General features: G+C 68.9%; 91 protein-coding genes, 1 tRNA gene, 3 pseudogenes and 1 riboswitch (1 of these 96 cut by a window edge). Of the genes and pseudogenes, 43 read left to right on the forward strand and 52 right to left on the reverse strand.

Annotated elements, in window-relative coordinates:
- Both BN1186_RS09510 and BN1186_RS09515 read left to right on the forward strand, forming a co-directional pair.
- Positions 1–784: the 3' portion of a 3' terminal RNA ribose 2'-O-methyltransferase Hen1 gene (locus BN1186_RS09510; protein ID WP_074436989.1), read on the forward strand. 758 nt of this gene lie to the left of the window's left edge; only the last 784 of its 1542 coding nucleotides appear in the window; the start codon falls outside the window, past its left edge; it ends in the stop codon at positions 782–784.
- On the forward strand, positions 781–3279 hold the full coding sequence (locus BN1186_RS09515) for a polynucleotide kinase-phosphatase (protein ID WP_040283762.1): 2499 nt from the start codon (positions 781–783) through the stop codon (positions 3277–3279). Before BN1186_RS09510 ends, BN1186_RS09515 begins: the two co-directional genes overlap by 4 nt.
- A gap of 100 nt (positions 3280–3379) precedes the next feature.
- On the opposite strand, the gene BN1186_RS09520 is transcribed toward BN1186_RS09515, so the two are convergent.
- The 4 genes from BN1186_RS09520 to BN1186_RS09530 form a co-directional block, all read right to left on the reverse strand.
- Complete coding sequence (locus BN1186_RS09520) at positions 3380–4051, reverse strand: response regulator transcription factor (protein WP_040283763.1); 672 nt, start codon at positions 4049–4051, stop codon at positions 3380–3382.
- A complete protein-coding gene (locus tag BN1186_RS09525; protein WP_074436990.1) occupies positions 4048–5541 on the reverse strand; it encodes a sensor histidine kinase in 1494 nt (497 codons plus the stop codon). The genes BN1186_RS09520 and BN1186_RS09525 overlap by 4 nt, the downstream gene beginning before the upstream one ends.
- 138 nt (positions 5542–5679) lie before the next feature.
- Positions 5680–5835: a hypothetical protein gene (locus tag BN1186_RS15530; RefSeq protein WP_180349055.1), complete on the reverse strand. Its 156-nt coding sequence runs from the start codon at positions 5833–5835 to the stop codon at positions 5680–5682.
- A complete protein-coding gene (locus tag BN1186_RS09530; RefSeq protein ID WP_218975446.1) occupies positions 5835–6248 on the reverse strand; it encodes a hypothetical protein in 414 nt (137 codons plus the stop codon). The genes BN1186_RS15530 and BN1186_RS09530 overlap by 1 nt, the downstream gene beginning before the upstream one ends.
- A gap of 1141 nt (positions 6249–7389) precedes the next feature.
- Between BN1186_RS09530 and BN1186_RS15535 the strand changes: the two genes are divergently transcribed.
- The 4 genes from BN1186_RS15535 (at position 7390) to BN1186_RS09555 (ending at position 14779) form a co-directional block, all read left to right on the forward strand.
- Entirely contained in the window at positions 7390–7677 is a 288-nt protein-coding gene (locus BN1186_RS15535; protein ID WP_040283765.1) for a hypothetical protein, read from the forward strand.
- 163 nt (positions 7678–7840) lie between these two features.
- Positions 7841–8575 (forward strand): hypothetical protein, encoded by a 735-nt coding sequence (locus BN1186_RS09545; RefSeq protein WP_040283766.1) that lies wholly within the window; start codon positions 7841–7843, stop codon positions 8573–8575.
- Positions 8576–8793: 218 nt separating this feature from the next.
- Complete coding sequence (locus BN1186_RS09550; protein WP_040283767.1) at positions 8794–14463, forward strand: ATP-binding protein; 5670 nt, start codon at positions 8794–8796, stop codon at positions 14461–14463.
- 34 nt (positions 14464–14497) lie between these two features.
- The gene (locus BN1186_RS09555) at positions 14498–14779 is read left to right on the forward strand and encodes a PIN domain-containing protein (protein WP_052459998.1); all 282 of its coding nucleotides are present in this window, start codon (positions 14498–14500) and stop codon (positions 14777–14779) included.
- Between the two features lie 3 nt (positions 14780–14782).
- Here BN1186_RS09555 and BN1186_RS09560 read toward each other — a convergent pair whose 3' ends face one another.
- A complete protein-coding gene (locus BN1186_RS09560; protein ID WP_040283768.1) occupies positions 14783–15403 on the reverse strand; it encodes an NAD(P)-dependent oxidoreductase in 621 nt (206 codons plus the stop codon).
- 54 nt (positions 15404–15457) lie between these two features.
- On the opposite strand from BN1186_RS09560, the gene BN1186_RS09565 reads away from it, so the two are divergent.
- The 5 genes from BN1186_RS09565 to BN1186_RS09585 are packed head-to-tail and all read left to right on the forward strand — an operon-like array spanning position 15458 to position 19042.
- The gene (locus BN1186_RS09565) at positions 15458–16540 is read left to right on the forward strand and encodes an FAD-dependent oxidoreductase (protein ID WP_040284012.1); all 1083 of its coding nucleotides are present in this window, start codon (positions 15458–15460) and stop codon (positions 16538–16540) included.
- A 31-nt stretch (positions 16541–16571) separates the two neighbouring features.
- Positions 16572–16880, forward strand: coding sequence for an SAV_915 family protein (locus BN1186_RS09570; RefSeq protein ID WP_218975447.1), 309 nt, complete (start codon positions 16572–16574; stop codon positions 16878–16880).
- Positions 16873–17163, forward strand: a complete 291-nt coding sequence (locus BN1186_RS09575) for a hypothetical protein (RefSeq protein WP_139650999.1) — start codon at positions 16873–16875, stop codon at positions 17161–17163. Before BN1186_RS09570 ends, BN1186_RS09575 begins: the two co-directional genes overlap by 8 nt.
- Positions 17160–18347, forward strand: a complete 1188-nt coding sequence (locus BN1186_RS09580) for a hypothetical protein (RefSeq protein WP_052459999.1) — start codon at positions 17160–17162, stop codon at positions 18345–18347. Before BN1186_RS09575 ends, BN1186_RS09580 begins: the two co-directional genes overlap by 4 nt.
- On the forward strand, positions 18344–19042 hold the full coding sequence (locus BN1186_RS09585; RefSeq protein ID WP_139651002.1) for a hypothetical protein: 699 nt from the start codon (positions 18344–18346) through the stop codon (positions 19040–19042). The genes BN1186_RS09580 and BN1186_RS09585 overlap by 4 nt, the downstream gene beginning before the upstream one ends.
- Before the next feature lie 4 nt (positions 19043–19046).
- Here BN1186_RS09585 and BN1186_RS09590 read toward each other — a convergent pair whose 3' ends face one another.
- Together BN1186_RS09590 and BN1186_RS09595 are read right to left on the reverse strand one after the other, a co-directional pair.
- Entirely contained in the window at positions 19047–20465 is a 1419-nt protein-coding gene (locus tag BN1186_RS09590; protein ID WP_040283771.1) for a D-arabinono-1,4-lactone oxidase, read from the reverse strand.
- Positions 20462–21592: an alanine racemase gene (locus BN1186_RS09595; RefSeq protein WP_246043282.1), complete on the reverse strand. Its 1131-nt coding sequence runs from the start codon at positions 21590–21592 to the stop codon at positions 20462–20464. The genes BN1186_RS09590 and BN1186_RS09595 overlap by 4 nt, the downstream gene beginning before the upstream one ends.
- 217 nt (positions 21593–21809) lie before the next feature.
- Here BN1186_RS09595 and BN1186_RS09600 point away from each other — a divergent pair, with 217 nt between their 5' ends.
- The gene (locus tag BN1186_RS09600) at positions 21810–22595 is read left to right on the forward strand and encodes an SDR family NAD(P)-dependent oxidoreductase (RefSeq protein ID WP_040283773.1); all 786 of its coding nucleotides are present in this window, start codon (positions 21810–21812) and stop codon (positions 22593–22595) included.
- A 29-nt stretch (positions 22596–22624) separates the two neighbouring features.
- Here BN1186_RS09600 and BN1186_RS09605 read toward each other — a convergent pair whose 3' ends face one another.
- From BN1186_RS09605 to BN1186_RS09625, 5 genes are all read right to left on the reverse strand, one after another.
- Positions 22625–23434, reverse strand: a complete 810-nt coding sequence (locus BN1186_RS09605; RefSeq protein WP_040283774.1) for an endo alpha-1,4 polygalactosaminidase — start codon at positions 23432–23434, stop codon at positions 22625–22627.
- An 18-nt stretch (positions 23435–23452) separates the two neighbouring features.
- Entirely contained in the window at positions 23453–25492 is a 2040-nt protein-coding gene (locus BN1186_RS09610; protein ID WP_052460001.1) for an MDR family MFS transporter, read from the reverse strand.
- 144 nt (positions 25493–25636) lie between these two features.
- Positions 25637–26257, reverse strand: coding sequence for a hypothetical protein (locus tag BN1186_RS09615; RefSeq protein ID WP_040283775.1), 621 nt, complete (start codon positions 26255–26257; stop codon positions 25637–25639).
- Positions 26258–26781: 524 nt separating this feature from the next.
- The gene (locus BN1186_RS09620; protein ID WP_052460002.1) at positions 26782–28797 is read right to left on the reverse strand and encodes a heavy metal translocating P-type ATPase; all 2016 of its coding nucleotides are present in this window, start codon (positions 28795–28797) and stop codon (positions 26782–26784) included.
- A gap of 12 nt (positions 28798–28809) precedes the next feature.
- Positions 28810–29028, reverse strand: coding sequence for a heavy-metal-associated domain-containing protein (locus BN1186_RS09625; protein ID WP_040283777.1), 219 nt, complete (start codon positions 29026–29028; stop codon positions 28810–28812).
- Positions 29029–29229: 201 nt separating this feature from the next.
- Between BN1186_RS09625 and BN1186_RS09630 the strand changes: the two genes are divergently transcribed.
- The gene (locus BN1186_RS09630; protein WP_040283778.1) at positions 29230–29913 is read left to right on the forward strand and encodes a Crp/Fnr family transcriptional regulator; all 684 of its coding nucleotides are present in this window, start codon (positions 29230–29232) and stop codon (positions 29911–29913) included.
- A gap of 17 nt (positions 29914–29930) precedes the next feature.
- On the opposite strand, the gene BN1186_RS09635 is transcribed toward BN1186_RS09630, so the two are convergent.
- Positions 29931–31727 carry an ABC transporter ATP-binding protein gene (locus BN1186_RS09635; RefSeq protein ID WP_180349056.1) on the reverse strand — a complete coding sequence of 599 codons (1797 nt, stop codon included), beginning with the start codon at positions 31725–31727 and terminating at the stop codon, positions 29931–29933.
- A 288-nt stretch (positions 31728–32015) separates the two neighbouring features.
- Between BN1186_RS09635 and BN1186_RS09640 the strand changes: the two genes are divergently transcribed.
- From BN1186_RS09640 to murJ, 4 genes are all read left to right on the forward strand, one after another.
- Positions 32016–32927, forward strand: coding sequence for a hypothetical protein (locus BN1186_RS09640; protein WP_074436991.1), 912 nt, complete (start codon positions 32016–32018; stop codon positions 32925–32927).
- Between the two features lie 224 nt (positions 32928–33151).
- A complete protein-coding gene (locus BN1186_RS09645; RefSeq protein WP_040283780.1) occupies positions 33152–34141 on the forward strand; it encodes a 1-phosphofructokinase family hexose kinase in 990 nt (329 codons plus the stop codon).
- Between the two features lie 7 nt (positions 34142–34148).
- A complete protein-coding gene (locus BN1186_RS09650) occupies positions 34149–36059 on the forward strand; it encodes a DUF6049 family protein (protein WP_040283781.1) in 1911 nt (636 codons plus the stop codon).
- Positions 36056–39775: a murein biosynthesis integral membrane protein MurJ gene (murJ, locus tag BN1186_RS09655; RefSeq protein WP_074436992.1), complete on the forward strand. Its 3720-nt coding sequence runs from the start codon at positions 36056–36058 to the stop codon at positions 39773–39775. Before BN1186_RS09650 ends, murJ begins: the two co-directional genes overlap by 4 nt.
- An 88-nt stretch (positions 39776–39863) precedes the next feature.
- Here murJ and BN1186_RS16355 read toward each other — a convergent pair whose 3' ends face one another.
- The 7 genes from BN1186_RS16355 to BN1186_RS09690 all read right to left on the reverse strand — a co-directional run bounded on the left by BN1186_RS16355 (position 39864) and on the right by BN1186_RS09690 (position 51646).
- Positions 39864–42008 carry an ATP-dependent DNA ligase gene (locus tag BN1186_RS16355; protein WP_040283782.1) on the reverse strand — a complete coding sequence of 715 codons (2145 nt, stop codon included), beginning with the start codon at positions 42006–42008 and terminating at the stop codon, positions 39864–39866.
- A gap of 57 nt (positions 42009–42065) precedes the next feature.
- Entirely contained in the window at positions 42066–42824 is a 759-nt protein-coding gene (locus tag BN1186_RS09665) for a hypothetical protein (protein ID WP_139651006.1), read from the reverse strand.
- A 2-nt stretch (positions 42825–42826) separates the two neighbouring features.
- On the reverse strand, positions 42827–43375 hold the full coding sequence (locus BN1186_RS09670; protein WP_040283784.1) for a hypothetical protein: 549 nt from the start codon (positions 43373–43375) through the stop codon (positions 42827–42829).
- Positions 43375–44349, reverse strand: a complete 975-nt coding sequence (locus BN1186_RS09675) for a hypothetical protein (RefSeq protein WP_040283785.1) — start codon at positions 44347–44349, stop codon at positions 43375–43377. Before BN1186_RS09675 ends, BN1186_RS09670 begins: the two co-directional genes overlap by 1 nt.
- Complete coding sequence (locus BN1186_RS09680; protein WP_040283786.1) at positions 44346–44609, reverse strand: hypothetical protein; 264 nt, start codon at positions 44607–44609, stop codon at positions 44346–44348. Before BN1186_RS09680 ends, BN1186_RS09675 begins: the two co-directional genes overlap by 4 nt.
- Positions 44610–45878: 1269 nt before the next feature.
- Entirely contained in the window at positions 45879–48992 is a 3114-nt protein-coding gene (locus tag BN1186_RS09685; protein WP_040283787.1) for an ABC transporter permease, read from the reverse strand.
- Positions 48989–51646 carry an MMPL family transporter gene (locus tag BN1186_RS09690; protein ID WP_246043283.1) on the reverse strand — a complete coding sequence of 886 codons (2658 nt, stop codon included), beginning with the start codon at positions 51644–51646 and terminating at the stop codon, positions 48989–48991. Before BN1186_RS09690 ends, BN1186_RS09685 begins: the two co-directional genes overlap by 4 nt.
- Positions 51647–51740: 94 nt before the next feature.
- On the opposite strand from BN1186_RS09690, the gene BN1186_RS16360 reads away from it, so the two are divergent.
- A complete protein-coding gene (locus BN1186_RS16360) occupies positions 51741–52337 on the forward strand; it encodes a TetR family transcriptional regulator (RefSeq protein WP_052460006.1) in 597 nt (198 codons plus the stop codon).
- A complete protein-coding gene (locus tag BN1186_RS09700) occupies positions 52334–52942 on the forward strand; it encodes an MBL fold metallo-hydrolase (RefSeq protein ID WP_040283788.1) in 609 nt (202 codons plus the stop codon). Before BN1186_RS16360 ends, BN1186_RS09700 begins: the two co-directional genes overlap by 4 nt.
- A 57-nt stretch (positions 52943–52999) precedes the next feature.
- Here the strand turns inward: BN1186_RS09700 and BN1186_RS09705 are convergent, their stop codons facing one another.
- From BN1186_RS09705 to BN1186_RS09720, 4 genes are all read right to left on the reverse strand, one after another.
- Positions 53000–53647 (reverse strand): response regulator, encoded by a 648-nt coding sequence (locus BN1186_RS09705; protein WP_040283789.1) that lies wholly within the window; start codon positions 53645–53647, stop codon positions 53000–53002.
- On the reverse strand, positions 53647–54852 hold the full coding sequence (locus tag BN1186_RS09710) for a sensor histidine kinase (RefSeq protein ID WP_052460007.1): 1206 nt from the start codon (positions 54850–54852) through the stop codon (positions 53647–53649). The genes BN1186_RS09705 and BN1186_RS09710 overlap by 1 nt, the downstream gene beginning before the upstream one ends.
- Before the next feature lie 214 nt (positions 54853–55066).
- The gene (locus BN1186_RS09715; RefSeq protein ID WP_040283790.1) at positions 55067–56431 is read right to left on the reverse strand and encodes an MFS transporter; all 1365 of its coding nucleotides are present in this window, start codon (positions 56429–56431) and stop codon (positions 55067–55069) included.
- A gap of 3 nt (positions 56432–56434) precedes the next feature.
- Positions 56435–57625: a TerC family protein gene (locus BN1186_RS09720; protein WP_040283791.1), complete on the reverse strand. Its 1191-nt coding sequence runs from the start codon at positions 57623–57625 to the stop codon at positions 56435–56437.
- Between the two features lie 199 nt (positions 57626–57824).
- On the opposite strand from BN1186_RS09720, the gene BN1186_RS09725 reads away from it, so the two are divergent.
- Positions 57825–59738, forward strand: coding sequence for a penicillin-binding transpeptidase domain-containing protein (locus BN1186_RS09725; RefSeq protein ID WP_040283792.1), 1914 nt, complete (start codon positions 57825–57827; stop codon positions 59736–59738).
- Between the two features lie 759 nt (positions 59739–60497).
- Here the strand turns inward: BN1186_RS09725 and BN1186_RS09730 are convergent.
- From BN1186_RS09730 to BN1186_RS09740, 3 genes are all read right to left on the reverse strand, one after another.
- A complete protein-coding gene (locus BN1186_RS09730) occupies positions 60498–61841 on the reverse strand; it encodes an ABC transporter substrate-binding protein (protein WP_040283793.1) in 1344 nt (447 codons plus the stop codon).
- A gap of 257 nt (positions 61842–62098) precedes the next feature.
- Entirely contained in the window at positions 62099–62470 is a 372-nt protein-coding gene (locus BN1186_RS09735; protein ID WP_040283794.1) for a DMT family transporter, read from the reverse strand.
- Positions 62470–62784 carry a DMT family transporter gene (locus BN1186_RS09740; protein ID WP_040283795.1) on the reverse strand — a complete coding sequence of 105 codons (315 nt, stop codon included), beginning with the start codon at positions 62782–62784 and terminating at the stop codon, positions 62470–62472. The genes BN1186_RS09735 and BN1186_RS09740 overlap by 1 nt, the downstream gene beginning before the upstream one ends.
- Positions 62785–62817: 33 nt before the next feature.
- Positions 62818–62876, reverse strand: a riboswitch (guanidine-III (ykkC-III) riboswitch).
- A gap of 162 nt (positions 62877–63038) precedes the next feature.
- Here BN1186_RS09740 and BN1186_RS09745 point away from each other — a divergent pair.
- From BN1186_RS09745 to BN1186_RS09755, 3 genes are all read left to right on the forward strand, one after another.
- Positions 63039–64091, forward strand: a complete 1053-nt coding sequence (locus BN1186_RS09745; RefSeq protein ID WP_040283796.1) for an LLM class flavin-dependent oxidoreductase — start codon at positions 63039–63041, stop codon at positions 64089–64091.
- Positions 64092–64215: 124 nt separating this feature from the next.
- The gene (locus BN1186_RS09750) at positions 64216–65886 is read left to right on the forward strand and encodes a DUF885 domain-containing protein (RefSeq protein ID WP_040283797.1); all 1671 of its coding nucleotides are present in this window, start codon (positions 64216–64218) and stop codon (positions 65884–65886) included.
- A gap of 165 nt (positions 65887–66051) precedes the next feature.
- A complete protein-coding gene (locus BN1186_RS09755; protein WP_052460008.1) occupies positions 66052–66804 on the forward strand; it encodes an extensin family protein in 753 nt (250 codons plus the stop codon).
- A 10-nt stretch (positions 66805–66814) separates the two neighbouring features.
- Here BN1186_RS09755 and BN1186_RS09760 read toward each other — a convergent pair whose 3' ends face one another.
- A complete protein-coding gene (locus BN1186_RS09760; RefSeq protein ID WP_040283798.1) occupies positions 66815–67294 on the reverse strand; it encodes a flavodoxin domain-containing protein in 480 nt (159 codons plus the stop codon).
- 87 nt (positions 67295–67381) lie between these two features.
- On the opposite strand from BN1186_RS09760, the gene BN1186_RS09765 reads away from it, so the two are divergent.
- Positions 67382–68338, forward strand: coding sequence for a TIGR03885 family FMN-dependent LLM class oxidoreductase (locus BN1186_RS09765; RefSeq protein ID WP_040283799.1), 957 nt, complete (start codon positions 67382–67384; stop codon positions 68336–68338).
- A 17-nt stretch (positions 68339–68355) separates the two neighbouring features.
- A complete protein-coding gene (locus tag BN1186_RS09770; RefSeq protein ID WP_040283800.1) occupies positions 68356–70011 on the forward strand; it encodes an alpha-amylase family protein in 1656 nt (551 codons plus the stop codon).
- Positions 70012–70150: 139 nt separating this feature from the next.
- Here BN1186_RS09770 and BN1186_RS09775 read toward each other — a convergent pair whose 3' ends face one another.
- The 3 genes from BN1186_RS09775 to BN1186_RS09785 all read right to left on the reverse strand — a co-directional run bounded on the left by BN1186_RS09775 (position 70151) and on the right by BN1186_RS09785 (position 73019).
- A complete protein-coding gene (locus tag BN1186_RS09775) occupies positions 70151–70753 on the reverse strand; it encodes a DsbA family protein (protein WP_180349057.1) in 603 nt (200 codons plus the stop codon).
- Positions 70754–70936: 183 nt separating this feature from the next.
- Positions 70937–72193, reverse strand: a complete 1257-nt coding sequence (locus tag BN1186_RS09780) for a dicarboxylate/amino acid:cation symporter (protein WP_040283801.1) — start codon at positions 72191–72193, stop codon at positions 70937–70939.
- Positions 72194–72239: 46 nt separating this feature from the next.
- Complete coding sequence (locus BN1186_RS09785; protein ID WP_040283802.1) at positions 72240–73019, reverse strand: fructosamine kinase family protein; 780 nt, start codon at positions 73017–73019, stop codon at positions 72240–72242.
- 164 nt (positions 73020–73183) lie between these two features.
- Between BN1186_RS09785 and BN1186_RS15540 the strand changes: the two genes are divergently transcribed.
- The 6 genes from BN1186_RS15540 to BN1186_RS09815 all read left to right on the forward strand — a co-directional run bounded on the left by BN1186_RS15540 (position 73184) and on the right by BN1186_RS09815 (position 78382).
- Positions 73184–73978, forward strand: a complete 795-nt coding sequence (locus BN1186_RS15540; protein WP_052460009.1) for an ATP synthase subunit B family protein — start codon at positions 73184–73186, stop codon at positions 73976–73978.
- Complete coding sequence (locus tag BN1186_RS09795) at positions 73975–74496, forward strand: phage holin family protein (protein ID WP_218975448.1); 522 nt, start codon at positions 73975–73977, stop codon at positions 74494–74496. Before BN1186_RS15540 ends, BN1186_RS09795 begins: the two co-directional genes overlap by 4 nt.
- Positions 74493–75110, forward strand: a complete 618-nt coding sequence (locus BN1186_RS09800) for a DUF3618 domain-containing protein (RefSeq protein ID WP_040283803.1) — start codon at positions 74493–74495, stop codon at positions 75108–75110. The genes BN1186_RS09795 and BN1186_RS09800 overlap by 4 nt, the downstream gene beginning before the upstream one ends.
- A 108-nt stretch (positions 75111–75218) precedes the next feature.
- Positions 75219–76160, forward strand: a complete 942-nt coding sequence (locus BN1186_RS09805) for a Sir2 family NAD-dependent protein deacetylase (RefSeq protein ID WP_040283804.1) — start codon at positions 75219–75221, stop codon at positions 76158–76160.
- 87 nt (positions 76161–76247) lie between these two features.
- The gene (locus BN1186_RS09810) at positions 76248–77246 is read left to right on the forward strand and encodes a DUF808 domain-containing protein (RefSeq protein ID WP_052460010.1); all 999 of its coding nucleotides are present in this window, start codon (positions 76248–76250) and stop codon (positions 77244–77246) included.
- 209 nt (positions 77247–77455) lie between these two features.
- Complete coding sequence (locus BN1186_RS09815) at positions 77456–78382, forward strand: C40 family peptidase (RefSeq protein WP_052460011.1); 927 nt, start codon at positions 77456–77458, stop codon at positions 78380–78382.
- A 185-nt stretch (positions 78383–78567) separates the two neighbouring features.
- Here BN1186_RS09815 and BN1186_RS09820 read toward each other — a convergent pair whose 3' ends face one another.
- Positions 78568–80679 carry an alpha-galactosidase gene (locus BN1186_RS09820; protein ID WP_040283805.1) on the reverse strand — a complete coding sequence of 704 codons (2112 nt, stop codon included), beginning with the start codon at positions 80677–80679 and terminating at the stop codon, positions 78568–78570.
- Positions 80680–81017: 338 nt separating this feature from the next.
- Here BN1186_RS09820 and BN1186_RS15545 point away from each other — a divergent pair, with 338 nt between their 5' ends.
- From BN1186_RS15545 to BN1186_RS09840, 4 genes and pseudogenes are all read left to right on the forward strand, one after another.
- The gene (locus BN1186_RS15545) at positions 81018–81482 is read left to right on the forward strand and encodes a hypothetical protein (RefSeq protein WP_052460012.1); all 465 of its coding nucleotides are present in this window, start codon (positions 81018–81020) and stop codon (positions 81480–81482) included.
- Positions 81448–82800: an IS256 family transposase gene (locus BN1186_RS09830; protein ID WP_040283806.1), complete on the forward strand. Its 1353-nt coding sequence runs from the start codon at positions 81448–81450 to the stop codon at positions 82798–82800. Before BN1186_RS15545 ends, BN1186_RS09830 begins: the two co-directional genes overlap by 35 nt.
- Before the next feature lie 36 nt (positions 82801–82836).
- Positions 82837–83952: pseudogene (locus tag BN1186_RS09835) on the forward strand (IS256 family transposase); the annotation flags it as partial.
- Positions 83953–84008: 56 nt separating this feature from the next.
- The gene (locus tag BN1186_RS09840) at positions 84009–84965 is read left to right on the forward strand and encodes an IS1380 family transposase (RefSeq protein WP_139651008.1); all 957 of its coding nucleotides are present in this window, start codon (positions 84009–84011) and stop codon (positions 84963–84965) included.
- Positions 84966–85184: 219 nt separating this feature from the next.
- Here BN1186_RS09840 and BN1186_RS09845 read toward each other — a convergent pair whose 3' ends face one another.
- The 5 genes and pseudogenes from BN1186_RS09845 to gyrB all read right to left on the reverse strand — a co-directional run bounded on the left by BN1186_RS09845 (position 85185) and on the right by gyrB (position 92210).
- The gene (locus tag BN1186_RS09845) at positions 85185–86174 is read right to left on the reverse strand and encodes a DUF4349 domain-containing protein (protein WP_040283807.1); all 990 of its coding nucleotides are present in this window, start codon (positions 86172–86174) and stop codon (positions 85185–85187) included.
- A 152-nt stretch (positions 86175–86326) separates the two neighbouring features.
- Positions 86327–86403 (reverse strand) — tRNA-Ile (locus tag BN1186_RS09850).
- Between the two features lie 159 nt (positions 86404–86562).
- Positions 86563–86940 (reverse strand): annotated as a pseudogene (locus BN1186_RS16510) (DUF3566 domain-containing protein); the annotation flags it as partial.
- Positions 86941–87481: 541 nt separating this feature from the next.
- The gene (gene gyrA / locus BN1186_RS09860; protein ID WP_040283808.1) at positions 87482–90082 is read right to left on the reverse strand and encodes a DNA gyrase subunit A; all 2601 of its coding nucleotides are present in this window, start codon (positions 90080–90082) and stop codon (positions 87482–87484) included.
- 130 nt (positions 90083–90212) lie between these two features.
- On the reverse strand, positions 90213–92210 hold the full coding sequence (gyrB, locus tag BN1186_RS09865) for a DNA topoisomerase (ATP-hydrolyzing) subunit B (protein ID WP_139651046.1): 1998 nt from the start codon (positions 92208–92210) through the stop codon (positions 90213–90215).
- 293 nt (positions 92211–92503) lie between these two features.
- Between gyrB and BN1186_RS09870 the strand changes: the two genes are divergently transcribed.
- Entirely contained in the window at positions 92504–92863 is a 360-nt protein-coding gene (locus BN1186_RS09870) for a hypothetical protein (protein WP_040283809.1), read from the forward strand.
- Between the two features lie 39 nt (positions 92864–92902).
- Positions 92903–93520 carry a DUF2461 domain-containing protein gene (locus tag BN1186_RS09875; protein WP_040283810.1) on the forward strand — a complete coding sequence of 206 codons (618 nt, stop codon included), beginning with the start codon at positions 92903–92905 and terminating at the stop codon, positions 93518–93520.
- A 9-nt stretch (positions 93521–93529) separates the two neighbouring features.
- On the opposite strand, the gene BN1186_RS09880 is transcribed toward BN1186_RS09875, so the two are convergent.
- From BN1186_RS09880 to BN1186_RS09935, 12 genes are all read right to left on the reverse strand, one after another.
- The gene (locus BN1186_RS09880) at positions 93530–93871 is read right to left on the reverse strand and encodes a hypothetical protein (protein WP_040283811.1); all 342 of its coding nucleotides are present in this window, start codon (positions 93869–93871) and stop codon (positions 93530–93532) included.
- On the reverse strand, positions 93850–94986 hold the full coding sequence (locus BN1186_RS09885; RefSeq protein WP_052460014.1) for a M23 family metallopeptidase: 1137 nt from the start codon (positions 94984–94986) through the stop codon (positions 93850–93852). The genes BN1186_RS09880 and BN1186_RS09885 overlap by 22 nt, the downstream gene beginning before the upstream one ends.
- Before the next feature lie 394 nt (positions 94987–95380).
- Positions 95381–96592, reverse strand: a complete 1212-nt coding sequence (locus BN1186_RS09890; protein WP_052460015.1) for an RtcB family protein — start codon at positions 96590–96592, stop codon at positions 95381–95383.
- Between the two features lie 404 nt (positions 96593–96996).
- Entirely contained in the window at positions 96997–97521 is a 525-nt protein-coding gene (locus BN1186_RS09895) for a DciA family protein (protein WP_040283812.1), read from the reverse strand.
- A gap of 81 nt (positions 97522–97602) precedes the next feature.
- Entirely contained in the window at positions 97603–99033 is a 1431-nt protein-coding gene (locus tag BN1186_RS09900) for a serine hydrolase (protein WP_040283813.1), read from the reverse strand.
- A gap of 70 nt (positions 99034–99103) precedes the next feature.
- A complete protein-coding gene (gene recF / locus BN1186_RS09905) occupies positions 99104–100252 on the reverse strand; it encodes a DNA replication/repair protein RecF (RefSeq protein ID WP_040283814.1) in 1149 nt (382 codons plus the stop codon).
- A gap of 1 nt (position 100253) precedes the next feature.
- Positions 100254–101414, reverse strand: a complete 1161-nt coding sequence (gene dnaN / locus BN1186_RS09910; RefSeq protein ID WP_040283815.1) for a DNA polymerase III subunit beta — start codon at positions 101412–101414, stop codon at positions 100254–100256.
- A gap of 177 nt (positions 101415–101591) precedes the next feature.
- A complete protein-coding gene (locus BN1186_RS09915; RefSeq protein ID WP_040283816.1) occupies positions 101592–104159 on the reverse strand; it encodes an ABC transporter permease in 2568 nt (855 codons plus the stop codon).
- A gap of 1 nt (position 104160) precedes the next feature.
- Positions 104161–105060: an ABC transporter ATP-binding protein gene (locus tag BN1186_RS09920; RefSeq protein ID WP_246043284.1), complete on the reverse strand. Its 900-nt coding sequence runs from the start codon at positions 105058–105060 to the stop codon at positions 104161–104163.
- Positions 105061–105177: 117 nt separating this feature from the next.
- A complete protein-coding gene (locus BN1186_RS09925) occupies positions 105178–106242 on the reverse strand; it encodes a hypothetical protein (RefSeq protein WP_040283817.1) in 1065 nt (354 codons plus the stop codon).
- Positions 106239–107402, reverse strand: coding sequence for a glycosyltransferase family 4 protein (locus BN1186_RS09930; protein ID WP_040283818.1), 1164 nt, complete (start codon positions 107400–107402; stop codon positions 106239–106241). The genes BN1186_RS09925 and BN1186_RS09930 overlap by 4 nt, the downstream gene beginning before the upstream one ends.
- On the reverse strand, positions 107399–107764 hold the full coding sequence (locus tag BN1186_RS09935; protein WP_040283819.1) for a hypothetical protein: 366 nt from the start codon (positions 107762–107764) through the stop codon (positions 107399–107401). Before BN1186_RS09935 ends, BN1186_RS09930 begins: the two co-directional genes overlap by 4 nt.
- 361 nt (positions 107765–108125) lie before the next feature.
- On the opposite strand from BN1186_RS09935, the gene BN1186_RS09940 reads away from it, so the two are divergent.
- Positions 108126–109199, forward strand: a complete 1074-nt coding sequence (locus BN1186_RS09940; protein WP_052460016.1) for an FAD-dependent oxidoreductase — start codon at positions 108126–108128, stop codon at positions 109197–109199.
- Between the two features lie 115 nt (positions 109200–109314).
- Here BN1186_RS09940 and BN1186_RS09945 read toward each other — a convergent pair whose 3' ends face one another.
- The 3 genes from BN1186_RS09945 to dnaA form a co-directional block, all read right to left on the reverse strand.
- Positions 109315–109500, reverse strand: a complete 186-nt coding sequence (locus BN1186_RS09945; protein WP_040283820.1) for a hypothetical protein — start codon at positions 109498–109500, stop codon at positions 109315–109317.
- Positions 109501–109778: 278 nt separating this feature from the next.
- Positions 109779–110036 carry a metal-sensitive transcriptional regulator gene (locus tag BN1186_RS09950; RefSeq protein ID WP_040283821.1) on the reverse strand — a complete coding sequence of 86 codons (258 nt, stop codon included), beginning with the start codon at positions 110034–110036 and terminating at the stop codon, positions 109779–109781.
- A gap of 202 nt (positions 110037–110238) precedes the next feature.
- The gene (gene dnaA, locus BN1186_RS09955) at positions 110239–111594 is read right to left on the reverse strand and encodes a chromosomal replication initiator protein DnaA (RefSeq protein ID WP_246043285.1); all 1356 of its coding nucleotides are present in this window, start codon (positions 111592–111594) and stop codon (positions 110239–110241) included.
- A gap of 357 nt (positions 111595–111951) precedes the next feature.
- On the opposite strand from dnaA, the gene rpmH reads away from it, so the two are divergent.
- From rpmH to BN1186_RS09980, 5 genes and pseudogenes are all read left to right on the forward strand, one after another.
- Positions 111952–112089 carry a 50S ribosomal protein L34 gene (gene rpmH, locus BN1186_RS09960; RefSeq protein ID WP_040283822.1) on the forward strand — a complete coding sequence of 46 codons (138 nt, stop codon included), beginning with the start codon at positions 111952–111954 and terminating at the stop codon, positions 112087–112089.
- 4 nt (positions 112090–112093) lie between these two features.
- Positions 112094–112438 (forward strand): ribonuclease P protein component, encoded by a 345-nt coding sequence (gene rnpA / locus BN1186_RS09965; protein WP_040283823.1) that lies wholly within the window; start codon positions 112094–112096, stop codon positions 112436–112438.
- 5 nt (positions 112439–112443) lie between these two features.
- A pseudogene (gene yidD / locus BN1186_RS09970) lies at positions 112444–112665 on the forward strand (membrane protein insertion efficiency factor YidD); the annotation flags it as partial.
- A 62-nt stretch (positions 112666–112727) separates the two neighbouring features.
- Entirely contained in the window at positions 112728–113840 is a 1113-nt protein-coding gene (gene yidC, locus BN1186_RS09975) for a membrane protein insertase YidC (RefSeq protein ID WP_040283824.1), read from the forward strand.
- 76 nt (positions 113841–113916) lie between these two features.
- Positions 113917–114384, forward strand: coding sequence for a Jag family protein (locus BN1186_RS09980; protein WP_040283825.1), 468 nt, complete (start codon positions 113917–113919; stop codon positions 114382–114384).
- Positions 114385–115343 lie beyond the last annotated feature (959 nt).

Genomic DNA, 115343 nt, shown 5'->3' on the forward strand with positions numbered 1-115343 from the left:
GCCGGAGGACGCCCCCGTCGAGGCCGACGGCGATCCCGAGGCCGCACAACCCGCCAGCCCGCTGCGGATCCAGCGCCTCGAGGCGGTGCTGCAGGCCCTGCGTGATGTGGGCGCCCATTCCGTGGCCGACGTCGGCTGCGGCGAGGGTTTCTACCTCCGGGCCCTGCTCGCGGATCCCTCGTTCACACGCATCCTCGGCGTCGACGTCTCGGCCCGCGAGTTGGAGAAGGCCGAGCGACGCCTCCACCTGGACCGGAAATCGGACCAACAGCGGGCGCGGCTCACGCTGCGCCAGTCGTCGGTCACCTACCGCGACGACGCCCTCAGCGGGTTCGACGCCCTGCTGCTGGTGGAGGTCATCGAGCACCTCGAACCGGACAGGCTGCCGTCGTTGGAGGCCACTGTGTTCGGCGCCGCCAAGCCGCGCCACGTGATCGTGAGCACGCCGAACGCCGAACACAACGCCCGCTACGAGCTCGCACCAGGCGAGTTCCGCCATCCTGATCACCGCTTCGAGTGGACGCGTTCGGAGTTCGAGCAGTGGGCCCGGCGCGTCGCCGATGCCCACGGCTACGCCGTCGGGTTCCGCTCCGTGGGCGAGCCGGATCCCGAGCTCGGCCCGCCCACTCAGCTCGCACTCTTCTCGTCCCTCGATACATCTCCCGCGGAAGCATCGTCGGTAGTTGCGCGCCGCAACGCGGGAGACACTCGGGACACGGAACCGGCCGTGGCGCACCTGAACACGGGAGACACCCGGAACTCGGAAAAGGAGGACGCCCGATGACCGAACTGCGTATCCCCGAGCTGTGCCTGGTGGCGATGGTGGGCGTCTCCGGCTCCGGAAAGTCCACCTTCGCGGCAAGCAAATTCGCGCCGTTCGAGGCCATCTCGTCGGATTTCTGCCGCGCGCTGGTCAGCGGCGACGAGAACAACCAGGCCGCGTCGTCGGACGCCTTCGACGTGCTCCACTACATCGCGGGCAAGCGCCTCGGCCGCGGCCTGCTCACCGTCGTCGACGCCACCAACGTGGGCAGGGACGCCCGTGCGGCGCTGGTGAAGGTCGCCAGGGAACACGATGTGCTGCCCGTGGCGATCGTGCTCGACCTCGGCCCGCAGACAGCGATCGAGCGCAACCAGCACCGTCCGGAGCGGGCTTTTGGCGACGGCCCGATCCGCCGTCAGGAGTCGCAGCTGCGCCGCTCGATCAAGCACCTCCAGAAGGAGGGCTTCCGGGTCGTACACGTGCTGAAGTCGCAGGAGGAGTTGGACGCTGCCACCATCGTGCGTGAGCCGCTGCTCAACAACTTCAAGCACCTCCACGGCCCGTTCGACATCATCGGCGACGTCCACGGCTGCTTCGACGAGCTCATCGAGCTGCTGGGCGAGTTGGGCTACCAGATCGTCACCGACGACGAGGGCCGCGCCGTCGATGCGGTGCACCCCGAGGGTCGCACGGTGGTCTTCGTCGGCGACCTCGCGGACCGCGGCCCCGCCTCCGTCCCCGTCTTGCGCCTGGCGATGGGCATGACGGCCGCCGGCCACGCGATGGCCGTGCCCGGCAACCACGAGGCCAAGCTGATCCGCGCGCTCGACGGCGCCAAGGTGCAGGTCACCCACGGCCTCGAGACCACGCTGCGGGAGTTGGAGCAGGAGACCCCGGAGTTCCGGCAGGCGGTGCGCGACTGGTGCTACTCGCTCGTCTCGCACCTGGTGTTCGACGAGGGCAGGCTCGTGATCGCGCACGCCGGCCTGAAGGAGGCCTACCACGGCCGCGCGTCCGGCCGGGTGCGCTCCTTCGCACTCTATGGCGACACCACCGGCGAAACGGATGAGTTCGGCCTGCCCGTGCGCTACCCGTGGGCCGAGGACTACCGCGGGAAGGCCGTGGTGGTCTACGGCCACACGCCCACGCCGAAGCTGGAGTGGATCAACAACACGCTGTGCCTGGACACGGGCTGCGTGTTCGGCGGCCACCTCTCCGCGCTGCGGTACCCGGAGCGCGAGACGGTGCAGGTGCAGGCGCACGCCGTCCACTATGAGCCGGCCAAGCCGTTCAGCACCGACGTGGACAGGCGCCCCGACGAGCTGCGGCTGGCCGACGTGCTGGGCGCGCGGCACGTCGAGACCGCGCACCGCGGGCGCATCGCGATCACGGCCGAAAGTGCCGCAGGTGCGCTCGAGGTGATGAGCCGGTTCGCGCTCCATCCCGAGTTGCTGCCGTACCTCCCGCCCACCATGTCGCCGGTGGCCACCTCGAAGCGCGACGGCTACCTCGAGCACCCCGACGAGGCCTTCAGCCAGTTCGCGGAATGGGGCGTTGCCAAGGTGATCTGCGAGGAGAAGCACATGGGGTCGCGGGCGGTTGTGTGGCTGCACCCCGAGCACCCCGTCGTGTACACGCGCACAGGTCGCAGCTTCCTGAAGCCCGCGCTGGCCGAGCCGTTCCTGGCGCGGGTGCGGGCCGCGGCGGAATCCGCCGGGCTGTTCGCGGAGCTGGGCACGGACTGGTTGCTGCTGGACGCGGAGCTGCTGCCGTGGTCGTTGAAGGCCGAGCCGTTGCTGCGCGAGCAGTACGCGGCGGTGGCGTCCGCCGCCGTCATGTCGCAGGCCGCGGAGGCGGAGACGCTGGAGGCGGCCGCCGGGCGCGGGCTCGACGTCGGGCCCCTGCTGGAGCGCGCCCGCCAACGGCTGGCCAACGCGCACGCCTACGACGACGCCTGGCGTCGCTACGCCTGGCCCACCGATGGGCTGGAGGGGGTCCAGCTGGCACCGTTCCAGGTACTGGCGGCCGAGGGCGCGTCTTTCGCGGACCGCGACCACCTCTGGCATCTCGACATGGCCGATCGGCTCGTCGCGGCGGATCCCGGGCTGTTCCGGGCAACGCAGCGGGTGGTCGTCGACACGGGAGACCCGGAATCGTGCGCGGCAGGCGTCGCGTGGTGGGAGTCGCTGACCGCCGACGGCGGCGAGGGCATGGTGGTCAAGCCCCTGACCAACCTGTCGTTCACCGCGAAGGGCTCGTTGATCCAACCCGGCCTGAAGGTGCGCGGCCGCGAGTATCTGCGCATCATCTACGGGCCCGATTACACGCTGGACGATCACCTCACCAGGCTGCGGGACCGCAACCTGGGGCGGAAGCGCTCCCTCGCGTTGCGGGAGTACGCATTGGGTCTCGAGTCAGTCGACCGCCTGGTGCGCGGCGAGCCCCTGTGGCGCATCCACGAGGCGGTCTTCGCCGTGCTGGCCCTCGAATCCGAGCCCGTCGACCCCCGGCTGTAGCTCCCCCTCCGTGAGCAAGTGGATAGGGTCACGGTCGCGACACGCCGAGTAACCGCGTTACGAAATCCGTGACCCCATCCAATTGCTCACGGTGCGGGGGTCAGACGAGGCGGTAGCCCATGCCGCGGACGGTCTCGAAGCGCTCCTTGCCCAGCTTGCCGCGCAGGTAGCGCACGTACACATCGACGACGTTGGAGCCCGGGTCGAAGTCGAAGCCCCACACGTTGCTCAGCAACTGCTCGCGGCTCAGCACCTGCCCGGGATTGCGCAGGAACGTTTCGGCCAGCGTGAATTCGCGGGCCGACAGGTCGATCCACTCGCCGTCGACCTGGGCCTTCCGGGTGCGGAAGTCCAGCACCAGGCCGTTGTGCGAGAGTTGCGTGACGCTCTGCGCCCCGCCCCCCTGAGGCGACTCCGCCCGCAGCCGCAATCGGATCCGCGCCAGGAGCTCCTCGAACGAGAAGGGCTTGGGCATGTAGTCGTCCGCGCCGCCCTCGAGGCCGGCCACGCGGTCCGCCACTGACGAGCGGGCGGTCAGCATGATCACCGGCACCGCCACGCCCTGGCCCCTGATGCGCTCCAGCACCTCGAAGCCGTCGATGTCCGGCAGGCCGACGTCGAGGATCACCAGGTCGAAGTTGCCGTGCACCGCCAGCGTGGCGCCCTCGATGCCGGAGGCAGTCGTGTGCGACGTGAATCCCGCGGACTTCAACCCCTTCGCCACGAACCCCGCGATGCGGGCCTCGTCCTCGATGATCAGGATGGTGCTCATGCTTCCTCCACTTCGATGACCTTGGTGGGTTCCGTGTCGTCATCATCGCCGACGGTGCGGTCAGGCACGGGGCCCAGTGGCAGCACGAGCGTGAAAGTGGAGCCTCCACCCAGCGTCGATTCGATGTCCAGCCTGCCGCCGTGGGCGGCCATGATGGATTCGACGATGCTGAGCCCCAGGCCGGCGCCCTGTGCCCGGGCCTCGCCTTCCCGGGTGCGGCCGAAGCGCTGCCGCACCACTTCGAGCTGGTCCGGCTCGATGCCGATGCCGCGGTCGCGCACCCACATCCGTACCTCTCCGCGTTCCAGGGCGGAGCCGAGCGTGATGGGCGAGCCCTCGTCGGAGTACTTCACGGCGTTGGCCGCCAACTGCAGCCAGGCCTGCGTCATGCGACCGGGATCCAGGTAGGCCTCCGCGGCGGTGATGCGGTCCAACCGCCAGGCGCGGTTGCCCAGCGCGCGGGCCTTCTCCAGCACCTGGTCCGTGAGGGAGGCCACATCGAACCAGCGGGGCTGCACGAAGTCCGATTCGGTGGATTTGGCGAGCATCAGCATGTCGTTGACGAGCACGCCCATCCGGTCCACCTCGTCCATGACGAGCAGGCGGGTCTCACGCACATCCGCCGGGTCGTCGGCGTCGATGAGTTCCATGTGGCCGCGCACCACGGTGATGGGGGTGCGCAGCTCGTGACCCACGTCGTCGAGCAGCTGCCGCTGCCCCTCGACGGAGCGTTGCACGCGGTCGAGCATGCGGTTGATGGTGCTGGACAGGGCGGCCAGATCGTCCTTGCCGCGGACGGGCACCCGGGTGGTGAGGTCGCGCTCCTGGATCGATTCAGCTGCCTCGCGCAGCTCCTCGATGGGGCGCAGCAGCCGGCCGATCGCGATCCACGCCACCAGCACCAGCAGCAGCACAGTGCCGAGGGCGACGGCGCCGTACAGGGTCATGGTGCGGCGCAGCTGGGCCTCGCTGACGTCGATGTCGAACACATGCACCAGCGCACCGCTCGCCTCGGGGTACTGTACGGGCGCCACCAGCACCCGGTAGTCGTAGAGATCCGTGCGGATGGTCTCGATGACGATCTGGTCACCGGCCGCGAGCGGCATGACGCGCTCCAGCAGCTGGGGATCGTTCTCCGGGCGGACCTCCACCTCGTCCGTGGTCAGCCACGCCACCTCACCATTGACGATGGCCAGCTCCCCCTCGGCCTCGCCGATGACGGTGCGGGCGAGGAAGGTGTGCAGCAGTTCCGAGGGGCCATGGAAGCTCTCCCCCGTCACGGGGTCCACTCCCTTCTCGGCCAGCACCCGCAGCTCGTCGCGGGTGCGCAGGAGCTGGTCGTCTACCGACGACTGGATGGCACGGTGCTGCAGCACCCACACGATCGCCCCGGAGGCGAGCAGCGCCAGGACGGCGAGCAGGACCATGGCCAGCACCAGCCGCGCACGGAGCGTCACCTTGGTGACGAGATCGGGCTGCTGCGGGGTCATGCCCCTATCCTGCCCGTAACAAGATTCTTCCGGGCAATACGGCGCCGCGCTGAGATGTCCATCCCCCTAACCAACGCCACGGTGCTGAACGTTGTGTGAGGGCTATCTGAGAGCTCTCTCACACTCTCCGAGCGTCAGTCACCACTGGAACCAGCCGAAGAACATGCAGCCGATGGTGAAGACCACCATCACCACGAACAGCCCGATGGTCAGCAGCGCGCTGGCGCCGCCCTCAACCTCCTGCTCCTGAGCCTCGGCCTGCCGCTGTCCGAGCTGCTCGTTGGATTCGGTCATCAGAAAGCTCCCAACCGGTTGAAGTCCGCGATCAGTGCGACCGCGAGGATCACGAAGACCACCGCCATGAAGACGGTGTACATCCAGCGCCTCGGATGGTCCGAGCCCCAGAAACGTTTGAGGCTGACAATGCCGTTGACCACCGCGATGATGCACAGCGCGATGCCGATCGGCGCTGCCACCCACCCGCCCAGCGCGAGCAGCGGCACCACCACCGGGATCACCAGGTAGGTGATGAGGCAACGGATCCCCGAGATCACCACAGAGGTCCGGAAGTAACGGTGTGCGCCCTCGCCCGAGGCGCGGTCCACAGCCTTGACCCCCAGCAGCCTGCGCATGAAGCGGTCCGCAGGCGCCTCGGAACGAAAGCCGGGCGCGGCGGCTGCGACAGGGGCTTGCACGGTGGTGTCCACGTCATCCTTCGGCGGCATTGGCCGGCTGGTGGGCAACAGTGTAACCCGGGGCGCTCAGCCGATACTTTCGCCACTAGGTGGCGTTGTCCCCCACCAGGGCTCCACTCACTCAGGCCGGACACTCCGGCAACCACGCCGACAACGGTGTCGGCGCCGAGCCCGAAGAAGCAGAGGCGTTGAAGCCGAGGGTGGGGGATGAAGGACGCGAGTTTCGAGGCCACGCCGGGACGCGGCAGCCCGAGGCCGCCTTCCACGTGCACGGGCAACACTCGCGTCCTTCTTCCCCCAGTCTCGGCGGCGCGCACCCGTGGTGGATCAGGTGCTGGACGGCTGCGGGGGCCCTTTACTTCGACCTGTCCGGCGCTTCGCGCTGGGACAGGCTCAGCACAAGCGTCGTCCGCGGGCTCGCATCCTTCGACCAGACGCGCTGCTCGTTCCTCGCAGGCGCCTGGCTCAGGACACGAGCTCGCAGGCGAACGCTCAGGGACCAGGTGCTGGGCACGCTTCACAGGTTTCGACACCGCTCGTAGAACTCGCGGGCTCAACCAGCGCGGGGCGCGACGCTCGGGGACCGGCGAAAGGTGAAGGGGTGGCCGGGGGCGGGGGGACGCAAGTGCTTCTCCGGCACCAGACCCTCGCCCAGGTCCCTAGTTGCCCGACAACGCCGCGTGACAGCAACGCACCCCGACACCGGACACTCCGGCAACCACGACGACAACGGTGTCGGCAGCAAGCCCGAACAAGCAGAAGTGTTGAAGCCGGGGGTGGGGAATGAAGGGCGCGAGTTTCGAGGCCACGCCGGGAAGCGACAACCGAACGTCGCCGTCCATGCTCATGGATAACACTCGCGTCCTTCTTCCCCCAGCCTCGGCGCCACACACCCGCAGTGGAACAGGTGACAGATCGGCTGCGGGGGCCCTTCGTCGCCGCGCGGGGCGCGACGCTCAGGGACCAGGCGCTGGGCACGCTTCAGAGGTTTCGACACCGCTCGTAGAACTCGCGGGCTCAACCAGCGCGGGGGCGACCGGCTCAACGACCGTCAGGGGCCAGGGTCTCATGAGAAAGCTCTCACCCCTCCGCCACGGTTCGCTCATACGCGGAGCGTTTGATGGTCGCATCACCACCCGAAGGAGTATCTCCGATGGCCCTCAAGACCTCCACCACCTGGCTCGTGGCCGCGGCGTTCGGCGTCGCCGCCGTCGGCGGCGGCCTGCTGGCGTCCGGAGCGCAGCCGTTCGGCGCCGAAGCCCGCGGCCACCCAGGCTCCGGCGAAGGCTCCCGCCGCTGCGCCCGCACCGGCGAAGAAGGCCGAACCCGCACCGGCCCCCGCGCCGAAGAAGGCCGCACCGGCCCCAGCTCCGAAGAAGGCCGCACCAGCTCCCTTCAAGAAGCAGGCCCCGCCCCCGGTCCGCTACGACGACGACGATGACGACGACTGGGACGACGATGACGATGACGATGATGATGACTGGGACGACGACGACGATGATGACGACTGAGCGTTGACCAGCCCCTGATCGCCGGCCGGAGTGTGACCCGCCGCACGCTCCGGCCGGCTCTTTGCTGTCCGGCACCCCAGCTAGGCTGGCGGAATGGAACAGAGCCGCACCGTCGTCACAGTGGACGCACCGCAGGAGGCCCTGTTTCCGGGCTCAGCCCTGATCGGCACCATCCTGTTTCCCATCTTCGCCATCGCGGCGCTGGTGCTGGGCCTCGCCTACGAGATGGCCTGGCTGGTGACCTCCTCGCTGGCCATCGGCCTGGCGCTGTTGGCGATCCTGGCCTCGGATTACCTCAACAAGCAGGGCCGCTCCGGGAAGCTCCGTCTCGCCGTCGGCGGCGGGGACACACGGATCGGCTCCAACCCGTCGTCGCGGTGGGTCATGCTGATCGCCACCGCGTTGGCCGCCGTGGTGGTCCTGGTCGACATCGTGCTGCGCTTGATGGGATACCTCGACGACCCCGGTGGCATGAGCTTCTCTGTCATGGTGGCGCTGGTGGTGGTGTGGGGCATCGCTGAGGGCTGGTTTCGGCTGACGAAGCCGCCGGGCCTGGTGCTGAGCCCGTCGCACGTCACGACGATCGGCAGCATGGGCAAGGAGACCCGCGTGCCGTGGAACCAGGTCAACGGCGCCGCGTGCATCAAGGGCGCCCGCCTGCTGATCCCCGCGCTGAAGGATGAGCTGCAGGTGGCCACAGCTCAGATCGACTCGGATCCCCGCGTGGTCGCCGCGCTGATCGAGGCCTACCGAAACCGTCCGGCACGCCAGGCGGAGCTCGGCGACGGGCGTGTCGTGCAGCGGGCACAGTCGCTCAGCGTTGGTTGAGCCGCGGGGTTTCGACACGCTGCGCCGCGGGTTTCGACACGCTGCGCCGCTCGTTCCTCGCGGGCAGCGGCTCAACCAGCGAGGAGGGGTTGTGGGGTGCTCACAAAGTTCTCCAGCCGACCTTGGCTGTCTGGCTGGCGCGCCCTGGCACCGGTATAGGGAAGTCTGACAACACCCGGTTTTCCGCCGGTCGCTCAGTTCTGCCAGGAGGACCCCAGTTGTTCCAGCGCATCGCCATCGTCAACCGGGGTGAAGCCGCCATGCGGCTCATCCACGCCGTGCGCGACCTCAACGCAGAGCACCCACACCGCGACCCCATCGTCACCATCGCGCTCTACACCGACGCGGAGCGCTCGGCGATGTTCGCCCGCGAGGCCGACGAGGCCTACCCGCTGGGCCCCGCCGTCGAACGCCCGTATCTCAACCACGAACTGCTGGCCCGCGTGCTGCAGGAGGCCCGGGCCGACGCGGTGTGGGTGGGCTGGGGCTTCGTCGCGGAGGACCCGGCGTTCGCCGACCTCGTCGAGTCCCTCGGCATCACCTTCATCGGCCCGTCGGGCGACGCGATGCGCAAGCTCGGCGACAAGATCGGCTCCAAGCTCATCGCCGAGGAGGTGGGCGTGCCCGTGGCACCCTGGTCGCGCGGCGGCGTCGACACCCTCGACGGGGCCCTCGCCGCCGCCGAGACCATCGGCTACCCGCTCATGCTGAAGGCGACCGCGGGCGGTGGCGGCCGCGGCATCCGCCGCGTCGATTCCGCCGACGACCTCGCCGAGGCGTACCAGCGCACCCGTGACGAGGCCGAGCGCGCGTTCGGCTCCGGCGTGGTGTTCCTCGAGAAGCTGGTCACCGGCGCCCGCCACGTGGAGGTGCAGCTCATCGCCGACGCCCACGGCAACGCCTGGGCCATCGGCGTGCGCGACTGCACCGTGCAGCGTCGCAACCAGAAGGTCATCGAGGAATCCTCCTCCCCGCTGCTGAGCCCCGAGCAGAACGCTGAGATCAAGGCCTCCGCCGAGAGACTGGCGCTCGCGGTCGGCTACCAGGGCGCCGGCACCGTCGAGTTCCTCTACCACCCCGACGAGCAGCAGTTCGCATTCCTCGAGGTCAACACCCGCCTCCAGGTGGAGCACCCCATCACCGAGGTCACCAACGACTTCGACCTGGTCAAAGCCCAGATCCGTGTCGCCGCCGGCGAAAAGCTCGACGACAGGCCCACCGAGTTCGGCCACGCCGTCGAGGCCCGCCTCAATGCCGAGGACCCGGACCGTGACTTCGCCCCATCCCCCGGCCTCATCACCCGCCTGGACCTGCCCGCAGGGCCCGGCATCCGCGTCGACACGGGCGTGGCGGAGGGCGACTCCATCCCGGCAGATTTCGATTCCATGATCGCCAAGATCATCGCCTTCGGCCGCACCCGCACGGAGGCGCTGGGCCGGCTGCGCCGCGCGATGGCCGAGACCACCGTCGTCATCGAGGGCGGCGCCACCAATAAGAGCTTCATCCTGGAACTCCTCGCGCAGCCCGAGGTCACCGGCTCCCGCGCGGGCCAGGGTCGACGGGCGGCCCGCGTGGAATGGGCCGACACCGGCTGGATCGACCGGGTCCGCGCCGACGGCGGGCTCATCGCCGACGAACACGCCGGCATCGCGCTGGTCGCCGCGGCCATCGAGGGCTATCTGGAGAACACCCGCATCGAGACCGAGCGGCTGCTGAGCACCGCGCACGGCGGCCGCCCGCAGACGCAGCACAGGTCCGGCCTCACCGTGGACCTCAAGCTCCGCGGGATCGTCCACAAGGTCACCGCCTACGCCACCGCCCCCGGGCGGTTCCGGGTGCTGGTGGACGGGCAGGTCGCCGACGCGGAGATCGAGCGCCTCGACGACGTGCACGGCCGCATCGTCGTCAACGGGGAGAGGCACCGCATCGTCAGCGCGACGCACGGCCCGGAGCACCTCATCGAGGTGGACGGCGTCACGCACCGCGTCTCCCGCGACGAGGGCGGCGTGCTGCGCTCCCCCGCGCCCGCGCTGGTGGTGGCGACCCCCGTGAAGGTGGGCGACGAGGTGGAGGCCGGCGCCCCCGTCGTGGTGCTGGAGTCCATGAAGATGGAGACCGCCATCCCCGCCCCGTTCGCGGCACGGGTCAAGGAACTGCACGTGATGACCGGCTCCCAGGTGGAGTCCATGGCCCCGCTGGTGCGCCTCGAGCCCCTCGGCGACGGCAACGGCGTTGTCGCGGTGGACGACACGACGCAGGTGTATCTGCCGCCCTCGGCACCTGGGTCAGCCGCTGGCGGCCGGCCGAAGGGCGAGGAAGTCCAGGCGCTGCTGGGTGAGCTCTCGGCCATCCTGATGGGCTACGACCTCGACCCCGGCGCCAACACGCTCGCCGCCTACCTCGCAGCGCGGGACGAGGCGCGCGCGCAGGGCGTCGACACGCTGCCCGGCGAGATCGGGCTGATCGCGCTGTTCGCCGACCTCGCGGAGCTGTCCCGCAACCGCCCGTTCGGGGAGCAGGACAACACGGAGCTGCGCATCCATTCGGACCGCGAGCACTTCCACCGCTACCTCACCACGCTCGACGCGGACCGCGCCGGCCTGCCCGCCCAGTTCGTCGAGCGGCTCGGGCGGGTGCTGCGCCACTACGGCGTCGAGTCGCTGGACCGCACTCCGGAGCTGGAGGAGGCGGTGCTGCGCATCTTCCTCGCCCAGAAGCGCCAGGCCACTGACGTGCCGATCGTGCTGGGGATCCTGGACCGATGGATCTCTGAGCCCGCGCCCGACGCGGACCGCGCCGCCTCCGCCCGCGCGGATCTCGAGCGCCTGCTGCGGGCGACGCAGCTGCGGTTCCCCGCCGTCGGCGACCTCGCCCGCTCCGTGCGGTTCCGCTGGTTCGACCAGCCGCAGGTGGATGCCGAGCGTGCCGAGATCCTCGCCGGCTTCGGCGCCGAGTTGGAGGCCCTCGTCGCCAACCCGCAGGCCGCCGACTACGAGGCCCGCATCCTGAAGCTCGCCGATGTGCATGAATGGACGGCCAACTATCTCGCCAGCCGCCTGGCCGACGGGGTGCCCGCGCATGAGCCCATGCTCGAGGTGCTGCTGCACAAGTACTACGCCGATTACGACCTGAGTGACGTGCACCGCCTCGAGGTGGACGGGCGCGCGGTGGTGATCGCCGATTACCTCCTGGAGGGTCGCCCGCGCCGGTTCGTGACAACCGTGGGCACCAGGGAGGAGCTGGCCAACGGCGCGCTGGAGCGCGTCGTCTCCCAGATGTTCGCCGCCCGCCCAGAGGGGCACGACGCCGTGGCCGAGATGTACGTCGCCTGGCCCGGATCCTTCGATGAGGACGCCGTGAGCGAGGAACTCGCGGGGCTGCTCAACGGGTGGGCCTGGGACCCGGCCACCAAGCGGGTCGCTGTGGGCGTGTGCCTGGCCGACGGCACCGTCGAGTACCGCTCCTTCCGCTTCGACGACGGCGGCTCGCTGTACGAGGACCAGCGGGTGCGCTCGCTGCACCCCATGACCGGGCGCCGCCTGGACCTGTGGCGGCTGCGCGAGTTCGACACCACCCGCCTGCCGGCCCCAGACGACGTGCTGCTGTACGAATGCGTGGCCAAGACCAACCCTGGCGACCGCCGCCTGGTCGCGATGGCCCAGGTGCGGCAACTGGGCGTGGTGCGGGACCGCGAGGGCAACCTCCTCGGCCTGCCCCACGCCGAGCGCGCAGTGCAGAACTGCCTGGAGGCGATCCGTCGCACCCGCTCATCGCGCGGTTCGGCCGGGTCGAAGATGGACATGAACCACGTGTGGGTCTACGTCTGGCCGCCGGTGAATCTGGGCCTCGACGACATCAAGCCGCTGCAGGACCGCATCACCCCGCTCTCCGACGGCGCCGGCATCGAGGAAGTGCTGTGCCACGGCCGCTTCGTCACGTCCCCTGAGCCCTCGCCGGTTGAGCCTGCGAGCGCAGCGAGCAGTGTCGAAACCCATGAAGCGGTCACAGCTTCCGCATCACCGGCGTCTGCCACCTCCCCCGGTTTCGACACGACCGCGCCCCTCGCAAGATCGGGGGCGGTCGGCTCAACCAGCGTGTTGACCCCGCTCGCGGTGCGGTTCCACGCGAAGCCGGGCTCCGGCGTGACCACCACCGTCACTCCCCCGCCCACCGAGCCGCTCAAGCCGCTCGACGAGTACGCGGGCAAGGTGCTCCGCGCCCGCCGTCGCGGCCTGGTCTACCCGTACGAGCTCACCGGCAGCCTGGCCGGCGAGGGCGGCTCGCTCGTCGAACTGGACCTCGACGAGGCCGGCCGACTGGTGGAGGTGGACCGCGAACCGGGCCGCAACAAGGCCGGCATCATCTGCGCCCGCGTCACCACCCCCACCGCGCTGCACCCCGCGGGCGTCACGCGCATCGTGCTGTCCGGCGACCCGACGAAGGGCCTGGGCGCCGTCGCGGAGCCGGAGTGCTCACGCATCATCGCGGCGATCAACCTGGCCGAGGAGATGGGCGTGCCGCTCGAGTGGTTCACGCTGTCCTCCGGCGCGCGGATCTCGATGGAATCCGGCACGGAGAACATGGACTGGGTGGCGGCGGCGCTGCGTCGGATCGTCGAATTCACCCAGGCCGGCGGCGAGATCAACGTGGTGGTGGCGGGCATCAACGTGGGCGCGCAGCCGTACTGGAACGCCGAGGCCACCATGCTCATGCACACCAAGGGCATCCTCGTGATGACCCCGGATTCGGCAATGGTGCTCACCGGCAAGCAGTCCCTGGATTTCTCCGGCGGCGTCTCCGCCGAGGACAACTTCGGCATCGGCGGCTACGACCGCGTGATGGGGCCCAACGGCCAGGCGCAGTACTGGGCGCCCAACCTGGGCGCGGCCATGGGCATCCTGTTGGCGCACTACGACCGCACCTACGTCGCGGCCGGTGAGGACTCCCCCCGCACCGCGCCGACGACGGACCCGGCCGATCGCGACATCTCGGACTTCCCGCACCACAGCGATGGCTCGGACTTCGCGACGGTGGGCCAGATCTTCTCCGCCGAGCACAACCCGGACCGCAAGAAGGCCTTCGACATCCGCACGGTGATCGCCTCGGTCTGCGACCAGGACCACCCCCGCGTGGAGCGCTGGGCCGGCATGGCGGAGGCCGAGACCGCCGTCGTGATCGACGCGCGCATCGGCGGGCATTCGGTCAGCGTGCTGGGCATCGAGTCCAAGCCGGTGCCGCGGGCGGGATTCCCGCCCACCGACGGCCCGGACACGTTCACCGCGGGCACACTGTTCCCGCGCTCGTCGAAGAAGGCGGCGCGGGCCATCAACGCCGCCTCGGGCAACCGGCCGCTGGTGGTGTTGGCCAACCTGTCGGGCTTCGACGGCTCGCCGGAGTCGATGCGCAACCTGCAGTTGGAGTACGGCGCGGAGATCGGTCGCGCGATCGTCAACTTCGACGGCCCCATCGTCTTCGTCGTGATTTCGCGCTACCACGGCGGCGCGTTCGTGGTGTTCTCCAAGCAGCTCAACGAGAACATGACGGTGCTGGCCATCGAGGGCTCCTACGCCTCGGTGTTGGGCGGCGCGCCTGCGGCGGCCGTCGTGTTCGCCGGGGACGTGGCCAAGCGCACGGCTGCGGATGCGCGGGTGCGTGAGATCGAGCAGCGGCTCCAGACGGCCGAGCCGCAGGACCGGGCGGCGCTCCAGTTGGAGCTCGTCGAGGCCCGTGGGGCGGTGCGGGCGGAGAAGATCTCCGAGGTGGCCGCCGAGTTCGACGGCGTGCACAGCATCCACCGCGCCGTCGAGGTGGGTTCGGTGGACAGGGTGATCGCCCCGTCGGAGCTGCGCCCGTCGATCATCGAGACCATCGAGGCCTACCGGCGCTGATCACCAGGGAGTACGGCAATATGGGTCGTCAGATATGGAGGCCCACATCTACCGGCCACCTTCCACCGCCACCCAGGCGCTCGCTGCGGTGCGGGCGCTCGAGTCGCTGCCCAATGCCCGGCTATTGGGTGAGACCGCCAGCCACTTCGGCGTCCTGGAAGGCTCCGTCGGCCCGGGCGTGACCGGCCCGAAGTGGCACGATGCGCGGATCGCGGCCATCTGTCTGGCGCATGGCGTCAGCGAGCTGTGGACGGCAGACAGGGACTTCAGCTACTTCCCGAAGCTGCGCACCCGCAACCCCCTCGTACCGGCCTGAGCGTCAGCCGGTCCCGAGGCCCAGCGCCTTGCCGTGGGTGGTGGCGTCGTCGAGGATGCTGACGATGTACTCGGCAACGTCTGCGCGCGAGATCATCGCCTTCATCGCGCGCCCCTCGGCGGTCTCCTGCGCCACGACGGCGCCGGTGGCCGGCTTGTCGTTGAGCCCTCCGGGGCGCACCACCGTCCAGTCGAGGCCGCTGGCGAACACTGCGGCCTCCTGGTCGTTGTGATCCGCGAGCGGCGCCGCCAGCACGGTCTTGGCGATGAGCCGGCCGGGGAGGGCCATGAGCGCGCCGGAGTCGCCCGCGCCGAGTGAGGACTGCACGATGAGCCGCCGCACGCCGGCGTCGCGCATCGCCCGGATGACGCTGCGGGTGACCTTCGCACGGTGGCGCGAGGACCCCTTGGCGCCGCCGACGGTCACCACGACGGCGTCCGCGCCGTCGATCGCCTGCTTGACCGCTGCGTGGTCGAGGGCGTCGCCGCGCACGTCGAGCGCACCCACTGGCAGATCCTTGGCTCCGCTGCGCGAGAAGCAGGTCACGTCGTGGCCCCGCTCCGCCGCAAGACGCACCCTCTCTGCGCCCGTGCCGCTGTTGCCTCCGATGACGGTGATTCGCATGGGCCCAGTATGACAGTCAGGAATATTGAAGGTTCAACTATGGTTGTGTCCGGCATGGACATTGACGCGCTGGTGATCGGGGGCGGGCAGGCAGGCCTGTCCGCCGCCTACCACCTCCAGCGCCTAGGGATCAGCTTCGTGGTGCTCGACGCCAACGACGCGCCCGGTGGGGCATGGCAGCACCGGTGGGATTCGTTGACGATGCACGACGTGCACGGGGTTGCGGACCTGCCCGGGGTCGAGGCGCCCGCGTGGGACCGCGGCGCCCGGGCCAACGTCGAGGTGCCGCGGTACTTCGCCGGGTACGAACGTCGGTTCCACCTGCCCATCGAGCGCCCGGTGCGCGTGCTGCGGGTGGAATCCGCCGGGAGCCGTGCGGGGCACATGCTCGTGCACACCGACCGCGGCACCTGGCGCACCCGCTCCCTCATCAACGCGACCGGCACCTGGGACACCCCGTTCATCCCCTACTACCCCGGGCGCGAGACGTTCCGCGGGCGGCAGCTCCACACCGCGCACTACCCCGGCCCGGCTGCCCTGGCCGGGCAGCGGGTGGTGGTGATCGGCGGCGGGGCCTCGGCGGTGCAGTTCCTGGGCGAGCTCGCCGGCCTCGCCGAGGTCACCTGGGTCACGCGACGCCCGCCCGTGTGGCGCACCACGGAGTTCGACCCCGACGCGGGGCGCGAGGCGGTCGCCCTCGTCGAGGAGCGCGTCAAGCGCGGCCTGCCGCCGGAATCGGTGGTCAGCGTGACGGGCCTGATGCTGCGGGAACAGGAGCAGCGCGCCCAGGCGATGGGCGTCTACGACGCGCGGCGCGAGATGTTCACCCGGATCGAGCCCGACGGCGTGCGCTTCGCCGACGGCAGCTTCCAGCCGGCCGACGTGTTGCTGTGGGCCACCGGGTTCCGCCCGACGATCGGCCACCTGGCGCCGCTGCGGTTGCGCTCGCCCGAGGGCGGGATCGAACTACTGGCCCCGCGGGACCCCCACACGTTCACCACCTCGGCCGTCGGCGGGCGGATCCACTTCGTGGGCTACGGGCCGTCGGCCTCGACGATAGGCGCCACGCGCGCGGGTCGCGTCGCAGCGCTGTCGGTGCGCGACCAACTGGCCGCAACCGGCGACCCGGCTGCGTAATATTCTGGAGCGTCGAAGAGAAGGAGTCCCTGTGTACGACGTGCCAGATGCCGAACGCGAGGTCGCGTTGGAGTACCTACCCCCGGTGATCTATCTGCCCGTGGCACAGGTGTCGACCCCAGACGGCCCCACCGTCGAGATGCGGCAGCTCGATGACGGGCGCTTGGCGTTGCTCGCCTACACCGCCCTCGACAGGCTCGCCCGCTGCCAGGGCCCCGCCCAGCCCTGGATTCTCCTTCCCATGGAGAATCTCAATGACATCAACGAGCGCCAGCCTTACGACGTCATCTACTTCGACGTCCCGCTCGATGAGCAGCTGAGGCGAGGTGCCCGTGACTGACTACCAGGTGGAACACTCCGCGGCCCGCGACATCGCGAAACTGCACGTGGAGTCGCACGACAAGCTGGAGGGTCTGTCCAAGACCATTCCCACGGACATCGACGGTGGCGTCGGCGCCGATCTGATGCTGAACATCCTGAGCGCGATCGCCACCGATGCCGGCTCCATCGCTGCAATCCAAGCGGATGCGGCCAACCGGATGGACACCACCGTTGATCTGTACGACGGCATCGAGGAAGACGCCGAGGAGGCGTTCGGGCAACTGGCGAAGGAGATCCCGTGAGCATCGAGACGCTGATGGAGGGCGACCCGGATTCTGTGACGGCCGCTGCGGATTGGCTCGACGACCTGGCTGGGGCCCTTGATGAGGGCCGGGCGAACACCCGTCGTGGCCGGGAGCGATCCCGGCAGATCTGGGGCGGCATCGCCTCCAACGGATACCGCGATTTCGCATCAGATCTGCTCGACGCCTGTCGCGAGACTGAAACCCGCGCAGAGAAGGCCACAGACCGCTTCCGCTCCTACTCGCAGCAACTCCGCTGGCGTCAGGAGGACATGGAAGGCCACCGCACGGATGCCGCCAACGGCGGTCTGACTGTGGTTGGCACCGTCATCCACCAGCCACCGACGGCGGTGCGGCCCACGATGCCCTCCGGCGACGTGACCGAACAGCAGGTCAACGACTACAACGCCAAGGTGGAGCGGTACAACGCGGCCCTGGCCAAGATCGATGTCTACTCGCGAACCCAGGAAAAGGTGCAGAAGACGTTCGAGCGCCTGGATGACTGGGTCGTCGAGCATCTCGTACCCCAGGAGGCCAGCGTTCAGGAACCCTCGGCCGCGGGCGTCATGGCGGCGGGTCTCAAGCAGCTGCCGCCCGTTGCCCGAGACCTGGTGGTCTCCACTGCCGAGGAGACCTTCAAGCAGCGCAGCGACGACATCCTCGCTGCGGCGCGGGCCAAAGCCACCGCCGATGCGGCGGCACGCTCCGGCAACCCCGCCGTGCGCTCCGGCCGGAAACCACCCCGCGAGGAGGCGGTGCAGAAGCGACTCGACCGGCGCACCGGTTATGCGAACAAGATGGCCAAGGCGGCCAAGTGGTCCAAGGGGCTCGGCATCGTCGGCCTCGCCATCACGGTGGCGACCGGCGGGGCTGAGATCGCTGCCGGCGCCTCCCCCAGCAGCGTGGGCATCGAGACCATCGCGGGCATCGGCGGCGGGATCCTGGGTGGCGCCGCAGTGGTCGCCGGCGCTGCGGCGCTCGGCGTGGCGGCTCCTGCCGTCGCGGTGGCCGCAGGCGCCGTCGTCGTGGGTGGACTCGTCGCCTGGGGTGCGGGCGCAGCCTATGAGCATCTTGTCCCTCAACATGTGCGCGAGAAGATCGATGAGGGCATCCGCGATACGGCCTCCGCGGTGTGGGACGGGGCGAAGTCCGCCGGCAGATGGGTGAAAGGGCTCTTCACTTGACCACCGTCAGGGTGCCCGGCCGGGTAGAGAGCCCGACGCGCGGGGAGCGGACCCCCTTCCTCCTGATCACGACCGGGCTTCTTCTCGGCGCCGCTCTCGTGGGGGTGCTCGCCTGGAATATGGGTGCAGCCTGGCTGTACGGCATGGCCGGGGTGATCGCGCTGGCCGCGGCCTGGGTGGTGGCCACCATGTCCAACCTCCCCGACAGGCGCGGCGTCGTCCGCCTCACCCGCACGGAGCAGGGCTGGGCCCTCCTCGGCTCCGTCACGAGCCGGCGGATGGAACTGGCCCTGCCGGTCGTAGGGCTGGCCATCTGCGCGGCGACCCTCGTGGCGGACCCCGCCTCCATGGTGATGTGGCTGCTGGTCGTCATCCTCGTGGTCTCGCTGCTGCAGGCGCTCGTGGGGAGGCGCACGCCTCCGGGACTGCGGCTTGAGCCGTCGATCCTGGCGGTCGTGGGCTACGGCGGCAAGACGTCAGCGGCCACCTGGGACGAGATCACCGGCATCCAACCCGGCAAGATCATCCGGATCACCACCGCCAGCGGTCTGCTGAACGTGGGCACGGGACAATGCCATTCCGACCCGGAGATCGTGGGCGCGCTGCTGAAGTTCTACCGTGCCCGCCCGAACCTGCGCGCCGAGTTGGGCGACGAGCGGGTTCTGCGTCGCATCAGGTCGGGTCAGCTGGACTGACCCCTCAACCCTCGATGCCCAGCAGGGCGCGGGTGTGCGGATTGAGCAGCACGCCGTCGGGATCGACGGCGGCGCGGGCTGCCCGGAAGTCGTCGAAGCGCGGATACAACCCGGCCAGCCTGTCCGCGGTCAGCGAATGCTCCTTGCCCCAGTGCGGCCGACCCTCGTGGGCGCGGAAGACGGGTTCGACGGCGGTGAGCAGCGGCTCGAACCGCTCGCGGTGGTAGCGGTGCACGGCCACGTAGACGGACTCGCGGCCGGAGGCGGTGCCCAGCCAGGTGTCGTCGGCGGCCGCGGTGCGCACCTCCATCGGGAAGGTGATCTGCTCCCCCGAGGCGACGATGGCGCGCTCCACCTCGCGGACCACCTCGCCGAAGGCCTCCACCGGCATGGCGTACTCCGTCTCGCGGAACCGCACGCGGCGCGGGGCCACGTAGACGCGGTGCGAGGCGTCGGAGAACGTGGCACCCGCCATGAACCTGGAGGCCACCTGCCGCACCGGGCGGGCCAGGGCGGGGACCTTGGCCGCGGCGGCGTCCATGGCCCCGAACGCGACGTTGCCGAGGAGTTCCCGCTTCACCAACCTGTCGAGGCGCGACATCGGCCGCGTCGGTGACAGGGGTGGGAGACGGCGCAACTCCTTGACCGTGGCGCGCCGCGTGCCGGGGAACCAGAAGAACTCCAGGTGGTCGGCCCGCCGAGAGCGCTCGAGGTAGCTCTCGAGGAGGGCGTCGACGGGCTCGGTGGTCTCCGTGCACTCCAGCGCGAAGGCCGGCACGCACCGCAGCGTGACCCGCGTGATGATCCCCATCACGCCCAGCCCGACGCGGGCAGCCTCGAACACGCTGGTTGAGCCGGCCGCTCCCGAGCTTGCGAGGGGCGCGGCCGCGTCGAAACCCCGTGACCCTCCCTGCTTGCCGTCTGAGCGCCTGGGGGTTTCGACACTGCTCGTGGAACTCGCGGGCTCAACCAACGAGTGGGCCTCCACCAGCGAGCCGTCGGGGAGGGCCAGCTTCAGGCCGGTGACGATGCCGGAGTAGCCCGTGTACCCCAAGCCCGTGCCGTGCGTGCCGGTGGAGACGGCGCCGGCGATGGACTGGGCGTCGATGTCGCCCATGTTCGGCAGCGCGAGACCCCAGGGGGCGAGCAACTGGGCGATGTCGCGGATCCGCGTGCCACCCCAGAGCGTGACGTCACCGGTGAAGGGATTGGCCGCGACCACGCCGGAGAGGCCATCGAGCGAGACCAGCACGTCGTCGGTCGCCACCAGGGGCGTGAAGGAATGGCCGGCACCCACCGGCCGCACCGTGCGGCCCTCGGCCGCGGCCCTAACCAGGATCTCCGCCACCTCCGCCTCGGTACCCGGCTTGGCGATCTCCGCAGGGTTGCACCGCACCGCCCCACTCCAGTTGCGCCACGTCACAGCGTCACCATCCCTTCGCCTCGATAGGTGGGCCATTCGTCGATGACCTTCACCGCGCCGTCGACCCTCCGGACGACGGCGTAGCTGGCCACGCGTTCGGCCAACTCGCCAGCCTTGGCGTGCCGGAGCCAGACGGTGTCGCCCACCGCGAGCTTGGCGGCGGCGGGTCCGAGCACGGGGGTCTGCACTTCGCCTGCCGCCTCGTCGGGCGCGTACTTGAGGCCTGCGGGCCAGGCGATGAGCGGGAGGCGGTCGCGGCCGGGCGGCCCGGAGGCGATCCAGCCGCCGCCCAGCAGGGTCGCGACGGCGGGCGCCGGGCGCCGCACCACGTCGAGCCCGAAGTGCAGCGCCGCGCGGGGTCGGAAGATGCGGTAGCCGTCGAAGAGTCCGGGGCCGACGATGCCGGAGCCGACGGCCGCCTCGGTCACGGCGTCCTCGGCGCAGGTGGTCTCCAACGAGCCGGTGCCGCCGCCGTTGACGAACTCCAGGTCCGCGACCTCGCGGACCGCGGCCACCGCGGCGGCTCTGCGGACGGCCAGTTCGCGCGCGGAGCGAGCCTTCATCTGCCGCACGGCCTGCCGGTAGGCGCTGCGTCCGACATCGGCGACCCCGGCGATCTGTCCCTCGTAGGCCATCAGGCCCACCAGCCGGAAGCCGTCGCGATCGACGACGGCGCGGGCCAGCGCGCTCAGCGCCGCGGCGGTGCGGATAGGCGAGCGCAGCGCGCCGAAGCGCACGCCGCGCACGGGCGCGTAGGCGGCGTCGAGTTCCAGCGCGACTCGGATCTCCGGGTGCCCGGGGGCGGCGGCATCGATGAGGTCGAGGTGCTCGATGGAGTCGACCATCAGCGTGATCGCGGCCCGGGCCTCATCGTCGGCGGCCAGGCGGGCGAGTGCGGCGCGGGCCGCCGTCGGGTAGGCGACCACGAGGTCGCGCAGACCGTGAGCCGCGAGCCAGAGGGCTTCGGGCAGCGTGAACGCGAGCGTGCCCCGGTAACCGTCGGCGGTGAGCGCGTGCTCGAGGAGGCGACACACGCGCAGCGACTTCGACGCCACCCGGAGGGGCGTGCCAGCCGCGCGGCGCCGGAGGTCTGCGAGGTTCGCGTCGACCGCGTCGAGATCGAGCACGGCGACCGGGCGCGAGGTGATCCCCGCGTCGTCCAGCGCGCTGCGTAGCGCGCCGGCCTACTCGTCGTCCATACCCCGATCCTAGAAGCTGGGGCCCGCCTCACATCTAGATTCTGCTTAGTCCACGACACCACCTCTAGATGTGGGGCCTTCGCCCGGCCGTGGTCCTCGCAGGCCCGGAGGCGGCCGGCTCAGGGTGCGACCTAGACTCCTGTCCATGACTCAACTGGCGGTGGTGACGGGGGCATCGAGCGGGATCGGGGAGGCGATCGCCCGTCGATTGGCGCGCGACGGTATGAAAGTGGTGCTCCTCGCCCGGCGCGCGGAGCGACTCCAAGCCCTGGCCGCAGAGATCGACGGCGTCGCGTACGCCGTCGACCTGTCCGACGGCGACGCGACCGCCACGGTCTGCCGCCGCATCCTGGCGGAACAGGGCGTCCCAGACGTCGTGGTCAACAACGCCGGCGCGGGGCGGTTCACGTCCATCGAGGAGACCAGCAACGCCGAGGCGCACGAGCAGATGGCGCTGCCATACTTTGCGGCGTTCCACATCACGCGGGGCTTCATCGAGCCCATGTTGGCGCGCGACTCCGGCATCATCTTCCAGATCAACTCACCGGTCTCCGTGGTGCCGTGGCCAGGCGCCGTGGGCTACGCCGCCGCCAGATTCGCGTTGCGCGGCTTCACCGAGGCGCTGCGTCAGGACCTGTGGCGCACGGGGATCGACGTCGGCTCACTGACCCCCACCCGCGTGCACAGCGACTACTTCGACGCCAACCCGGATTCGGTCACTCGGGTGCCGAAGGTGGAGGCCCTTGTCGGCACGATGACACCGAAACAGGTCGCCGACGCGGTGGCCATGTGTCTGCGTCACAAACCCAACCGCGACTCGCACGCCCCGTGGCGCTGGGCGCTGTTCGCCCCGTTCGCCCGAGCCTTCCCCGGCGCCCTGGCCTGGCTGTTCCGCGCCACCGGACACCGACGCTCCCGAAGCGGCCGTTAGGAGTCTGCAGGTCTAGAGAGCCCGCGGGCTCAGCCGCAAGCCGCGTAGTGGTGGCCGGGTTCGCCGGGCGCGACGAGGCCGCGGTCCCGGCGGATGATCGGGTGGTGCCCCTTCCAACGGGCACACGAGTCGACGAACGGCCCGGATGGCTGGTCCGTGTACTCCACCTGCAACACCTGATCGCCGTAGACGTCGATGTAGGAGTCGCACTCGTCCCACACCGCGCACTCCTCGGCGATGGCGAAGTCGAAGCCCACCTCGTCTCGGCCCCTTGCGCCCAACTCCGGGCCCTGGTTCTTCTGGGCCACCGCGAGCCCCAGCCCGTGCGCGTACCCGGTGAGCGTGGCGAGGTGGGTGAGGGCGTCGTCGAGGTCGAGGGCCCCGGCAGAGCGGATCCAGGAGTCCTGGTTGTCGAACTCCACCGCGTCGAAGCCAGCCTCAGCGCAGGCGTCGATCCATCCCCGCTGCACCTCGAGGAGCGCGTCCCGTTTGGCCCAAGAGGAGACATCGAACAGCGCCTCGTCCCACTGCTCGTCGATCACCGGGGCGCCGTCGTCGCCGCGGAGCAGCAGGCCGGGATGCTCGGCCTCCCACCAGGCCAGTTCCTCCGGCTGCGCCTGGAGCCCGTTGAGGTAGCAGACGTTGTAGGCCATGGGGTGAGGGGTGGCGGAGCGGTCCCGAACCAGGATCCCGGCGCCCGCCGGCGGCGGGTAGGCGCCGCTGAGCTGATAGTCGAAGCCCGTGTCCGCGGGCAGTTCAGGCGTCTCCGCCGCGCAGCCGGGCAGCCCGACGGCGAGCGCCGCCGCCACGGCCAGCCACTGGCCACGAACTCGGTTCATGTCTCATCATCGCAGGCTTCAGTCCTCGCGCTCCCATCGGCGGGTGGCGATGTCGGCCACCAACGCGCTGTCGAGCATCATCAACGCCCGACGCAGGCCGGCGCCGTCGATCCCGTCCGGTGTGTCGATGCGCGGCTTGGTGGGCGGGCCGGAGCGGTGCTGCGCCACCAGTTCGGCCACGGCGTCGAGTCTGTTGGTGACGTCCTCGCTGAGCATCCGCTTCTGCTGCCCACGCTTGGAGAACTCGACGGCGAACGCCTCGTGCTGGTCCATCACCATCGGGTCTTCGGTCAGGAGGAGCGTGCCGGTGGAGCGGAGGATCTGGATGCCGCGCTCGAGGTCGCCGCTGCCGAAATCCGCCACGGCCTCGCGCAGGATGGGGTTGCCCTCCTGCATCACCTGCTCGGCCAGCAGGATCAGGTGTGCGCCCATGATGCGTTCGCGACGGCGGGCGTGCTCGTCCTCAGGAGAGAGCATCCGCTCCTGATCCGGGCTCGACATCGCGGTGGAATCGAGGATCTCGCGGCCGCGGTCCTCCGGCTGGGCGAGGGTGTCGCGCAGCTTGAGCGGCTTGATGAAGATGGTGGCGGCCAGCGACAACGCGGTGAGCACCGGCAGCAGCAGGAACACCGCGTGCATCGCATCGGACAGCGAGGCGCGCATCAGGTCCGCCAGCTCCGTGGGCAGGTAGGCGAGCTTGCCGGGGTTGAGCACCGCATTGGGGTCGAGGCCGCCGGTGGGGATCCGCTCCCGCAATTCGGGCGTGAGCCGGGACTCGATGCCGGACATGAGCTGTGTGGTCATGATGGTGCCGGCGATGGCGGTGCCCAGCGTGTTGCCGATGTTGCGGAAGAACTGCAGGGAACTGGTGGCCACGCCCAGGTCGCGGCGCTGCACCGCATTCTGCACGGCCAGCATGTAGATCTGGAACGCGAGCCCGTAGCCGAAGCCCAACACACCCGTCGCCAGCACGACGTCGATGCGGCTGCTGCCCTGGCCCAGGCCCAGGATGAGCAGGGCGCCGACGAACTGGATGGCGCCGCCTGCCACGGCGAACTCCTTGTAGTGGCCGGTCCTGGTGATGAGGTTGCCCACCACCACGCCGATGAAGAAGAGGATCACGTTCATCGGCATCAGGATGAGGCCGGATTGCGTGGCGCTGAGCTTCAGCACGCCCTGCGCGTAGACGGGGATGTAGATGAGCACGGCCATCATGCCCATGTTCATGAAGAACGCGGCCACGGTGGAGACGGTGAACACGGAGTTGCGGAACAGGCCCAGGGGAACGATGGGCTCTTCGGCCTTGCGCTCGACGAGCACGAACGCGACGGTGAATGCCATGCCCACTGCGAGGAGGAGCAACACCTGCGGGGTCAGCCAGCCCATGGAGCCGCCGAGGCTGATGCCCAGCAGCGTCGCCGAGACGCCCACCGTCATGGTGGAGATGCCGGCGTAGTCGATCTTCGGATCGATACTCAGCTCCGGCACGTGAAGGTGCCGCAGGATCATCAGCAGCGCGACGAGGCCCACCGGCATGGAGATGTAGAACAGCCACCGCCAGCTGGACACATCCGTGATCCAGCCGCCCAGCAGCGGGCCCGCTACCTGCGAGGCGCCCATGACGGCGCCCATGTAGCTCTGGTACTTGCCGCGCTGGCGCGGCGGGATGAGCGCGGCGAGGATGGTCTGGCTGAGCGGCATCAGGATGCCCATGCCCATTCCCTGGATGGTGCGCGCGAAGATCAGAAAGGAGAAGTTGAACGCCAGCCCGGACAGCACCGAGCCCAGCATGAACAGCAGCAGGCCGATGATGTAGAACCGGCGGCGGCCGAAGATGTCGGCCAGCTTGCCGCTGATGGGGGTGATGACGGCGGAGACCAGCATCACGATGGTGGACAGCCACGAGTACCAGGCGAGGCCGCCGAGATCCGCGACGATGCGCGGGATGGCCGGGCTGACGATGGTCTGGGAGATCGACGCGGTGAACATGCCGATCATGAGCCCGAAGTACGCCCACTTGATCTTGGCGAAGTCGAAGGAGGCTGGCTGACTGGTCACATCGGCTGAGATTACGCCTGCCGTCAGCGGTTCAGAAATCTTCCCAGGATATGGCGGGAGGAATCACGCTCAAGCGGCTATATACGGCTCATGCGGACGTATTCTCTATATACGGCTCATGCGGACGTATTCTCCCGCCACATCTCAGACGGCGCGCACCCACCGGTCGCCGTCGGGCCGGAAGCCCACCTTGGTGAGGTAGTCCCGGGCGTGCTTGGCCGGATTCTCCACCACCACGCGCTCCAGGCCGAGGCCCTCGAACACTCCGGAGCGACGGTGGACGAACTCGCCGGGGGTGAAGTCCCGGAAGCGGGGGCTCACCCAGTCGAACTCGACGACGCCCTCGCCGTTGCCGTCATCGCGCACCACGGTGACGCCCACCGTCTCGTCGCCGCGCACCACCAGCCAGGCGTGCCGGTCACCCTGGGACAGCCTGGCCGGATCGAAATCGGGATACGTGCCGCGGATGTCGGCGGCGTGCACGCTCAGCACGCGCTGGAGGTAGCCGTCACCGGCCCGCACGGGCACCACCTCGTAGACCGCCTCGTCGTGACGTTCGCGGTACAGCTTGGTGAGCCAGTAGATGTTGATCAGCACGATGATGGCGTTCATCGCCATGAACGGCCACACCTCGATGATGCCGTTGTAGATGGCGGCGATGAGGGAGCCGGTGAGGTTCATCCAGCGGAACCGCAGCACGCGGCCCAGCGTCAGCGACCACACCACGAGGATGGATCCGATCCATCCGACGATCTCCAACCACATGGGTTCCCCTTCGACGACGGTGTCGCCCGATGCTACCTGCCGCGCTTCCCGCAGTCGCGCTGCACCCGCCCGGCGTTACTCTGCCCCCGGCAGATCGTGAGAGGAGCCCCGCCCATGGCTTGCATGGCATTCCCCACGAGGCACGAGATGCGATGGGTGAAGGGATCGCCTCGGACCCCGCGGTGCTGGCCCGGAGCGGCTGCGCGCCGGCCGCGTCTGAGCCTGCCGGTAGGTTGGCGGGCGTGATCGACGTGATTGAGGCGGAGGCCAGGCGGGTCGCCGAGGTGCTGGCGGGCGTGCCCGCCAGAGCGCCGGTGCCTAACCGGCCGGAATGGGATGCCGACGACCTGCTCTGGAGCCTCACCGAAACGCACTACTTCTGGGCCGGGATACTGGCCAACGGGGTGACCACCGACGAGGGGTCCGCCGCCGTCGACGCCGCAGTCCCCCGTCGGCCCGCGACCCGCGCCGACACCCTCAAACTGCGCACACTGGCCACGCACGAGCTCATCGGCATGCTCGCCCTACTCTCCGACGACGAGCCGCGCTGGACCGGCGTCCCGGGCGAGCAGAACGTGGGGGTCATCCGACGACTGCTGGCGGCTGAGACGACGGCTCTCAGGATCGACGCGGAGCTCACCGCCGGCCTGCCCGCCACGGCGGCTGAGTAGCCGCATCGCGTTGACGATCACCACCAGGACGGAGGCCTCGTGCACGAGCATGCCCACGGCCATCGTCACGCCCCCGAACAGCACGCCCGCCAGCAGCAGGCCCACGGTCAGCAGCGCGATGGCGATGTTGGAACGCATCACCGCAGCCGTCCGCTTCGCGAGCGAGATGGCATCGGGAATGCGGCTGAGGCGGCTGGTCATCAGGGCAATGTCGGCGGTCTCGACGGCCACCGGAGAGCCCGCCGCACCCATCGCGATGCCGATGTCGGCCAGCGCGAGCGCGGGGGCGTCGTTGACTCCGTCGCCCACCATCGCGACGGTGTGCCCCTCGGCCTGAAGCTCGCGGATGACCGCCAACTTGTCGTCGGGCAGGAGCGCGGCGCGGGCGTCGTCGATGCCCACCTGGGCGGCGACGGCATCGGCCACCTGCTGGTTGTCACCGGTCAGCATCAGCACCTTCCGAACCCCGGCCCGATGCAGGGACGCCACGAGGTGGGCGGCGTCGTCGCGGATGGTGTCGGCCACGCCGAGCGCCCCGACGATCCGCCCGTCGACCGCCACGAGGAGCGGGGTCTGGCCCGCGGCGGCCAACTCGTCGACGGCGGACTCAGCCCACGTCACCCCCTCCCGTTGTCCCATCAGGGCCAGGTTCCCGACGGCGACCTCGCGCCCATCGACCACCGCGACCACCCCGTGACCGGGCACGGAACGCACCGATTCGGGCACGGCGGGGATGGTGATACCTGCCTCGCGGGCGGCGGCCAGCACCGGGACCGCGAGCGGATGCTCGGAGCCCGCCTCAGCCATGGCGGCCCAACGGAGGACGTCCTGCTCGTCGTCCGTGAGCGCGCTTGGCGCCCTTCGACCCGCCTGGCTCGCAAGCTCGCCGGGCAGGCTCAGGGACCGGATGCTGACGAGCTTCGGTTCGCCGCGTGTGATGGTGCCGGTCTTGTCCAGCGCGACGACGTCGATCCGCGCCGCCGTCTCCAGGAACTCGCCACCCTTGATGAGGATGCCGTCGCGGGCGGCGCGGCCGATGCCGGCCACCAGCGCCACGGGCACGGAGATCACCAGGGCGCCAGGGCAGCCGATCACCAGCAGGGTGAGCGCTAGCTCCAGGTCCATCGTGAGCAGGCCCACGGTCACCGCCAGCGCGATGATGCCCGGCGTGTACCACTTCGAGAAGCGCTCCATGAACTGCTGCGTGCGGGCCTTGGCGTCCTGCGCCTCCTCCACCCGGTGCACGATGCGGGCCAGGGTGGTGTCGGCGCCCACCCCGGTGGCGCGCAGCGTGAGGAACCCGTCGGCGACGACGGTGCCGGCGAACACCTCGGAACCGGCCGACTTCTCGACGGGGATGGACTCGCCGGTGATGGCGGCCTCATCGACGGCGGCCTGGCCGGTGAGCACCTCGCCGTCGACGGGCACCCGCCCGCCGTTCTTCACCACGACGCTCTCCCCCGTCTCGACGGTGTGCGCGGGCACCTCCTGCTGCTCGCCGTCGCGGATCACGATGGCGGTGGTGGGGGCGAGCGCGACGAGTTCGGCGAGGGCAGAGCGTGTCTTGGCGAGGGTCGCGTTCTCCAGCGCGTGGCCCAGCGCGAACAGGAAGGTGACGGCCGCAGCCTCCCAGAAGTTGCGGATGGCGATGGCGCCGATGGCGGCGACGGCGACGAGCAGGTCGATCCCGATGACCTTCACGCGCAGTGCGCTCCAGGCCTTCCGGATGACGGGCGCGCCGGCCACGACGGCGGCGGCGAGCATGAACCAGTCACCGGCGGTGGGGGCGATGCGGCCCAGGATGAGGGCGACGACGATCAGCGCGCCGGAGACGGCGGGGATCGCCCACCGACGGGCGCGTTCATTCATATTCCTGCCCTCTCAGAAGGCCGACGGGTGGGAGGTGTAGCCCACCTTCTTGACGGCGGCGACCAGGTCGTCGACGGAGGTCTGGGCCTCGTCGTGGTTGGTCTCGATGCGGGACGACGCGAAGTGGACCGTGACGTCTGCGACGCCGGGCAACTGGCCCACAGCCTTCTCGATCTTGGTGACGCAGGAGGGGCAGCTGAAGCCCTCGGCGCGGAGGATGGTGGTGGTCATGGCGGATCCTTTCGTTTGGCGGCCTTTCGACCAGCCACGGCGGCTGGTTCAGGGACCGATCCGGTTCCTCAGCCGGCTGCGGACGACGAAGGAGGGCCGCAGTTGGTCCAAGGACCGGTGACTTCAAGATATGGCTTCCCTTTGACGTATTCCTTGACATGCATCAATCAAAGCGACTGTCAGCCGGTGCATACTTGAGGCATGTCAAGCAGCGACACCTGCGTCTCCCTCGTCCCCATCTTCACGGGCCTCGACCCGAAACAGCAGCTTGAGGTCGCCGGCTTCGCACGACCCCTCCACTTCGACGCAGGTCAGCGGGTGGTCGCCGCCGGCGACTCCTCCCGCCGGCTGTTCGTCGTCCACTCCGGACAGGTCCGCGTGGTGCACCTGCTGGAGAGCGGCCGCGAGCACGTGGTGCGGATCCTGGGCGTGGGTGACGTGCTGGGCGAGGACTCGTTCGTGCTCGGCCGGCGCCCCCGGCATGACGCCTACGCCGACACCGCCGCGTCGATGTGTAGCTTCGACCACGACGACCTGGCCGCGCTCCTGGCCCGCTACCCAGGAATCGCCGTGCGGATGCTGCAGGTCCAGTCCGAGCGGCTCGCCAACGCGGAGCGGATGTTGGCGGCGATGGGCGGCACCGACGTCGCCGGCCGCCTCGTCGCGTACCTGCTCGACCTCCCGTCGCACCCCTCGCCCGAGGGTCAGGTGCTGGAGTTGCCGATGGCGAAGAAGGACGTCGCCTCGCATCTGGGCACCACGCCGGAGACGTTGAGCCGCAAGCTGCGCGAGCTCGTCGACGACGGCGTGCTCGCCCTCAGCGGCCGACGCGGGATCGTGATCCGCGACATCGACGCCCTGCTGAACCGCTCCCCCGCCGGTTGAGCCTGGTTCCTGAGCGTCTACTGGGTGATGTCGAAGGCCAGCAGGCGGGCCTTGTCCGCCTTGCTCTCCGAGCCCTGCAGCGCCAGCAGCTCGGCGTAGATGCCTCCGGTGGTGGCCAGTTCCGCGGGCGAGCCGATCTCGTCGATGCGGCCGTCCTTCAACGTCACGATCCGGTCCACCGACGCGATGGTGGACAACCGGTGGGCGATGATCAGCGTGGTGCGCCCCTCCATCAGCTCCTCGAGGCCGGTCTGGACGGCGCGCTCGGCCTTGGTGTCGAGCGAGCTGGTGGCCTCGTCGAGCACCAGGATGGGCGCGTCCTTCAGCAGGGCGCGGGCGACGGAGAGCCGCTGCTTCTGCCCGCCTGAGAGCTTGATGCCGCGCTCGCCGATCTCGGTGTCGAAGCCGTTGGGCAGCCGCGAGATGAAGCTCATGGCGTTGGCGCGGCGGGCGGCCATCTCGAGCTCCTCGTCGGTGGCGCCGGGTTGGCCGTACTCCATGTTCTCGCGGATGGTGCCGCTGAACAGGTTGGAGTCCTGGAAAACCACGCCGATCTCCTTGCGCAGCGCCACCGTCGGCACGTCGCGCACCGACTGGCCGTGCACCCGGACCTCGCCGGAGGTGGCGGGGTAGAGCTTCATGATGAGGTTGACCAGCGTCGTCTTGCCGCCGCCGGATTCGCCGACGAACGCCACCCGCTCGCCGCGGTTGATCTTCAGGTCGATGTCTTTGAGGACGAGTTCGGAGCCGTCGTAGCCGAAGTCCACGTCGTCGAAGGCGATCACCGGATCCTCGTCGGTCCAGAGCACCTCGGCGCTGGGCTGGGCCTCGAGCGCGTTGTTGGGCTCGTCGATCTCGGCCATCACCTTGAAGTACTCGTCGCTGCCGACGACGGCGCGCTGCGTCTGATCCACCCAGTAGCTCATCGACGTGACGGGCTGGCGGGCCATGGCGGTGAGCTGGATGAGCAGCACCATGTCGCCGACGGTGAAGTCGCCGCGGGCTGCGGAGACGAAGATGATGGCGTAGACGCCGAAGAACACCAGATCGAGCGCGCCGCGTCGCCAGAAGTCCATCCGGTGCCAGAAGGCCGACTGTTCCCGGGTGAGGCCGAGGGTCGCGTCGTAGTGGTCGTTGAAGCTCTTGAGTTCGCGCTTCTCGGCGACGAAGGACTTGATCACGCGCATCTGGCCGATCACCTCGGCGAAGCGGCCGCCTGCGATGTCGTAGTGGTCGTTCTTCTGCCGTTCCCACACCTGCCACTTGCGCGATGTGAGCGCGGTGAGCCACACGAACGTCGGGTAGATCACGATCAGCAGGACGGACAGCCACGGCGAGTAGAACGCGGTGATCACCAGCACGGCCACCAGGGTGATGACGGTGGGGAAGAAGCTGTTGGCGAAGGTCTGCAGGAAGTCTGTGATCGACGTGATGGAGCGGTTGAGGCGGCTGACGATCTTGCCGGTGAGTTCGTTGTCGTAGTAGCGCTGGGGCAGGCGGAGCAGCTTGTGGAAGTAGCGACCCGAGAGGATGGCCCGCAGCCGCACCGACATCTGGTCGCCGAAGAAGCCGGCGATGTTGGTCAGCAGCGAGTTGGCCAGCGCGATCACGAGGAGGACGACGGCGAACCAGATGAGGTCCTGCCAGCGCCCGCCGTTGCCGGAGGCGATGGCCACGACGGTGTCCGTGGCCCGGCCGATGACGAACGGGGTCATCAGCGCGGTCGCCGACACCATGAGTGCCCCCACCACGATGCCGAGGTACAGGGGCCACAATTCCTTGGCCGTGGCCATGATTCTCAGAATGCTGCGCACGGCTGGCACTCTACGCTGTCGCCCTGCCCGTTCTCAGCCCGCCGTCGGCCCTCACCCCCATCCCACCGTCGGCCTCATCCCACGCTCGACCCAAGCAAGTGCAAGTTGTGCAGCGGAGTTCCTGCACAACTCACACCTGCCTGCCGGAGCCCCGACGGCGACCCTGGGCAAGTGCGAGTTGTGCAGCGGAGTTGGTGCACAACTCGCACTTGCTTCCGGGGCCCGCATTTATCCACAGGCTGCTCGATCCGTGGTGATTCGCACTCTCCGCCGGCCATAAGTGGTGGCATGACAAAAGCCCTCATGCCCCCAGCGCTCATCGCCACGGCCCGCAGCCAGGCTGGTGTCTTCACCACCCAGCAGGCAGCGGCTACTGGCATCACCCGCGCCGTCACGCAACGATTCCTCGACGACCACGTGTGGTGGTCCCTCTCCCGCGGGCTGTACTCCCTTTCACCCGACCCAACCTGGCACGGGCTTGCGTGGGGAGGAGTCCTGCTGGGAGGGCCGGGATCAGCATTGGGTCACGAGGCCGCAGGCCACGCACTCGGCTTCTGCCCGCCGCCGGAAATCATCGACGTCCTGACGCCCCACCGGAGGAGCGACCGCCACCAGTGGCGCTTCCACCGCACCGCATCCATCCAACCTCGCGGCGAGTTACCCGTCGGCAACGTTGAACAGACGGCGCTGGCCCTGTGCTCCAGAGCTCCCGCAACGGAACTGTTCAACCACCTGGCCACAGCCGTGGCCTCCCGACGCACCAGTCCCCAGCGGTTACTCAAGGCCGCGAAGGCGAGCGCCAATCTACGGCATCGGGCCTTGATCTGCGAGGCTCTCGGCGACGTTGCCCAGGGCGTCCACAGCGCCCTCGAGCGTCGGTACTTCCGCGACGTGGAACAACGCCACGGCCTGCCCTCCGGGGTGCGCCAGGCCAAGCTCCAACCCAGCCGTTACAGCGACGTCGTCTACGTCACGGTAGAAGTGGTGGTGGAACTCGACGGCAGGCTCGGCCATGACGGGGCTGGCATCTGGCGCGATTTCGAGCGGGACAACAGCAACACGCTGCGCGGCTACGCCACGCTGCGCATCGGTTGGCACGACATCGTCAACCGCCCATGCGAGGTAGCGGCAGCGATCGCGCAGTTACTGCGTAGCCGCGGGTGGGATGGCCAATTGACGCCGTGCCCCAGGTGCCGGTAGTAACACGTCGCGTCGGTGGCGCCCCGCCGTCGCCCCACCCCCACCGTCGGCCCAAGCAAGTGCAAGTTGTGCAGCGGAGTTCCTGCACAACTTGCCCCTGCCCAGCCGGAGCCCCGACGGCGACCCTGGGCAAGTGCGAGTTGTGCAGCGGAGTTCCTGCACAACTCGCACCTGCCTGCCGGCCGCCACGCCCAGCGCCGGACCGCGGCCCGTAGATTGGGGGCATGCTGCGCACGGTCACGCTCAACACCGGCTACGACGACTACTTCACCGTCGGCGAACCGGCCTGGGGTGGCGTCGCGCCCATGCACGCGTTCCGTTCGGTGTGCTCCGGAAAGGGCATCAGCTGCGCTCGGGCGGCGACAGCGCTGGGCGTGCCCACCGTCGCCTACGCCCTCGTCGGCGCCGACGATGAGGGCGACTACTCACGCCGCCTCACCGCGGAAGGCATCGAGCATCGTCTCGTCCCGGTGCCGGGCGCGACTCGGCACAACCTCACTCTCATCGACGCCGCCGGCGAGAAGGTGGCCGCGCACTTCGTCGCACAGGGGTTCACCCTGGGAGGCCCCGACGACGTGGCCCCGCTCGTCGACACCCTGCTGGCAGACGTCCAACCAGGCGACCTCGTCACCCTCAACGGCTCACTCCCCACCGGGCTACCAGCCGCCACGTGGGCGGATCTGGCCCGCGCGGTGATCGAGCGCGACGCGGAGGTGATCGTCGACGCGCAGAAGGACGCCCTCGTCGCGGCGCTGCGGGTGCCCGGGGTGCTGGCGTTCAAGCCGAACGATGAGGAGATCCTCGCCATCCCCGGGGTCGCCGAGACGGATCCCGACGACAGGGTCGCCGTCGCCCTCGACGCCCTGGCCGACGCGGGCGTGAGGCTGCCGCTCGTGTCGCTGGGCGCCGCGGGGGTGGCGTATCTGGATGCTTCGCGGCCCTTCGACCAGCGCTCGCAAGCTCGCGGCTGGCTCAGGGAACGAGAATTCAACCAACCGGTGATCGCGTCGCTGCCCGTCGAGCGACCCGTGCAGTCCGTCATGGCCGGCGACTCCTTCGTCGCCGGCCTCGCCTGGGGATTCTCCATGTCACAGGACCCGACGGTGTGGCTGCGCCATGCTCTCGCCGCGGCCGCCGCGCACGTGGCCGGGTGCACCGGAAACGACCTCCGCGAGCGTGCACAGCTCAATCTCACCACCGCCCGACTACCATGAGACGGTGATGGTCGGTCGGTTGCTGCGTGCCCTGCTGGCAGCGACGCTGCTGGCGCTGGGCGTCGTCGCGACCCCCGGCGCGGCCCAGGCGGCCACCGATTACCTCGACGTGGAGATCACGTCGATCTCCACCCCCACGCTCAATCTGGACGACCCGGAGCAGGAGGTCGTCCTCGAGGGCCGCCTCACCAACATCTCCACCACGCCCATCCGCTACGTCAACGTGCACTTCTGGCGCTCCCCGGAGCCCATCGATACGCTCGAGGAGCACGCGGCCGCCACCGCAGACGTGCCGCTGGGCAACCGACTCGTCGAGGAGCACCTCGGCAACCTCGACATCCTCACCCGCGACGAACCGTTCGGCCCCGGCGAGCGCACCACGTTCACGGTGCGCACCACCATCGGGCAACTCATGGCCGAGGGCCCTTCGCAGCCGCCGCTGCCCAGCGACGACGCCGTCTATCTCCTGGGCGTCCACGTGCGCGGCATCCCCGACGGCGGGGAGAACATGGTGGTGGGGCGCGACGAGGTGAGCGTGGCCGCCACGCAGCAGCCGGTGGCCTCCAGCGCGCTGGTGGTGCTGACCGCCGCCCCGTCATGGCTACCCGACGGCACGTTCCTCGACGACTCACTCACCCAGGACCTGGGCGGCCGCCTCGAGACGCTGCTCGCCTCGGCGGAGCGGCCCGGTGTCGTCGCCGCCATCGACCCGGCGCTCTACCAGGCCGCCCGCTGGCTCAGCGGTGACCACACCGTCGCCGGCGAGGAGCGTCCCGGCAGCGGGGTGGCGCTCCGGTGGGTCCAGCGCGTCGACGCCCTCCGCGGCGACGGTCGGCTGTGGCGCCTCCCCTACGGCAACCCCGCCCTGGTGCGGGTCGACGCCACCGACGTGCTGCAGCGCGTGCTGGCCTGGACCCGCGAGCTGGTGCCCGAGGAACTGGCCGACCTACCGTCGGTGGCGCTCCTCGACGAGGGCGCCGGCAACGCGTTGGTGAGTAAGCTCGGCGAGTTCGACACCGTCGTGATCCGCAACGCCACCGGTGCCAGCTTCGGCCCGCCGCGGGTGTTGACCGCCGCCCCGCAGAGCGGCGTGACCACCCTGGCCGAGGGGGTGCAGGTGGCACGCAAGGTGGCCGACGAGCTGCTCGCGCCCCGCCCACCCCTGTACGTCATCGACACCACTGAGGCCGCCACGATCGACGCCGGGCTCGCGCCGTTCCGTCAGCACGTGCCGGCCACCACCGCGCCGTCGGAGCCGCTGCGGTGGGCCGACGCCCAGACCCCCACCGGCTTCCCGAACGTGCTCGAGGCCCTCGACCATGAGGCGGACAACGCCGCGCTGATCGCCGATCTCACGCCCGAAGCAGGGGATTACCATCTGGAGGCCATCGGCGCCGCCGCCTTCTCCAAGGACTTCCCTACGGAGGCCGCCGCGCTCCAGTACATCGGTGCCGCGTCGCCCCCGGACGTGGATCTGGACCGCGTCAAGCTGCGCACCGCCCCCAGCTACGTGATGAGCGCCCGCACCAACGAGTTCCCCGCCACGCTCACCAACGAACTCGACATCCCGGTGACCGTCGGGGTCACGTTCGATTCCGACGCCCCGCAGCGCATCCGCGTGCCGGATGTGGAGGCCATCGAGATCCCGGCGCAGGGATCGGTGACCATCAGCATCACGCCGGAGGCCTCGGCCAACGGCGTCGCACTCGTCCACCCGCGACTCGTCACCGCGCAGGGGCGTCCGCTCACCGGGGGTCAGCCGATCGAGATCGCGGCCACGGATCTTGGGCGCGTCGGCTGGATCATCATCGTCGTCTCGGGTGCAGTAGTGGTGGGTGGCACCGCCCTGCGCATCGCGAAGGTGCGCAAGGAGCGGGCGAGGGCGGAAGCAGCCGCCGCGGCGAAGGGTGATCAGTGAGTCAGGTCAGCAGCACGAAGAGGTTGGTCTCCGCGAGCGCGGTGATGGCCTCAGGCACCCTGATCTCCCGCATCCTGGGCGTCATCCGGGTGGCGCTGTTGGCGTTCATCCTGGGCAACGCCACCCGCCAGGCCGACATCTACGGCTTGGCGGACATGGTGCCCAACTCGCTGTACATCCTGTTCGCCGGCGGCGCGCTCAACACCGTGCTGGTGCCGCAGATCGTGCGGGCCATCAACAACGACGACGACGGCGGCGAGGCCTACACCAACCGCATCATGACGGCGTTCATGCTGATCATCACCGGCGTCGCGGTGATCGTGACGATCGGTGCGCCCGTCGTAGCGCAGATCTACACCTCCGGGGCCTGGAAGGAGCCCGGGCTCGAGTCGCAGTACGCGTCGCTGATCGCCCTGATGTACCTGACGCTGCCGCAGATCTTCTTCTACGGCGCGTTCTTCCTGCTGGGTCAGATCCTCAATGCGCGCGACAAGTTCGGCCCCATGATGTGGGCACCCATCGCCAACAACGTGGTGGCGATCGTGGTGCTGAGCATCTACCTGTTCGTCTGGGGTAACCAGGAGGACCACAGCCAGGCGTTCAGCACCCCGCAACTCCTGCTGTTGGGCATCGGATCGACGCTGGGCATCGCCATCCAGACCCTCGTGCTGCTCCCGTTCGTCAAGCGCGTGGGCTTCAAGCTGCGCCCCCGCTTCGACCTCAAGGGCACCGGCCTGGGCAAGACCTTCTCTCTGACGAAGTGGACCATCGGCTTCGTGGCGGTCAACCAGTTGGCGCTGGTCGTGGTGAACCGGCTGGCGACATCCGCGACGGCGACAGGCTCGGGCGCCGGCCTGGTGGCCTACTCCAACGCCCACCTGCTGTGGATCCTGCCCCACTCGCTGATCACCGTGTCGCTGGCGACGGCGATGCTGCCCAGCGCCTCCCGCCTGGCAGCGGCGGGGGATGCCGACGGCGTGGCGCAGGAGTTCATGAAGACGGTGCGGCTGGGCCTCATCGTCATCGTGCCCGCCGCCGTCGTGTTCCTGGCGCTGGCGCACCCCATCTCCGACATCCTGTTCGGCCTGGGCCGCGGTGGCGCAGATTCGGCGCTGGTGGCCTGGGCGCTGATGGCGTTCGCCGTCGGCCTCATCCCGTTCACGGTGCAGTTCGTGTGCCTGCGCACGTTCTACGCGCTGGAGAACACCCGCACCCCGTTCCTGGTGCAACTGCTGATCGCCGGGCTGAACATGGCCGGCGCCATCGGCCTGGTGTGGCTGGTGCGCAACTGGTTCGACGACCCGTCGTCCTGGATCGCCACCGCCCTGGCCCTGGCGTACTCGATCGCCTACCTCGTCGGCGTGCTCGTGTCCTGGCGGCTGTTGAAGCGCCACGTGCCCGGTATCGACGGCCACACGCTGGTGCTGCACATCGTGCGGCTGCTGCTGGGCTCCGCCGTCGGCGGCGTGGGCGCGTACTTCCTGGCCCCCTGGCTGGCGGGTCTGGTGCCGTCGCGGCTGCTCGGCAACATCCTGGCCACCGCCGCGGGAGGCCTGCTGATCCTGGCCGTCTACATCGGCGTCGGCAAGCTGCTGAAGGTCCGCGAACTGACCAGCCTCTCCACCCTGGTGCGCACCCGCTTCGGCCGTCGCGGACCCGCCGCACCCGAGCGCGTCGAGCAGCGCCCCGAGGCCGCCCCCGCCCGCGCGGTCGAGGACGACGACGCGCTGATCGTCACGTCGATCAGCGGTGAACTCGACTTCGAGGATTCCGGCCCGCCCACCATCATCCGCAACCGCCCGCCGATCGTCGCGCGCACCTTCGACGACGACTTCCGGCCCCCTGCTGTCGCCCGCGAGGAACGAGCCGGCGACGACGAAAGGCCCCCGCAGCGTGCCCACGTCGACGATGAGGACATCGCCATGGACAACGAACCCGACCATCAACCCACCCCTGAGCCCGTCGCCGAGACGACGGGAGAGACCACGGGCCCCCTCGACCTGCAGGGCCTGTTCCGCGACGAGGTCGCGAGGAATATCGCCACCGTCGGCACACTGTTGAACACCCGCTACGAGCTCATCGAGGAACTGGCCGACAGGCACGGTGCCGAGACGTGGCGGGCGCACGATCAGGTGCTCTCCCGCGACGTCGTCGTGCACGTACTGGCGCCCGACGACCGGCGCATCGAGGATCTGCTGATGGCCGCGCGGAAGGGCGCCGCGGCCACGGATTCGCGGTTCCTACGGGTGCTGGACGCCGATGAGAGCTCCGACGACGAGCGGATCGGCGCCTACGTCGTGGCCGAGTACGCGTACGGGAGGTCGTTGACCGACCTGCTCGCCAAGGGCCCGCTCAGCGCGATCGAGGCCGCGCACATCGTGCGGGAGCTGGCCGACGCGCTGGTCACCGTGCACGCGCAGGGTCTGTTCCACGAGCAGATCACGCCGGAAAACGTGATCATCACCACCTCGGGTGCCGTGCGCCTGGTGGGCTTCGGGATCGAGGCGTCCCTCGCCCGTGCCGACGGTGAGGACACGGCCTGGGCCACGCGCGAGCGGGCCGACGTCGTCGGGCTGGGCAAGGTGCTCTACGCCTCGCTGGTGCGGCACTGGCCGGGTGGGGCGGCGTTCGGCATGCCCGCCGCGCCGATCATCGCCGGGGAGACGGCGCCCGCGCACACGGTGCAGATGGGCATCTCCCCCGCGCTGGACCGGATCTGCGCCACCACGCTCACCGAGCGCGGGGAGCTCAGCGCCCCGCGGATCATCAGCGCTGCGCAACTGGTGAACGCGCTCAACGGGGTGCTGGGCACGGCCGACGCATCGCTCGATCTCGAGCAGCGGGTGCGCTCCTGGTACGAGGCCGAGGACCGGCCCGTCGTCCCGGTGCCCTATGAGGAATCCGCTGCCGCGGCCGCCCGCCGAGCCGCTGCGGTGCAGGAGACCGCCGTCACGGAGCCGAGCACCGTCGAGACCGCGGTCGCCGGCGCGGTGATGGGTGAGGATGCCGTCTTCACGCGCAGCGCGCTCGCCTCGCCCTCCGAGATCAACACCGACGACGAGCCCCCGGCGGGCGGGAACCGGAAGTGGTGGCTGCTGCTGGCCCTCGCGGTGCTCGCGCTGATCATCGCGCTCCTGTTCAGCCTGCTCGGCGGCGGCGACGACGCCGCTGACCCGCTCCCCGGCGAGACCACCGCGGCCGTGCCCGGAACCGGTGAGACCACCGACACGACGGAGGAAACCACCGAGCCGGGCGCTGCCATCACGATCACCGATGCGACGGACTTCGACCCGGAGACCGACGGCGGCAACAACGAGGAGTTCTCCGAGGACGTCGACAACGTCTACGACGGCGACCCGGAGACATCCTGGCAGACCATGCGCTACCTGCGTAACCCGCAGCTCGGTGGGCTGAAGCCCGGCGTCGGCCTGGTGCTCGACCTGGGCGAACCGCACACGGTGAGCACCGTGACGGTGACGCTGGTGGGTGAGGGACCCACGTCGGTCGAGCTGCGGGTGCCCGTGGGTGAGGAGGCGTCGATGCGCACCGAGGCCGATTGGGAGGTCGTGGGCGCCAACGCCGCGGCCCCGCCAGGCGAGGTGGCCATCCCGCTGACGGCCCCGACGGAGACCCGGTGGGTGCTGGTCTACTTCACCGAGCTGCCCCCGGTTGAGGGCGGTTTCCGCGCCGAGGTCGCCGAGATCGCGGTCAGCTAGTGGGGAAGAGCCGCGTGACGTGGGCAGTAGCGAAGCCCGCCTGTCCTTCGACCAGCCGCGAGCGACTGGCTCAGGAACCGGGAGATCGTCAGCGCTGCCCAGGGCTGCCGAGCACCTTCGCGAGGTCGTAGCTCAACGGCTCGTCCAACTGCTCGTAGGTGCACGACTCCGGATCCCGGTCATCCCTCCAGCGCACGAACTGGGCGGTGTGCCGGAAGCGGTCTCCCTCCATGTGGTCGTACTTCACCTCCACCACGCGTTCGGGGCGCAGGGCGGTGAAGGACAGGTCCTTGGTCGCGTTCCACCGCGACTTCGCCGCCGACGTCGGCGTCCGCTGTCCCGCCGCCTCGGCCCACGGATGCACGTCGGATTCGTCAACGAGCGGCTGAAGCTCCTCGAACAGCTCCAGTCGCCGCGCCATCGGGAACGCCCCGATCACGCCCACCGAGTTGAGCCGCCCGTCGTCGGTGTAGAGCCCCAGCAGGAGGGAGCCGACGGCCCGCGGGTCGTTCTTGTGCGGCCGGTAGCCGGCGACGACCACGTCGGCCGTGCGCTCGTGCTTCAGCTTGTACAGCACCCGCTTGTCCTCCTGGTACGGCTGATCCAGGGGCTTGGCGATCACCCCGTCAAGGCCGGCGCCCTCGAACTGCTCGAACCACTCCATGGCGGTGGCCTTGTCGCTGGTGGCCTGAGTGAGATGGATGGGTGCTTGCGCCTTCCTCAGCGCCTCTTCCAACGCGACCCTGCGCTCCGAGAACGGCCGCTCGGTGAGGTTGTCCATGCCCAGCGCCAACAGGTCGAAGGCCACGAAGCTGGCGGGCGTCTCCCGCGCCAGCTTCTCGATCCGAGACGCCGCCGGGTGGATCCGCTGCTGCAGGGCGTCGAAGTTGAGCCGGTCCCCCGTCTCGGGGTCGATCATGATGATCTCGCCGTCGATGACCGAATGGTCCGGGAAGTTCGCGATGACCGCCGCCACCAGTTCCGGGAAGTAGCGGGTCATGGGCCGCTCGTTGCGGCTGCCGATCTCCACGTTGTCCCCCGAGCGCCAGATGATCGAGCGGAAGCCGTCCCACTTGGGCTCGAACAGGTACTCGCCCTTCGGCAGCTTCTTCACCGGCTTGGCCAGCATCGGCCCGAACGGTGGGACGACGGCGGTGCCCCACTGCGCGTCGCGCTCGGCCTTGGGCGCGAGGTATTCGTCGTCGCCCTTGTCCGTCTTGCGCTTCGAGGGCGGTACCCGCGGCGGTTCGCCGGGCATCTTCGGGTAGTCGGGTGGAAAGTTCAGCTCGCCCAGCCCCCGCTCGAGGTCCTTGTTCCACAGTTCGAGCGCGCCGTCGACGCTGCCCACCTCGTCGTCGATGTCCGCCCACGCGCAGCCACGCTCCGCAACGATCCCGGGCACGGTGTGCACGGTGAAGCTGCGCGGGTCTGCGCCCTCGAGGTCCTCCCAACTGAGCGGCATCGACACCGGGGCGCCGGGTAGGGGGCGCGGCGAGTAGGCGGCGGCGATGGTGCGGTCGCGGTTGGCCTGGTTGAAGTCGACGAACACGCGCTCGCCGCGCTCCTCCTTCCACCAGGCGCTGGTGACGAGCTCCGGCAGGCGCCGCTCCAACTCGCGGGCGATGCCGATCACGCCGTGGCGCACGTCCTGGAACTCGTGTGTCGGCTGGATGCGGGCATAGACGTGCACCCCGCGGTTTCCGGAGGTCTTGGCGTAGGCCTTGAGGCCCACCTCGGCCATGAGGTCGCGCAGGGCGAGGGCGGCGGTGACGGCATCGGCGAAGCCCCGGCCGGGCTGCGGGTCCAGGTCGATGCGCAGTTCGTCCGGGTTGTCCACCTCGGGCACGCGCACGGGCCACGGGTGGAAGGTGATGGTGCCCATCTGCGCCGCCCACGCCAGATCGGCCGGCTCGTCGAAGACCAACTGCTCGTGGCGCCGACGCGACGGGTAGGTGCACATGACGGTGTTGAGGAACTCCGGTGCGCCCCGTGGCGGACGCTTCGAGAAGAACTCCTCCCCCTCGATCCCCTCAGGGAACCGTTGGAGGGTCATGGGACGGTCGCCGCCCAGGTGCAGGAAGGGATCAGCCACCGCGAGCAGGTACTCCGCGAGCGTGCGCTTGGTCACCGGGCCGGCCCCGTCGTCGGGCCAGAGCGCCTTATCGGGCGAGGAGAGTTTGACCTCGCGGACGCCCTCGGGGCCGTCGATCGCCAGCATCACGGGATCTGCCATGCGGCAAGGCTACTTCCACCGGCCATGACATGGGCCCGCGACGCCGGAGCGGTCCGGTCAGCGCATGTCGCGGGGTTTGAACATGGTCAGCAGTGCGGCGCGGTACTCCTCGCGCTCGGCCGCCATGTCGTCGAGCACCGGGTCGGTGGCCGCGTTGGGATCGAATCGCGCGTAGGCGCGCTCGGCCGCGAGCATCACGTGGGTGCAGATGGAGCCCACCTGGGCGTCGTCGAGCCACTTCGGGTCGAACGCGACACGCTCGGCGATGCCTGCTCCATTGAGGGTGATCGTGACCCCCTTGGATCTGCCCGACACCGGGGCGGGTGGAGGAGGGGCCTGATGCTCGGCCAGCGCCGCCGCGTGGCGCTCGTCCATCTCCTTGCCCAGCTGATCGAACATCACCAGGGAACGGCGACTCAGCTCCGGCAGGTCCACGAAGCTCTCCAGCACGTCAGCAGGGACCTCGGGGCTCCGGGGCGACTCGTCGTGCTCCGGTTCGAGCCGCACACACGACAACAGGAAGGCCTGCCGGAACCGGGATTCCAGCCCAGCCGCGTCGGGCACCTTGTGGAACCACACCGGGGAGAGCCGCACCTTGGTGAGGCGGCCGTCTTCCACCCAGATACGCACGATCCTGTCGTAATCCGAGAAGCCGCCGTCCGTGTCGTCGAACCCGGCTTCCTCCGGCTCATCGTCATCGGCTGCCCCATAGGCCGGCGCCGCTAAGGGGTCGTCCTCGACGGCGGGTTCCTCCTCAGGCGCCTCGCTGGCCGGCATCGGGGCCAGCGGGTCGTAGTCGTCATCACATCCGGTCACGGTCACGGAACCTCGGCGGCGAACAACTCGCACCAGGCCGCCAACTCATCAAACGTCAACGTGTCGAACTCATCCACCGCACCCCAGGACCGCCCCGAGCTTCCATTGAAATGACAGGTCTCCCGCTCGAACGAATCCACGTAACACCAGACCCCGGGACGAAGCTCCTCCGGGTTGTTCATCTGCACCCCGTAATCCTCACCCGCCGGCTCGGCCCAACTGGTCGGCAGCACGCTGATGCGCTCAGACTCCGCCACCGTGGCCCGCTCGATGTCATACGACGGCGCCCCCGCCGTCCACACCAACGTGTACCCGTCGATCTCCGCCGGATACTCCTCATCCGGCAACCGTCCGATATCCCCACTCAACTCGGGGCTGGGCTCAACCGTCGGCTCCGAGGGCGACGACGTCGCCGTCGACTCCTCCGTGACGACGGGGCTCGGCGCCGGCGACTCCTGCCCCGAAGGGGTGCAACCGAGGAGCAGCCCAGCGCCGGCCAGCAGCACCAGGGTCACACTTCGCAGGTGGGGCCCACTCTTCCGCGGATCCATCAATCCTCATTCCTGTACACGCCGTCGTTGCCGGGATTCCCGGCGCTGTGGGACCCCGGGCCGTCCACTCGGGTGTCGTCGGCCGCATCCGTGTCCGGCACGCCGTCGGTCTGCTCGGGGGGCGTGCCAGCCTGGCCGCCACCGGTGGGCCAGGACCCGGGCGTCAGCAGCGCCGGAGCGGAGAGGACGTTGTGCACCTGCGCCTGGAGGTTCTGGGCGACCTCCTTCACCGGCTCGCCCTGGCGTGCCTTCTGAATACTGCTTGACAGCTCCTGCAGCAGGGGGGCCGCCGCGGACACCCGCCGGTAGTAGGCGTCCCCCTGGCTGCCGGAAAGCGTGTTGATCTCCGCGGTCACCCGGATCATCTCCCGGTCCATGAAGAGGAACAGCGCCCGGTTGAACAGGGCGATCTGGTTGATGGCGTTCGCCATGCTCACCGCCATCCCCTGCAACTCCTGCGTGGCGTCGCGCTGGACGGTGCTGCGCTGACCGTAGCCCACGCTGGCCTCGCCCTGCCAACCAGGGATCTGCTCGACATGGGCAATCCGCGCCTGGATGTCGCTGATTCGGGTGGAAGACTCCTGCCACGCCCGTGCATCCGCCTCCAGGTCACCAGGCACCGGGCCAACGTTCTCCTTCACACTTGAGACCGAGCTATCAATCGCCCCGAGGAAACGACGGCACAACTCGATGCGTTGGTTACCAGCAGCCTTGAAGTCCTGACGCCCAGGCCAGTAGCCGAAGGGGCCGTCCTTCCAGAGGGCCTCCAACTCGGACATCAGGTTCCAGGACTCCTGCTCGTCCTTCTCGATCGCGTTCTCGACGGCGGTCTCAAGAGACCTGAAGGTGTTGGGCAGCCGGTAGGCGCTGACGTTCTCAGCGTCCTTGAGCGTGAACCCGCTACGCAGTGCCCAACTCTGGACGGCTGCGGCGATGCCGCCGCCGTCCGCCGTGTGATGCGCGAGATGGGTCATCCGATCTTCCCCGCTTCCTGCACGTTGGCCTGCTCAGCCTGCCGGTAACTGTTAGCCGTGTCCATCAGCAGGCCAGAAATCGAGTTGTATTCGCCGCCTGCTCCGGTGGACCACTGCGTGGTGGAACTTGAGAGGGAGACAACCCCCAGATCTGGCACCAGCCCGAACGTCGTCGGCACGTTGGTGGTGGTGACCGCGCTCATGTCGCTGGACAGTTGGTTCCAGTCCTTCGCCACGGCCTCCAACTGCTCAGGGTCCACCTGGTAGTCGGTGCCTCCACCGCCACCCCCGGAACTCGTGCGCGGTGTCGCGCCGGGACCAGTTGGACCACCTGGCCCACCCGGATAGCTGCTACTCGGGTACGTCGGTGAGGGTGGCGGCGCACCCACCTGGGGGCTGGGCGTCGGGTAGTAACCCGACGGCGGGGTGGACGGATTCGGGTACGACGGCGGCACGTAACCCGGATCGCCAGGACCAGGCACATAACCGGGATCGCCAGGACGCGGGACGTAGCCCGGATCGCCAGGACCCGGCACATAGCCCGGATCACCCGGACCAGGAACGTAACCAGGATCACCCGGACGCGGGGTGTAGCCCGGATCGCCGGGACCAGGCACATAGCCCGGGTCACCAGGGCGCGGGACGTAGCCCGGGTCACCCGGACGCGGGACGTAGCCCGGATCACCCGGACGCGGGACGTAGCCCGGATCACCCGGACGCGGAACATAGCCCGGATCACCCGGACGCGGAACATAGCCCGGATCACCCGGACCAGGAACGTAGCCGGGATCACCCGGACGCGGGTTGTAGCCCGGATCACCCGGGCCCGGAACGTAACCAGGATCACCCGGACGCGGGTTGTAGCCCGGGTCACCCGGACGCGGGATGTAACCGGGATCACCCGGACCAGGGACGTAGCCCGGGTCACCGGGACCCGGCACGTAGCCCGGCTCACCGGGGCCAGGGCGATCACCGCCGGGGCCGACGCCGGCCGCCATGGGGCCGAACGATGGGCCGCCCCCGCCGCCAGGGAGGCCGCCTGGGCCACCCAGGCTGCCGGGAGCGACACCGCCAACGGGCGCGCCGGCGCCACCGGGAACGGGTGCACCGGGCATACCGGCTCCGGGGGCGCCGCGCATCATGCCTGCGCCGCCGAGGCCCCCCATGGGATCCCCACCGACGACGCCGCCGGGGGCGGCCGCTCCGCCACGGCCCGCTCCGCCTGCGCCACCCATCATGGGGGGCATCATCGACTGGCCGCCCTGGCCTTTCTTCCCCTTGGACCCGACGGAATTGGGGTTCAGCTGGGCCTCTCCCAGATCCGAATCGTCAATCTCATCATCGGAATCCGCGCGCACACCCGCGATACCGCCTTCGGCGGCACGCTTCATCGCCTGTTCCCATACGTGCTCAGCGTCAGTCATCGCCATCTCCTCAGGACATAGACCGATTCCCAGTTAACCAGCCGGAGGGATCAGATCGGTGGATTCCTCCCCGCCGACGTTCAGGGACTCAACCAACGTCAGGTCTCACGCGGCGTGGGTCACCTTGTACTGCGCCGCCGTCAGGCGACGCTTGCGGGCAATCGCGGTGACCGACAGCGCCAGGGCGATGACCCCGAACAGCAGTGCGACGGTGGCGAGGCCCACCTCGCCGGTGCCATCGGCCATGTGCGTGCGCACCAACTCGAGGCCGTTCTGCAGCGGCGAGATCGCGCCGATCGGGGAGAGCCAGCCCACGGCCGACGACAGGCCGAGACCCACCGTCACCACGAGGAGGAGCACCGAGATGGCGCGACCCACGTTGCCCAGCCAGCCCGCCAGTGCATGGTTGGCCAGCGCGAACGAACCGCCCAGCGCCATCATCAGCAACACCAGCACACCGGCCGTCCCGGCGCTGAGGCCCAGCAGGACGGAACCGATCAGGCCCAGGATGAGGCCCTCGCCGACGACGAGCGCCAGCGGCAGCCACACCGTGCGGCCCCACAGCGCGACGCTGGCGGCGCGGGAGGTCACCACGTCGCGCGGCACCGGGCGCCAGAAGGCGAACGCGGCCAGGCCGCCCAGCCACAGGCCGGCGACGATCAGCAGCGCCGTCGACGACACCTTGGCGGGGCTGATCAGTTCGTCGTTCTGGGCGACAGGCGCGGCGGCGACGCTGGAGAGCTGCTTGCGCTCCTCCTGCGAGTAGCTCGGCAGGTCCTGCGCACCCTTCTCCAGCTCGGTGTTGAAGAGCTGGAGGCCGTCAGAGAGCTCGCCGGCGCCGTCGGACAGTTGGCTCAGCCCGTCGCTGAGGGCGGTGCTGCCCTCCGCGGCCTGGCGCACGCCCTGCGTGTACTGGCCCACGCCGTCGACGTAGGTCTCGGCGCCGTCCTGCAGCTCGCCCACCCCGGAATCGAGCTGGCCGACGCCATCGGCGAGGCCGGAGGCGCCGTCGGCCAGGCCGCGGGCGCCGGTCTGCAGCCGCCGCACGCCATCGGGCAGCGCCGAAACGCCGTCGGAGAGCTGCGTCACACCGTCGGAAAGCTGCCGCGCACCGGTCTGCAGCTGCTGCACCCCACCGGGCAGCGCCGAAACGCCGTCGGAAAGCTGCGTCACACCGTCGGAAAGCTGCCGCGCACCCGTCTGCAACTGCTGCACCCCGCCGGGCAGTTGGGCTGCGCCGTCGGAGAGCTGGGTGGCGCCATCGGCCAGAGCGGCCGTGCCGGTATCGAGTTCGGAGGCGCCGCCGGCCAGCGCTGACGTGCCGTCCGCCAAACCGCGGGCACCCTCGGCGAGCTGGGTGATGCCGCCGGGCAGCGCACCGATCTCCTCCTTGAGCTGCTGCAGGCCGCCGTTGAGCAGCGGCGCACCCTGCGCGATGAGGGGCGCGGCCTCGACGAGGGGCTGGGCCTCGGTGACGATCTGGTCTGCGCCGTCGCGCACCTGGGTGAGCCCGCCCTTGAGCTGGTCCATCTGCGCGGGCAGGTCCGCGAGCCCTGCGGCGAGTTCGTCCACGCCATCTGCGAGCTGACCGGCGCCGGCGGCAAGCGCTGCGGCGCCGGCGAGCAGCGACTGGCCGCTCTGCGAATCCGCGGTGTTGAGCATGGCGCTGGCGGTCCCGGTGCCCGCCTGGAACCCGGCCCCGAAGCTGGCCTCCACGCCGGCGCGGAACGTCTGCTCCAGCATGGCGCAGGTTGCCGGATCCTCCACCGGGCACACGAACCCGGCGGCGATCTGGTCCACCGCAGCGGCCACCTCTGCGGGCATGGGCGCCTGCCCGGAGGCGAACGCCTGGAGCGTCTGGTCAACCTGGGCGAGGCCGCCGCTCAGCGCGGTGGCGCCGTCGGCGCTCTGGCGCGCGCCGGTGGTGAGCGCCTCGAGGCCTTCCGCACCGCCTGCGGGGGTGTCGAGTTCGTTGATGATCTGGTCCAGGCCGCCGCGGAGCTCCCCGACCCCCTCGACGAGGGCCGCCGAGCCGTTCGCGAACTCGGGCAGGCCCCCCAGCAGCGGGGCGGCCTGATCGGCCAGCTGGGTCACGCCGTCGACGAGGGCCGGCGCCTGCGCGGCGAACTCGTCGACACCATCAGCCAACTGGTCCGCGCCGGTGGCCAGCTCCCCCGCACCCGTGGCGAGTTCGCCGGCGCCGTCGGAGAGCTGGGTGACGCCGTCGGCAAGCTGCGAGGCGCCGTCGGCCAACGCCGGCGCCTGCCCCGCAAACTCATCGACACCATCAGCAAGCTGATCGGCACCACCGGCAAGCTGCGAGGCACCCTCGGCCAACACCGGCGCCTGCCCCGCAAACTCATCGACACCATCAGCAAGCTGATCGGCACCACCGGCAAGCTGCGAGGCACCATCGGCCAACGCCGGCGCCTGCCCCGCAAACTCATCCACACCATCAGCAAGCTGGCCTGCGCCGTCAGCGAGCTGCCCGGCGCCGGAGTTGAGTTCGCCCACGCCGCTGCGGAGCTCGCCCACGCCGTCGGCGAGCTGCGAGCCGCCGTCGACGAGGGGGCCGGCGTTGTCGCTGAGCTGCGTCATGCCGTCGCTCAGCTCAGCCGCGCCGTCCGCGGACTGCTGTGCGCCGTCGGCCAGTTGGGAGGAGCCGTCGTTGAGCTGCGAGACACCGTCGATCATCTCGCCGAACTGCTCGCCGACGGTGTTGAAGCCCACGTAGATGCCGTCGAGGTAGCCCTCGGTGAGCTGGGAGTTGATGGTGTCGGTGGCGATGCGCGCGATCTGCTCGGCCACCTGCGAATCGGTCACGGGCGCGTTCTCGCTGACGGTGACCTGGATGCCGGCCTGCTCGGCGCGGGCCGCGTCGTTCTCCGACCAGGAGGTGGCGTTCTTCGAGAAGTTCTCCGGGATGGTCACCACCGCGGAGTACTTGCCGGAGCGGAGGCCCTCCTCCGCGCTGGGCGTATCTGCGAGGGTCCAGTTGATGTTGTCGCCTTCGCGCTCGAGCATGGCGGCGGCCAACTGGCGGCCCATGGGGATGTACTGGTCCCCCACGGTGACGGCCTGGTCGAGGTTGACGACGGCGGCGCCGATCCGTTGCTCACCGCCCCGGCCGATCAGCCCCAGCAGGATGCCCACGGCCAGCAGCGGCACCAGGGCCATCGCCAGGATCTGGGTTGCGTTGGGTCGCTTGAACTTGCTCATGCCCTGGACTCCTCGTGCATGGATGAGGCGGCGTCCACGACGCCGTCGATGGGGAAGCTGGAGAGGTGCTCCACGCTGGCTGCGCCGAGGAGGACGGCGCCGCGTTCGCGGGTGCGGTCGATGAGGTGGATGAGGGCCTCGTGCGCCGCGCCGGTGGCGGCGCGCTCGGCGGAGTCGATGACCACGACGGTGGCCGCGCGCGTCGCCTCGAGGGCGGTGGCCGGGTCGTCGACGTGGGCCAGATCGAGGTAGGTGACCCGGCGGCGGACGCGGGTCGCGGCCCCGGGCAGCAGCGCGCCGGCGACCCGGGCCCGGCCGCCCGTCGTCTCCAGTCGGCCGCTGAGCGCGAGCAGCGCTCCGGTGCGGGAGCCGACCGGACCGGCGAGGCCCACCACGTCGCCCTGGTCGAGGCGGAAGGTGAGGGGTTCGACGATGCCGTCGACGGCCAGTTTGTCGGCGTGCAGGACAGAGCCGTCGCCCGGCCAGTCCTTCAGCGCCATCTCCTTGGAGAGCACCTCGCCCTCCACGTCGAAGGTGGGCAGGATGCGGTCGAGCCACTTCGGCAGCCACCAGGCGCGGTCGCCCAGCAGGGTCATCACGGCCGGCACCAGCGTCATGCGCACCAGGAACGCGTCGATCGCGACGCCGACGGCCAGTGCGAACGCGATGGCCTTGATCGCCATCATGCCGGTGGGCACGAAGAAGGCGAACACGGCGAACATGATGATGGCGGCCGCGGCGACGACGGGGCCGGAGGCGACGAACCCGCTGCGGATCGCGTCAAGCGCACTCTTGCCGTGCACGTACTCCTCGCGGATGCGGCTGACGAGGAACACCTCGTAGTCCATGGCCAGGCCGAACAGGATGCCCATCAGCAGAATGGGTAGGAAGGAGATCACCGGCATGGGTCGCTCGATGTTGACGATCTCCTTGAACCAGCCCTCGTTGAACACCAGCGTGGTGGCGCCGAACGCCGCGCCCACGCTCAACAGGTAGCCCACCGTCGCCTTCACGGGCACCCACACGGAGCGGAACACCGCGGCCAGCAGCACCAGCGACAGGCCGACGACGAGCAGGCCGAACGGCAGCAGCGCGCGGGTGAGCTTGTCGCTGATGTCGATGCCGATGGCCGTCATGCCGGTCACGTTGGTGCTGACGCCGTACTTGTCCACCCACTCGTCGTGCCGGTCGATGATGGCGCGCGTGAGGTCTGCGGTCTCCGGGTCGTCCGGGCCGGTGGTGGGCACCACCTGGATGAGGCCGGTGTCGGCGTTGGGGTTGGGGGTCGACAGCGGCACCGACGCCACCCCGTCCATGGCCTCGATGTCTGCCTTGAGGTCAGCCATGACGCCCAGGGGATCGGTGGAGCCGATGATGTCGGCCGTGACGACGAGCGGGCCGTTGACGCCCTCGCCGAAGTGCTCGGCCATCAGGTCGTAGGCGACACGCGCGGGCTGATCCGGCAACTGCTGCCCGGCGTTGGGCAGCGAGACGCGCAGGCCCAGCGTCGGGACGGCGAGGGCGCCGAGCAGCACGACCACACCGATGATGGTGGGGATGGGGAACCGGGTGGTCACACCCACCCACCAGGCGAACAGCCCGCTCCCTGAGCCGCGCTTGGCCTTCTTCGGCTTGGGGCGCATGCGTTCGCCCATGAAGCCCATCAGCGCGGGCAGCATGGTCAGCGCCACCACCACCGCCAGCGCCACGCCCAGCGCGGCGAAGATGCCCATGACGGTGAGGAACGGGATGTTGGCCACAGCCAGGCCCAGCAGCGCGATGAACACGGTGACGCCGGCGAACACGACGGCGGAGCCGGAGGTGCCGACGGCGCGGCCGGCCGACTCCTCAGGGTCGAGGCCCTCGCGGAGCAGGTCACGGTGCCGCGAGAGGATGAACAGCGCGTAGTCGATGCCGACGGCGAGGCCCAGCATCACTGCGAGCATGGGGGTGGTGGAGTTGATGTCGAAGATGCGCGTCAGCAGCAGCATGATCGCCATCGTGATGCCCACGCCCGTGATGGCGGTCAGCAGCGGAAGGCCGGCGGCCACCAGCGAGCCCAGCAGGAGCGCCAGCACGATCAGCGCCACCACCAGGCCGATGGCCTCGATGATACTGAGGTGCGGGATCTCGATGTTGTAGGCCTCGCCGCCCATCGACACGATGCTGCCGGCAGGCAGGTCCGCCTCGAGTTGATCGGCCACCTCGGTGATGGGCGCGAGGTCCTCCTCCGTGGGGGTCTCGCTGAAGTCGAGGCTGAGCTGGATGAGCGCGGCCTGCCCGTCGTCGGAGATCAGCCCGTCGACGAACTCGTTCCACGGCGAGGTGGCGCCGTTGTCATCCTGCACCTCGTCCAGTTCGCCGAACTGCGCCACGGCGTCCTCGATGACCGGCTTGTGGTTGTCGACGGTGTCGCCCTCGGGCACGACGACCACCGCCATCGCGGACAGCGCCGCCCCTTGTGGGAAGGTGATACGCAGCTTGTCGAGCGCGTCCTGCGAGCGCGACGACGGGATCTCGAAGGCGTTGTTGAAGGCGCCCATGAAGGCCACCCCGGCGCCGCCTAGGCCCAGCAGAAGGACCAGCCAGATGGCGAGCACGGTGGTGCGACGGCGGTAGCACCATTTACCGACGGCGTAGAGCCAGGCTGACATTGAGTGACCTATCCTTCAAGGGGGTGACCGAGCACAGCAGCTAGTGGCGTGCGGGTTGTGATACAAGTGTGCACTTGAAAATGTGGAGGCCCAAATGGAGATGCAGGACACGGCCCGCCGTCGTGCCACCCGCGCGCGCCTCGTGGAGGCGGCGATCAACGAGTTCGGGCGCGACGGCATCGACGCCACCAGCGTCGAACAACTGTGCGAGGCCGCAGGCTTCACACGGGGCGCCTTCTACTCGAACTTCAGCAGCAAGGACGATCTGTGCATCGCGGTCGCCCGTCAGGTGGCGGAGGACGTCGCGCAGCGGTTCCGTGGCGTGCTGGCGGACATGCCGGACCGGATCGGGCACGACGACGTGGTCGCCGCGGTCCTGGGCGTCGGGCAGCTCACCCCTGAACTGCATGCCACGCAGGTGGAGTTGGCGCTGCGCGCCGCGCGCCGCCCGGAGTTCGCCGTTCGCCTGGAGGCCGCCCGCGAGGATCTGTGGCCGCTCTACGCCGAGGTGTTGGAGCAGGCATCCCAGCGGGCCCACACCCGGCTCATCGTGCCCGTGATGGACATGCTGCAGATCATCGAGGCGCTGTACTACTCGCCGCAGCTCATCGGTAAGCAGGAGGAGTCGCTCCGGCTGATCACGCTGGCCACCCGCCACCTCATCGAACCGCTGGAAGGAACCCGACAGTGACCGCACGCATCAGCAAGCTCGTCACCGACAACGGAGAGGGCCACGAGAACAACGTGTGGCTGATCGGCAACGACGCGGAGGTCGTCGTGATCGACCCGGCGCACGACGCCGCTGCCGTCGCCGAAGCGGTGGGCGGCCGCCGGGTCACGCAGATCGTGCTGACCCACGGCCACTGGGATCACGTGGGCGCCGCGCTGGAGTTCGCGTCCCTGGTGGGCGAACCCCCCATCCGGCTGGGCGAAGCGGACCGCTTCCTGTGGTCTGAACAGCACGGCGACGCGGGCTTCGTGCCGCTGGCCGACGGCGAGCGCCTGCCGGTGGCGGGCATCGAGTTGGAGGTGCGGCACACCCCCGGGCACACGCCTGGTTCGTCGTCGCTGGTCTCGGAGGATCTGGGCTGCGTGTTCAGCGGTGACGCCCTCTTCGAGGGCGGCCCCGGCGCCACCCGGTGGGACTATTCGAGCTTCGAGCAGATCATCGCCTCGATCACGCAGCGGCTGCTGTCGCTGCCCGACGCGACGGCGGTGCACACCGGCCACGGCCCGTCGACCACCATCGGGGCTGAGCGCCCCGCCCGCGCCGAGTGGATCGCCCGCGGCTGGTGAACCCCGGTCCCTGAGCGTTCGCCAGCGACGAAGGAGCCAGCGATGCTCAGGGACCAGCTAGCGCACGCCGCACTCGAGGGCGATCAGCACCAGGTGCACGCGGTCCCGCGCGCCGAGCTTGCTCAGCAGCCGGCCGATGTGGGTCTTCACGGTGCCCTCCGCCATGTACAACCGCTGGGAGATCTCCGTGTTGTTCGCCCCGCGGGCGACCTCGCGCAACACCTCGTTCTCCCGCTCGGTGAGCACTTCGAGCCTGCTCTCGGCCGCGGGAGCGGTGCCGGGCAGCTTGTCCGCGAAATGGGTGAGGAGCCGGCGCGTGGCCGACGGGGCGACCACCGCGTCGCCTGCCGCGACCGACCGGATGGCGCCCAGGAGTTCCTCGGGGCGGGCATCCTTGAGCAGGAACCCGCTTGCGCCGTTACGGAGGGCGGCGAACACGTAGTCGTCGAGGTCGAAGGTGGTCAGCACCAGCACCTTGGTGTTGCCGCCCAGCTCTGAGATCTGCCGGGTGGCCTCGGTGCCGTCCATCACGGGCATCCGGATGTCCATCAGCACGACGTCGACTGGGCGGGACCTGACCATGTCCACCGCCTGCTGCCCGTTGTCCACCTCGCCGACGGCCTCCATGTCGTCGGCTGAATCGATGAGCATGCGGAATCCGCTGCGCACCAGCGACTGGTCGTCTGCCAACAGCACCTTGATCATCAGTTCTCCCTCAGCCAACTCGCACCGATACGGCTCGGCATGGGCAGCCGGGCCTTCACCTCATATCCTCCACCCGCGCGGGGTCCGGCGGAGATCTCGCCGCCCATCGCCGTGACGCGCTCGCGCATTCCCCGCACCCCGGACCCCTGCCCGTCCGTGGAGGCGAGGGAGCCCACGCCGTCGTCGCGCACGAGGATCTCGATCCCGTCGACGTCGTAGGTGACCCGGACGGTGGCGCGCGCCGTCGTGCCCGCGTGTTTGAGGAAGTTCGTCACGGCCTCCTGCACGACACGGTAGGCGGCCAGGCCCAACGACTCCGGCACCAGGGGCGGCTCGCCGCGGACCTCCAGCGAGACCCGGTCCCCGGCCCCTTCCACCAGCGTCGGGATCTGGGCCAGGGTGGGTGCGGGGCCGAACTGCGGGGATTTCTCATCGCCCCGCATGAGCGCGACGATGCGGCGGACCTCGGCGATGGACTTGCGGCCCGTCTCCGCGATGACGCCGAGGGCCTCAACCGCGGCCTCCGGGCGCTTGGCGGTCAGCGCCTTGGCGCCCTCGGCCTGCACCACGATGATCGACAGTGAGTGGGCCAGTACGTCGTGCAGTTCCTGCGCCACCTGGGTGCGGGCCCTGCCCTCGGCGAGCTGGATCTCCTGCTCGGAGTGCTTCTGCGCCGCGATGAACCGTTCTGTGACGATCTCCCGGTCGAGCGCCTCGGCGAGCCTCAGTTGGCGCTGGAGGCGGCCCCAGAGGTAGGCCAGGCCCACGATCGTCAGGCACAGCACCACGAGCAGCGACGTGCCCAGGAAGCGGTACTGCTCCGGCAGCGCGGTGGTCCAGCTCGCCGGCCCGGCGATGGAGCCGGCGATGGCGAACAGGAGCACGAAGAAACCTGCGAAGAGCCGTTGATAGCGGCCCACGCTGTAGATCACCAGCGGCACTGCCAGCAGCGCTGGGAGCGGCACGCCGAGCGTGAGCACCATGCCGACACCCGCCCCGGCGAGCAGGGTCAGCGCGAGCAGCGGGACGAGCCGGCGGAAGACCAGCGCCGCGCACATCAGCAGCGTCCAGCCGAACGCGGGCCAGAAGAAGTCAGCCCGGCCCACAGCCAGCAGCGGCACCGTCGTGCCCAGCAGGCAGGCCAACGCCAGGGCACCGTCCTTGAGGAAGGTGCGCCCGTCGCGCGATTGCCGGAACTTGCCCATCGTGCTGTCAGACTAGGCCCTGGGAGCCCGCAATGCCGTCAGACCGTGGGCGCTGATCGACCGGCCCGCGGTCTGACCCGGGTAGATTGGGAGCATGATGCGCAAGCTGTTGTGGTTGATCGGCCTCGTCGCCCTGAGTTCCGTGGTGGTAGCCGTGGTGGACCGTCAGAAGGCCGAGCGGCGCCGTCAACTCTGGGCCGAGGCCACAGACTGACTACATGTGACGCTCAGGCGGCGGTGAGGCCCCGGTGCCGCGTTCGAAAGCGGCGTGACCCAGCCTGCGGGCCGCTGCGGAGAGCCAGGCGGCGCACGCCAGGTAGCCGGCGGCGATACCCAGGAAGGCCACCATGCTGAGGCCGGTGGGCGGCAGCACGAACGCCGCCAGCACGCCGGCCGTGACGAAGGCGCCGTTGAAACCCATGTCGTAGAACGTGAACACCCGGCCCTTGAACTGCTCGCCGACGTGGGCCTGAACGATGGTGTCGACGCAGATCTTGAAGGACTGCACCGCCAGGCCCACGAAGAAGCTCGTGACGAAGATCACCAGCTTCGAGGTGGTCAGGGCGATCACGACGGAGGATGCCGCGCCCAGCACGAGCAGGCCGATCGCAGTGCGGCGCAGGCCCCACGGCCGCACCAGCACCGGAACCAGCGGGGCGGACAGGATGAAGCCCGCGCCCGTGGCCAGGCCCCAGACCGCCAGGTCCGCGAGCGCCAGTTCCGGCTTGTCCGCCGGGTGCCACAGGTGCCTGGCCGCGAGGATGACCGCCACGCTGAGCAGCCCGAACAGCAGACGCGTGACGGCCATCTGCAGCAGCGCGATCAGAGCGACGGGGCGGGTGCGCAGGTGTCGCGCAGCCTCCGCCAATCCGGCCACGACGTCCCCCGCGGTTTCGACACTGCTCGCTGCGCTCGCCGGCTCAACCCACGGGGCGGTGGGGCCGAGGGCCGCGGGGGCGAATCCGCGGCACGTCCACACCGAGCCCAGGAACAGCACGGCGGCCAGCCCGAAGACCAGCGAATCCGCCTGGTGGGCCGCCAGCACGCCGTCGAACCCGAAGCGGACGGCCACCCCGACGATGGCGCCGATCACCACGCCGAGCGGACCCACCGTCGGGAGGATCGACGAGGCGGTGAGGTACTCGTCATCCTCGACGGTGTGCTGCAGGCCGGCCGAGAGCCCGGCCAGCATGAACCGGTTGACGCTCATCGCGATCAGCAGGGCGCCGAAGAGGACGATGGACCAGACCCCCGTCGTGGCGCCGGTGAAGATGATCACCCCGATGACCACGGAGAGGGCCGCCCTGGTGAGATCCGAGTAGAGCGCCACGTTGCGGCGGGACCAACGGTCCAGCAGCGGCGAGGCGAACGGGCCGATGACGGTGAACGGCAGCAGGGTCAGCGCCAGTACGCCGGCGATCGCCCAGGCGTTGGGTTGGCTCTGCGGTGAGAACAGGATGTAGGACGCCATGCCCACCTGGAGCGTGCCGTCGGCGGCCTGGCTCAGCAGCCTGAGCGTCAGGAGCCGGCGGAACGCCGCATGCCGCCAGAGGCGCTTCAGCGCTCCGAGAACCCCCATGGGTCAGCCGTGCCGCATGCTGGCACGCAGCGCGTGGGCCTTCTGCACCGCCTCGTAGGTGCCGGTCTCGTCCATCAGTTCGGTGACCTTGTCCTGGTCGAGCGTCTTCAGGCGCTCGGCCGCACGCAGCATGTCCTGGTAGGTGGCCTCATGGTCTGCCTCAGAGCCGTGGTACTCGGTGTGGAGGTAGCTGATGGCGTGGCGCTCGACGTTGCGCACCGCCGTCTTGATCTTGCCGGTGGGGCTGAGCAGCGACGCGACGACGGTGACGGCGAGGGAGACGATGATGACGATCAGTGAGTGGGCGATCCCGATCTCGAACACGGGAACCGGGTCGCCGCCGTTGATGAACGGGAGCTGGTTCTCGTGGAGGGCGTGGAGGATGAGCTTCACACCGATGAAGCCGAGGATGAACGCCAGGCCGTAATTGAGGTAGACGAGGCGGTCCAGCAGGCCGTCGATGAGGAAGTACAGCTGGCGAAGCCCCATCAGTGAGAACGCGGTGGCGGTGAACACGATGAACACGTTCTGGGTGAGGCCGTAGATGGCCGGGATGGAGTCGAGCGCGAAGAGGATGTCGGTGCCGCCGATGGCCACCATGACCAGCAGCATCGGGGTGAGGACGCGCTTGCCGTTCTCGTAGGTGAACAGCTTGTCGCCGTCGTAGTGGTCTGTGGTGTGGAGGTACTTCTTGGCCAGGCGGATGATGAAGTTGTCCGCCTCGTCGTCGCCCTCCTTCTCCGGGGCGAGCAGTTTGCCCGCCGTGATGATGAGGATCAGGCCGAAGAGGTAGAAGGCCCAGGAGAAGTTGTCGATGATCGCCTTGCCGGCGAAGATGAAGCCGGTGCGGGCGATGAGGGCGAACACGATGCCGAACAGCAGCACCTTCTGCTGGTCTTCGCGGGGCACGGCGAAGCTGGAGATGATGATGAGGAAGACGAACAGGTTGTCGACGCTCAACGCCTTCTCTGTGATGTAGCCGCCGAAGTATTCGGCGCCCATCTGCGCGCCGCCGAAGACCCACACCAGCACGCCGAAGAGCAGGGCGAGGCCCACGTAGATGGCCGACCAGACGGCGGCCTCCTTCAGCGTCGGGACGTGCGCCTTACGAACGTGGAAGATGAAGTCGAACGCGAGCAGTCCGAGGATCACGACGATGGTGATTCCCCACACCCACAGTGGAACGTTGGTCATTCGGCATACTCCTAGCCAGTGATACGGGGGCTTGGTGCGCCACCGGTACCCTTCAGGGCCAACGTCGATGACCCGGCAAGTGTACCCCCGCCTCGGGCGCACCCAGAAAATGGCGGGCGGGCCCGGCCGCCTGGCGCGCCACTGCGGGGAACTGTCGGGGGCTGAAGGTAGCCTGGGACACCGATACAAGGAGGCTCCCATGCGCAGATTCCTGGCCGCGGCACTGACCGCCGTCCTGCTCGCCTCGGGGTGCACTCCAGGCGACGAGGCGGACACCCCCGGCGGCGCGGAGTCGCCCGCCTCGGCCGCCGCCTCACCCCCCGCGGATCTGCCGGAGGCCACCTCTGAGCTGGCGGATCTGGCGGCCGCACTGACCGCCAACGACGTGTCCACCGTCGCCATGACCACGGATCCTGCCGCCGCGCAGGAAGACCTCACCACGATCTTCAGCGGCATGGACGGCCACTACCCCACGTTCGAGGCCGGCGAACTGGCCTACGAGGGCGAGCAGGCCGTCGGCACGCTGACGGTGTCGTTCGCGATGGGCGAGGACGACTGGTCCTACGCCACGCCCGCCACCTTCACGCTCCAGGACGGCGAGTGGCTGCTCGAGTGGGCCCCCAGCGTGGTCCACCCTGAGCTGACGGAGCAGACGCGGCTGCGGTTCGCGCAGGAGGAGGCCCGCCGCGGCCCCATCAACGACAACACCGGCCTGGCGCTGGTGGAGGAACGCGCGCTGTACGAGGTGGGGCTCGACAAGGCGCGGATCGACGAGGGGCAGTGGGCTACCGTCGCCGCGCAACTGGCAGGGCTCCTCGAGATGGATGCGGAGGCCTACACCGCCAAGGTGCTGGGCGCCGGGCCGAGGGCGTTCGTGATCGCCAAGACGTTGCCCCAGGTGGAGATCCCCGCGGGGGTCGCGGACGTGCCGGGCCGCCACGTGCGGGAGATCCGCGCGGTGCTGGGGCCCAGTTCCACGTTCGCGGCATCCATCCTCGGCACGGTGGGTGAGCCCACGGCGGAGATGATCGAGGCGTCGGAGGGCAAGCTCAGCGTCAACGACAGGGTGGGCCGCTCCGGCCTGCAGTCGCGCTACGACGAGCAGTTGCGCGGCGTGCCCATGATGCGGGTGGATCTGGTGTCGCGGGCGGCGCCGGAGGGCGCGTCGCCGTCGCCCACCCCCATGGAGCCGCGCACGCTGTTCCAGCAGGACGAATCGGTCAGCGAGGGCATCGACCTCAGCCTGGACCGAGACCTCCAGACCAAGGCGGAGGAGGTGCTCAGCACGCAGGAGGGCCTGGCCACGCTGGTGGTCATCAACCTGGCCGACGGTGGGGTGCTCGCCGCGGCACAGTCGCCCACGGGGGGCACCTACCCGCACGCCACATTCGGCAAGTTCGCCCCGGGCTCCACGTTCAAGGTGGTCTCCGCGTTGGCGATGATGCGCCACGGGGTGGGCCCGTCATCGACGGTGCAGTGCCCGGCCACGCTGCCGGTGGACACCTACACGTTCGGCAACTACACCGGCTACGGCCACACCGGCGCCATCACGCTGACGGATGCGTTCAAGTACTCGTGCAACACGGCGTTCGTCGCCGGGGCGGAGCAGGTCACCTCGGAGCAGTTGGCTGCGGCGGCGGGGTCGCTGGGCGTGGGCACTGATTACGATGCCGGGTTCACGTCGAACTTCGGCACGGTGGCGCCGGGCAGCCGGATCGACAGGGCCGCGTCGATGATCGGCCAGGGCCAGGTCACCATGTCGCCGCTGGGCATGGCCTCGGTGGCCGCCTCGGTGGGTTCGGGCCGCACGGTGATCCCGTGGCTGGTGAAAGGCCACGAGGCCAAGCCGACGGCGGCGCCGCTGACGGCCGCCGAGGCGCAGGGCCTGCAGGCCATGATGAAGGCGACGGTGGACACGGGTACGGCTCAGTCGCTGAAGGGCACCATGATCGGCGCGAAGACCGGCACCGCCCAGTGGGGTCCCGCCGGCCAGCAGCAGACGCATGCGTGGATGATCGCCTACAACGACACCGTCGCGGTCTCGGCGTTCGTCGAGGTGGGCGACAGTGGCGGCACCACCGCCGCCCCGCTGATCACGGCCCTGTTCAGCTGAGCGTCCGCGCCCAATCCCTGAGCGACGAGGGCCCCGCAGTCGGTCCCTGAGCGTTCGCCAGCGAGCTCCTGTCCTGAGCCAGGCGCCTGCGAGGCGCCGTGCTGAGCCATTCGCGCGGAACGAACGAATGGTCGAAGTAACGAGCAGCGCGTCTGGCCGAAGGGTGCGAGCCAGCGAACGACGCTTGTACTGAGCCTACCCCAGCGCGAAGCGCCGGGCAGGTCGCAGTGACGGGCCCCCGCAGTCGGTCCGACACCTCACCCACCAGGGTCCAGGTCACATCACGCTACGGCCGCCCTTCGACGCCGCGCGGAGCGCGACGCTCAGGGACCAGGGCGCCCGCAGTCGATCCGACAGCTCAACACAACACCTAACCCCCCATTCGGGTCGCCTCGCTCCCCGTTGATTTCCGTGAGCAATTGGATGGGGTCGTCGCAGCGACACGCCGTGTAACCGCGTTACGGAATCCGTGACCCTATCCAATTGCTCATCGGGGGGCGTCGAGTCGGTCGGCGCCCCTCACTCGTGCTTCCGCAGCGCGCCCGCTGGTTGAGCCGCGCTCTGCGACGAAGTAGCACCGCTGGTTGAGCCGGTCGCCCCCGAGCTTGCGAGAGGCGCGACCGTGTCGAAACCCGGTGAGCTTCTCATCAACCTTGCCTGCAAACTCACCGGTTCGACACCGCTCGTGAAACTCGCGGGCTCAACCAGCGTGAGGACCGCCACCGCTCGTGAAACTCGCCGCCTCAACAGCTCGCGGGCTCAACCAGCGCGGGTGAACTCCGCGTAATCCGCCTGCAACGCGGCGGCCGCGGCCTCTGGGTCCTTCTGCCCGCCGATCAGCTCCTGGAACACCGTGCCCGCGGTATCGGCGAACGACGGTGTGGCGTAGTCGAGGTACGGCAACAGAGTGCCCTGTTCAGACACGGTGGCGAAGGCCTCATACACATCGCGGTTGACGCCCGCTTCGGGCGCGAGCTCAGCGGCGCGCAGCACGGGCATCACTCCGTGCGCGGCGATGGTCTCCATCGCCTTCTCGGTGGTGATGAAATCCAGGTACGCCGCGGCAACCTCCGGGTGGGCCGCATTCGCCGGGATGGACCACGGGATACCGGTGCCGCCGGTGGTGGCCAGGGCGCCGTCGGCCCCCACGGGCGGGGCCATGAACCGCAGGCCCTCCCCGACGGCGGCCTCCAGGTCTGCAGCCAGCCAACTGCCGGCGGGGAGGAACGCGGCATTGCCCTCGGTGAAGGCGCGCCAGGCCGAGTCGTAATCCGTGCCGTTCGGGGAGTCTCCGAGGTAGCCCTCAGCGGCCCAGGCGGCGAACTTGGTGAGCGCCTCGAGGTTTCCTTGGCTGGTCCACCTGCTGCCGACGATGCCCATACCGAGCTTGACCACCTCGTCGGCATCGACAAACGCGGCCTGGAGGGGGCCGAAGACGTGGAGGGCGGGCCACCTGTCCAGGTTGCCGAGCACCATGGGCTGCATGCCGGCGCCGCGGGCGGCGTCGAGCAACTGGAAGTACTCGTCCCACGTGCCCGGCAGCTTCCCGCCCAGCCTGTCGAGGGTGTCCTGGCGGTAGTAGACGCCCACGATCTCGCCGGTCTGAGGGAGCCCGTAGAGGTTGCCCTCGCCGAAGGTGACGCCGTCGGTGGAGTAGCTCATCTTGCTGAGCACCGACGCAGGGAAGCGCTGGGCCCAGCCGTAGGTCTTGGCGAAGGAACTGAGGTCGAGGAGCTGCCCGGCGCTGACGAAGGCCCCCATGTCGGCGCGGGCGTTGTTGACCTGCACCACGTCCGGCACCTCGTTGCCCGAAAGAGCCAGCGTGGTCTGCTTGCGCAGATCGTCGAACGACTGGGACAGCCGCCGGATGCTCACATTGGGGTGAGCCTCCTCGAACTGGGCGTTGAGTTCCTGGATCTGGTCGTTCTGCCCGCCGCGGATCTCCTGATCCCAGACGGTGAGGGTGACGTCGCCGAGGTCAGCGAGGTCGCGGTCCACCGGGGCGAGGGAGGTCTGTGTGGGGGTCGGTTCGACGACGGTGCCGGGCGCGCACGCCGCGACGGCGCCGCTGGCTGCGGCGGCAAGGAACAGGCGGCGCTTCATCGGGGACCTCCTCACTCAGGCTCATCCCCAAGAATGCCAGTAGCTGTCAACGGCCGGGCGGTGCGTCCTGGTTCCGCCCCGCCGACGGACCCTGCGGATCCAGACGGGCAGGTGCAAGTTGTGCAGGGACTCCGCTGCACAACTTGCACCTGCCTGGAGTCGCCGTCGAGCGTCTTGCTAGGCAAGGGAAAGTTGTGCAGGGACTCCGCTGCACAACTTGCACCTGCTCAGCCAACTGGCGACGCGGGCCGGGGGGCTCAGCGCGCCAGGTCGACGTCGTCGTCCGGCGGTCGGGTGCCGTCCATCCGTTTAAGCCCGATGACGCAGGTGATGATGACGGCCAGGAACAGCGCCTTGAGCCAGGACATGTCCTCGTTGCCCGTCAGCGTGGAGTATCCGACGGTGAGGATGGCGCCGAGGCTGGTCCACACCGCGTAGGCCGTGCCGGTGGGGATGTGGTTCATCGCCAGGCCGAGGCCCACCGTCGAGAGGATGACGGTGATCAGGAACAGCACGGTGGGGCCGAGGTTGGTGAAGCTCTCACTCGCGGAGAGCGCATTGGCCCAGACGGCCTCGAGCACGGCACTGACCAGGAGAGTGGGCCAGGCCCAGGTACGTGGCAAACGCATCACGCCACCACCTTCAGGCCCACCACGCAGGTGACGATGCCGACGAGCAGCAGCACCTTCTTCACGCTGGCGGGTTCAGTGCGGGTCAGCATGGCCCACAGCACGGTCAGGGATGCGCCGGTGGCGGTCCACACCGCGTAGGCGGTGCCCGTGGGGAGCGTGTTGAGCGCGATGCCGAGGCCGCCGAGGCTGAGGATGGATGCCACCACGAAAACAGTGGTGGGGAAGGGGCGGCGTAGGCCGTTCGACCGTCCGAGCGCGGTGGCCCACACGGCTTCCAGCACGCCGGAGGCCAAGAGGATGACCCAATCCATGAAGACAACTCCTTCTTGATCCGCCCTCTGCTAGGGGGCCAGTCTTGTCTTCACCGGGTACTGATCCGTCGTCCGGGGCGGGTCGCCGGTACGGATTCTAGCAAGGTCGCACCGCCGTCGACCTCCCGCGACCCCGGGCCAGGCAGGTGCAAGTTGTGCAGCGGAGTTCCTGCACAACTTGCACCTGCCCACCGCGTGGCCGTGGACGGCTAGACTGACGGAATAGTTGAACCCTAAACATTGTTGGAGTGGGTATGGACCTCAACGCACTGGAATTCGGCATCGACACCTTCGGCGACGTGACTGCTGGCCCCGACGGCGCCCTGCTGCCCCACGATCAGGTGGTGCGCAACGTGGTCGACGAGGGCGTGCTCGCCGACGAGGTGGGCCTCGATGCCATCGGCATCGGCGAACACCACCGCGACGACTTCGCGATCTCCTCACCCGAGATGGTGCTGGCCGCCATTGCCGCGCGCACCCAGCGCCTCAAGCTGGCGTCGGCCGTCACTGTGCTCAGCTCCGACGACCCGGTGCGCGTGTTCGAACGCTTCTCCACGCTCGACGCCATCAGCAACGGCCGCGCGGAGATCGTCGTGGGCCGGGGCTCCTTCACCGAGTCCTTCCCACTGTTCGGCTACAGCCTCAAGGACTACCAGGAGCTGTTCGAGGAGAAGCTCGCCCTGTTCGCGCAGCTCATCCACGGAGGGCGACACACCTGGGACGGCACGCTCACGCAGGACCTCGACAACGTCGAGTTGTTCCCGCCCCTGGCCAACGGACCGTTGAAGACGTGGGTCGCGGTGGGTGGCAGCCCAGAGTCGGTGGTGCGCGCCGCGTCGCACGGTCTTCCCCTGATGCTGGCGATCATCGGCGGCCCCACCGCCCGCTTCGCCCCGTTCACCGAGTTGTACCGTCGGGCCCTGGCCGAGTTCGGCAAGGAGCCCCAGCCCATCGGCTACCACTCCTACGGCCACCTCGCGCCCACCGACGACGAGGCGCTCGAGCAGCTCTACCCCGCCTGGCTGGAGCAGAACCGCCGGATCGGCGGCGAGCGCGGCTGGGGCAACATGGGCCGCGAGCACTTCGAGCAGGAGGCAGCGCACGGCTCCATGGCCGTCGGCTCGCCCGAGACCGTCGCCCGGAAGATCGCCGACGGGATGCTGGCGCTGGGCGCGACCCGCTATCAGCTGAAGGTGTCCGCCGGGAAGCTCTCCCACGAGGCCATCATGCGCTCCATCGAGCTGTACGGCACCCGGGTGGTCCCCCTCGTCAAGGACATGCTCGCCGACGGCGGAGCCCTGCCGTGAGCAATTGGATGGGGTCGTGGCACAGATAGGCCATTTTCCCCGGCGTGTCGCGCCGTGACCCTATCCAATTGCTCACGGCGCATCCCCGCCGCGCGTGTCAGGGGGCGGTGCTAGCGTCGGGGCCATGACTGAGACCCGCTCAAGCACGCCCCTCGACAAGGTGGCCGACGAGTTCGTCGGCACCCTGGCCAAGCTCTCGCCCACCTCTGCGACGAGCTGGGGCATCCCCGGCCACGACCATCTGCTCGACGACTTCTCCCCCGCCGGCCTCGACACCCTGGCCAGCGCCACGCGGGACACGCTGGAGGAGGTCAGGCAGACGGAGCCTCAGGATGAGATCGACGAGGTGACCGCCGCCGCCATGACGGAGCGGCTGTCGCTGGATCTCGAGCTGCACGACGCGGGCGAGAGCTACGCCGCCCTCAACAACCTCGCCTCCCCATTGCAGGGCATCCGCGACATCTTCGACCTGATGCCCACAGACACCCACGAGCAGTGGGAGATCATCAGCGAGCGCATGGCCAACGTGCCGGGCGCCATCGATGGCTACATCGAGTCGCTGCGTCACGCGGCGGCAACCGAAGGCATCCCGTTCCCGGCCATCCGCCAGGTGGAGATCGGCATCAAGCAGGCCGAAGGACTAGCCAGGGAGGGTTCGTTCTGGTCGACGTTCGCCGCCTCCGCCCAGGTGCCCGACGCCACGTCGGCGGCACTGGGCCGTCACGCGGATTTCGCCCGCGAGGCCTACGGCAGGCTGGCCGACGCCCTCCGCGAACTCGCCCCGCACGCCCCGCAGGACGACGCCGTGGGCCGCGAGCGCTACGAGCGCTTCTCCCGCTACTTCCTGGGCGCCCGCATCGACCTCGACGAGACCTACGAGTGGGGCCTCGAGGAGCTGGCCCGCATCGTCGCTGAGCAGGACGACATCGCCATGCAGCTCTACGGCGAGGGAACCTCCCCGCAGGAGGCGATGCAGCGCCTCGACGACGACGTCAACCGCCAACTCCACGGCGTGGACGCCCTCAAGAGCTGGATGCAGCAGACCTCGGATCAGGCCGTCGCCGGGCTGGCCGATGTCCACTTCGACATCCCGGAGCCGGTGCGCAAGCTGGAGTGCATGATCGCCCCCAGCAACACGGGCGCGATCTACTACACCCCGCCGTCGGCGGATTTCTCCCGCCCGGGCCGCATGTGGTGGTCCGTGCCGGAAGGGGTGGAGAAGTTCGCCACCTGGAACCAGAAGACCACCGTCTACCACGAGGGCGTGCCCGGCCATCACCTCCAACTGGGGCAGACCATCTACCGCTCGGAGCTGCTCAACACGTGGCGCCGCCTCGTGTGCTGGGTCTCCGGCCACGGCGAGGGCTGGGCCCTCTACGCAGAGCGGCTCATGGCGGACCTCGGCTACCTGGATGATCCGGGAGACCGCATGGGCATGCTCGACGCCCAGCGGATGCGCGCGGCGCGCGTCGTGCTCGACATCGGCGTGCACCTGAAGAAGGACGCCCCCGAACAGTGGGGTGGCGGCACCTGGGACGAGCCGAAGGCATGGGAGTTCCTCAAGGCCAACGTCAACGACGCGGAGGAGTTCCTCCGCTTCGAACTCGACCGCTACCTCGGCTGGCCCGGCCAGGCCCCGTCGTACAAGGTGGGTCAGCGGCTGTGGGAGCAGGCCCGCGACGAGGCCGCCGCCCGCGCCGGCGACAAGTTCGACATCAAGGCCTTCCACCGCCGGGCCCTCGACGTCGGCTCGGTGGGTCTCGACACCCTCCGCGAGGCGTTGGCCAAGGGCTGACCTGGCCGCTGAGTTCAACCACAGTGGTTGAGGAGTTGGACGCGCTGTGGGCGCCCTTCGTCGTGCCCGGCTCCTTCGTCGCCGGGCACGCTCAGGGACCTGGGTAGCGCAGCCTGGGACCTTCGGCGGATTCCACCACCGACGCGCCGCTCTACCCTGGAAGCCATGAGTTCCCGGCGCGCCCTCCTCCTCGGTGCCGCGGCCCTCCCGCTGGCCGCGTGCGGCCGCATCGTGCCGGATTTCGTCGACGACCTGCCGGCCCCGGCACCCGAGTGTCGCGAGCCGGAGGCGCTGGTCGCCTTCGACACCCTGGGCGGCGCGCCCCTGCGCTACGAGATCACCGGCACGGAGCAGAGCTTCAGCGCGGACCCGGCCTTCGTCGAGCAGTTGCAGGCCTGGGCCGCGGACTGGACGGCGGTCAGCGGCCTCGGCCCGCTCGCCGCAGTGTCCACCTACGGCGCCCACGTCGACAAGTGCGGCTCGTGGCACGCGGCCGGGCGCGCGTTCGACTTCGGCGTGCTGACCCACGCCGACGGCACCGAGGTCTCCTGCCGCTACGACCTCTACGGCGACGACCCCGCCCGGTTGCGGCTCTACTGGCGGCTGGCCGCCTCCGTGGCCAAGCACTTCAACTACACGCTGACCTACCGCTACAACGAGCAGCACCACAACCACATCCACATCGACAACGGCGTCTCCGGCTACGAGCCGTTCGGCTTCAATGGAGGCTCGCGCACGCACGTGTCCCTGCTGGGCAACGTCCTGACGTGGGTCTTCGGGATGGAGGTGCCCGGCGACGGCGGCTTCCGCTCCCTCGCCGACGCCGTCCGCCAGGTGCAGCGGGCCAACGGGATCACGCGACCGTTGGCCACCGTCGACGGATGGGCCGCGTTCCTCGACGTCGCCGCCGCTGGGTGAGCCGACCGGCTCAACCAGCGATGAGGGTGCGCGCCCAGGCGCGGACGGCTTCGGCGTCGAAGTGGTCCTGGGCGGGCTTCTGCATGGTGCGCATGAACAGTCGCCGCAGGAAGCCGACCTTGGCGGGCACGTAGCGGCCGGCGAACGACTCGCTGAACTCCGCGTCGACCCGGCCGGCCATGGAGGAGTTGTACCCCAGGCCCTGCTCCCGCGACTCCCGCACGCCGAGGCACGTGTTGTACACCGCGACCCTGGTGCGCTTGAGCGCCTCCCTATGCCGCCCCACCCATGAGACCGCCTCGGGGTACCAGTTGCCGGTGTGGATGCCGCTGCCGAACACCACCAGGTCTTCATCCCCGACGGCGGGCGCATCCTTCAGGTCCGCCACGCGTACGTCGTGGCCGCCCTCCCGCAGCACGTCGGCGACTGTGGTCGCGACGTCGCGGGCGGAGGAGGTGCGGGTCGCGTAACCGACGAGGATGGAGGCCATGCACGTCACGCTAGCAACTGCCCGTCGACGCGCTCCGGCGGGGCCACGAACGTTGCACACACCGCGGAAATCCGTTGGACTGGGGGCATGACCCGCATCGGATTCCATGCCTCGCACGAGCAGACCTCGCCCCGTCAACTGCTTGCCGACGTGTCGCACGCGGAGCGCGCCGGGTTCCAGATGGCGATGTGCTCTGACCACCTGGTGCCCTGGTCCACCAGCCAAGGGCATTCGGGTTACACGTGGAGTTGGCTGGGCGCGGCGCTCGCCAGCACCAACCTCGCGTTCGGCACCGTCACCGCCCCGGGGCAGCGTTACCACCCGGCGATCATGGCGCAGAAGATCGGCACCCTCGCGCAGATGTTCCCGGGCCGTTTCTGGGCGGCGCTGGCCAGCGGCGAGGCGATGAACGAGATCGTCACCGGCGGTGGCTGGCCGCGCAAGGAGATCCGCGAGCAGCGGCTCGACGAATGCGTCGGCATCATCCGTCGTCTCCTGGACGGCGAGGAGGTCTCCCACGACGGCCTGGTCACCGTTGACCGCGCCCGCATCTGGGACCGCCCTGAGGAGCCCCCGTTGCTGCTCGCACCCGCGGTCTCGCCCGAATCCGCTGCGCGGGTGGCGCAGTGGGCCGACGGCCTGATCACCGTCAACCAGAGCCACGAGAACCTCCGCAAGGTGATCGACGCCTACCGGGGCGCCGGCGGCAAGGGGAAGCTGTCGCTGCAGATCCACCTCAGCTGGGGCCCGTCGATGGCCGCGGCAGAGCGGCTGGCGCACGAGCAGTGGGCGGGCAACGCCGTCGGGGCGCCGCTGACGTGGGACATCGCCACCGTCGAAGGATTCGACGCGGCTGCGCGGCACGTCGGGATGGACGCCATCCACGAGGGTGTCCGGATCTCTGACCACATCGCGCAGCACACGGCGTGGTTGAAGGAGTACGAGGAGCTCGGTTTCGAGGACCTGTACCTGCACTTCGTGGGCCAGGAGCAGGCCGCGTTCATCGACGCGTTCGGCTCGCAGGTCTTGCCTGAGTTTGCGTGAGAAGGTCAGATAGAGGCATGAGGATCACCGATACCAGCGATCTCTGGTGGAAGAGCGCAGTGATCTACTGCCTCGACATCGAGACCTACTTTGACCACAACAACGACGGCGTGGGCGACCTCGCGGGCCTGGCGCACCGCATCGACTACCTGGCGGAACTGGGCATCAACACGCTGTGGCTGATGCCGTTCTATCCCAGCCCTGACCGCGACGACGGCTATGACATCAAAGACTTCTACGGCGTGGACCCGCGCCTGGGCAACCACGGCGAACTGGTGGAGGTGATCCGCACCGCCCACAGCCGCGGCATCCGCGTGATCGCGGACCTCATTGTCAACCACACCTCGGACCAGCACCCCTGGTTCGTCGCGTCGCGGCGCAGCACCACCAACCCGTACCGCGACTACTACATCTGGCGCGACACCGAGCCCGGCGACACCTCCGACGAGGTGGTCTTCCCCGGCGAAGAGGATTCGATCTGGACGAAGGACGACCGCACCGGTCAGTGGTATCTGCACCACTTCTACAAGCACCAGCCGGACCTCAACCTCGCCAACCCGAAGGTGATGGACGAGATCCTGCGCACCGTCGGCTTCTGGTTGGAGCTGGGGATCGACGGGTTCCGCGTCGACGCCGTGCCGTTCCTCCTGCAGAACCAGAACACGGCCCCCAGTTCCACGGAATACGTGGACCCGCACGACGTGATCCGCGAGATCCGCGACTTCCTGGGCCGCCGCAAGGGCGACGCGATGCTGCTGGGCGAGGTCAACGTGCCGCACGCCGATCAGCTGAAGTTCTTCGGCGGTGAGCGGGCCGATCAGCTGCACATGATGTTCGACTTCATCGCCATGCAGGCCACGTACCTCGCTTTCGCCCGTGAGGATCCCGCGCCCCTGGTCAAGGCCATCAAGGACCGCCCCGAGATCCACCGCACCTGCCAGTGGGCCACGTTCCTGCGCAACCACGACGAGCTCACCCTCGACAAGCTGACCGACGCCGAGCGCGAGGAGGTCTTCGAGGCGTTCGGGCCGAAGGAGGAGATGCAGGTCTACGACCGCGGCCTCAAGCGTCGGCTGCCGCCGATGTTCGACGGCGACCCCCGCCGCGTGCGGATGGCGTACTCGCTGATGTTCTCGCTGCCCGGCTCCCCCACGCTGTACTACGGCGAGGAGATCGGCATGGGCGAGGACCTGGCAGCGGAGGGCCGTATGTCGGTGCGCACGCCCATGCAGTGGAACAGCAGCAAGAACGGCGGCTTCTCCGACGCGGCGCCCAGCAAGCTGATCCAGCGCCCGGTGCCCGACGGCTTCGGGCCGGATCACGTCAACGTCGCAGATCAGCGCCACGATCCTGAGTCGCTCTGGTCGCTCATCCGCTCACTGATCGCGGTGCGCCGTCAGCGCCCGGAGATCGGTTGGGGCGAGTTCGAGGTGCTCGACTGCGGATCCAGGTCCGTCCTGGCGCACCGCGTTTCGCTCGAGGGCAGCGCCGTACTGGCGGTGCACAACTTCTCCGCCGACGCGGCCAGCGTCACCATCCGCGACGGCTTCACGCCCGACGACGTGGTGCAGGACCTGCTCGACAACCAGTCGCTGGTGGCTCATGAGGGCAGCCTGGAGGTCGCCCTGGACGGCTACGGCTACCGCTGGTTCCGCGTCATCCCTGGCCCCTGAGCGCGAGTTGCTGGTCCCTGAGCGTCGCCGGCGAGGAACGAGCCAGGTCGAAGTGAAGGGCGGCCGCAGCGACTCTTTGGCCTCCACCACTGTGGTTGAGGTGTGGGATTGGCTGCGGGTGCCCTTCGTCAGGGGACCGTCAGTCGAAGATGGGGCCCACGTTGCGGGTGCGCTTCAGCTCGAAGAAGCCCGGGTAGGCGGTGACCTTCACGAAGCCGTCGAACAGCTCGCCGGCCTCCTCGCCCTTCGGCGCGGGCGAGATGACGGGCCCGAACAGGCTCATGCCGTTGACGCGCACCACGGGGGTGCCCACCTCGTCGCCGACGGGGTCCATGCCCTCGTGGTGCGAGCGGCGCAGGTCGTCGTCGATGTCGCCGGTCTGGGCGATGTCGATGATGTCCGCATCCGCGCCGACGGTGGCCAGGGCGTCCTTGACCGTCTCGGGCGTGACCTCCTCCTCGTTGGGGTGGAAGCGGGTGCCGAGTTCGGTGTAGAACTCGCGCAGCTTCTCGGAGCCGTGGCGCTGCTCCACCAGGAGCGCTGCGCGGGCGGGCACCCAGGCGCGGTCCATGAGGTCGCGGTAGCTGTCGGGGAGGTCGCGGCCGTCGTTGAGGACCGAGAGGCTCATCACGTGGAAGGTGACCTTCACGTCGCGGACCTTCTCCACCTCCAGCATCCAGCGGGAGGTCATCCAGGCCCAGGGGCAGATGGGATCGAACCAGAAGTCAACATCGGTTGTCATGGTCCCATCTCACCGCATCACGCGCTGGTTGAGCCTGCGAGCGCAGCATCACGCTGGTTGAGCCTGCGAGCGCAGCGAGCAGTGTCGAAACTGCCAAGCCTTCAAGCACCCTTGCCTGAAACGCGCCCGGTTTCGACACGGTCACGCCGCTCGTACCTCGCGGCGACCGGCTCAACCAGCGGCTCAGCCGGCGAGGGCGTCGGAGGCCTCGACCTCGGCGCGCTCGGCGCTCTCCTCAGCGAACTCCGCCTGGCCCTTCGACGAGCGCACCCACTTGTCGACGATGGCGGCGATGGCGCCGTCGCCGGTCACGTTGGTGGCGGTGCCGAAGGAGTCGATGGCGATGTAGGTGGCGATCATCAGGCCCACCTGCGCCTCGGTGAAGCCCAGCATCGACGACAGCAGGCCGGCGGCCGTCATGATCGCGCCGCCGGGGACGCCGGGGGCAGCGACCATCATGATGCCCAGCATGAAGATGAAGGCGATGATCAGGCCGGGCTCAACGGAGATGCCCGAGAGCATCATCACCGCGATGGCGAAGCAGGTGATCTTGATCATCGAGCCGGCCAGGTGGATGGTGGCGCACAGCGGCACGGCGAACGCAGCCACGGGCTGCGAGACACCGTTCTTCAGGGTGCAGCGCAGCGTCACCGGGATGGTGGCGGCCGACGATGAGGTGCCCAGCGCCGTCGCGTAGGCGGGCAGCATGGTGCCCAGCATCTTGAAGGGGTTCTTGCCGACGGCGGCGCCGGCCACCATGAACTGCAGCACCAGCATGATCCAGGTCAGGATGAACACGAACACCACCACGCCCAGGAACGTGACGATGACCGTGGCCACCTGGCCGCCCTGCGTCATGTTGAGGAAGATGCCGAAGATGTAGAGGGGCAGCAGGGGCAGGATGATCTTGGCGATGACCCAGTTGACCAGCTCGCGCAGTTCGCGGAAGCCGCGCAGCAGGCCTCCGGCGCGGATGGCGGTCAGCGCGATGCCCACCACGAAGGCCAGCACGACGGCGGTGGTCACGCCGAACAGCGGCGGGATGGGCAGTTCGAAGTAGGGGCTGAGCAGCGCCTCTTCGGGGTTGGTCAGCGACTCTGCGCCCTCCGACGGCAGCACCCGCGGCAGCACCAGCATTGAGGCCCCGTAGCCCATGAGGCCGGCGATGAGCGTGGAGAGGTAGGCGATACCTGCGGTGATGGCCAGCCACTTGCCGGCCCCGCGCCCCAGGTCGGCAATGGCCGGGGCGATGAGTCCGAGGATGATCAGCGGGATCGCGAAGCCCAGGAACTGGCCGAACAGCCCGTTGAACGTCACGAAGATGCGGGTGGCCCAATCCGGCAACACGAAGCCCAGCAGCACGCCCAGCACGATGGCGACGACGATGCGGGGCAGCAACCCGAAGGTGAACCTGCGCGGCTCGGCGGTCTCAGCACTCATGGGAGAAAGTTACTCCCGCCGAGCCCTTGAATTCTGCCGTTTCTCCCTATAGGAGACGCCGCGCCACCGAAAGGGCCTGCCGCACGTAGCCGCCGCCGAACAGCGCCACGTGCACCAACAGCATGTGCAGCTGGTGGAGGGGTACCCGCTCCCGCCATCCGTCGGCCAGCGGGCTGACCTCCTGATAGCCGGCGACGGTGGCCTCCAGGTGCGGAGAGCCGAACAGCGCCAGTTCCGCCAGGTCGGTTTCCGCGTGCCCGCCGTTGGCGCAGGGGTCGATGAGCGTGCCGACGGCGCCACCATCAGCGCGGGACCACACCACGTTGCCTCCCCAGAGATCGCCGTGGATGCGGGCGACCTCCCTACACAGCCCCGGCTGCGGATGGTCGAAGCGACCCGAGGCGACGGCGTCACAGGCCCGGTGCAGCAGCGCTGCGTCGTCGGCGTCGAGCGAACCGGCCTGCGCCACATACGGCCGCAGGCGCGCCTCGGCGTAATACTCGCCGAAACTTCCCCACGACGGCTCCGCGGCGGCGGGGGTGGGCAACTCCGCGGTGACCAAATCTGCCGGGTCCATCCCGGGCGGCGCCTCGCCCCACCACCGCGCGCCGGCTGCGTGCGTGTGCGCCAGCCGCCTACCGAACTCCGCGGCATCCTCCCACGACGGCGACGCGGAATCCAGGAACCTCGTCTCCAACCACGTGCCGCCGGAATCGACCAGGTCGGCGACGGCGGCGCCGTCGGGTCCAGCGTCCTGCAGCCAGCGCAAGGAGGCGACCTCCGTGGCGATCGCGCGGCGGCTGCCCGTCTTCCTGAAGGTCTCCATGACCCCACGGTAGCGAGCCGTCCGCCTCCGCCGCGCGCGTACGGTAGCGGATCCGCAGCAGGTGGTTTTACACCCGTTTGGGCCTGGCAAGCACCGTTACCGGCTCGTTACTGTTGAAGGTGCGGTCCAATGGCCGCAGGAGACCAACGAGAGGAGCCCTCCTGATGTCGTCCCCAACCTTCGAACCTCGACCCGACGAGCCTCAGGTGCCCGCAGATTCCGGCTACACCGGTTTCGACGCGGACGCCGACACCCCCGGACGCGCCGAGCAGGCCGCCGATTCCCTCAAGGGCCCTGCCGGTGACGTGAAGGACACCGCAGTGGACGCCGGCCGCGACGTGCTCGACACCGCTAAGGCCGAGGCCGCCCAGGTCGCCGACGAGGCGAAACACCAGGGTCGCCGCCTGCTCGACGAGAGCGTCGGCGAACTGCGCTCGCAGGCAGGCACCCTCCAGGCGAAGCTCGCCGACACCGTCGACGCGTTCGCCGAGGAGCTCGGCGTGTTGTCGGCCAACACCGAATCCGACGGCCCGCTGACCCACTTCGCGGGCGACGCCCACGACTGGGGCCGTAAGGCCTCCACCTGGCTGCGCGACAACGAGCCGGATCAGGTGCTCACCAGCGTGCGCCGCTACGCCGCGCGCAACCCGTGGACGTTCCTGGCCATCGCCGCCGGCGCCGGCCTGATCGCCGGCCGGGTGGCGCGCAGCCTGCGCGACGCCAATGCCGACGACGCCCCGCAGCTCCCCCGCGACACCTACGGCTACGACGAGGCCCGCCCCGCCGTCGGCCGCGATCCGTATGCGTTGAACGCGCCCCGCGAGGAGCACTTCGGTGACGACTACGGTCAGCCCACCACCCCGGGCCTGGCCAATCCCGTCCCGCCGGTCCCGGGCCAGCCGCCCGTGCCCGGGCCGGGTGCGCAGCCCAACCCGAACCCGTGGCAGGGGAACGTATGAGTCACACCCCCGACATGGCCCGTCGGGTGGAGCACGCCGACGAGATCGCCCCTGAGATGGGGGATCACGCTCCGGCGGCGGCATTCGACGACGTGGGCCAGTACCACCGTGAAGCAGACCCGCGTTCGCTGGGGGAGATCGCCAGCGACGTGCTGGACAACGCCTCCACCCTGATCCGTCAGGAAGTGGAGCTCGCCAAGGCCGAGGTCAAGCAGTCGGCTTCCAGGGCCGGGAAGGGCGCGGGCCTCCTGTCGGGCGCCGCCATCGCCGGCTACCTGGGGCTGCTGTTCCTGTCCCTGGCCGCGTGGTGGGGCCTCGCCATCCTGATCGGGAGCTACGCCGAGCCCGCGCTGGGCATTTCGGGCCTGATCGTTGGCGTGCTGTACCTCATCATCGCCGCCGTGCTCGGCATGACGGGCAAGGGCGAACTGAGCAAGATCAAGGGTCTGCCGAAGACCACCGAGACCGTGAGCAAGATTCCCAACGCCGCAACGGGCCAGGAGGAGAAGAACCGATGAGCGAGAACCCCGAGCAGATCCGCCGTGACATTGAGCGGACCCGCACAGACCTCAGCAACAACGTCAACGCACTGGCAGATTCCGGCAACCCCGCGAAGGTCGCCCAGCGCCAGGTGGACAAGGTCAAGGACAGCGCCCGCGGCGTGAAGGAGCGCATCTTCGGCTCGCCGTACGACCCGTACGACGACGGCGCGGTGGGCGACGCCCGCGACCGCGTCGCAGGCGTCGTCGACGACGCGGGTCAGGCCGTGCAGGACGCGCCGCGCCAGGTGCGTCGCCACACGCAGGGCAACCCGCTGTCCGCCGGCCTGATCGCCTTCGGCCTCGGCGCCCTGGTGGGCGGGCTGATCCCGTCCAGCCGCAAGGAGCAGGAACTGGTGGACCAGGCCAAGGAGCAGGCGCAGCCGCTCGTGGCCGAGGCCAAGGAGATGGCCCAGGAGGCCGTCGACCACCTGAAGCCCGCAGCCCAGGAGGCCGCCGAGTCCCTCAAGGCCACCGCTCAGGACGGTGCCCAGAATGTGAAGGGCGACGCTCAGCACGCCGTCGACGATGTGAAGTCGCAGACCCAGCAGTCTGTCGACGACGCCCGCTCCGACGATCGCAACCCCCTCTGATCGCTGGTTGAGCCCGCGCGCTCTGCGAGCAGAGCCGAAACCCGGCGAGCTTCCCGTCAACCTGACGGTCGGCTCACCGGGTTTCTTCGTCTGACTACCCTTGTCTCCATGACTGGGCGCGACGTCGGGGGATGGTTCCGCACCGCTGTCGACGGTGCCGTCGTCCTTCCCAACACCGCGGCGTGGGGTCCGGGCACGGGTGACTTCGGGCGGCAGTCCCACCGCGACGACCTCGACGCTGCCGCCGATCTCTTCCGCGGGCGTCCCACGATGGTGCTCACCGGCGCGGGCATGTCGACGGGCTCCGGGCTGCCGGATTACCGCGGCCGCGACGCCGTGCCCCGCTCCCCCATGATGTTCCAGGAGTTCGTGGGCTCAGACCTCAGCCGCCGTCGATACTGGGCTCGCTCCACCGTCGGTTGGCGGTCCTTCGACGCGGCCTGCCCCAACGAGGCCCACCACCTCCTGGCCCGCCTCGGCGAGCTCACGCCGTTGACGGGCATCATCACCCAGAACGTCGACGGCCTGCACCAGGAGGCGGGATCGCACCCCGTCGTCGACCTGCACGGCAACCTCGACCGCGTGGTGTGCCTGGAATGTGACCACATCTTCGACCGGCGAGACCTCCAGGAGCAGTTCCTCCACCTCAACCCCGGAGTCGCGGCGCACCTGGACCAGCTCGCGGCCGACGCCAGCACCGCGCCCGACGGCGACGCCGAGGTGGACCGCACGCAGGATTTCGTCTACCCCGAATGCCCCATCTGCGGCGGGATGCTGAAGCCGGACGTCGTGTTCTTCGGCGAGAACGCCCACCGCGACGTGGTGGCCCGGGCCAACCGCCTCCTCGACGTGTCCGATGTGCTGCTGGTGCTCGGCTCCAGCCTCACGGTGATGAGCGGGCTGCGGTTCGCCCGTCGCGCCGCCCGGGAGGGCAAGGATGTGATCATCGCCAACGACGGCGCCACCCGCGGCGACGACGTGGCCACTCTCCGCCTCCACGGCCGGCTCCAGGACATCCTCGGCCACTGGGTGCACCTCCTCGGCCCCTGAGCATGGCCCGCGACGAAGGACCGGTTACGTCGTGACCCCATTGGCCCTAGAATCAGCGCGACACTGACGCTCTCGGAAGGGGCACCCATGGCCGGCGGACTCGCAGCCCTCCTCGACGACATCGCCGCGATCGCGCGCGCTGCCGCAGCCTCCGTCGACGACGTCGCGGCCGCGGCCGGCAAGGCGTCGGCCAAGGCCGTGGGCGTCGTCGTGGACGATGCCGCGGTGACCCCCCGCTACGTGCACGGCTTCTCGCCGGACCGTGAGCTGCCGGTGATCTGGAAGATCGCCGCGGGCTCCGTCCGCAACAAGCTGCTGTTCATCCTCCCGGCCATCCTGCTGCTGAGCCAGTTCGCAGGCTGGGCGCTCACTCCCCTGCTGATGCTGGGCGGTCTATACCTCTCCTATGAGGGCGTGGAGAAGATCTGGGAATCGCTGAGCGGGCACTCGAAGGCGAAGAAGGCCCCAGCGCTGGTGAAGGGCGGCGACGCCGAGGACGCCATGGTCAAGGGCGCCATCACCACAGATTTCATCCTCTCGGCCGAGATCATGGTCATCTCCCTCAACGAGCTGACGGATCTGAGCTTCTGGATGCGCGCGGGCGCGCTGGTCGTGGTGGCGTTCGGCATCACGGCGCTGGTCTACGGCGTGGTGGCGATCATCGTGAAGATGGACGACGTCGGGCTCAAGCTCGCCGCCAGGCCTGGCACCAAGGGCTTCGGCGAGGGCCTGGTCAAGGCCATGCCCATCGTGTTGAAGGTGCTGTCCATCGTGGGTGTCGCCGCGATGCTGTGGGTGGGCGGCCACATCCTGCTGGTCGGCATCCACGAGTTGGGCTTCCATCCCATCTACAACTTCGTGCACGGTCTTGAGGAGTCTGCAGCGGCTGCCGCTGGCGGCTTCGTCGGCTGGCTGGTCAACACCTTCTTCTCCGCGCTGCTGGGCATCTTCTTCGGTGCCATCCTCGTGGTGATCATGCACCTACTGCCCTTCGGTAAGAAGCACCACGACGAGGACGACGAGCTCGCCGCCGAGGACGTCCCCGTCGTGCCCTCCAGCGCGACCCGCGACCCCGAGGCCCACTGACCCACGCGCTCCCACCCGCTATGCTCCACCGTCGCACGCCGGAACCTGGCGGATTCTGAGATCCTCTCAGCGCTCTCAGTGAGCCTGGCCGCGAGAGCCTAGTGGGAAACGGGTGCAGAAGTGGGCACAACCTGAGAAGATGATTTGGATTTCTCAGGATTGCTGCTTAGTATTCCGGGGTCAGACATTCGGAAGGCACCCCCACAGATATGTTCAAGCGAGTTCTCCACCTGCTGGTGGTCACCATCATGGGCGTCACTCTCGGCGTGGCCTATGCAGGCAATGCCCAGGCGGCAGACACCAACGTGTACACCCAGCCGGGGCACCACTTCGTCAACGGTCGCTACTGGAAGACGGAGTGCGAGATGTACTCCCGCGACATCGTGCGCTGCAGCACCGACATCTGGGCCACCAGCGTCGTCAACCACAAGGGTCGCTACGTCACGCACGATGGATGGGTGTTCAACACGCTGACCTACCTCCCCTCAGACCGTGCATCCTGGGGCGACAACCCGCTGGCCAAGACCGGCGACTGGGTTGGCGAAGACGGCCGCCGCTGGAAGACCGAGTGCGACACCGCCGCCACCGGCCGTGGCGCCTGCCGCTCCTACGCGGTGACCCACACCATCGAGACTGCCACCGGCACCTACACCACGGCCAAGTCGTGGGTCATCAACAACATCGTGCAGTTCTCCACCGCGAGCGTCCCGGCCGTGAAGTCCATCCCCGCCGCCGCCCCCGCGCTGAGCTGGGTGCCCGTCGAGAAGCCCATCCCGGATGTCACCACCGGCCAGCAGGTCGTCGAGTACGCGCTGTCCAAGGTGGGCTCGAGCTACCGCCACGCGAACTCCGGCCCCAACGCCTTCGACTGCTCCGGCCTCACCTCCTGGGCGTACCGCCAGGTGGGCATCGACCTGCCCCGCTCCTCCCGCTCGCAGGTGGGTGCCGGCAAGCGGATCTCGAAGAGCGAGCTGCAGCCCGGGGACCTGGTGTTCTACTACAGCCCCGTCAGTCACGTGGCCATCTACATCGGAGACGGCAAGATCGTCGACGCGGCCAACCCGCGCACCGGCGTGCGCGTCGCCTCGCTGAACTCGATGCCGTACGCCGGCGCCACCCGCGTCGTCAACGGCTGACTCCCAAGCCTTCAGGAACGCCCGCCCCTCATGGGGGCGGGCGTTTGCGGTTCCTGAGCGCGCCCCGCGCGACGACGAAGGAGCCCGGCACAACGAAGGGCCCCCGCAACATCACCAGCACCCCAACCACAGTGGCCAGGGTCACGGAGACTGCGGGGCCCCTTCGACGCTCGCAGAGCTCACGCTCAGGCAGTGACGCGATCGACGTCGATCAGCATCGCGACGTCGGGGTGCCGCCCGGCCAGGCGGATCCCCGCCGTCGACAGCTGGCGGCCGGTCATCACGCCCAGCTCGTAGTCGAAGCCCACGAGCGAGACCCGGTAGCGCGAGTCAGGCTCCAACCCGGGCAGCCGAATCTCGCCCAACTCCGGCATCATCGGCTCGTCGAGCACGGCGAAGCTGAACAGCGCCCGTTCCGGGCTGACGACCCCCTTGAGGTACATGTCCGGGTGTCCCATGTCGACGCGGACCAGGCGACCCGTGTGCAGCAGCCCACGCGCCTGCTTGTAGACCCCGATCCAGAGCTTGAGCCGCTCCATCTCCTCGTCGCTGACCTGCGTGAGGTCCCATTCGATGCCGAGGTGCCCGAACAGTGCGGTGGCGGCGCGGAAGTCGATGGTGTGCCGGCGCGCCGTGACGTGCGACAGGCCTGAGGCGATGTGGCTGCCCATCAGCTCCAGCGGCAGCAACTGCCCGGTCCACCAGAGCATCTTCTGGCGCGAATGCGGGTCGATGTTGTCCGAGACCCACACGCGCTCGGCGCGCTGCATGATCTCCAGGTCGATCCGCGAACCGCCTGAGCTGCAGGATTCGAATTCGCACTCCGGGTGGAGCTCGCGCAACTCATCGAGCAGGCGGTAGAACGCCCGCGTCTGCGCCGAGACCCCCGGGCGGCCCCCGTCCACCGCGGAGCCCGCGTCGATGAGGTCGCGGTTGTGGTCCCACTTCACATAGTCGACGGCGTACTCGCTGAGGATGGCGGAGACCTGGTCGCGCACATGACGGTAGGCACCGTCGACGGCGAGGTTGAGCACCTGCTGGAAGCGCCACTCGGCGGGCAGCCTGCCCTCCGGTTGCAGGATCCACTCGGGGTGCGCGCGGGCCACGTCGGAATCCGGGTTGACCATCTCCGGCTCGAACCAGAGGCCGAACTGCATGCCGTGGCCGCGCACCTGGTTGACGAGCGGATGCAGGCCGTCGGGGTGGACGTCCGGGCTGACCACCCAGTCACCCAGCCCGGCTCGTTCGTGGCGGCGGGCGCCGAACCAGCCGTCGTCGAGCACGAACCGTTCGACGCCCACCTCGGCGGCGCGGTCGACGAGGGCGCGCAGGTGCCCGGCGTCGTGGTTGAAGTAGACGGCCTCCCACGAGTTCAGCGTCACGGGGCGCGGGCTGTCGGGGTGAACCGGCAGGGAGCGGAGGTAGCGGTGGAAGCGGCCGGCCTGGCCGTCGAGCCCCACCGCGTGGTTGAAGTAGATCCACGGCGAGGTGTAGCTCTCCCCCGCGGCCAGGAGGCCTTCGCCGGGCAGCAGAAGTTCGCCGCCGCCCAGCACCTGGACGCCCGGCATCACGCGCTCGGCGAGGTGGAGGTGGTTGCCGCTCCAGGCGGTGTGGACGCCCCAGATCTCGCCGGTGTCGTAGCCGAAGCCCTTCTCGCCGGCGCTCAGCACGTAGGCCGAATCCGGGCCGGTGCGGCCCCGGCGGCCCTCGCGCCGGTGCGTGCCGATCGTCAGGTCGAAGCTTTGGGGCACGCGCTCCTGGCCCCAGCGGCCGCCGAAGTCGAGGATCTCCGAGGCCCGGTTCGGGATGGGCAGGGCGATGGTGAGCTGGTCGACGGTGTACTCGTCGTCGGCGGTGTTCGTCACGCTCGCCTGAGCCCTGACCAGGCCCTCGGGCAACAGCTCGACGCGCAGGCTCAGCGCCAGGCCCGCGTCGTCGGCCGTTGCGCGGAACTCGACGGCCGCCGGGCCCGCGGACGTGAGCCCCTCGCCGACGGCGGTCCCGTCGACGGTGACCGCCTCGAGGCGCCAGGCGGGAGTCCAGCCGCGGCCGCGTCGGGACCCGACCAGGCCGGGCGTGCCCACCCAGCCGAACCGCGCCTCGGGCAGCAGCCCCACGCGCAGCGGCGCCTGGATGTTGTTGTGCTCGGCGGTGTAGGCGGTGGCACGGAGTTGGGCGGCGACGTCGTCGTAGGTGAGCGCGCCGAGGTCGCCGCCCCAGTGCCTGACCTCGGGGAGCCCGCCGTCGGTGACGAGAAGGAGCGAGACGTCGTCGGCCCGCAGGTGGATGGTGATCATGGCGCCATCCTAGGATCAGCATTGCCGCCACGAGAGCGGTTTCCCGGGCAGGTGCGTTCCGCCGAGCTGCTGTGTCTGTCTGGTTTAGCTGAAGGGTTTGGTACCGACTACGGTACGAAACCCTTCAGCTAAGACGCCGCAGGCAGTTCAGCACCTGTTCCACTGCGGGGTACCCCCGAGCCCGGCCACCCTCCTTCACGTCTCGCCGGTCCCTGAGCCTTGATCCACCGGTGGTGGTGGGGTTCTGTGGTGCGGCGTTGCAGGCGAAATGCCTTTTGACTTGGGAGAATGGGGTTTTCCACAACGCACTTCTACCAAGAACAAAAGGCATTTCTTAGATGAAAGCATCTCACATTCTTCGCCGGGGCCACGATGACGCGTCGCTGGTCGGGGTAGCGGGGCTGGTTCCGGTGATGAGGTTGGCGCAGCAGGCCGGGCTCCATGACCTGTTGGTCGAGCATCTCACGGCGAGGACGTCGACCGATGCGTTGAAGGCTGCCGGGGTGATCGCCGGGATGCTGGCAGGCGCGGACAGTATCGATGACCTCAACATGCTGCGGCATGGGGCCATGACACAACTGTTTGACGGGGTGCGGGCACCATCGACGTATGGCACGTTCCTACGCTCAGCCACGGCCGGGACCGCGGCCCAACTCCAGGCAGTCAACAGCCGTCTGCTGGGCCGGCTGGGTCAGGCCACGGGGATGGTCGCGGGGGGGTGTCAAATGGTCTGTGTAAGAGGTCAAGCCGATCTGAAGGAGATTGACTATGACTATGACCAAGAACAACGACAAGCCGGTTAGCGAGGCCGGGCAGTTGCGCCGTGAGTTGATCGACGACGAACTGCTTGATGCGATGTTGGCCTCGACCAGCGAACGGGGGATCTCGCTGACCGGGGAGGGCGGGTTCCTGCCCGAGTTGATCAAGTCCGTGCTGGAGCGCGGGATGAGCGCGGAGCTGACCTCTCATCTGGGCTACGAGAAGAACGACCCTGCCGGGAGGGGTTCGGGCAACTCGCGTAACGGCACCACACCTAAGACCGTCGCCACCGAAGTCGGGCCCATCGAGTTGGATCGGCCCCGGGACCGTAACTCCACGTTCGTGTCCAGGCTGGTGCCCAACGGGCAACGGCGCCTCGGTGGGCTCGAGGACCAGATCATCAGCCTGTATGCCGGCGGGATGACCATCCGCGAGATCCAACACCACCTCGCCGCCACGTTGGGCACCGACTTGTCACACGAGACCATCTCGAATGTAACCGAAGCGGTGGCCGACGAGGTCGCCGCCTGGCAGAACCGGCCCTTGGAGGCGTTCTACCCGGTGATCTACCTCGACGCACTGGTGGTCAAGGTCCGTGACCAGAACCGGGTCGTCAACCGGCATGCCCACATCGCGGTCGGTGTCGACCTTGACGGCATCAAACACGTCCTGGGGATCTGGGTCCAAGCGAGCGAAGGCGCCAAGTTCTGGGCAGCGGTATGCGCCCAGCTCGCTAACCGCGGAGTTCAGGACGTGTTGATCGTGTGTTGCGACGGGCTCACCGGCTTCCCCGAAGCGATCGAGGCGACCTGGCCTGGCGCGCTGGTCCAGACCTGCGTGGTCCACCTGATCCGCGCCTCGATGCGCTACGTGTCCTACTCGGACCGCAAGGCCGTCGCCGCGATGCTCAAACCGATCTACACCGCCATCGACGACAACGACGCCCTGATGGCGCTGACCGCGTTCGCCGACTCGACCCTGGGCCGTAAATATCCCATGGCGGTCAAGACGTGGGAAGACGCCTGGGACCGGTTCATCCCGTTCCTCGACTTCGGGCCCGCGACCCGCAAGGTGATCTACACCACCAACTCGATCGAGAGCTTGAACTACCAGATGCGCAAGATCATCAAGAACCGCGGCCAGTTCCCCAACGACCAAGCCGTGGTCAAACTACTCTGGCTCGCGATCCGCAACATCGAAGACAAACGGGCCCGCGAACGCGCGAAGCAAGCCGGCCGACCCAAGGGCCAACCCCGCAACGCACCGGCCAAACTCGTCGAAGGCGCCACCGTCCAAGGCTGGACCACAGCCCTCAACGAACTCGCCCTACGCTACCCCGAACGATTCCCCCAAACCATCTAAAACCGACCACTTACACAGACAACTTGACAAGCTCGTTCGGGCAACTCGCGTAACGGCACCACACCTAAGACCGTCGCCACCGAAGTCGGGCCCATCGAGTTGGATCGGCCCCGGGACCGTAACTCCACGTTCGTGTCCAGGCTGGTGCCCAACGGGCAACGGCGCCTCGGTGGGCTCGAGGACCAGATCATCAGCCTGTATGCCGGCGGGATGACCATCCGCGAGATCCAACACCACCTCGCCGCCACGTTGGGCACCGACTTGTCACACGAGACCATCTCGAATGTAACCGAAGCGGTGGCCGACGAGGTCGCCGCCTGGCAGAACCGGCCCTTGGAGGCGTTCTACCCGGTGATCTACCTCGACGCACTGGTGGTCAAGGTCCGTGACCAGAACCGGGTCGTCAACCGGCATGCCCACATCGCGGTCGGTGTCGACCTTGACGGCATCAAACACGTCCTGGGGATCTGGGTCCAAGCGAGCGAAGGCGCCAAGTTCTGGGCAGCGGTATGCGCCCAGCTCGCTAACCGCGGAGTTCAGGACGTGTTGATCGTGTGTTGCGACGGGCTCACCGGCTTCCCCGAAGCGATCGAGGCGACCTGGCCTGGCGCGCTGGTCCAGACCTGCGTGGTCCACCTGATCCGCGCCTCGATGCGCTACGTGTCCTACTCGGACCGCAAGGCCGTCGCCGCGATGCTCAAACCGATCTACACCGCCATCGACGACAACGACGCCCTGATGGCGCTGACCGCGTTCGCCGACTCGACCCTGGGCCGTAAATATCCCATGGCGGTCAAGACGTGGGAAGACGCCTGGGACCGGTTCATCCCGTTCCTCGACTTCGGGCCCGCGACCCGCAAGGTGATCTACACCACCAACTCGATCGAGAGCTTGAACTACCAGATGCGCAAGATCATCAAGAACCGCGGCCAGTTCCCCAACGACCAAGCCGTGGTCAAACTACTCTGGCTCGCGATCCGCAACATCGAAGACAAACGGGCCCGCGAACGCGCGAAGCAAGCCGGCCGACCCAAGGGCCAACCCCGCAACGCACCGGCCAAACTCGTCGAAGGCGCCACCGTCCAAGGCTGGACCACAGCCCTCAACGAACTCGCCCTACGCTACCCCGAACGATTCCCCCAAACCATCTAAAACCGACCACTTACACAGACAACTTGACAAGCTCGGTCGCGGTCGAAGGGCTCACGATGATCGATATCGATGACACGATCCGTGAGGTCCACGGTTACCAGAAACAAGCCGCCCGCTACGGCCATACCCGCCAGTTGGGGCTCAACATCCAGTTGGCCACGATCAGTAGTGATACCACTGGCCCGGTGATCGCGGGGGCGAGGCTACGCCGTGGTAACACCACCTCGATGAACGGGGCTGAACAGATGGTCACCGACGCTATCGGCTGCGCCGGCCGGGCCGGGGTCACCGGCCAGGTCATGGTCCGGGTCGATGCCGGCTACTACGCCCACAAAGTCGCCTCCGCAGCCCTCAAGGCCGGGGCATGGTTCTCCATGACAGCTAAACAGGACACGGCCGTCAAACGGGCTATCGCCACTATCCCGGAAGAAGCGTGGACAGCCATCGAATATCCCGAAGCGATCTACGACGAGGAACAACATCGCTGGATCAGTGAGGCTGAAGTCGCTGAAGTGCCGGTGTTTATGGCCTTCACCCGCTCGAAAGCCACCACGATCGCCTGCCGGTTGATCGTGCGACGAGTCAAACGACTCAACCCGAAACACCAACCAGCCCTCTGCGAGGACTGGCGCTACCACGGGTTCATCACCAACAGTGACCTACCCATGATCGAGGCCGACCAACGTCACCGTGACCACGCGATCGTGGAGCAAGTCATCGCCGAGGTGAAAACCATGGCACTGAAGCATCTTCCCTCCGGGAAGTACTTCGCTAACACCGCATGGGTCGGCTACGCAGTCATCGCGTTCAACATCTCCCGCGCCGCAGCCCACGCAGCCCAGCGTCCCACCACCCGATGGCCCAGCCTGACCCGACACCTGATCACCATCCCCGCCCGGGTCACCCGATCCGCCAGACGCCTGCGGCTCCATTTACCGACCCGATGGGCCTGGAAAACCGCCCTCGACCAACTCTGGACAGCCACCAGCCCACCACTACGCGGCACTCTCTGACCACCCAGCCCCCCGCAGGGCCCAACCAAAGGAACCCCAGTAGAAAAGCCGGGCAGACCGGCAGATACCCCACGCCCTGACCCCACACGAACACCCACCACCACCCACCCCTGGCCACAACCAGCCTCCAAGACCACCAACGGTGGATCCAGGCTGAGCTGAGCCAGCCGCCCTCGAGGAACTCGTCGTACATTCCCCGCCCGCCTGGACCTCCACCGGTCAGCTGTGATCCGCCTCAGTCGCCTCCGGCGGGGAGCTCACCTGCTGGCGCGCTCCGCGGCGACGACGGAGCCACGCCCGCACCGGGACGAACAGGATGAGGCCGATGATCCACAGCGGCGACGTGGCGATCAGGAACGTCAGTAGGCCGGTGAGCAGTTCGACGGCGCCGCGCAGCCCGTCGGTGAGGGCCTCGCCGAAGCCCCACGAGTCGTCCTTGGAATCGACAAGCGAACCGGGCTCCGACAGGTGGACGTTGACCGTCACCATGGCGGCCTTGCGCTCCAGGTGCTTGATCTGGGCGTCGAGCGATTCGATGTCGCCGCGGACGCGGCCCAGCTCGGTCTCGACACTCAGCATCTCGGTGACGCTCTCGGCAGCGTCGAAGAACTCGCGGAGTCGCTGCTCCTGCGCCTGGAGGTTCTTCAGGCGGGCCGACAGGTCGACGTGCTGCTGGGTGACGTCGCTGCTGGCTTCAGACTGCGACTGCACCTCGCCCAACGCGGCGACATCGGCGACGAACGCCTCGTACTCGGCGGCCGGCACGCGGGCGGTGAGCCAGGCGCGGAGGCCGCGGACGCGTCCCTCACCCTCGGGGTAGACCCACCCGCCGTCGCTGGCGACCTCCATGTCGGTGATGCCGCCGTCGCGCGCAGCGGCGAGCTGACGGATCTCGTCGACGGCGCTGTCGGCCTCCGGCACCTCCATGCGGATGGTCTTGGTGACGATCAGCATGGCTGCATCGCCTTCGCCAGGCAGGTTGCCGCCCTCCTCGCGCAGTTCCTCGGGCGCCGCCTCGGGAACCGCTGCTCCGTCGGCCTCCACCGCGTCCGCTGCACCGCCCGCTTCCACCGCGTCAGGTACGCTGTCCTGCTCCGGGGCGGACATGGGTGCGGTATCGGTGGATGCCGAGCAGGCGCCCAGCGTCAACGCCACCATCATGACGATGACAGCCAGCCAGTTGCGGACGGTTGATCGTGCGTTCCTCATCGTTGCTCTCCTCGGTCAGACAGGTGAGGGGCTGTCCCCTCTCACCACGAACGACGAGGACGGGCCCCGTGGGGTTGTCCGGTGTCAGATAACGAAATGGTCAAGATGTGGGCGCACGAAAAAACCCCTGGTCTCCCAGGGGTTCTCGTTGGTGGTGGGCCTAGCTGGACTTGAACCAGCGACCTCATCCTTATCAGGGATGCGCTCTAACCGCCTGAGCTATAGGCCCGTACCGACGACCAACTGTAGCGGAGCAGATCGGTTCACCGCAAACCGGCCCTTAGATGAAGACTTCGGTACCGACTACGGTTCGCAAGTTTTCAGCTAAGCGGTTTCGACACGGACCCGCGCTCGCAAGCTCGCACGAGACCGACTCAACCAACGTCGATCAGTCCTCGGCGAGGGTGACCTCGAGGCCGCCCATGACCGTGGCCGCCAAGTTGTAGAGGAAGGCGAACAGCGTGGCCAGCGCGGTGATCAGCACCACGTTGATGGCCGCGACGATCGAGGAGAAGCCCAGGATGCGGCGCAGCGTCAGGATCTGGGTCACGTCGAACTCGGTGTCCTGATCACCGAACAGCTGGTTGAGCAGCGTGTTGACGTAATCCAGCGTGCCTGCGCCGGCCAGCACGGACCACAGCACGAACGTGGCCACCACGAACATGATCCCGAACGCGATCGAGAACAGGAACGTGGTCTTCATCACAGACCACGGGTCGAGGCGCGCCAGACGCAGCCGGGCCTTGCGGGTACGGCGGGGACGACGCAGGGTGCGCGCCTCCTTCTTCTCGCCGTCCTTCTTGGGCTCAGCCACCTCGTCGAGCGGCAGCGGATCAGATTCCTCTGCGGCAGCGGTGGTGGCGCGCTCACCAGCAGGCACGGCGACGGGGTTCGCCTGGCTGCGGGCCTTATCCACCGAGGTGGCCCCAGTGGCGGCGGCCGCACCGGTCACGGCCGTGGCGGCAGCGACGGGCACGCCGGGATTGGCGGGCGACGCCGGGCCGGGCGCCACGCCGCGGAAGGCCGGGCCCACCGGCATCGAGGCCCACTCCTTGGCGGTGCGGGCAGCGCGCTCGGCGACGCGCGGCGGCACCGGCGCGACACCCTTGGCGTCCTTGGTGTCCTTCGCATCAGCACCGGCCTTGTCGTCGTCCATGGACCCACCAGGGGTGTCCACGGCCTTCTGCACCTTGGTGTCGTCCTCCGGTGCCGATCCGGGCGACTTCGGCTCAGCCGGGTCACCCTTCGCACGGTTGGGAGAGAAGTCCAGACCGGGGCCGCCGTCGGCTCCCGGCCAGCGCGGCGCATCACTCATCGACGGTCTCCTCAGGGCTCACGTCCGCAGCCTCGTCGGCCACAGTTTCCACTACGGTACCGTCTACGGCCTCATCTGTTGCGTCAGCCTCATCCGAGGCTTCAGATTCCGGGTACAGCGCGATCACGCTGACCTCGTCGTCGCCACGAACTCCGACGAACTTCACGCCCATCGTGTCGCGACCCTTCGCGGGCACATCCGAGACCGCCGAGCGGGTGACCTGGCCGGAGACCTTGATGGCGATGACCTCGTCGTGTTCGCCGACGATCAGGCCTCCCACCAACGTGCCGCGGTTCTCGTTGAGCTTCATGGCCTTGATGCCCAGGCCGCCACGGCCCTGCACGCGGTACTCGTCGACGGCGGTGCGCTTGCCGTAGCCACCGTCGGTGACCGTGAACACGAACTGCTCTGACTGGTCCTCGTCGTGCCGCAGCACCGCCATCGACAGGAGTTCGTCGTCGCTGCGGAACTTCATGCCCGTCACACCCGACGTGGCGCGGCCCATCGGGCGCAGCTGCTCGTCGGTGGCCTGGAACCGGATGGCCTGGCCCTTCCGCGAGATCAGCAGCACGTCGTCGAGCTGGGACACCAACTGGGCGCCGATCAGCTCGTCACCCTCCTCGCGGAAGTTGATCGCGATGACGCCGGCCTGGCGCGGCGAATCGTAGGCCTTGAGGTCCGTCTTCTTGACCAGGCCGTTCTTCGTGGCCAGCAGCAGGTACGGCGCGTCGTCATAGGAATCGATGGTGAGCACCTGCGCGATCCGTTCGTCTGGCAGGAAGCTCATCAGGCCGGCCACGTGGCCGCCCTTCGCGTCCCGCCCAGCCTCCGGGAGCTGCCACACCTTCGAACGGTAGACGCGGCCGAAGTTCGTGAAGAACAGGATCCACTGGTGGTTGGTGGAGGTGAACAGGTGCTGCACCTCGTCGTCGGCGCGCAGCGCGGCGCCACGCACGCCCTTGCCGCCACGCTTCTGCACCCGGTACTGATCCGCGCGCGTGCGCTTGGCGTAGCCGCCGTGGGTGATGGTGACCACCATCTCCTCGTTGGGGATGAAATCCTCCTCCGAGAAGTCGCCATCGGCCGCGACGATCTTGGTGCGGCGCTCGTCGCCGTACTTGTCGACGATCTCCTGCAGCTCCGCGGCGATGATGCGACGCTGGCGGGCCTCGTCGGCGAGGATGTCCTTCAGATCGGCGATCTTGCGCTCCAGCTCAGCCAGGCGGTCAACGATCTTCTGGATCTCCATCGACGCCAGGCGGCGCAGCTGCTGATCGAGGATGTTGCGGGCCTGCAGCTCGTCGATGTCGAGCAGTTCCTGCAGGCCGTGGTTGGCTTCCTCGGCGGTGCGGCTGGCGCGGATCAGCGCGATGACCTCGTCGAGCATGTTGAGGGCCTTGACCAGGCCGCGGTCGAGGTGCGCGGCGCGCTCTGCCTCATCCAGCTGCCACTGGGTGCGGCGGCGGATGACCTCAAGCTGGTGCTTGATCCACAGGGAGATGAACTGGTCGAGACGCAGGGTGCGGGGCACCTCGTCGACGATGGCCAGCATGTTGCAGCCGAACGTGTCCTGCAGCGCGGTGTGCTTGTACAGGTTGTTCATCACGACGCGGGGCTGGGCGTCGCGCTTGAGGACAATCACCAGACGCTGGCCGGTGCGGGCCGAGGTGTCGTCGCGGATGTCGGCGATACCGGTGAGACGGCCGGAGTTGACCAGGTCCGCGATGCGCTGCGCGAGCGTGTCGGGGTTGGTCATGTACGGCAGTTCCGTGATGACGAGAAGCTGGCGACCCTTCTTGTCCTCCTCCATGTCGATCACGGCGCGCATGGTGACCGAGCCGCGGCCGGTGCGGTAGGCCTCCTCGATGCCGGAGCGGCCGACGATCAGCGCGCCGCCCGGGAAGTCCGGGCCCTGGATGCGCTGCATCGCGGCCTCGAGGAGCTCCTCACGGGTCGCCTCGGGGTGCTCGAGCGCCCACTGCACCGCGTCGTTGACCTCGCGCAGGTTGTGGGTGGGGATGTTGGTGGCCATGCCGACGGCGATGCCCGTCGAGCCGTTCACCAGGAGGTTCGGGAAGCGGGCCGGGAGGACGGCGGGCTCCATCTCGCGGTTGTCGTAGTTGGGGCGGAAATCGACGGTGTTCTGGTCGATCTCGCGCACCATCTCGACGGCGGGGTGGGCCATCTTGCACTCGGTGTACCGCATGGCTGCGGCCTTGTCGTTGCCCTGCGAACCGAAGTTACCCTGCCCGGAGACCAGAGGGAGGCGCATGGCCCACGGCTGCGCGAGGCGCACGAGGGCGTCGTAGATCGCGGAGTCGCCGTGGGGGTGGTAGAGGCCCATGACCTCGCCCACCACGCGGGAGCACTTGTTCCAGCCGCGGTCAGGGCGGTAGCCGCCGTCCCACATCGCGTAGAGCACGCGGCGGTGGACGGGCTTGAGGCCGTCGCGCACGTCGGGCAGCGCACGCCCCACGATCACGCTCATGGCGTAGTCGAGGTAGGAGTTCTGGATCTCGGCCTGCAGATCGATGGGGTCAACGCGGCCCAGCGCGGGTGCCTGCAGTTCGTCCTTGTCGACGTCGTCAGCCATGCGTCAGTGAACCTTCCGGAAAGTGGTGGTAGGGGTGTGTCTGGGGGAGCCCGAATCTAGATTTGCGCCCACAGACGGCCCCAAATCTGGATGTGGGGCAGCGGGCGCGACGGAGGGGTGCATCTGCGCCTTAAATGTCGAGGAAGCGGACGTCTTTGGCGTTGCGCTGGATGAACGTGCGGCGCTGCTCCACGTCCTCGCCCATCAGAATCGAGAACATCTGATCCGCCATCGCCGCGTCCTCCAGGGTGACCTGCAGCAGGATCCGGTTGTCCGGGTCCATCGTGGTCTCCCACAGGTCGTCGGCATCCATCTCGCCGAGGCCCTTGTAGCGCTGGATGGGGTTCACCTGCGGCAGCTTCTTGCCTTCGGCGATACCGGCGTCGCGGAGGGCGTCGCGCTCGAGGTCCGTGTAGGCCAGTTCGTGCGCGGCGTTGCTCCAGCGCAGGCGGAACAGCGGCGGCTGCGCGAGATATACGTGGCCGGCGTCGATCATGGGCCGCAGGAAGCGGAACAGCAGCGTCAGCAGCAACGTGCGGATGTGGGCGCCGTCGACGTCGGCGTCGGCCATCAGGATGAGCTTGTGGTAGCGCAGCTTGTTGAGGTCGAAATCCTCCTGCATGCCGGCGCCGAGGGCGTTGATGATCGCCTCGACCTCCTTGTTGGCCAGGATCCGGTCGATGCGGGCCTTCTCCACGTTGAGGATCTTGCCTCGGATGGGGAGGATCGCCTGCGTCTTCGGGTCGCGGCCGCCGCGGGCGGAGCCGCCTGCGGAGTCGCCCTCGACGATGAACAGTTCGCACTCGCTGGGATCCGTCGACTGGCAGTCGACGAGCTTGCCCGGCAGGCCGGAGCCGCCGAGGAGCCCCTTGCGGGAGCGGGCCATGTCGCGCGCCTTGCGGGCGGCGACGCGGGCCGCCGCGGCGGCCTGGGCCTTGCGAACGATGTCCTTGCCTTCGGCGGGGTTGCGTTCGAACCAGTCCCCCAGCCGGTCGTTGAGCACGCGCTGCACGAAGCCGCGGGCCTCGGTGTTGCCCAGCTTGGTCTTCGTCTGGCCCTCGAACTGGGGCTCGGAGACCTTGATGGAGACGATGGCGGTGAGGCCCTCGCGGATGTCGTCGCCCGAGACGCGGTCTTCGCGCTTCTTGATGAGGCTCCAGGTCTCGCCCCAGCGGTTGACCGTGTTGGTCAACGCCGCGCGGAAGCCCTCTTCGTGGGTGCCGCCCTCATGCGTGTTGATGGTGTTGGCGAACGTGTAGACGCTGCTGGAGTACGACGTATTCCACTGCATCGCGATCTCGACGCCCATGCCCTGCTCCGGGGCGTGAGCCTCCACGTCGATGACGGTGGGGTGGATGGCCTCCTTGGCGCCGGAGAGGTACTTCACGTAGTCGATGAGCCCGTCCTCGTAGAAGAACTCGTCGTACGGGGTGTCGGTCTCGCCCTCGTCGCCGGTGGGCGCCTGGCGGTCAGAGCGCATGTCGATCAGCGACAGGCGCAGGCCCTTATTGAGGAACGCCATCTCGCGGAAGCGGGTGGCGAGGGTCTCATAGTTGAAGTGCGTGGTTTCGAAGATGTCCGCGGCCGCGTAGAACGTGATGATGGTGCCGGTTTCCTCGGTCTCCTCCATGCGCTCCAGTTCCGTGGACGGGCGGCCGTACTCGAACTCCTGGTGCCAGCGGTAGCCGTCGCGGCGCACGTCCACGATCAGGCGCTCAGACAGGGCGTTGACCACGGAGGAGCCCACGCCGTGGAGGCCGCCGGAGACCTTGTAGCCGCCCTCGCCGAACTTGCCGCCGGCGTGCAGCACCGTCAGCACCAGCGTGACGGTGGGGATCTTCTCGACGGGGTGCTCCTTGACGGGGATGCCGCGGCCGTTGTCCTTGACGCGGACGCCGCCGTCGTCGAGGAGTTCCACCTCGATGGAGTCGCAGTACCCGGCGAGTGCTTCGTCGACCGAGTTGTCGACGATCTCGTAGACCAGGTGGTGCAGGCCGCGCTCACCCGTCGAACCGATGTACATGCCGGGGCGCTTGCGCACCGCCTCCAGCCCTTCGAGGACCGAGATCTGGTCTGCGTCATAGGAACCCGAGACGGTGTTGTCTGCCGAGTCCTGCAGCCCCTCCATCCGCTCCTGGGGAAGGTCCTCGTCGATATTCACGTCTTCCGACACATTGCTCCTGACCACACAAAGCAGCGCCGGGGTTGCCCCAGCGCCGTTGAACGACTCCATACTACCGTGCGCGCGCGGGAAACCCCGTATCTGACGTGCCTGAAATGGCGTTCATTCGCATTTCTTGCGCGTTTCGGCCCACCGGTGGGGGTTGAGGCATGGGGCCCTATCCGTCCCGGGGGCCCAGGGCCGCAGATCGGCGCCACGCATCGCCGGATTCGGTTGTCGCCCCGCGGTATCTTTCAGGCATGGCGACGAGGTACGAGCTGAACTACGACTGGCATCTCATCGGCCCGGTGAAGTGGACGCAGGAGTCCACCGTCACGCTCCAGGTGGATCTGCATTCCTACGAGCACGGAGACGCGCTGTGGGCCGAGATCGACCAGTGGTGGTCCGCCCTCGAGCGCGAGGACGGCGACCCCTTTGACGGTGGCGCCCGCTTCCCCCGCCCGGTGCGGCTCAATGAGCGGCACGTGACCATGTGGGTGGTCTCGCACGGCGAGGACGCGTTCGACTCGATCGCGCACTACGCGGAGACCATCCGAGAGGTGGCCGAGGCCGCCGACGCCGAGGTCGTCGCCGTCTGGACCGAACTGCCCCACAGCTGATCCCCGCCCACCCCGGCGGGGCTGAGGCACAATCGGGGGATGGACACCTTTCCGCAGGCCGCGATGCAGTTCTACGAGGAGTTGCGCCTCACCAACACGCGCGACTTCTGGCTCGCCAACAAGGAGCGCTACGACGGTGACGTGCGCGCCACGCTGACCCGCGTCGTCGAGGGGCTCAAGGACGAGTTCGGGGAGGCGAAGGTCTACCGCCCCCACCGCGACGTGCGGTTCTCCAAGGACAAGACCCCGTACAAGACGCATCAGGGCGCCTATGTAGGCCTGGCGCCTGCGTGCGGGTTCTACGTGGAGGTCAACGCCGAGGAGGCGTTCGCGGGCGCCGGCTTCTACCGGGCCGAGCCCGAGGCGCTCGCCCGGTTCCGCAGAGCGATCGACGACGAGCGCTCCGGCGCGCAACTCGAGGCGCTGGTGCAGGGGCTCGAGGACGACGGCTGGCTGGTCAGCGGCGACACGCTACGCACCGCGCCACGGGGGTTCACCAAGGAGCATCCGCGGATCGGGTTGTTGCGCCACAAGTCGTTGAGCGCCATGCGGGAGGTCACCGCCACCGGACTGGACGCCTTCACCGAACAGGTCCGCGAGATCTGGCGCGGCGCCACGCCGCTGGTGGACTGGCTGGCGGCCAGGCTCAACGAGTAGTCGGCGCCCTCAGCCCTCGTCCGGAACGGCCGGCTCGCTGGTGGGTGCCGCCCCGGTGGTGGCCGCCGGCGTCGTCTCCGTGGGCACGGCAGCCGCGGGTGTGGTGGTGGTCTGCGTGGGGGCAGGCGCCGGGGCTGACGGGGTCGTCGGCTCGTCCGTGGGCTCTGGCTCCGTCGACGGCGGCACCTCGACAGTGGGCGTCTCCTCCGGTGTGGTGGAGGGATCGGTCGTGGGATCCGGTGTGGGGGTGACAGGATCCGTCGGGTCCGGCGTGGGCGTCTCGGACGGCATCTCCTCAGCGGGCGTCGTCGGCACGGTCTCAGTGGGCGTCACGACGGGCTCTGGCTCCACCACGGGCTTCTCGGGGCTGGGGGCCCCGCCTGCCTGGCCGGGCGCCGAGGTGGTGGGCGTCGGCACAGGGGTGGTGGGCTCCGCGGCGGTGGTGTCACCGGGCGTAGGAGCCGCGGGCGCTGCGGTGGTCTCCGGCCGGGCGTAGGAGCCGCGGGCGCTGCGGTGGTCTCCGGGGCCACGGAGGGAGTGGGGGACGGCGTGGGCGATGCCGAGGGGGAGGCCGAAGGCGACCCCGGCAGGGCGGGCACGTCTGCGCCCATCTGCGACAGGTCGACCATGCCGGGCTTGCCGTTGAGCCACGGGATGGGATCTGTGAACTGGCCGTTGGCGATGACCTCGAAGTGCAGGTGGCAGCCGGTGGAGTAGCCGGTGTTGCCGACGCGTCCCACGCCCTGGAGGGCGTTGACCTTCTGGCCCACCTTCACGCCGATGGACGAGAGGTGGTTGTAGGTGGTGACCACGCGGTAGCCGCCGAGCATGCCGTGATCGATCTTGACCTGCACGCCGTTGCCGCCGGCCCAACCGGTGCGCACGACGGTGCCGGCCGCGGCGGCGCCGACGGGGGTGCCGCACGGTGCGGCCCAGTCGTGACCCGTATGCAGCTTGTAGACCCGCAGCACGGGGTGGAAGCGCATGCCGAAACGCGAGGTGGAGCGGCCGTTGACGGGCTGCGACAGCAGCGCGCCAGGGCTCTCCTTGCCGATGGATTCGACGGTGGTGGTGGGGATGGTGGCCGGCGCTGAGGGCAGCGGCATGACCACCGGATCAGCACCCTCGCCGCCCGGCTGAACGATCTCGGGCGTGGGGGCGTTGAACGGATCGAAGCCGAGGGTGCCGGCGGCAGCGAGCACCTCGCTGCCCTGGCCGAGCGCCTGCACGCCGAGGGGATCTGCGAAGCTGAAGGCCTGGAACGCGTCGGGATCTGACTCGCCGAAGGCCTCACGCACCGCGCTCTCCGCCGAGTCGATGCCGGGTGCCGGGCGCGGGGATGCTTTGACAACGGGGGGTGCGGGGACTGCCTCAAGGGTGGGATCTTCGCCGCTGGCGCCGACCAGAGCAACCATGCTCACGGCTACGCCCGCGGCCAGCACCGACGTGATGCCCCGCAGTTTCATATTGCTCCCAGCCCCCCCCCCACAGCCTCTGACGTCGTTGACTTACCTGTCTATGTAACCACCTATCGGGGTCAGAAGAAAGGCATCCGGCCAATCCCGTCTGTGTGATTCATCATCTGGTCAGGGCCTAAGCACCCCTCACCAGCCTCACCGCGACGGGGGCTCGTCGTCGTCGCCGCCCACGTCCAGCCACCCGTCGGCCCCACCGCGCCAACGCAGCCGCCCTCCCCGCCAACGCTCGATTCTCCAAGCCAATGCTCGTTCGTCGGTGCCAGAGCTGTTTCTTCCCGCCTGTGATGTGTCGTCGGCGAGAAGCACCAACTCCGGCACCGACGGATGAGCGTTGGCGCCGTGGGTCTGAGCATTGGCGAGGAGGGGCTCGACGCCGGCGGCGTCAGCCCTTCACGCAGAGCAGCGTCTGGAGCCGGGCCTCGACGGCGATGAGGTCGCGCTGGGCGGCGATCACGTCGTCGATGTCCTTGTACGCGGCCGGGATCTCGTCGACGACACCCTCGTCCTTGCGGCACTCGATGCCCTCGGTCTGGGCCGCGAGGTCCGCCGCGGTGAACCGCCGACGGGCGGCGTTGCGCGACATCCGCCGCCCCGCCCCGTGCGTCGCCGACTGGTACGACGACGGGTTGCCGAGCCCCCGCACGATGTAGGAGCCGGTGCCCATCGAGCCGGGGATCACGCCCATGTCGCCCACTCCGGCGCGGATGGCGCCCTTGCGGGTGATGATCAGTTCGGTGTCGTCGTAGGTTTCCACCGCAACGTAGTTGTGGTGGCAGCGGATGGGTTCGCCGAATCCGATGCCCGGGATACGGTGCGTCAGTTCGTCGCAGACGGCCTGCAGCATCACGTCGCGGTTGAGCAGCGCGTAGGACTGGGCCCACCACAGGTCATGGAGGTAGGCGTCCATCTGCGGCGTGCCCGCGAGGAACACCGCAAGATCCTTGTCGACGAGGTTCTGGTTGTGCGCCAGCGCCTGCGCCGCCTCAATGTGCACCTGGGCGAGCTGGTTGCCGGTGCCCCGGGAACCGGAATGGAGCGTCACCCAGACGTAGCCGTCGTCGCCGCCGCAGAGCTCGATGAAATGGTTGCCCCCGCCCAGGGTGCCCACCTGCTGCAACGCCTTCTTCTCGGCCTTGCCCTCGCGTGCGGCCCAGGTGAGCTCGCGGGCCTTGAGACCCTGGAATGCCTCCATCGCAGCCCGGTACCGACGCGCCAGCTCGGGATGCTTCCCGACGGTGCGCGGCTCGCCGCCGTGCTGATTGAAGCCCACGGGCACGGCGCGTTCGATGCCGTGCCGGATGGCGGCCAGGTCGTCGGGCAGCTGGTCCGTGTGCAGCGTGGTGCGCACGGCGGTCATGCCGCAGCCGATGTCAACGCCCACGGCGGCCGGCGCGATCGCCTGCTCCATCGCGATGACGGAGCCGACGGTGGCGCCCATGCCGAAGTGCACGTCGGGCATCACGCGCAGCCCGCGGGTCCACGGCAGGTCGGCGACGTTGCGCAACTGCTGCTGCGCGGCGGCCTCGACGTCGGCCTCGTGGGCCCACATGAGGGTGTTGTCGGTGCCGGTCAGGGGCACCGGGAAGGTGTTCATTGCTCTTTCTCCTGTTCATTGATTGACAGGGCAACTGGCTCTCACCTCAGAGGGCGGACTTCACGGTTCCTGAGCCTGCCGCAACGACGAAGGAGTTGGGCAGGTCGAAGGACCGGTGAGCAGGATGAGAGAGTCAGTTACCCCGGCAGTTTCAGCGCTGGTACGCGAAACTGGGCTGAAAATCGGCGCGCGGGCAGCCTGGCGTGGTCGCGGGTTCGCGACGTAGCTCAGCAGCCATGGTTCCGACTCTCTCTCGTTGCCCGGGCATCCGGGCGGGGTGCCAGCGGCGGCACCGGCTTTAAGGATCGCACCAATTCCGCCAGCGAGCAACCACTATGGGCCAGCCATGCCAACAGCACCTCTCTGGTGGCCGGCATCCAACGGCTTCATACAGCCCGCGTCACTCAGCCGTAGGTGTCGCGCGGACCGCGACCCTGCACGGAGCGCATGCCCTTCTTCCAACTGGGGGGCTTCGGGCCGCGGAACTCCACCCGCAACACGGTCTGCTCCCCCAGGGCCGCGTTGAGCTTGGCCACCAGTTGCGAGGCGGTGTAGCGCATCGCGGAAGCCCACGCCGTCGAGTCACAGTCGACGACGAGCAGCCCGGCGTCGTAGTGGACGGGCTTGGAGTGCTCGGCGTTCGACTCCCCCACCAGTTCCGGCCAGCGCCGCAACACCGTCGACAGGTTGATGCGCTGCTTCCAGCCGCGTTGGCGCACGACCTCGCCCAAGACGTCGCCGACCAGCTTCGGGTCGCGCTCGTCGGGGTGGGCGCCGCTGCGCTGCTGCTCGAACACGCGCCGCGAGCGGCGGGGGGTGCGCGGTGGGGCCGGTTCGGGCAGCACCACGCCGTACTCAGAGGCCTCGACGGTGGCGCGGGCGATCTCCGACGCCAGCTCGAGCCCCGTGGGATCGTGCGGCTCGGACATGTCCCCAGCCTAGTGCGCCCCTCCCTGGCGCGCGGCCCTGCAGGGCCAGGGGGAAGGGGGCTGGTCGTCGGTGGGCGCGACTCAGCCCGCGGCGAGAGTGTTCTCCGCGAAGCTGGCCAACCAACTCTGCTGCGGGATCTGCTCCGGCGACTCCCCCACGGTCTGCAGCACCAGCACCCGGATCTTCTCCGGGCCCTCGACGTAGAACGACAGGCCGAGCGCGCCCGGCGTCGAGCCGCCCTTGAAGCCGACGTACGACGCGCCCTCCGCCTGGATGCCGGGGTACTCGCCCATGATCGCGCGCACCGGGGCGCCCGCCTCCGTGCTGAGGCGGCTCTGCAGGTCGACGTGGGCGCGGCACAGGTCTTCGGCCGTGGCGTACCAGTCGACGCCCTCATCCCAGAACGGGTCAGCCATGCTGGCCTCCTCGTAGCTGAGGTCCCACGCCGGCAGGTCCTCGAGGATGGCGCGCTGGGCGGCGGTCACCTCGGGTGAGGCGTCGTCGTAGCCCTTCGAGGCCTCGGCCCACTGGGCGCGCAGGCCCTCGTCGGCGGCGATCTGGAACGCCTCCCGCGTGGTGAGGAACGGCTTGTTGAGCTCCGGCGCGTGGTGCTTCATGGTGGTCAGTTCGGCCTCGACGGCCTCGCGACCGAGGGCGTCGATCAGCAGGTCGGTGGCCGTGTTGTCGCTGTTGGCGATCATCCGCGTCGCGGCGTCCTGCACGGTGACCTTCGTGCCGGCCGGCTGGTTGCGCAGATCGCCGGTGGGCAGCGACTTGAGCTCCTCGGTGAGCGTCAACTCCTGGTCCCAGGCGAGGTCGCCCGCGTCGATGGCGGTGACCACGGCGCCGAGGACGTACAGCTTGAACATCGACGCGATGGGCCGCACCACGTCGGCGCCGCGGCTCTCGACGGGGGTGCATTCGGGCACGTCCGCGCCGCGGGTGACGTCCGCCAGCAGGAACGACGACGTGGGCGCCTCCGCCAGCAGCGCCTGGGAGGCCTCCGCCGGGGTCGCGAACTCGGGGGCCTTCTCGTTGGGCACGAACATCAGCCCGTCGATCCTGCCCTCCTTGACCGCCAGCATCATCATCACCGGCGTGCCGTCGGATTCCAGCTCCGCGGTGCCCTGCGTCTCTGTGCCGTTCCAGCTCACCAGCGTGAACGGCCCCTCCCCGCGCAACTGGTCGAACACCTGGGAGACCTGATCGGCCGGCACCTGGCTGAGGAATTCCTCGCCGAACCGCTCCTCGGCCTCCTCCGCGCTGGGGCCGGAGTCTGCGGCGAGGGTGTCGAGCACCCAGCGGGCAGCCTCCCCGACGGGGGTGTCGGGGATCTCCGCGGACGTCGGCTCCGCGGTGGGTGCTGGATCGGCGGGCTCCGTCGTCGCCTGCGTGGGTGCTGCGGACGGGGCCGTGGTCTCCGGCGCCGGCGACTGCGTCGCTCCCGTACCTGAACAGGCGCTCACGGCCAGAGCGATGGTTGCGGCAAGGGCGATGCGGAATCGAGACATGCCCTCATGAATACCATGCGGTCCCTGAGTGCCCCGCGACGAAGGAGCCGGGCAGAACGAAGGGCGACGCTCAGGGACCAACTTCAACGGTGCCGGAGTCGACGCGGAAGCGACGCTCGGCGGGGAAGTCCGGCACGTCGGCACCCACGGCGGCGGTGATCAGCACCTGTTCGGCGTCGGCGATCGCCGCGCCGACGCGTTCCCGGCGCGAGACGTCCAGCTCGGCGAACACGTCGTCGAGCACCAGGACGGGCTCGGTGCCGTCGTCGCGCACCAGCGTGAAGCCGCCCAGCCGAAGCGCCAGCGCCAGCGACCACGACTCCCCGTGCGACGCGTACCCCTTCGCAGGCAGCGCGCCGATGGACAACTCGACGTCGTCGCGCTGAGGGCCGATCAGCGTCACGCCCCGGTACAACTCCTCGCCGCGCAGCCGCTCCATCGCCTCCAGCAGGCGACGCTGGAGCTCAGCGCGCACATCGGCGGCCTCGGCGACCCCGGTGAGTTCCAGCCCACTCTTGTACACCGCGTTGATCTGATTGTTCTTCGGCGCGATCGTCTCGTAGGCCCGCTGCGCGTGCGGCAGCACGTCGGCCAGCGTGTCGAGGCGGGCGTGCAACAACTCGGCGCCCAGCGCAGCGAGCTGCTCGTTCCACACCGCGAGGGTGACCTCCTCGTCGCCGCCCTGCGGGGTCTGCGAGCGCCCGGACATCGACTTCAGCAAGGCGTTGCGCTGACGCAGCACCTTGTCGAAATCCTGCTTCACCCCTGCCATGCGCGGCCAGCGCGTCACGACGAGGGAATCGAGCCACGAGCGACGGTCCGACGGGTCGCCGCGCACGATGGCGATGTCGAGGGGCGAGAACACGACGGTACGCAGGGCCCCCACCAGATCCCGCGGCCGCGGCAGCGGCGCTCGGTTCAGGCGGGCGACGTTCGACTTGCCCGGGATCACCTCGAGGTCGAGCCAGATCAGCCGGTCGTCGTCACGCGAGGCCTGCACCTTCGCCCGGATGATCGCCGACGTGGCGCCCGCCCGGATGAGCGGCGCCGTCGTCGAGACGCGGTGCGAGGACATGGTGGAGAGGTACTCGATGGCCTCCACCAGGTTGGTCTTGCCCTGGCCGTTGGAACCGACGAACACGGTGACGCCGGAGGTCAGCTCGAGGTGTGCCTCGTGGTAGTTCCGGAAGTCTGTCAGCGTGAGCTCGGTGACGAACACGTCAGCTGGGCAGGCGCATCAGCATGATCACGTGGCGGTAATCGGCGCTGGGATCCGCGTCCATGCTGGACAGGCCCATGATGAGGCAGGGCTTGCCGGGCAGCGTGAACGAGAAGTGCGCGAACGGGGCATCCAGCGCGGTCAGCGCGTCGAGCAGGTAGTGCGGGTTGAAGCCCGCATCCGTGATGGACTGCTCGTCGCCGACGACCTCCACCTGCGCGTCGATGGCCTCGACGGCCTGCGCCTGGTCACCCGTGGCGGCCTCGAGCGTGATGTGGTCGTCCTGGATGCGCATGCGCAGCGGGGTGTTGCGCTCGGCCACCAGGGCCACGCGCTTGACGGCGGACAGCAGGGCGCCGGTGTCGACGCGGACGCTGACGGTGGCCTGCACGTCCATCAGGTGACGCACCTTGGGGAACGCCTGGCTGAGCAGGCGGGTGGTGGCCTCGCGCTTGCCCTTGGTGCCCTCGCCGACGAAGCCCGCCAGGCCCTCGCCCTCGGCCTCCGTGGTGGACAGTGAGATGGTGACGGTCTCGCCGGCGGTCATGGACTTGGCCGTGTCCGCCAGCACCTTGCCGGGCACCAGCACGTTGCCCTCGAGGCCCGGGCTGGCCGGGTTCCAGGTGAGCTCCTTGAGCGCCATGCGGTAGCGGTCCGTGGCGAGCAGGGACAGGTTCTCGCCGTCGATCTCCATCTTGACGCCGGTGAAGACGTTGAGCAGTTCGTCGCGGCCGGCGGCGACGAACACCTGGCCCACGGCCTTCTCGAAGACCGACGCGTCGACGGTGCCGGTCTGCGACGGCATGTCCGGCAGCGTGGGGTACTCGTCGACGGGCAGCGTCTGCAGCGTGAAGCGCGCGGAGCCGCAGGTGAGTTCCACCTTGGAGTGGTCGGCGTTGAGTTCGACGGGCTTGTTGGGCAGCGAACGCGCGATGTCGGAGAGCAGTCGGCCGGAGACGAGTACCTGGCCCTCGTCGGTGACCTGCGCGGGGAGGGTGACCTTGGCTGACGTGGTGGAGTCGAAGCTGCTCAGCGTCACGCCGTCGGCCTCCGCCTCCAGCAACATGCCCGCCAGGATGGGAGCGGTGGGGCGGTTGGGGAGGCTGCGGGCCACCCACGCCACGGCGTCGGCAAGCGCCTCGGGTTCAACTCGAATCTTCACGTCTCACACCTTTGTTGTTTGCTATAAAGCTCGTCGCCAGCATCATACCCACCTGCCGCTGCTTGAGCCGACTACCCGCGAGGAACGAGCGACGCAGTCGAGTCGAAAACCGGGTGGGATGACATGCAGGCGGAACGAACGCTCAGGGTTTCGACACTGCTCGTAGAACTCGCATGCTCAACCGACGTCCGCGATGGACTCGAGCACCGCCAGGCGCGATGCCCGGCGGGCCGGCGCGATCGCCGCCAACACGCCCACGACGGCGGCGACAACCACGAAGATCAGCAACTGCGCCCACGGGATCACCAGGGTGTCGATGCCCTGGCCGCCCAGCAGCGTCACCAACGCGGCGCCGAACACAACGCCCAGGATCACACCCAGCACGGCGCCCAGCACGGCGACGATCACTGCCTCCAACGTCACCATCCGCCGCACCTGCGCCCGCGTCATGCCGACGGCGCGCAGCAGCCCCACCTCGCGGGTGCGCTCCATCACGGACAGGCCCAGCGTGTTGACGATGCCCAGCACCGAGATCACGATCGCCAGGGCCAGCAGCGCGTAGAGCGTGGCGAAGATCTGGTCGAACTGCGCCACCCTGTCCTCGATGAACTCGTGCACATCCGAGACGACGACGGTGGGCGCCTGCGCCGCGGCCTCCTCCAACCCGGCCTTGACCCGGGCCGGATCCGCGCCGTCCTCTGCGAAGATCACCAACTGCTGCACCATCGACGCGTCGGCCACCGCCGCGAAGGTGGGGGGCGTGACCACGATGTCGCCGATGGGCATGGCCGCGCCCTCATCGTGCAGGCCGGTGACCAGCACGGGCACGGTGCCCAGCGGTCCCACCAGGTCGATCACCTGACCCAGAGTGAAGCCGTGCTCGTTGGCGTAATCGGCCGACAGCACCACGGGGGCCTCTCCCCCGTCCTCGTTCATCGCGCCGACCAGCACGTTGAGGCTGGTGCCGCGCTCAAGCGCCTCGCGGGTCATGCCGAACAGCACGCTGGGCTCGTCGACGCCCTGGATCTGCGCCGAGCCGCGGTACCCCTCGTAAACGGTGGCCACGCCGTCGACCCCGCGTGCCGCCTCGGCGATCTTCGCGTCGAAGGGCTGGTACGAGACGGGCACGATGACGAAGTCGCCGCGCTGATCCTGCGTGAGCTGGTTGCGCAGCGAGGTGGTGGTGCTGGCCGCCAGGATCGCGACGGTGGTCACCAGCGCCAGTCCGATCATCAGCGTGGCGGCGGTGGCGGCGGTGCGGCGCGGTTGGCGCACGGAGTTGAGTTGCGCGAGTTTGCCCACCTCGCCGAACAGGCCGCGGAACAGTTTCCCGAACACCCAGATGACCGGCGCCCCCACCAGCGCGGCGGCGAGCACCATGCCGATCAGCAGCGCAGTGGCCCCGGCGCCGAGCCAGATGAGCGGCTGCGGCACATCGAGCCACACGGCGATCACGATGGCGGCCACGCCCAGCTCGATGAGCGCGATGCCCAGGAGGGGCAGACCGGACAGCTTCTCAGGGTTCGACTGGGCGGCGCTGGCCATGGCCTCGACGGGCCGGGTGGCCGACGCGCGGCGCGCCGGCAGGTATGCAGCGATCAGCGTGATGATCACGCCAATGGCGTACGAGGCGACGACGGCCTGCCAGGTGATCGACGGCGTGACGTCGCCGATGTCGATGCCGAGGCCGCGCAGCAACCCGAGGATCCCCCAGGCCAAGCCGTAGCCCACGGCCAGGCCGAGGGTGGCGCCCACGAGCCCGACGAACAGCGCCTCCATCAGCACCGCGGTGCGCACCTGGCGGCGGGTGGCGCCGATGGCACGGAACAGCGCCAGTTCGCGGGCGCGTTGGGCCACCAGGATCGAGAAGGTGTTGAGGATCAGCAGTGCGGCGACGAGCAGCGCGATGCCGGCGAAGACCAGGAGGAAGATGTTGACGAAGCCCAACCCGACGTTGAGTTGCTCCTCGATCTCGGAGCTGAGCTCGTCGCCGGTCTCCGCCACGAAGCCGTCGGGCAGCACCTCGGCCACCGCTGTGGAAACCGCCGCCGGATCCGCCTCGGGAGCGGTCTGCACCCACAGCGCGTACGCGCCGGGTTGGCCCTCCTGGGCGATGAGTTGGATCTCGGGGAGGGTGAAGAACAGGTAGCTGGCGCCCGCCGTCGACCCCGCGCCGTAGGTGCCGGTGCCCACCAGCGTGTAGGAACGGATGCCGTCCCGGGGGGTGGAGACCTCGACGGTGTCACCGATGCTGAAGCCGCCTCGGGTGACGGTGGCGGGGTCGATGACCACTTCGTCGTCGGCGGTGGGCGCGCGGCCGTCGATGATCCGGGCGCCGGCCACGCCGTCGGCGGAGGTGGCGTCGTGCCAGTTCATGCCGAGGCCGGGCGCGCCGGGGAACGTGAGCACACTGCCGTCGGCGTCGAGGGCGTAGACCTGCGTGTTGGAGACCATGGGCTCCACCCGCGCGACGCCGTTGATGGCTTCAACGGCGGCCACGTTTTCGTCGGTGAGGAGCTGCGGCGGCACTCCGGGGTTGTTCTCGAACCCGGAGATGCCGGTGGTCTCCTGGGAGACGTTGACGTCCGCGAGCGCTCCGCCCACGAGCGACTCGAAGCCCGACGACAGCAGGGTGGTGAACATCAGCGACCCGGCCACGAACGCGACGCCGAGCACGATCGACAGCGCGCTCATGATCAGGCGCAGCTTGCGCGCCCACACGGATTTGAGGGTGGCCCGCAGCATGTCAGTCCAGCATCGCGCGGCGGGCGATGGAGCGCTCGGCGGTGGACTCTTCCTCGATCTCGTCGCCGACGGGCCCGTGTGTGGGGGCCGTGCCGCCGTCGCGGTAGACGACGGGGCCCTGGTGCTCGGCCGTCTCCTCGGGCTCCGGGGCGGGCTCGTCAGCGGGCAGGTCCTGGCGGGGGTACAGCTTGGCCATGGCGCGCAACAGTTCGTCCTGCGTGGCGTCGCGCATCTCGTGCACGATGCGGCCGTCGGAGAGGAACACGGTGCGGTCCGCGTAGCTGGCGGCGTGCGCGTCGTGGGTGACCATGACGACGGTCTGGCCGAACTCGTCGACGGAGCGGCGCAGGAAGCCCAGCACCTCCGCGGCCGAGGTGGAATCGAGGTTGCCGGTGGGTTCATCGCCGAAGACGATGTCCGGCCGGTTCATCAGCGCCCGCGCGCAGGCGACGCGCTGCTGTTGGCCGCCGGAGAGCTCCGACGGTTTGTGCGTGAGCCGGTCCCCCAGGCCCAGCACGTCGACGATCCTGCTGAACCACTCGTCGTCGACCTTCTTTCCGGCGATGGACAGCGGCAGCGTGATGTTCTCCCGCGCGGTGAGCGTGGGCACCAGATTGAAGGCCTGGAAGATGAAGCCGATTCGGTCGCGGCGCAGCTCCGTGAGCGGCGTGTCCTTGAGGGGGCCGACGGCGGTCTCACCGATCCAGACCTCCCCTTCGGTGGGCGAATCGAGCGCCGCGAGGAGGTGCATGAGGGTGGACTTACCGGAGCCGGAGGGGCCCATGATGGCGGTGAACTCGCCAGCGTGGACCTCGAAATCAACGTGATCGAGGGCCATGACGACGGCCGAACCGGCCCCGTAGATCTTGGTGAGGCCCTCGGCCCGCGCTGCGATGCTCACGGGCACCACGGTACCCGGTAACACGCGTCACGCTGCCGTCGCAGCCCGAATTCCACGTGAGGACTCCGCGTGTCGTTCGCTGGCTCGCAAGCTCGCTGGCGAACGCTCAGGGGCCGGTCAGGGGGCGTACGTGTGGTCGCCCAGTTCCTTGATCAACCCCATGATCTGCTCGGAGGTCTCATCCCCGGTGAGCACAACGTCGGACCACATCTCCCAACCGGCGGTGTCGTAGGCGACCTGGGCGCGCTCCCCCTCAGTCTCAAACCTCGCCCACGTGTGCGGGTCGAGGATCACCCTCGCGTACCAGCGACGCTTCGCGTACAGCGCAAGATCCGCCGTCACGTAGGGTTCGCCGCGCAGCCACACCACGTCGAAGTGGTCGTCGCGGGCGTCGAAGTGGTTCTCCACCCGCCAACGCCAGTGGCCACCCACGAAATCCGACGACGCCACCGGGCGCCCTTTCTCCCCCTCCAGCGTCACGACGGCCCAGGGCGGCAGCGCGCCCGGCTGGGTCGCCAGCCCGGAGGCACCCAGATCCGCGACGACATGGGTGCGCTCGCCGTCGCGCCGCACCGCCGTCGCAAAGTCCGCCACGACACCGGGATCAGCCAACGCCGGAGCCTCACCGTGGTGATCGACCACCAGCACGCGCAATCCCCCCTCATCTCGGCGCGACGGCGCGGGCTGCGGGCGGTCAGGCACATGGATCAACGGGGTGGCAGGCAGCTCCGCGAAGGGCTCCTTCCACCGGCGCGACAGATCCGCCAGGGCCTCAGTGCGCGGCGCGAACAGGCCGTCGTTGGAGAGCATGCAGGCGGCAGCGGTGGGGGTGTGCAGCGGCGGGGCGCCGTCGATCCAGATCCCGAACGGCCAACCCCGCGACGCGGCTGTCCACAGCGCAAGCTCGGCGGCCCACTCGTCGGGCGCGACGATCAGCATGGGCTGGTGGATGTGCTTCTGCAGCCAGTTGAGCAGGTTGTCCCAGCCGCCGGCGGTGGCGGGGGTGAGCGAGCCGTCGTCGATGCTGAACGGCAGCGGAGGAAGAGCCAGGGTCTGGGAGCGGTCGAGGCCGGCGAAGCGGAGGAGCTGCTCGTCGCGCAGCAGCACCTTCCAGCCGCGGGCCTGGGCGGCGGCCATGGCGATGGGGTCGTCCGAGATCAGGACCGGTGTGCGGTAGGTCATGCTGAAAGCTCCCGGATGAGGTCGATTTCGCGGCCGATGGTGGCCTCGTGGCCGCACTGCTGGCGGGCCCGTTCCGCGGCGGCCGCAGAGAGCTCAGGCATCAGGTCGCGGTGCTCGAGCAGATGCCGGATGGCGCCCGCGAACGCCCACGGGTCATCGGCGCGGGGCAACAGGCTGCAGCTCTCGTCGGTGAACTCGGGGATCGCGGCCACGGGGTTGGTGATGGTCACCATGCCGCTGGCCATCGCCTCGCCCAGCATCACGCCCTGGGTGTCGAAGCGCGTGGGGCACAGGTAGACGCCGGCGCGTTGGTGCGCGGCGGCCATCTCGATGGGCGACAGGTAGCGCTCCTCGACGGCGACGTTGCGCAGGCGACCCAGCGCGGCCGTCTGCCCGAAGAGGGCGCCGGAGCCGCGGATGGTGATGTTCAGCTCATCGAAGCCCGGCTCGTCGGCCAGCACCTCCAGGGCGCGGATCGCGATGTCGTTGCCGTAGTTGCGCACCGCGAAGCCGCGCATCAGCAACAGGTTGGTGGCCTCCTCGGGGTGGCGGATGCGAGCGCGGAAGGTGTCGCCGTCGATGAAGTTGGGGATCACCCGCGCCTTGGCGGCCGGCACCCCGATGTCCTCCGCCGCGAGCCCCCGCTGGAACTCGGAGACGAACACGACGGTGGCCTCGCCGTCGGTGAACAGCTTCCGCGTGGCCTCGGCGCGGCTGCGGTTCAGCTCGTCGCGGGCTGTGCGGATGGAGGCCAGTTCGCGGCTGTCGTGATTGGCGGCCAGGCGGCGGTAGTCGCGCACCTCGTAGCCGTGGAACCACACCGCCAACCGCCGCCCAGGCACCTGCGCCAACAACGCGTCGATAGTGGTGGGCTCCGGCGAATGCACCAACACCGGGATGTCGGCGGCGACGGCGTGTTCAAGCGCGGTGGGGATCGCCTCGGGTGCGATGGCCCAGACCGGCAGGTCGCCGTCGTTGCCCCGCTGTTCCTGTGCGCCTTCGCGGAGGGAGGATTCGACGACGACGCCGCGCAGCCCGGCGGCCTGGTAGGCGCGGGCGCGGCTGCGGACGAACTCGCGGCCGGCGCGCCAGGGCTTGGGGTACGACGGCGTCAGCAGGACGTACTCAGCAGATCCCAGTTCTGCGGCGAGCTCCGTCATCGCTTCACCGTGCGCACAACCTTGCGCACCGCACGCTCCGTGAAGCTGCGCTCGTTCTCCAGCTTCTTGATGCGTTCCTTCAGAGCCGCGATGGTCGCCCGGTCCGTTTCGGCCTTCGCCTGGGAGTCGTCGACGGCGGTGCGGGCCTCGAAGAGGTCGTCGCGCATCTTCGCGAGCGCGGCGATGGCGGCCTCGTGCTCAGCCTCCTTGGCGGTGAGCCTGGTGGCGACGGCGAACAGTTCAGCCTCCAGGCTGCTCGCGTGGGCAGCGGCCTTGGAAAGCTCGTCGCGGGCCGTGACCAGTTCGGCTTCCATGCCCGTGCGAAGGTGGTCCTCGATGCGTTGGCTGTCGTCGTTCGTCACGCTGGTGAGTGTAACCCCGCGTTTCGGCTGCCGTGGGCCTTCGCCCCACTTGCTGATGCGGGGTGTCCACATGCATGACTTTGAAGATCCTTGTGTAGTTACATCCCAGATGTACTCATAGCGCTTGTGGATTCTGGGGATAACCCGCGTCGCTGCTGGTCAACCCGCTTTTGGGGGTGTGGACCGTTCGAGGACGAACGGTAAATGACACGTGGAGTATTTGGGGACAGATCCGGGGCGTGAAGTTATCCACACCTCCGTCCACACCCTTGGACAGCGTGGCGACCCGGGTTGTCCACAGCTCAACCAGCGTGGCGCGCTCAACCAGCGTCGAGCGCCCAGGTGGTCTCTCGACGAGGACATGGAGATCACCGTCCTGGAGCGCAGTGGCTACGTATCTTTCGCCAACTGTGGCCTGCCGTATCACGTGGGTGGCGTCATCGAGGAGCGGTCTTCGCTGCTGCTGCAGACGCCCGAGGCCCTGTGGGAGCGGTTCCGCATCGACGTGCGCGTCAACACCGAGGCGCTGCGGATCGACCGCAGCCGCAAAGTGGTTGCCGCGCGTGACCTCACCGCGGGCGAGGAGACCGAGTTCGCCTACGACAAGCTGATCCTCTCCCCCGGCGCCCGTCCCGTGCAGCCTCCCATCCCCGGCATCGAGCGCGCGTTGACCCTGCGCAACGTGGAGGACACCGACGCGATGCTGGCGGCCGTCGACGGCGCTGAGACCGCCGTCGTCATCGGTGGCGGGTTCATCGGCCTGGAGGTCACCGAGAACCTCCTCGCCCTCGGGATGAAGGTGGCCCTCGTGGAGGCGCTCAGCCAGGTGATGGCCCCGCTCGATCCTGAAATGGTCACGCCCGTGCATGACCTCCTGCGCGAGCACGGCGTCGATCTGCGGCTGGGTTCCGGCGTCACCCGGATCGGCGAGAGCGACGTCACGCTCGCCGACGGCTCCACCATCCCCGCCGACGTCGTGGTCGCAGCCATCGGTGTGCGCCCCGAGGCGAAGCTCGCCGAAGAGGCGGACCTGCTCGTCGGCTCCCTGGGCGGCATCGTCGTGGGGTCGCGTCAGCTCACCAACGACCGCAGCATCTACGCCGTCGGCGACGCCGTCCAGAAGGAGGACGCCCTCACCGACGACGCCGTCCTCGTCCCCCTCGCCAACACCGCCAACCTGCAGGATGAGGGCGCCACCGTCGTTGACGTGCGCACCCCCGCCGAGTTCGAGCGCGGCGCCATCCCGGGGGCCATCAACCTCCCGCTCGACGAGCTTCGCGACCGCGCCGATGAGCTGCCCGAGGGCAAGCTGATCCTCCACTGCGGCGTCGGCATCCGTAGACACACCGCCTTGTGCCTGTTGAAGGACCGCGAGGTCTACAACCTCGATGGCGGTTACACCACCTGGAAGGCTGGCAGCGGCGCCGCTGGTTGAGCCGACCGTGTCGAAACCGAGGGCAGGAGAAGACCCCCGTAACGCAAGGTGCGTCGCCCGGGATGCGGGCGGCACCCTGGTGCTACGGGGGCCCTGCCGTCAGCTACCGGTTGTTTCAGTTGAGGATGTCGATGTAGGTCCCACCATCGGCGAGGGGTTGGAGAACCTCTGGATTCGTCACCGGGTTGTCGGCGAGCCGCAGCTGGGTGAGGTTGGTCAGGTGTGTCAGGTCGGTGATGTCGCGGAGGTAGCACTTAAGTTCGCTGAGTCTGGTGTAGTCAGCGTTGCCTTGGGATTGCATGTGTTCGCTGATGCAGGTGCGGACGTTGGGTCTGTGATGAAGCTCAGATCGCCGGGGCGGTTCAGCCCGTTGATGGTGAGGGTGCCGGGTGTGATGTAGACGTCGACGTCTGCATTGGCTGGTGGTGTGGTGGCTACCAGGCTGCTGGTTGCGATGGTGAGGCTCGCGGCGAGGGCTGCGATGCGTTGCCATGTGGTTTCATTCAGAAACCCCCAAGTATCTGCCGGGCCCGTTGCCCGGCACCTGGGCAGCACACCAGCAGCGAGGCTCTGACCGGATCAGGCCAAGGAGAGGAACAGCTTTTCCATCTTCGCCTGGTCCATTCCCCCGTCGGGATCGGCCATGCACTGGCGCAGGCCGACGGCGATCGTCGAGAAACCCGCACGGTCGACGGCCTTGGAGACGGCGGCGAGCTGCATCACGATGTCGTCGCACTCCCGGCCGTCCTCGATCATCTTGATGATCCCGCCCAGTTGGCCCTGGGCACGCTTGAGTCGCCGGACCACCGATGCCATCTCTTCAGGGTTCAACTGCATGACCTCAGCATACCGGGGCGGGTATGTAGGTCGTGGGCTAAGCACGGGACCGCGCCCTGAGCCAAGCACGGCGCGTTCGATCGAAGGAGCGGTTGCTGGAAGAGCCCTCAGCGTGGCACACAGGGATAATCACCCGTCCTTTGACCGGGCGCTGGGCGCCCAGCTCAGGAAACGGCAAGGTGCGGGGTCAACAGGCTTGGATTCAGGCCTGCTTGATCTGGTTGGTCAGCTCCGTGACCTGGTTGTACAGGTCGCGGTCCACGCCGATCTTCTCGGTGATCTTGCGCACCGCGTGCAGCACCGTCGAGTGGTCGCGGCCGCCGAACTTGGCGCCGATCTTCGGCAGCGACAACTCGGTCATCTCCCGGCACAGGTACATCGCCACCTGGCGGGCCGACGCGATGGTGGCCACCCGGCTGGAACCCGTCAGATCATCCAGGGTGATGCCGAAGTAGCGCGAACTGGCCTCCATGATCGTCTGCGCGTCGACGGGGGCCGCGTCCTCCGGCATCAGGTCGTTGAGCACCTGCTGCGTGAGTTCCTCGGTGATCTCCTGCGCGTTGAGGCTGGCCAGGGCCGCGACGCGGGTGAGGGCGCCCTCCAACTCGCGGATGTTCGTCGGGATCCGGGACGCGATCAGCTCCAACACCTGCGTGCCGGCGGTCAGCCGCTGCTGCGCCACCTTCTTGCGCAGAATGGCGATGCGGGTCTCGAGGTCTGGCGGCTGGATGTCGGTCATCAGGCCCCACTCAAACCGCGACCGCAGCCGGGGCTCCAGCGCCTCCAGCAGCTTCGGCGGCCGGTCCGACGTCATCACGATCTGCTTCTGCGCATTGTGCAACGTGTTGAACGTGTGGAAGAACTCCTCCTGCGTCTGGATCTTCGACTCCAGGAACTGGATGTCGTCAACCAGCAGCACGTCCACGTCGCGGTACGACGAACGGAACTCCGCTGTGCGGTTGTTGGAAATTGCGTTGATGAAATCGTTGGTGAGTTCCTCGGTGGAGACGTACTTCACGCGCAGGTTCTCGTAATAGCTGGTCACGTAGTGGCCGATGGCGTGCAGCAGGTGCGTCTTCCCCAAGCCGGAGGGGCCGTAGATCATCAGCGGGTTGTAGGACTTGCCCGGCGTCTCCGCGACGGCGGCCGCGGCGGCGTGGGCAAAGCGGTTCGACGAGCCCGCGACGAACGACTCGAACGTGTAGCGTGGGTTCAGCCGCACCTCCTGCGGCTTCGACCGCGGCAGCATGGGCTGCGGGGGCATTTCATCCGGCGGCGGCGGGGCGGGTGCCGTCTCCGTGGGGACGAGCTCCGGATTGATCATCACCGCCAGGTGCGTGGGCTTGCCGCACAACTCGCTCAGCCTGCCCTCGATCTGGGGACGCAGCTTCGTCTCGAGCCGTTCACGGGTGGGTTCGTCACCGACGGCGAGCATGAGCGTCGAACCGTGCATGTCGACGGGGAGGGTGCGGCGCAACCATGCGCGGCTGGGCAGATCTGCGGAGGTGATCACGTCTTCCCAGAGCACCGCCAGGTCCGGCGTCGGTGATTGATTCACCTCACCCACTTCCCGGCGGATCCACCGCCTCAGTCACGTCGCGTCCACAGAGTTGTCCACAGAAGGGTATAACTCTCCCCCGGATAAAGCGAAGGCCCCCCACCTGTGGATAACCCGTGGGGACAGAGCATTGAAACTAGTACCCAGAAGCCATTCTCGCAAGGCGAATCGACGGTTTCCCGGTGTGTCGGCTGGACTACAATCATGTAATTTGCTTGGTTGCTCAGTCACCCCTGTTCCGGTTTGGCGAACAAAGGGTTATCCACGTATCGTTGACCAGTCGCCATTTTCGGCGAACACTTCCCCCTGCCCGGCGCCCCGGGCAGCGTCACCTTCGAAACTGAGGGAGTCAATCCCATGAGCAAGCGCACGTTCCAGCCGAGCAACCGCCGCCGCAGCCGCAACCACGGCTTCCGCGCCCGCATGCGCACCCGCGCCGGCCGCGCCATCCTGGCCGCCCGTCGTCGTAAGGGTCGCGTCGAGCTGTCGGCCTGATCACGTGCTGCCGAAATCGCAGCGCCTGAAGAGGCCCGGCGAATTTGGCATCACCGTCAGGCACGGCTCGAGAGCGGCAACGCCGACAGTAGTGGTGCACGTGAGGCACCCCCAGCACAATCCACCCGAGTTCACCCGGGTGGGTTTTGTTGTCTCCAAGAAGGTGGGCAACGCCGTGACCCGCAACCGCGTCAAGCGTCGCCTCCGCCATCTGGCCGCCGAGATGACCAGCCCATTCCCCACAGACGTCGTGGTGCGGGCACTACCTGGCGCCGCCGTCGAACCCGGCCGCGTCGCCAACGACCTCACCGACGCCTGGCACAGGGCGTTCCGGAAGGCCGGTGCATGAGGTACCCGCTGATCTGGTTCGTCAAGATGTGGCGCCGGTTCATCTCGCCCATCTATGGAGACGTGTGCAAGTTCCACCCGACGTGCTCGGCCTACGGGCTGGCCGCGTTGGAAACCCACGGAGCCCTCAAAGGCTCCGCCCTGACCATTGGTCGAATCGCCCGCTGCCATCCGTGGAGCCAGGGCGGCGTCGACTATGTTCCCGGTACACCCCAGGCAGAAGCCTGGGCCCGGGAGAATTCGCAAAGCTCGACGCCCGGTGCGGCGTCGCTCCAAGCTGAGGTGGCTTAATGCTCGATCTGTTCGTCCAGCTGAACATCTGGGACAGCTTCTACGGTCTGCTGTCAGCGATGATGCAGCCCATCTACTGGGTGATCTCCGGCCTGGTGGTGCTGTTCCACCGACTGTTCACCCCCCTGTTCGGCGCAGATTCCGGCGTGACGTGGACACTGGCCATCATCATGCTCACCGTGGTGATCCGCACCCTGCTGATCCCGCTGTTCGTCAAGCAGATCAACTCGGCACGCAACATGCAGCTCATGCAGCCCAAGGTCGCCGAGCTGCAGAAGAAGTACGGCCACGACCGCGAACGGCTCGGTCAAGAGACCATGAAGCTGTACAGGGAAGAGGGCGTCAACCCCATGGCGTCGTGTCTGCCGCTGCTGCTGCAGATGCCCATCTTCCTCGGCCTGTTCCGCGTGCTGCAGGGCGTGGCGGACAACACCCCCCGCGGCCACTTCTTCCGTGAGAACCCGCACCTGGTGGAGTCGCTGCGCAACTCCGAGATCTTCGGAGCCGGCCTCGCAGACCGCATCTTCCCCATCGAGAGTTTCGGCGCCACGCAGATCCTCGGCATCCTGCTCGTCGTCGCCATGGTGGGTGTCTTCTTCGTCACCCAGCTGCAGCTGATGCGCAAGAACATGCCGCCGGAGTCGCAGACCGGCCAGGCCGCGCAGATGCAGAAGATGATGCTGTACTTCTTCCCCGTCGTCTACGCCATGTCGGCCACGTTCATCCCCATCGGCGTGCTCGTCTACTGGCTCACGTCCAACGTGTGGACCATGGTGCAGCAGGCCATCCTCATCCGGAACAACCCCGCGCCCAACACCCCGGCCTACATCGACTGGGAGGAGCGCATGAAGGCCAAGGGTCTGGATCCCGACGAGGTGGTTCGCCAGCGCGCCGAGAAGCGCCGCAAGAACAAGGCCAACTCCACCTCGCGCGCCGTCGGCAAGCCCGCCGCCCGATCCGAGGACGCAGAGGGCTCCACCCGCGTCGACGAGGCGCCTAAGGTGACGCGTCAGCAGGTGACCCGGCAGACTGTCCGCACGACAGAGGACGGGCGCCGCATCGTGCAGCGGCAGCAGCCGCGCCAGCAGCCCCGCTCCAAGCGCAAGAAGTAGACCCAACCTGGCCTAGAGCGGGAGCACCTGAACGCTCGCGGCCACCCAGCTTTATTCGACAGATAAGGAAACACAGATGGCCGACAACGACGCCGATCTGCTCGCCGAGGGCGACCTCGTCGCCGATTACCTCGAGGAACTCCTCGACATCGCGGACCTCGACGGCGACATCGAGAACTCCGTGCAGGAGGGTCGCGCCTACATCGCGATCGACACCGATTCCGAGCAGCTGGTGGGCAAGGACGGCGAAGTCCTCGACGCCCTGCAGGAGCTCTCCCGCCTCGTCGTGATGACCGAGACCGGTAACCGTTCGCGCCTGATGGTCGACGTCGCGGGCTTCCGCGCACGCCGCCGAGCCGAGCTCATCGCCCTGGCGAAGGACGCCATCGCCGAGGTGCAGGAGACCGGGGAGCAGGCGCGTCTGGCCCCGATGAACGCCTACGAGCGCAAGATCGTCCACGACGAGGTTGCCGCTGCCGGTCTGGTGAGCGAGTCCGAGGGCGAGCCGCCGAACCGTCGCGTGGTAGTCCAGAAGGCCGACTGAGAGGCCGCTGAGCTTCGCGCCCCGCGTTGGTTGCGCCTGCGAGCGCAGCGAGCAGTGTCGAAACCTCTGCAGCGTCTGGTCCCTGAGCGTGAGCGCCCGCGCGAACGACTAAGGGTCTCCGCAGCGTGTCTGACACCTGGTCCCCAGCTTGGTGCCGCAGTGTCTGATGGGGGCCTTCGCCGCCCATGCCGAAGGCGGTCACACTGTGCGTGTTCTGGTCTGGGGTGGGGTGACCGTCTTCGGCAACGCCCGACCCACCCTCTTAGAACCCCATCAGAGACTGCTTCACACACTGAGGTGCTGTGAGGTGTTGCCGAAACCGTGGCCGCTGTTGTTGCCGTCGTGTCCGGTGGCGGGGTACTCCGTAGATGGTCGGTGTTGCCGGGCAACAACTCCTGGGTGGGGTCCGGGCTCGGCGCGCGTACTTGCATCCCCCCGCCCCCGGCCACTCCTTTAAACTGAAGCCGACCACAGGTGCCCGACTGACGCTCTAGGGCAGCGCTGATTATCGCGGTCCCTGAGCCAGCCCCCCGCGGCTGGTTGAAGGGCGCCAAGCGTGACCAGGGCTTGAATCGACACTCGCCCGTCCTTTACTTCGACCAGTCGCTCGTTCCTCGCGGCTGGCTCAGCACAAGCGACAGGGCGCGGGGCGCCCGGCTCAGGAAACGAGGAGTTGTTCAGCGCTTCCCTGGGGCGCTGGGGGTGTGAGCCGTGGGGAAGGGGCGGATTTACTTCGTCACGCGTTCGCTACTTCGTCGCAGAGCGCGGCTCAGAACGGCGCTGGGTAGGCGGGCGTTCGGGGAGAGGCCGGTGTCCGCGTCACAGACGGAACCACGATCCTGCGAACCACGCACCGGCCGATGGGGCTCCACTCGGGCGGGGGCCGGCCCCTTCCCCACGGCGACCCGGGCGGTGGATCAGGTGCTGGACATGCTGCGGGGCCCTTCGTCGTTCGCGCG

This window comes from Tessaracoccus massiliensis, assembly GCF_000826065.2.
In the GTDB taxonomy this organism is placed as follows: domain Bacteria; phylum Actinomycetota; class Actinomycetes; order Propionibacteriales; family Propionibacteriaceae; genus Arachnia; species Arachnia massiliensis_A.

What these genes read in the sequence shown, in the direction of transcription:
- BN1186_RS09515 (WP_040283762.1), top strand. Translation starts at nt 781, where the DNA reads ATGACCGAACTGCGTATCCCCGAGCTGTGCCTGGTGGCGATGGTGGGC.
- BN1186_RS09520 (WP_040283763.1), bottom strand. Translation starts at nt 4,051, where the DNA reads ATGAGCACCATCCTGATCATCGAGGACGAGGCCCGCATCGCGGGGTTC.
- BN1186_RS09525 (WP_074436990.1), bottom strand. Translation starts at nt 5,541, where the DNA reads ATGACCCCGCAGCAGCCCGATCTCGTCACCAAGGTGACGCTCCGTGCG.
- BN1186_RS15530 (WP_180349055.1), bottom strand. Translation starts at nt 5,835, where the DNA reads ATGACCGAATCCAACGAGCAGCTCGGACAGCGGCAGGCCGAGGCTCAG.
- BN1186_RS15535 (WP_040283765.1), top strand. Translation starts at nt 7,390, where the DNA reads ATGGCCCTCAAGACCTCCACCACCTGGCTCGTGGCCGCGGCGTTCGGC.
- BN1186_RS09545 (WP_040283766.1), top strand. Translation starts at nt 7,841, where the DNA reads ATGGAACAGAGCCGCACCGTCGTCACAGTGGACGCACCGCAGGAGGCC.
- BN1186_RS09555 (WP_052459998.1), top strand. Translation starts at nt 14,498, where the DNA reads ATGGAGGCCCACATCTACCGGCCACCTTCCACCGCCACCCAGGCGCTC.
- BN1186_RS09560 (WP_040283768.1), bottom strand. Translation starts at nt 15,403, where the DNA reads ATGCGAATCACCGTCATCGGAGGCAACAGCGGCACGGGCGCAGAGAGG.
- BN1186_RS09565 (WP_040284012.1), top strand. Translation starts at nt 15,458, where the DNA reads ATGGACATTGACGCGCTGGTGATCGGGGGCGGGCAGGCAGGCCTGTCC.
- BN1186_RS09600 (WP_040283773.1), top strand. Translation starts at nt 21,810, where the DNA reads ATGACTCAACTGGCGGTGGTGACGGGGGCATCGAGCGGGATCGGGGAG.
- BN1186_RS09605 (WP_040283774.1), bottom strand. Translation starts at nt 23,434, where the DNA reads ATGAACCGAGTTCGTGGCCAGTGGCTGGCCGTGGCGGCGGCGCTCGCC.
- BN1186_RS09615 (WP_040283775.1), bottom strand. Translation starts at nt 26,257, where the DNA reads ATGTGGTTGGAGATCGTCGGATGGATCGGATCCATCCTCGTGGTGTGG.
- BN1186_RS09620 (WP_052460002.1), bottom strand. Translation starts at nt 28,797, where the DNA reads ATGAATGAACGCGCCCGTCGGTGGGCGATCCCCGCCGTCTCCGGCGCG.
- BN1186_RS09625 (WP_040283777.1), bottom strand. Translation starts at nt 29,028, where the DNA reads ATGACCACCACCATCCTCCGCGCCGAGGGCTTCAGCTGCCCCTCCTGC.
- BN1186_RS09630 (WP_040283778.1), top strand. Translation starts at nt 29,230, where the DNA reads ATGTCAAGCAGCGACACCTGCGTCTCCCTCGTCCCCATCTTCACGGGC.
- BN1186_RS09640 (WP_074436991.1), top strand. Translation starts at nt 32,016, where the DNA reads ATGACAAAAGCCCTCATGCCCCCAGCGCTCATCGCCACGGCCCGCAGC.
- BN1186_RS09645 (WP_040283780.1), top strand. Translation starts at nt 33,152, where the DNA reads ATGCTGCGCACGGTCACGCTCAACACCGGCTACGACGACTACTTCACC.
- BN1186_RS09650 (WP_040283781.1), top strand. Translation starts at nt 34,149, where the DNA reads ATGGTCGGTCGGTTGCTGCGTGCCCTGCTGGCAGCGACGCTGCTGGCG.
- BN1186_RS16355 (WP_040283782.1), bottom strand. Translation starts at nt 42,008, where the DNA reads ATGGCAGATCCCGTGATGCTGGCGATCGACGGCCCCGAGGGCGTCCGC.
- BN1186_RS09670 (WP_040283784.1), bottom strand. Translation starts at nt 43,375, where the DNA reads ATGGATCCGCGGAAGAGTGGGCCCCACCTGCGAAGTGTGACCCTGGTG.
- BN1186_RS09675 (WP_040283785.1), bottom strand. Translation starts at nt 44,349, where the DNA reads ATGACCCATCTCGCGCATCACACGGCGGACGGCGGCGGCATCGCCGCA.
- BN1186_RS09685 (WP_040283787.1), bottom strand. Translation starts at nt 48,992, where the DNA reads ATGAGCAAGTTCAAGCGACCCAACGCAACCCAGATCCTGGCGATGGCC.
- BN1186_RS09690 (WP_246043283.1), bottom strand. Translation starts at nt 51,646, where the DNA reads ATGTCAGCCTGGCTCTACGCCGTCGGTAAATGGTGCTACCGCCGTCGC.
- BN1186_RS16360 (WP_052460006.1), top strand. Translation starts at nt 51,741, where the DNA reads ATGGAGATGCAGGACACGGCCCGCCGTCGTGCCACCCGCGCGCGCCTC.
- BN1186_RS09705 (WP_040283789.1), bottom strand. Translation starts at nt 53,647, where the DNA reads ATGATCAAGGTGCTGTTGGCAGACGACCAGTCGCTGGTGCGCAGCGGA.
- BN1186_RS09710 (WP_052460007.1), bottom strand. Translation starts at nt 54,852, where the DNA reads ATGGGCAAGTTCCGGCAATCGCGCGACGGGCGCACCTTCCTCAAGGAC.
- BN1186_RS09715 (WP_040283790.1), bottom strand. Translation starts at nt 56,431, where the DNA reads ATGGGGGTTCTCGGAGCGCTGAAGCGCCTCTGGCGGCATGCGGCGTTC.
- BN1186_RS09720 (WP_040283791.1), bottom strand. Translation starts at nt 57,625, where the DNA reads ATGACCAACGTTCCACTGTGGGTGTGGGGAATCACCATCGTCGTGATC.
- BN1186_RS09725 (WP_040283792.1), top strand. Translation starts at nt 57,825, where the DNA reads ATGCGCAGATTCCTGGCCGCGGCACTGACCGCCGTCCTGCTCGCCTCG.
- BN1186_RS09730 (WP_040283793.1), bottom strand. Translation starts at nt 61,841, where the DNA reads ATGAAGCGCCGCCTGTTCCTTGCCGCCGCAGCCAGCGGCGCCGTCGCG.
- BN1186_RS09735 (WP_040283794.1), bottom strand. Translation starts at nt 62,470, where the DNA reads ATGCGTTTGCCACGTACCTGGGCCTGGCCCACTCTCCTGGTCAGTGCC.
- BN1186_RS09740 (WP_040283795.1), bottom strand. Translation starts at nt 62,784, where the DNA reads ATGGATTGGGTCATCCTCTTGGCCTCCGGCGTGCTGGAAGCCGTGTGG.
- BN1186_RS09745 (WP_040283796.1), top strand. Translation starts at nt 63,039, where the DNA reads ATGGACCTCAACGCACTGGAATTCGGCATCGACACCTTCGGCGACGTG.
- BN1186_RS09750 (WP_040283797.1), top strand. Translation starts at nt 64,216, where the DNA reads ATGACTGAGACCCGCTCAAGCACGCCCCTCGACAAGGTGGCCGACGAG.
- BN1186_RS09755 (WP_052460008.1), top strand. Translation starts at nt 66,052, where the DNA reads ATGAGTTCCCGGCGCGCCCTCCTCCTCGGTGCCGCGGCCCTCCCGCTG.
- BN1186_RS09760 (WP_040283798.1), bottom strand. Translation starts at nt 67,294, where the DNA reads ATGGCCTCCATCCTCGTCGGTTACGCGACCCGCACCTCCTCCGCCCGC.
- BN1186_RS09765 (WP_040283799.1), top strand. Translation starts at nt 67,382, where the DNA reads ATGACCCGCATCGGATTCCATGCCTCGCACGAGCAGACCTCGCCCCGT.
- BN1186_RS09770 (WP_040283800.1), top strand. Translation starts at nt 68,356, where the DNA reads ATGAGGATCACCGATACCAGCGATCTCTGGTGGAAGAGCGCAGTGATC.
- BN1186_RS09775 (WP_180349057.1), bottom strand. Translation starts at nt 70,753, where the DNA reads ATGACAACCGATGTTGACTTCTGGTTCGATCCCATCTGCCCCTGGGCC.
- BN1186_RS09780 (WP_040283801.1), bottom strand. Translation starts at nt 72,193, where the DNA reads ATGAGTGCTGAGACCGCCGAGCCGCGCAGGTTCACCTTCGGGTTGCTG.
- BN1186_RS09785 (WP_040283802.1), bottom strand. Translation starts at nt 73,019, where the DNA reads ATGGAGACCTTCAGGAAGACGGGCAGCCGCCGCGCGATCGCCACGGAG.
- BN1186_RS15540 (WP_052460009.1), top strand. Translation starts at nt 73,184, where the DNA reads ATGTCGTCCCCAACCTTCGAACCTCGACCCGACGAGCCTCAGGTGCCC.
- BN1186_RS09795 (WP_218975448.1), top strand. Translation starts at nt 73,975, where the DNA reads ATGAGTCACACCCCCGACATGGCCCGTCGGGTGGAGCACGCCGACGAG.
- BN1186_RS09800 (WP_040283803.1), top strand. Translation starts at nt 74,493, where the DNA reads ATGAGCGAGAACCCCGAGCAGATCCGCCGTGACATTGAGCGGACCCGC.
- BN1186_RS09805 (WP_040283804.1), top strand. Translation starts at nt 75,219, where the DNA reads ATGACTGGGCGCGACGTCGGGGGATGGTTCCGCACCGCTGTCGACGGT.
- BN1186_RS09810 (WP_052460010.1), top strand. Translation starts at nt 76,248, where the DNA reads ATGGCCGGCGGACTCGCAGCCCTCCTCGACGACATCGCCGCGATCGCG.
- BN1186_RS09815 (WP_052460011.1), top strand. Translation starts at nt 77,456, where the DNA reads ATGTTCAAGCGAGTTCTCCACCTGCTGGTGGTCACCATCATGGGCGTC.
- BN1186_RS09820 (WP_040283805.1), bottom strand. Translation starts at nt 80,679, where the DNA reads ATGATCACCATCCACCTGCGGGCCGACGACGTCTCGCTCCTTCTCGTC.
- BN1186_RS15545 (WP_052460012.1), top strand. Translation starts at nt 81,018, where the DNA reads ATGAAAGCATCTCACATTCTTCGCCGGGGCCACGATGACGCGTCGCTG.
- BN1186_RS09830 (WP_040283806.1), top strand. Translation starts at nt 81,448, where the DNA reads ATGACTATGACCAAGAACAACGACAAGCCGGTTAGCGAGGCCGGGCAG.
- BN1186_RS09840 (WP_139651008.1), top strand. Translation starts at nt 84,009, where the DNA reads ATGATCGATATCGATGACACGATCCGTGAGGTCCACGGTTACCAGAAA.
- BN1186_RS09845 (WP_040283807.1), bottom strand. Translation starts at nt 86,174, where the DNA reads ATGAGGAACGCACGATCAACCGTCCGCAACTGGCTGGCTGTCATCGTC.
- gyrA (WP_040283808.1), bottom strand. Translation starts at nt 90,082, where the DNA reads ATGGCTGACGACGTCGACAAGGACGAACTGCAGGCACCCGCGCTGGGC.
- gyrB (WP_139651046.1), bottom strand. Translation starts at nt 92,210, where the DNA reads ATGGAGGGGCTGCAGGACTCGGCAGACAACACCGTCTCGGGTTCCTAT.
- BN1186_RS09870 (WP_040283809.1), top strand. Translation starts at nt 92,504, where the DNA reads ATGGCGACGAGGTACGAGCTGAACTACGACTGGCATCTCATCGGCCCG.
- BN1186_RS09875 (WP_040283810.1), top strand. Translation starts at nt 92,903, where the DNA reads ATGGACACCTTTCCGCAGGCCGCGATGCAGTTCTACGAGGAGTTGCGC.
- BN1186_RS09885 (WP_052460014.1), bottom strand. Translation starts at nt 94,986, where the DNA reads ATGAAACTGCGGGGCATCACGTCGGTGCTGGCCGCGGGCGTAGCCGTG.
- BN1186_RS09890 (WP_052460015.1), bottom strand. Translation starts at nt 96,592, where the DNA reads ATGAACACCTTCCCGGTGCCCCTGACCGGCACCGACAACACCCTCATG.
- BN1186_RS09895 (WP_040283812.1), bottom strand. Translation starts at nt 97,521, where the DNA reads ATGTCCGAGCCGCACGATCCCACGGGGCTCGAGCTGGCGTCGGAGATC.
- BN1186_RS09900 (WP_040283813.1), bottom strand. Translation starts at nt 99,033, where the DNA reads ATGTCTCGATTCCGCATCGCCCTTGCCGCAACCATCGCTCTGGCCGTG.
- BN1186_RS09915 (WP_040283816.1), bottom strand. Translation starts at nt 104,159, where the DNA reads ATGCTGCGGGCCACCCTCAAATCCGTGTGGGCGCGCAAGCTGCGCCTG.
- BN1186_RS09925 (WP_040283817.1), bottom strand. Translation starts at nt 106,242, where the DNA reads ATGACCTACCGCACACCGGTCCTGATCTCGGACGACCCCATCGCCATG.
- BN1186_RS09930 (WP_040283818.1), bottom strand. Translation starts at nt 107,402, where the DNA reads ATGACGGAGCTCGCCGCAGAACTGGGATCTGCTGAGTACGTCCTGCTG.
- BN1186_RS09940 (WP_052460016.1), top strand. Translation starts at nt 108,126, where the DNA reads ATGGAGATCACCGTCCTGGAGCGCAGTGGCTACGTATCTTTCGCCAAC.
- BN1186_RS09945 (WP_040283820.1), bottom strand. Translation starts at nt 109,500, where the DNA reads ATGCAATCCCAAGGCAACGCTGACTACACCAGACTCAGCGAACTTAAG.
- BN1186_RS09950 (WP_040283821.1), bottom strand. Translation starts at nt 110,036, where the DNA reads ATGCAGTTGAACCCTGAAGAGATGGCATCGGTGGTCCGGCGACTCAAG.
- rpmH (WP_040283822.1), top strand. Translation starts at nt 111,952, where the DNA reads ATGAGCAAGCGCACGTTCCAGCCGAGCAACCGCCGCCGCAGCCGCAAC.
- yidC (WP_040283824.1), top strand. Translation starts at nt 112,728, where the DNA reads ATGCTCGATCTGTTCGTCCAGCTGAACATCTGGGACAGCTTCTACGGT.
- BN1186_RS09980 (WP_040283825.1), top strand. Translation starts at nt 113,917, where the DNA reads ATGGCCGACAACGACGCCGATCTGCTCGCCGAGGGCGACCTCGTCGCC.